Below are 115,343 nucleotides of genomic sequence, written 5' to 3' on the forward strand. Positions count from 1 at the left end.
TGGCTCAACGCGATCGCGCGTGATCAGGCAGCGTATGCCCCTCCTGTCATCGCGGCTGCATGACAGTTGACTCCTACACGTGAGCCTCCGTGTTTGCGGGAGACTACCTTTAGAGGACAGACACGCGCCGCGTCACTCGGAGCCGCGCTGCGCCTGCAACTGCGCCACGATCTCGCGCAACTCCGCCACCTCGGCCTCCAGCGCCTGCACCCGGCTTTCCAGTTCGTCATTCCCCGACGCCGCCGGCCGCGCCTTGAACGTGGCTGCCAACGCCTCCGCATCCACCGGACCGGTGAGCAGATGCATGTAGCGGTCCTCGCGCTGCCCGCTGGCGCGCGGCAACTGCACCGCCAACTGGCGCTGTGCCAGCCGTTCCAACTGATGACGGACATCGTCCGCATCGGCAAAGCGCGCCATGCGCTCGGCGCGTGTCAGCAACTCATTGACCGTCTGCGGGCCGCGCAACAGCAGCAGGCCGAGCAAGGCCACCTGTTGCTGGGTCAGATCCAGCGCCGCCGCCAACCGATGCTCGTAGCGCTCGGCGCGCGATGAAAACTGCTGCCGCACCAATCCGCGCCCCTCCAGTTGCCGCAGCGCGTGCTGCACATCGCCCGGGCTCAACGCCATCACCGGCTCTCGCGACGTCTTCTGATTGGCCGCCACCACCGTCGCATTGACCGTGAGCGGATACGCATCCGGCGTGGTCGCCTCCTTCTCGATCAGACAGCCGAGGGCGCGGGCTTCGATGGTAGAGAGAACGGGAGTGATTGTGGTGTCGGTCATGGCAGTGGCTTCTTGCTGGTCTGGGCGAAGCATGATGCTTGAGAGTTTGGCTCTGCGGGCTGCTGCTGTACCGATCGTGGTGTCTTGCTTGACAGGTTGTTGCCGACGGTCAGGCTGGTGCCATCGCCACCACGCATCAGGCCGGACTCGTCGCATAGTGCGGTTGACTGTAGCGAGAGGTTGTTGCCCGCCAGCAGCGCGGCGCTGTTGCCGGCCTGCACGGTGGTGCGGTGAGGCTAATCGCGGCCGGCCTATAGCAGCAGGTTGCTGCAGGCAGTCATGGCCGAACTCAGGTCGCCGCCGGCGAGGGCGTCGCGGGTGGGGCTGGTGAGGTCGCTACCGGCGCTCAGCAGCACGTCGCGGCCGGCGATTTGGCCGCCGAAGTTGAGATTGGCCTGCAACGCCACGGTGCCACTGGACACAATGCAACCCTGGTTGAGTAGGTTGCCGACGTTGGCGCCGCTGATGGCGCCGGTGTTGCTCAGGCCGGCCGTGGCGTTGAGCGAGACATCGCCGCTGTCGCTGGCCAGCAGCGCGCCATCGCTGCGCAGGGTCAGCGCGGTCTTCGACGACAGGTACACCACCGGCACCAGCACCTTCTGGCCCTGAACCTCCTGTTCCACCATCCACACGATGTCGTGGGTCAGCGCGGCGACCTGGTCGGCGGTCAGCGCCACGCCCACGCTCAAGTGCAAGGCGTCGGCCTCGACAACGCCGCCGTCCAGCAGCGCACGGTACTGCGCCACGCCGTCGGCATAGTTGCCAAGGTAGCGGCGGCCGGTGATCTGGATGATCTGGTCCAGCACCAGGCGCTGTTCGTAGAAGCCATCGCCCAGCCGGGTCTGGGTCCATTGCGGATCCACGCCGAGCTTCAGCAGCCTATCTGCAGGGGACTCTCGCTAGGCCCCCATCCAGTTGTCATCCTGCATCTAGACATCAGTAAGCATAGAGTTTATGCAAAACGAAAGTTGAAACTAAGTTTAAATTTAGCATCTAAAATTTCAAAAGATGAGTACTTCCATCCCTCAGCAAAGAAACTTCTTTTACTTCATAGACAGATGCAAAATTTGAACGAGATGTAGGTTTACAGAGCTTCCCAACGACTATAACTTCATCGCAGTACGATGCTCCTCCTATCCATCCACCAACCAAGGAATCCAACTTTTCCTCTAGACCCGGACAAAAAACCTCAATTTTAGGATTATTTTGATAGTTTTCGGGCACTGTCGTTGGCTGTCGTTACCGCTGGACTCGGTGGTATGCGCCACACCCAGATCGATGTTCTGGCTCGCCAGCAGCAGCGCATTGCCCTCGGCCGACAGTTGCGTACCCTGGCTGGTGATCGAACCATCGCTGGCGAGCAGGGTCAGGTTGCCGCCGGCACTGACCTGGCTCACCCGTGCGGTGCTGGTGCTGTCGTTCTGACAGGCAGTGGAGCGGTGCGATCCTGGTCGCGACCGGTCACTCCTGACTTACGTCATCATTTACCGATGGACCTTGATTGGATCCGCCTTATCTTTTAACTGAATACTCTTATGATGCGACGCCCATTAAGGACAAATGAAGCCGCAATTAATTTTTGAGTTAATAATATACATATAAAAGTGACGCCAACACAAGGTCTCCCGCTTTTAAACAAATTATTTTTATTAAAATATTATTTGAACTCAACCAATAGGTCTAACATGTCACCTGCGACATCATCCCCTTTTGGCAAGAACCAATTTTCCGCTCCATCCGCATCTTCGTAGAAATATGTCGACTCGAGGTGGTCATCTCCATATTTCATCTCCGCCTTCATTTTCACAATCTTTGACTCAGCGGGAGCAGACCCAACAAGCAAAGAAGCCATTTCGTTGTAAATATCAATATCGCTTTTCAATCCACATTCCTTTCGCGGCATAACGGAATGTTTCGATAACAGCAGACATTGAACTAATTTGGCGGGCTTATAAAACTAATCGTTGTAGGAGAAATTGATTCCGATCTTTGAACTTTTGGTATCAAGCTTTATTTCACACTCCCTCCAAATTCGTGCCTCATTAACAAGCTCGTCATTTATGAATTCTTTTTGCAAGCAAACCAAGAGCTCCGTTAATTCACCAATTTTTCGAGCGGGAGGATCAAACCAGCGCGTTACTTCATTGCCATCTACATAATCAAACTCATAAGTCGCACCGTCCCCTTCAGGGAAAATTTTTGCGCGAACAATAACCTTTTCGGCAGCTGCGGGACAGGCATTAATTAACAACTGACCGATTTTCTCATAAATTCTTTGATCTTCCATCAAACTCCTCCGGGTGAATTTCTAAAATCCACATGCACAGGACGTGATCCGTCAATAGAATACCTTACCACTATTCTATCCGGGCGAGAAGAAGATCCAGAATAAACCGGCTCAATTGTGACTTTCACATCCTTACCCTCCCTTAGCGCGTTAGCCCATTCGTTCTCCATCGACTTCCAAGCACCTCTATTGAGGTTGGAATTCATAGGAACCAAGTTTAGCTTTTCACCAGGCCCGTCGAAGATACTAGCCACGAGGTGGCCGCCTTCGTCATCAGCGAAGCCGCATTTTCCTGCTTTACACTGCTGATAGGTATTCCTATCTTTAGTACTCAGCGACAAACTCGCCTCGACATATTCAACGTCACCATTAGCGTTTGTTCTATAAACCTTGTTCCCGTCAACATTATAAACAGTATTTGGCTCCGGCTTATTCAGATCCTTACTCCATCCACCTTTTTGACCAGCGGAGACATCTACCTCCTTGTAGATAACGCCATTTGAGCTCTGGATTACAACGTCGCCCTCATTGTTCAATACGCGCCTAAACCCGTCTGGAAGCCCACCCGTCTCATTCGCAGCCGCCCCTGCCGACTTCAGCGTGCTATAGCCCGGAGGCACGTCAGGGAAACCCGCCGAGGCGGAAGTATCGATTGCATTGCTCCTCGGTGCCTCAAGTGCACTGCTCGAGGTTGGAACCTCAGGCTTCAGCAATGGCACTTCGGTGACCACGTTGCCCGCATTGCCAGCTGTGGTGGTCTCTTTCACAACCAACGGCAACACCGAGTCTGACGCGCCTTTCGTCGAGTTCAGAGCGTCCTTGATGATGGTGACAGCCTTGCCGGCAACGATCCCGCCCAACTCACCGACTTTGGACAGCACCACAGCTCCAGCAACCGCGCTGAGAGCGCCCTGGGCGTCGCCAGTAGCCAGCTTCTGCGTTACGTCCGCTACAAATCCGACGTCGCCGGTGAACGTGGTGCCGATGGCCCATGCGTCGCGGTTCAGGACGCCACTGACGTAGTCGTCAGTCCAGCCAGCATCGGTGCGGTTGAGCGCCTGCAACAGATGACGCTGATCATCTTGATTGGTTGCCGTCCGCAGGACCGCCCCATACACCTGGTCCAGCGCTGGGGTGCCACGCAACGCGCTGGCGAACATCGAGTGATCGTTGTACTGGGCCCAATCGGCAGAGAAATCCGTGTAGTTGCCCTTGGTCTGTGTGATGGATGCCAGGAAACTCTGTGCATTTCCGTCCTGAGCGACCAACCCACCCATGCCAAGGATGTCGTTCCATCGGCTGTCCGTTTGACGCATGGCCTGCACGATCAGGCGCTGCCGCGCGGCTTCCACCTGTTCCGGTGTGCATGCCTGGCCGCATTCCATTGCTGCGAACGTGGCCGCACTGGCATTGATCTTCTTCAACTCGTCCGGATGCAACTGCCGGTTGAAGTTCTCTCCGTCTACGGCAACGCCGGCGCCCGTCTCGCCGCCCGCAGCGCCGCCGATCAGCGCGCTGACCAGATTCTGTACGAGCTTCGATTCGCTTTCGGTCAGCGGACGCGCAAGCTCGGCGGCGCCAGCGCCCAGCGCGCCTTGCATCGCGTTTCCGCCACCAAGGTTCGCCGCAACCGCACCTGCGACCGCATGCAGCAGCGTCTTGCCGGTTCCGCCATCCTTCCAGAGATCGTTTTGCTCCTGGTACGCCGCCATAGTGGCTTTGGCAGTGTCCAGGCTCTGCTGGATCGCGGCGCGCTGATCCGGAGTGAGATCGTCACGTTTCAGTTGCTTTTCCGCGCCATCAGCAACGAGTGCTGCGTCCTTGTACTTGCTGGTCAGCGCATCTCCAATCGCCCCAACCGTGCGGAAGCCGACCTCCCCCGCGACCTTAGCCATCTCCATCTGGTCTTGGACTTTACGTTCGTCGAAGATCTGCTTCAGCCCGGATTGCTGCAGTTCCGTCGCACCGCGATCCAGGTTGGCTACTGCCGAGGTGTCTCCGTTACGAACGTCGATCGTCCCAGCAGAGACGCCGCTCTTGGTCACGCTGCTAGCGTTGCCGTTCTGTCCCCCCGACAGGCTTAGGGCGGCGCCGAGCGCGGCTGTCGTGGCGCTGGACGCCATGTCCGTGCTGACCCCGACGCTGCTGGCCTTGTACTCCGCCTTGTTCTTCAGATCCTCCACGGTGAGGCTGCCGGTGGACAGGCGGTTCTTCTCAACCTCAGCCGTGCTGGCGATGGCACCGCCGATCAGATGCGTATTGCCTCCGACATCGACATCGAACCCACCATTGCCTGCCTGGACGCCGCTCTGCTCCTTGACGCTGGTGTAGTTGCTGTCGACCTTCTGCTGGCTGTACGAGCCACTGACGTTGCCGCCGGTGCTGTAGCCATAGACCAGGGTGACGCCCGCCTGCTGTTGTTTGCTCTTGTAGTCGCTGGTGTCCTGCTCGCTTTGGATCAGCAGGTCGCCACCGACCTTGGCCAGGACCGTGTCGCCAAACGCCTGCGCCCCCTTGATCGTGGTGTCGTTGCCGCTGGCCAGGGTCAGCGTGTCCTTGGCCGTCACCACACTCTCGGTGTGCAGTTCGCTGTTGCCCTTGGCACTGCCCTTGCCCGCATAGGCGCTCAGGTAGATGCCGGTGGTCGTGCCGACGCTCACGCCGATCTCGCCGCCGGCGTTCTTGTTGCTCGACTTCTCGGTATTGGTCTCCTGCTGGCTCAGCAGGTTGAGGTTGTTGGCCGCCGCCAAAGCAACGTTCTGACCGTCGATCTTGCTGCCGATCACGTTCAAGTCGCCGCCGGTGGCGGCGATGGTGATGTTGCCGTCGCTCAGGATGCGGCTGCCGCCGGTGGTTTCCTCATGGGTGACGGTCTTGCTGGAAGCGCTGCTGGCGCCGATACCAATGCGCAGGCTGGCCCCGCCCATCTGTGCGCCTTGCGCGGTGGCAGCCTGGTAGGCATCGACGCTGTCCTTGACCGCTTAGCCGGCCTTGGCCGCGTACAGCGCCTGCAGCCGGCTGTCCTCGACCTCGCTGCCGCGCTTGGTGGCGCCATATGCCGCTTCGGCCGCCTGCACCGCTGCGCCGGTCAGGCCCAGCGTGATCCCGGCACTCTGCTGTTTGGAGGTCTGGACCGTATCCACGCGGTTCTCGACCGCGGCAATGGTCACGTCCTTGCCGACGATGGCGGTGCCGGTCTTGCCGACCACGTCACTGCCGGTGATCGCCAGCGCGTTGCCTGCCATCAGCGTCACCGAGCCATCGGTGCTGCCGACCAGGCTGCCGCTCTGACTCACCTCCGTCGCATCCAGCGTATTGGTCTGCTTGCTGGCCCCCAGAGTGACGCTGAAGCCGCCGCCGCTGTATAGGCCGGTCTTCTTGACCTTCTTCTCGTGCTCTTCGCTATGCGTGTTCTGCGCCGTCTCCAGCGTCAGATCGTTGCCAGCGGCCACCACCACGTTGCCGGTGCCGGCGACCTGCGCGCCCTGCGAGAGCAGGTCGTGGCCGGCAGCGATCTGCACGGTGTCGCCGCTGAGCGTGGTCGCCACCGCGGTGCTGTCGTGCCACTCGTCGTGGGTCGTCGTCGTCTTGCTGGACAGGAAGCCGGACTTCTTCTTCTGCATGTCCTGCACGGCATCGTGCTGCTCCTGTGCGGCCAGCAGATTGACGTCGTTGCCAGCGGACACCGCCAGCGCGCCCTTGTCCGTGAACGCCTTGGCCGCGGTCAGGTTCACGTCGTGGCCGGACTGCAGGGCGATGTCGCCACCGGCGGTGAACTCGGTGCCGTGGACGATCTCGTCGCGGGTGGTGGTGGTCTGCTTGAAGCGCTTGCGCGTCTCAAGGGTGTTGCTGGTGTCGACCGTGGTCAGGGTGGTGCTGTTGAGGTCGTTGCCTGCGACCACTGCCAGGCCCTTGCCGGCGTCGAGCTTGGCCGCGGTCAGGTTGACGTCGTGGCCAGCGCTGAGCACCAGGTTGCCGCCGGCGCTGAGCACCTGCTGGTCCAGGTCCTGGGTGGTGGTCGCGGTGACGACCTTGGTCTTGCCCTGGAGAATCTGATCGGTGACGGTGCGGCTACCACCCAGTGCCGAGGTCACGTCGAGGTCATGGCCGGCCGCAGCGATCAGGTCGCCACCGGCCTGCACCTGCACCTGGCGGATGGCCAGATCGTTGCCTGCCTGCAGGGAGAGGTTGTTGCCAACGATCAGGCTGGTCCGGTCGCCACCGCGCAGCAGACCGGACTCGTCACGCAGCGCGGTCGGTTGCAACATCAGATTGTTGCCGGCCTGCAGCGCCGCGCTATTGCCCACCTGCACGGTGGTGCCGGTCAGGCTGAGGTCGCGGCCGGCCTGCAGCCGCAGGTTGTTATCGGCGGTGATGCCCGAACGCAGGTCGCCGCCGGCGATGGCGTCGCGGGTGGAGCTGGTCAGATCGCGACCGGCACTCAGCAGCACGTCGCGGCCGGCGATCTGGCCGCCGAGGTTCAGCAGATCCTGCTTGGCCTGCAACGTCACCGTGCCGGTACCGGCGATACGGCCCTGGTTGAGCAGGTTGCCGGCGGTGGCGCTGACGTTGGCGCCGCTGATGGTGCCGGTGTTCGTCAAGCCGGCCGTGGCATTGAGCACGGTGTCGCCCGCACCACCGGCCAGCAGTGCGCCGTCGCTGCGCAGGGTCAGCGCGGTCTTGGACGCCAGGTACACCACCGGCACCAGCACCTTCTGGCCCTGGTACTCCTGTTCCACCATCCACACGATGTCGTGGGTCAGCGCGGCGACCTGGTCGGCAGTGAGCGCCACGCCCACGCTCAGGTGCAGGGTGCCCGCCTCGGCCACGCCGCCGTCGAGCAGCGCGCGGTACTGGGCCACGCCGTCGGCGTAGTTGCCCAAGTAGCGGCGGCCGGTGAGCTGGGTGATCTGGTCCAGCACCAGGCGCTGTTCGTAGAAGCCGTCGCCCAGGCGGGTCTGGGTCCACTGCGGATCCACGCCGAGCTTGTCCAGCAGATAATCGCTGCTGATGAAGTTGTCGTAGTCGACGAAGCGCGGATCGGTCTCGATCAGGTAGCGGCGGCCGGGGGCGCTGGTGTTGGCCTTGACCCCGCCCAGGCCGTTGGCGGCGCGGCCCAGCGTGTTGACGCTGGCGCCGTTGCTGCCGACCAGGCGGTACAGCCCGCCCATCGGCAGCACGATGTTGCCCAGCGGCGCGCCGACGCCGCCGACCACCTGCGGCACCTGGCCGGTACCCGGATCGATCTGCTGGTACTGGCCTGGCACGCTGCCGGCGGTCAGCACCGCCTGCGCGGTGCCGGCCTGGACCTGGCTGCGGCTGCCGCTGCTGGCGCCGCCGAGCTGGGCCTGCACGCCGCTGGCCTGGACCTGGGACGCAGTGGCGCTGTTGCCATCGGCCAGGGTGGCCTGGCCGTCGTCGATGCGGATGGCACCCAGGCTGGCGGTGGCGATGTGGTTGCCGACGTTGGCCTTGGTCGGCGTCGCAGCGGTCTGCGCCTGCACGGCGATACCGCCAGGGCCGTCGGCGCTCATCGTGCCGTACCGGTTCAGGGCTCCGCCCTGGGTGGCGTTGAAGGACGCGCCGCCGATGCTGCGACCATCGCTGCCGACCGCGCCGTTGCGGATGGTGGCGCCACTGATCGAAACGCCCTGTCCGCCGGTCATGTTGGCGGCGAGGGCGATGTAGCTGTTGTCCAGAATGCCGGAGCCGGTTTCGTTTTCCTGCACCTCATAGGTACAGCCATCCGCCCGATAGCCGCGTGCGCAATCGCCATCCTGCAGAACCGCCACCTGTTCGACGTCGGTGTACTTGGTGCGCTGGCTCAGTGCCAACGCGTTGTTGCTTACGACCTCTTGTCCGCTGATGAGTCCATCACTCAAACCGCTCGTGCCACGACGATTGACAGAGAGCAGACCGGCGGCAGCGATCGTTGACGCATAGTTATTGACGCCGCCGGACATGGAAATATTCCCGCCAGCAACGATACGTCCTTCGACACTGGTGGAAATGAGCTTGTCGCGACTGATGACGTCGTAGGTCCGCGTGGCGCCCAGGCCGACTCTATCGCCAACGTTCGGGCCATTCTGCTCAGGCATCGGCTGACCGACGTACAACACTTCGGGAGGTGTCGTGGCGTTGATCGCGTCGCGCTCTGCGTCTGACAGCGGTGTGGTTTGGGCATTGACCACCCGCCGCCGATTGTTGATCTGATTGGCCGCGATCAGGATGCTGCCATCGGCTTCGATGCTGCCCGAGACGTTGTCCAACGTGCCGGTGCGCGCGGTGAGCGTGCCATTGCCATCGCGCGCGGCGCCGATGGCGATGTTGCCGAGACTGAAGATCTTCGCGTCGCGGTTGACCAACTGGTCGCGCACCAGCAAGGTCATGCCGCTGGTGGCGCCGATCAGCGCGCTGCCGTAGGCGGCGTTGTCGGTGGCGCCGCCGAGATCGGCGCCATTGACCAGGGTGCCGGTATCCACCAGCACGTTGCCGCCGACCAGGCTGCCGGTGTTGGACACCGACCCGGCAGTGACCTGCAGGTTGCCGCTGGCGGAGAGGTCGCCGGCGTTGGTGACGCTGCCGCCGGTGTTCAACTGCACGTTGCCCGAGCGCATGCTGGCGCCGGCAAGATTGTTGATGCTGCTGGCGTTGACGCCGAGGCTGCGCCCGGCCTGCAGCGCCGAGGCGTTGACGAAGTTGCCGCCCACCGCCAGGCGGAAATCGCCATTGCTGGTGATGTCGGCACCGGCGCGGTGCGTGTAGTCGTTGCGGATGGTCAAGTCGAGCAGGTTCTGGCCGAGGATGCTGCCGCCGCCGTCGAAGCCGACGGTGTCGATGACCACGTCGCCCGCGCCGCCAGCGCTGCTGCCGGCGCCGATCTGGCCGCCGCTGTTGCTCAGGCTCTGCAGGGTCAGGCGCACCGCCTGTTCGGCCTTGATCTTGCCGTTGCGGTTGTCGAGCGTGGCACCGCTCCGCTGCAACAGCATGCTGCCGCCGGCGTAGGCGTTGCCGCCCTGGTTGTCGAGCGCATTGGTGTTGGCGATCAGGTCGCCGCCGGCCACCAGTTGTCCGCTGCCGTTGGCGATGCTGGCGGCGTCGAGCACGACGCTGCCGCGCCCGCCCAGGCTGCCGCCGACGTTGCGCAGGTCGCCGCCGGTGGTGAGCCGGGTGAGGCCGCCGCCGTTGTTGACGATGCTGCCCTGGCTGTTATCGATGCGGCCGCCGGACAGGGTCATGGCATTGCCGCTGTCGAGCTGGCCGCCGCTGTTGAGCAGCGCGCCGGTGACGGCGGCGCTGAGATCGCGGGCGGCGCCGATGCGGCCGCTCTGGTGGTTGTCGAGCTGGCCGCGCGCGGTCAACGCCAGATCGCGCCCGGCCTGCATGGTGCCGGCGCTGTTGCTGACGTTCTCCGCGCCGAGGGTCAGGTCGGTGCTGGCGCCGACCAGGCCGCCATCGTTGGTCAGCGCATGCGCCAGATCGGCGCGCAGATCGCCGCCGGCACCGTTGGCGCTCACCGCCTGCAGCGTGCCGCCGCGGTTGTCGAGGCTGTCGGCGCGCAGCACGAGGCTGCCGCCAGCGGCCTGCAGCACGCCGCTGCGGTTGTCGAGCGCGCCGTTGCCCAGTTGCAGGTTCAGGCCGCGCGCGGACACGTTGCCGCCGACGTTGCCCAGTCCGGCCACGGTGACGCTGGCATCGCCGGCCGCGGCAATGGCGCCGCCCTGGTTGTCGAGCGTGCTGCCGGCGCTGAGTTGCAGCTGGCCTTGGGTGAGGATGCGACCGCCGGCATTGCCCAGCGCGCCGGCGCTGCTCACCGTGAGGGTGCCGTTGCCGGCGTGTTCGATGCGCCCTTGCGCATTGTTGATCGATGCCGCGCCCAGTTGCAGGGCGCTGCCGTTGCTGACCAGGCGGCCGGTGCCGTTGTCGAACGCGCCGGTGACGGCGATGCGCGTGGTGCCGCTGCCGCTCTGCACGAGGGCGCCATTGCCGTTGCGCAGCGTCGCCGCGCCCAGGTCCAGGCCCGCCGCCTGTAGTGTGCCGCCGACGCCGTTGAGCGCGCTGTTGTCCAGCGCGCCACCGGCGCGCACGGTGAGCAGGCCGCCGGCCAGCAGGTCGGCGCCGCGGTGATCTACGTCGCCGCTCGCGGTCAGCGCGACATCGCCGCCGACGCGGGCGGTGCTGCCGGCCAGCGCGAGTTGCGTGGCATCGGCGGCGAGGTTGCCGGCGGCGATCAGACGGCCGCTGGCGCTGAGCGTGCCATCGGCATGCAGGGTCAGCGCGCCGCTGTTGCCGAGGCCGCCATCGGCGCGCACGCCCGCCGCCGCCACACCGCCGATGGCGACGGTGCCGCCGCTCAGGCGCAGGTTGCCGCTGGACAGGGTCTGCCCGGCGTTGTCGATGCGCTGGCCCTGCAGCGCGACATCCGCACCGCTGACGGTGCCCTGCTGCAACACGCTGGCGTCGCTGCCGAGCACCACCTGGTTGGCGTTGAGGGTACCGGCCACGGTCAGGTCGCCATGCGCCTGCAGTTGCAGCGTGGTCGCCGCGCTCAAGGCGCCGCTCTGGTTGAGCGCGCCGCCGGCCTGTGCGCTGAAGGCGCCGGCCGAGGCCAGGGTGCCGCCCAGAGTCAGATCGCCCTGGCTGACCAGGGCCACGTCGCCGGTTTCGCTGCCGAGCTGGCCGCTGCTGGCGACGCTGGCCGCCTGCACGCGCAAGGCGCTGCCGGCGATCAGGTCGCCGCGGTTGTCGATGGCGCCATTGGCGGTCAGCGCCAGGCGCTGCACGCCGTAGCTGCGGCCGGTCTGCTGCAGCGAGCCGACGTCCAGTTGCAGGCGCTGGCGCGCACGCAGGGCGCCGGCGTTGCTGAGCAGGCCGCTCACGGTGAAGGTGCCATTGCCCAGGGCGGCGAGCATGCCGCTGGCGTTGTTGGTGGCGTTGGCGGCGGTGATGCTCAGGTCGGTGCCGGCGACCACCTGGGCGGCATTGTTAAGGGCACCGGTGGCGCGCAGGTCGAGCGTCGAAGCGGACTGCACCAGCCCGCCGAGGGCAAGATCGCCCGTGCTGGTCATCGCCAGGGTGGTGCCGGCGTCGACGGTGCCCTGGCTGTCGATGGCCGCGCCGCTCAACTGCAGCGCACCGGCGCTGTGCAGCACGCTCTGGCTGTCGCTGCGCAGGGTACCGCCGGCTTGCAGGGCGGCGTCCTGGCCGGCGCTGACGCTGCCGTTCACTTGCAGGTCGCGCTGCGCCTGCGCCTGCAGTCCTTGCGTGGTGGCGAGTTGGCCGCCCACGGTCAGGTCGCGGCCGGCGCGCAGGTCCAGTGCCTGCGCGCTGAGCGTGCCGGCCTGCAGCAGATCGCCCTGAGCATGCGCGCTGAGTCCGGTGGCGGCGGCGACGGTGCCGCCCAGCGTCAGGTCGCCCTGGCTGGTCAGCGTCACCTGGCCGCTCTGGCTGCCGAGCTGGCCGGTGCTGGCGATGCGCGCGGCGTCGAGCTGCAGGTCGCGCTTGGCGATCAGTTCGCCCTGGCTGTCGATGGCACCGCTGGCATGCAGGCGCAGCGCGTCGCCGGCGTAAGCCTGGCCGCTATGCTGCAGGTCGCCGACCTGCAGGGTCATCGCCTGGCCGGACTGCAGGGTGCCGGCATTGGCGAGGGTGCCGGCGGTGGTCAGGCCCAGCGCGCCGCGCGCGGCGAGGCTGGCGCCGGTGACGTTGGTGATGCCGGCGGCGGTGACGGTGAGATCGCGCCCGGCCAGCACCTGTCCGGCATTGGTCAGCTGCGCTCCCGCGGTGAGGACGACATCGCGCCCGGCCTGGGCGACGCCGGCCACGGCCAGGGCGCCATCGCTGTGCAGGTCCAGATCGGTGCCGGCGTCGAGCGTGCCGCGGCTGTCGATGCTGCCGCCCTGCAAGGTGATCGCACCGGCCGTGCTCTGCAGCACTGCGGCGTTGCCGGTGGCGACGCTGGCGCCCTGCAGCTGCAGGTCGCCGCTGGTCAGCGCCTGGCCATCGATGCGCAGCGCACGCTGCGCCTGCAGCGTCGCGCCGGTCGCGCTCTGCAATCCACCGGCGACGCCGACATCGCGCCCGCTCAGGGCGATCGCGCGCGCCTTGGCCACGCCGTCCAGGCGCAGGTCGCCCAGCGCGGTGGCGTTCAATGCCTGCGCGGCGATCACACTGCCGCCCAGCAGCAGGTCGCCCTGGCTGGCGAGCGTGGCCTGGCCGTTCTGGCTGCCGAGCTGGCCGCTGTTGCTGAGGCTGCCCACGTCCACCAGCAGATCGCCGCCAGCGATCACGTTGCCGCGGTTGTCCATCGCGCCGCTGCTGCGCAGGGTCAGCGCCTGGCCGGTGGAGAGCGTGCCGCTGTGCTGCAGGCTGCCGGCCTGCAGCGTCAGTGCCTGCTCGCCGCGCAGCAGGCCGGCGTTGTCGAGCAACCCATCGACGTGCAGATCCAGCACGCGACCGGCCGCGAGCGTGCCGGCAGCGCGGTTGACCGCGCTGCCCGCCTGCACCTGCAGATCGCGCCCGGCCACCACGCGGGCGCTGTTGTCGAACGCACCCGCGGCGGTCAGCAGCACGTCGTTGCCGCCCTGGGCGATGCCGGCCAGGCGCAGCGCATCCTGACTGTGCAGGGTCAGGTCGGTGGCGGCGTCGAGCGCACCCTGGCTGTCGATGCTGCCGCCCTGCAAAGTGATCGCGCCGGCCGTGCTCTGCAGCACGGCATTGCTGCCGGTGGCGATGCTGGCGCCCTGCAACTGCAGGTCGCCGGCGGCCAGGGCCTGGCCATCGACGCCGAGCGCACGCTGCGCCTGCAGCGTCGCACCGGTGGCGCTCTGCAAGGCACCGGCGACGCCCACATCGCGCCCGCTCAGGGCGATCGCGCGCGCCTTGGCCACGCCGTCCAGACGCAGGTCGCCCACTGCGGTGGCGCTCAGCGCCTGCGCCGCGATGACGCTGCCACCCAGCGTCACATCGCCAGCGCTGGTCACGCGCAGTTGGCCGTCCTGGCTGCCCAGCTGGCCGCTGCTGGTCACGCTGCCGGCGCTGATCGCCACATCGTGCTTGCCGATCAGGTCGCCGGTATTGCCCAACGCGGTCGTTGCCTGGACGGTCAACGTGTCGCCGGCATAGGTGCGGCCACTCTGTTGCAGGCTGCCCACGGTCAAGGTCGCGGCCTGACCGGCCTGTACCAGACCGGCGTTGTCGAAGGTGCCCTGTACGCTGGCGTCGAGCGTCGTCTGCGCGAGCCACTGGCCTTGCGCCTGGTTGCTGGCGCTGGCGGCGGCGAGCTGCAGCGCGCGCCCGGCGAATACCTTGGCCTGGTTGTCGAGGGTGCCGTCGGTCAGCACCGCGACATCGCGCCCGCCCTGGGCGAGGCCGGCCAGGTGCATGTCGCCCGTGCTGTGCAGGCGCAGATCGGTGCCTGCGTCCAACGTGCCCTGGCTGTCCAGGGCCGCTGTGCCCACCTGCAGGGCGGTCGCGCTCTGCAGGATGGCGCCGCTGCCCAGTGCGACGCTGGCGGCGTTGACGCCGACCGCGCCGCTCGCGCTGGCCTGGCCGTCCACGCGCAGCGCACGTTGCGCCTGCAGTTGCAGGGTGTCGCTGCTCTGCACGGTGCCGGCCACATCGAGGTTACCCGCGGCGTTGAGCTGCACGCCCGCCGCACGCAGGCTGCCGCGCTGCTGCAGATCGCCCAGCGCCTGCGCCTGCAAGACGCCAGCGGCAGCGACCACGCCGTCGAGCTGCACATCGCCGCGGCTGTTCAGCGCGACCTGGCCCTGCTGGCTGCCCAGTTGGCCGCTGCTGACCAGACTGCCGGCCTCGACCTGCACGTCGCCACCGCCGACCAGGTCGCCCTGGTTGGCAACGGCGCCATCCACGGTCAGGGTCAGCGTGGTACCGGCATTGGCCGAGCCGGTCTGTGCCAGGCTGCCGGCGCGCAGGCGGAGCGCACCGCCCGCGTACAGCTGGCCGTCGTTGGACAGCGCGCTGGCGCTGGTCAGGCTGGCGTCGCCTAGGGCCGACAAGCTGCCGCCCGCGGCATTGCTCAGCGTGCCGGCGTTGGCGCTGAGCGCGCCGCCGGCCACGACCTGCGCCTGGTTCTGCAGCGCCCCGGCGCTGGTGAGCGCCAGATCGCCACGCGATTGCACGGTGCCGGCCAGTTGCAGATCGTTGGCGCTGCGCAGCGCCAGGGTCGTGCCGGCATCCAGCACGCCGGCCTGGGCGATGCTGGCGCCGTCCAGCGCCAACGCGCCACCGGTCTGCACCTGCCCGCGCTGCGCCAACGCCCCCTGCGCGTGCAAGGTGGCGTTGCCGCCGACGGCCAGCGTGGCGCTGCTGCGCAACTGACCATCGGCGCTCAACTGCAGGTCCCCATCGGTGCGGACCACGCCGTCCAGCGTGGCGTCGCCGGCGGCTTGCAGCTGCGCGCTGCCCGCACTCAGGGTACCCGCTTGCAGCAAGGCGCCGCCGGCCTGCGCGGTCAGCGCGCCCTTGGCCGCGACCTGTCCGGCCAGGGCCAGGTCGCCGCGGCTGCGCAGGGCGACGTCGCCGCCCTGGCTGCCGAGTTCGCCGCTGCTACGCAGTTGCGCCGCGTCCACGCTCAGCGCGGCGCCGGCGACCAGGCTGCCGCTGTTGTTCAGCGCCGCGGTGGTGGCGAGCGTGGCGTTGCGCCCGGCGTAGCTGCCGCCGGTGTTGCCGACGCTGGCCGCGTCGATGCGCAGGTCGCGGCCGGCGTACAACGTACCGGCGTTGTCGAGCGCGCCCGGCGTCGCTAGCGCGACGTCGCCGCCGGCCGAGACCACCGCACCGGCCGCATTGCCGATCGCCGCCGCGCCCAGATCCAGGCGCCCGCCGGCGCTGAGCTGGCCGAGCGTGTCCACGCGTCCGCCGGCCTGCACGCTGGCGTCCTGCCAGGATTGGGCCAGGCCGGACAGGCGCATGTCGGCGTCGCTGCGCAGGCTGAGGCCGGCGCCGGCGTCGAGCACGCCGGCGGCATCGATCCGCGCCGCCTGCACTGCAAGGCTGCCGGCGCTCTGCACGGTGCCGCCTTGCTGCAGCCAGGCCGCTCCGGCCTGCAGCTGCGCTGCGCCAACGGCGTAGACGCTGCCGCTGCTGCGCAATTCGCCGCTGGCGCTCAGCGCCAGATCGCCGCCGCTGTAGAGGCTGCCGCCGGCCTCCAGTTCCGAGCCGAACAGGGTGATGGCGCCGGCGCTGCTGCGCCCGCTGTGCACCAGCGCGCCGCTGGCGGCAGCATCGAGCAGGCCATGGGCGATGGTGTCGCCGCCCAGCGCCAGTTGCGCGGCACGCAGGCGCACGCCGGCCTGCTGCGAGCCGAGCACGCCCTGCTGGCTCAGCGCGCCGGTCGCGCGCAGGTCGACGTCGTCGCGGGCCACCGCGGTGCCGGCCAGGCTGAGCTGGCCGGCGCTGTCGATCTGCAGGCTGCCGCTCTGCGCGGACAGGGTGCCGCGGCTGACCACGCCCACGCCGGCCTCGGTGGCGATCAGGCGGATGCGGTCGGCGTACATGCCGCCCAGGTACGCCACGTCGATGCCGATCGCCGGCGCTGCGCCATCGCTGCCCGGCAGCACCTCCAGCAGCATGCCGTCGTAGCCGATGCGCTGCGCACCGGCGCTGGCCAGCAGGTCCTTGGCCCACACCGAACCGCCCACGCTCAACTGCCGCGACAGCAGGTCCAGGCGGTCGACGTTGTACGCGTCCAGGCCGTTGCTGCCGACGCTCAGCGCGCCGCCGGTGATGGAAAACCCGTTCAAGGCGCCATCGGCGCCGAGCAGCGGGGTGCCGGTGGCCAGGGTGACGCGCGAGGTGTTGAGGAAGCCGCAGCCGTCGCAGACGATGCCGTTGGGATTGGCGATCACCAGTTGCGCCTTGGCCCCAGCGATTTCGGTATAACCCTGCAGGCGGCTGGTGGTGGAGGTGACTTCGTTGAGGATCAGCGTGGCCGCGCCGCTGTTCTTCAGGTTGTCGTTGCCGGCGATGTAGCCGCCGAGCTCGGTCTTGGAGATCTGCGCGCTGTTGTTGAGGATCAGGCCGTTGCTGCCGACGTCGAAGCGCGAATAGCGGTTGTGCGAGACGCCGCGCGCGTTGGGGGCGACGATGTCGACCACCGGCACGCCGTTGGCCGCGGCCTGCTGGCCGGGCTGGCGCCCGTCCGGATTGGCGACCGGCGCGACCTGCGCGTACAGCGGCAGCGAGGTCCAGGTGACGGTGCAGCACAGCAGGGCGGCGAGGCCACGCTTGAGCGGCTCGAGCAGGCGGTGGCGGCGGTCGGTACGGTCCATGTGCATCGTCGTCTCTCTCGTGCCGCGCACCGCGGCAAAACCCATCGCGTTGCCTGCCGCCGGCCGGCGGCAGGCCGTGTCAGAACTGGTAGATCAGGCGCACGCCGTAGGCCGGCTGCGCGCTGTGGAAGTCGCGCGGTGCGTGCAGGTCCCAGCCGGCAAAGCCATCCCAACTGAGCCCGCCATGCGCGCCGCGCACGCCGACGAAGCCGCCGACCAGGCTGCGCCCGGCCAGGCCGGCGGCGCTCGGCCCGGCGATGCGGCCGGCATCCACGCCCAGGTACGGGGTGATGCCCAGGCGCTGCACCGGCAGGTTGAGGCTGTTGCGCCAGTACGCGCCGCGCTCGGCGCCGAGGGTGCGTTCGCCGTCGAAGCCGCGCACGCTGTAGCGCCCGCCCAGGGTGATGAATTCCGAACCCAGCAGCAGTTGCGAAGACGTCTGCGCATGCAGGCTGCTGTCCCAGCTCATCGCCACCGGGCCCAGCGCGAACGGCAGGCCGGCGCTGACGTCGAGCGTGGTGACGCCGTAGCGGTAGCCGGGGAAGCCCACTGCCGGGTCGTAGCCGGTCCACTGCCCATCGAACCACGGGGTACCGCGGCGGTGGCCCAGGCGCGTGTCCAGCTGCAGCTTGCCTAGGTAGTGGCGATGGCTGAGGTAGAGCTCGGCGCTGGTGGTGTGGCGGCGCTGGATGCCGATCTCCACGCCATCCAGATAGCTGCGCGCCGCGCGCTTGGCCACCACCATGCCCAGCGTGGTCTTGCTGGTGCCAGTGCGGTGGATCACCCGCTGCAGATCCAGTTGCGCGCTGTCCGAGCTGCCGCTGGACTGGAAACTCTGGCGGAAACCCTCCACCTGCTGGTGGTAGCGGTACGACGACAGCGACAGGGAGAACGTCCACCAGCCCCACGGCACGCTGTAGGACAGGCTGTTGCCATGGGTGCCGCGCTGGGCGCCGTCGTCGACCAGATCGTGGTTGTAGCCGATCGAGAGCAGGTCGTTGATGCCCAGCGGCGCATCCAGGGCGAAGTCGACCCCGCCCTGATAGCGCCCGGTCGCCTGCACACCCGAATCGTCGGCGTTGAGCACCGCGCGCCAGCGCCGGCTGCGCTGCACGGTGATCAGCAGGTCCGATTCACCGGGCTGCTCGCCCGGGGCGATGTCGATCTTGGCGTCCTGCGACGGCACCCGCTTGAACTGCTCCACACCCTGTTCGATCGCGCGCAGGTCCAGCACATCGCCCGGCCGCAGCGGCAGCGCACCGCGCCAGAACACGCGGCCGTCCGCCGACTGCACGCGCACCTGGCGCAGGCGCCCGGGCAGCAATTCGAAGCGCAGCTCGCCGCGGGACAGGTCCTGCGCCGGCACGCCGAGGCGGGTGGTGACGAAGCCGCGCGCGACCAGTTGGTCCAGCGCACGGCGGCGGATCAGATCGATGCCGGCCGTGCCGATGCAGCGGCCCTCGTAGCGGCGCAGCGACTGCCAGAGCCAGGAAAACCTCGCCGCATCGGGGCCGGCGCCGCTGAGGCGGATGCGCTTGATCGGGAAGCACAAGGCTTCGGTCGGCAAGGCGGTGCTGCGCATGTCGGCTGGCGCCTCGGCCTGGCGCGGGCCCACGAACGGCGCCTGCCGGTCCTGCTCCTGCTGCCGCTGCACCTGCTCGGCCTGGCGCAGCTGTTCCTGGCGGTCGAGCGTGCTCGGCGGTTCCTGCGCCTGCGCCATGGGCACACCGGCGAGCAGGCACGCAGCCAGCACAATGCGAGAAGCTCCTTTTCTCCAGCGATCCACTGCAACGTCCCCTGTGACGCTTCCGGCGTTTGCCTGCAGGTGCAGGCGCGATCACGCTGCAGCGCACAAGGCGCCGCGTTGCGCGGTTTTCCGTACGCATAAGTGTGGTGCAAACCACAGCGCGGCGCGATCCGGAAACTCCCGACACGACGTCAGGAAATTCCCGTCAAAACAAGCATTTACGTGCGTCACGTTGCTTCTTGCGGTGACGCTCGTCACGCATTTCATGACCACGGCAGCGCCCGCGCGGTGCCGTCGGCTCCCCGTGCCAAGCCGCAGAGGTTGCGTCCTGAACCGACCACTGCGCTCGGCGCGACATGGCCGGTGCAGTCGTTGCGGCAGCGGGCCCGGCGTCGACGCAGCAACGGTGGCGGTCCTTCGCAGTGTCGGCTCGCCCTGCATCCAGGCAGCCGAGACGGTCGCCTCATCGTGGCGGCCACGCGCTGCGCAGCAGTGCCAGGCAGCCCGGCACGTCTGTCATCGCAACCGGCTAAAATCCGCGGTTCATTTGCCTAGGTTCCCGCGCCCGATGACTCCGATCGCCCGCACCGCACTGGCCTGCGCCGTGCTCGCCCTGTCCGCCTGCAAGCCGCAGGCACAGGTCGCCGACCCTGCCGCCAAGCCGGCCGCCACGGCGTCTGCCGCCGCGTCCGCTGCGGCCACGCCCGGCGCGGCCGACGACAATCTCAACGCGGTGCTGTGGATGCAGCGCTCGGCCGAGTACCAGGCCCTGGCCGAGCAGACCTATCGCGCCGCCGCCGACCGCCTGGATGCGGCGCTGAAGGAACCGAACTGGGACGCGCTGGTGCCGGAGGAGCGCGGCAACGCCGCCACCGGGTTGAAACCGGCAGTGGTGATGGACGTGGACGAAACGGTGCTGGACAACTCGCCCTACCAGGCGCGCCTGATCCGCAACGGCAAGGAGTACGACGAGGTCACCTGGGACCAGTGGGTGGCCGAGAAGAAGGCCAAGCCGATCCCCGGCGTGGTCGATTTCACCAAGGCCGCCACCGCCAAGGGCATCACCGTGCTGTACGTGACCAACCGCGCCGTGCACCTGACCGACGCGACCCTGGCCAACCTGCGCAGCGCCGGCCTGCCGGTGGCCGACAACAGCGTGCTGCTGGGCCTGGGCACGGTGGTCAAGGATTGCGAGCAGAACGGCTCGGAGAAGAACTGCCGGCGCAAGCTGGTCGGCCAGCAGTACCGCGTGCTGATGCAGTTCGGCGACCAGCTCGGCGATTTCGCGCAGGTGGTGGCCAACACCCCGGAAGGCCGCGCGCAATTGCTGCAGCAGTACCACGACTGGTTCGGCGAGCGCTGGTGGATGCTGCCCAACCCCAGCTACGGCTCTTGGGAACCGGCGCTGTTCAACAACGACTTCACCCAGTCGCGGGCTGCGCGCCACCAGGCCAAGGTGCAAGCGCTGGAGCTGGCGCAGTGAGCCGCACGCCGCTGCCACTGACGCCGCGCGAGCGCCTGATCTTCGCCCTCGACGTGCCCGGGCGCAGCGAGGCGCTGGAGTGGATCGAGCGGCTCGGCGATGCGGTGGCGTTCTACAAGATCGGCATGGAACTGCTGGCCTCCGGCGAGTACTTCGACGTGCTGGACACGCTGGCCGGGCGCGGCAAGCGGGTGTTCGTGGACCTGAAGTTCTTCGACATCCCGGCCACGGTGGGCGGGGTGATCCGGCGGCTGTCGCAGTGGCCGGTGGACTACTGCACCATCCACGGCTGGCACCCGCCGATGATGCAGGCCGCGGCCGAGGCCAACGGCAGCGACATGCGCCTGCTGGCGGTGACCGTACTGACCTCGATGGGCCGCGCCGACCTGGCCTCGATGGGCATCGACCGCGCGCCCGAAGACGTGGTGGTCGAGCGCGCGCTGGCCGCGCAGGCAGCCGGCATCGACGGCGTGATCGCCTCCGGCCAGGAAGCCGCACCGATCCGCCGCGCCACCGGCGCCGGCTTCTCCATCGTCTGCCCGGGCATCCGCCCGGGCGGTCCGGTCGGCGATGACCAGCAGCGCACGGTGGGCGTGGCCCAGGCCTTCGCCGACGGCGCCGATGCGATCGTGGTGGGCCGGCCGATCCGCCAGGCCGCCGATCCGCGTGCCGCGGCCGAGGCGATCCAGCAGGAAATCGCCGCGACGCTGGCTGGTCGCACCGGCCATTGAATTTAAAATCAACGACTTAGACGTAGATTATTAAACCATTGCATTAGCTTCGGCGTGCCGGTAGCATGCCCAGCGTCCGGCCTTGCCGGAGATGTGCCAATACCGTTCTCCGGCCTCGGTCGGATTTGGAGAGGCCCGCGCCTGGTGCGCGTGGCCTCTTTTTTTGTCCGCGCAGCGCGGGCAGTGCTTACGCAGGCTTGGCCGCGCAGTAGCGGTCGATGAAGGCCTGGTGCGGCGGCATCGCGTCGGCGCAATGGCCGATGGTCTGCTCGACGCTGGCCATGAAGCGCTCCAGGTCGGCCTGCGGCACCTGGTCCACCAGCGGGTGGTAGGCACGCGGCAGGATGCCCTGCCCGACCATCACCTGCACCCAGCTGATCTCGGCGAACATCTCGTCGCCGTTGCGGTAGAAGCGGCCGCTGTCGCGGAACAGTTCCAGCGTCTCCTGCAGTTCCGGGGTGATCGGCATGCTGCGGCAGTGCCGCCAGAACGCGCTGTCGTCGCGCTCGGTGGCGTGGTAGTGCAGCAGCAGGAAGTCGCGGATGCGGTCGAATTCGAACGCGATACGGTCGTTGTAGCGCCGCACCAGCACCGGGCTGATGCCCTCGCGCGGGAACAGTTCCAGCAGCTTGGAAATGCCGGACTGGATCAGGTGGATGCTGGTCGATTCCAGCGGTTCCATGAAGCCGCTGGCCAGGCCCAGCGCGACCACGTTGCGGTTCCACACCTGCTTGCGGCGGCCGGTGACGAAGCGCAGCGGGCGCGGATCGGCCAGGGCCGGGCCGTCGAGGTGGGCCAGCAGCGTGGCCGCGGCCTCGTCGTCGCTGATGTGCGCGCTGCAGTACACGTAGCCGTTGCCGGTGCGGTGCTGCAGCGGAATGCGCCACTGCCAGCCGGCCGCGCGCGCGGTGGCGCGGGTGTAGGGCGTCGGCGGGCCGACCTTGGCGCAGGGCACCGCCAGCGCGCGATCGCACGGCAACCAGTGGCTGAAATCGTGGTAGCCGGTGTGCAGCGCCTGCTCGATCAGCAGCCCGCGGAAGCCGGAGCAATCGATGAACAGGTCGCCGGCGATCGTGTCGCCGGACGCCAGCCGCACCGAAAGCACGTCGCCGGATTCGGGATGCAATTGCACCTCCTCGACGATGCCCTCGCGCCGGGTCACCCCGCGCTGTTCAGCGTAGCGGCGCAGGAAGCCCGCATACAGCGCCGCATCGAAGTGGTAGGCGTAGGCGATGTTGGCCAGCGGCGAATTCGGCGGCACATCCGTGGCCGAGGTCATGAACCGGTCGCGCTTGGCGGCGACGGTGTTGAGCGTATAGGCGCCCAGCGGCTTCGCCTTGCCGGCCAGCGCCTGCTTGAACCAGTACTGCTGGAACGGCAGCAGCCCGAGCGGATGCCCGATCTCGGTGCCGAAGCCGTGCACGTAGGACGTGCCGGGGCGTTGCCAGTCGGCGAACTCGATGCCGAGCTTGAAGCTGCCCTGGGTGTGGCGCACGAACTCGGCCTCGTTGATGCCGAGCAGATTGTTGAAGGCCTTGATGTGCGGCACGGTGGCCTCGCCGACGCCGACGATGCCGATCTGCTCGGACTCGATCAAGGTGATGCGGTAGTCGGGGCCCAGCACACGCGCCAGCGCGGCAGCGGCCATCCAGCCGGCGGTGCCGCCGCCGACGATGACCAGCTTGCGGAGAGGGGCGGCGATCATGCGTGCGTGGTCCTGTACCGAGGAAAGGGGCGACCGCAAACGCGGACGGGGCCACGCGGCCCCGTCCGTTGAAACCCCACGCGCGCCGGTCGGGCACGCGCGTGGGTCATGCCGTGGATCAGAACTTGGCGCCGATCTCGAAGGTCACGGTGCGCGGCACGTACATGATGTCGCCGGTCTTGTTGATGCTGATGTTGGGATCGAAACGCCCATCGGAACCGAAATCGTTGTACGAGTACGACGCGTAGTTCTTGAAGTTGAAGGCATTGAGCAGGTTCACGCGTGCGGTCAACTTGAAGTCGTTGTACACGGTGAAGTCCTTGGTCGCCTGGAAATCGACCGTACGGTAGCCCCAGATCTTGCCGCCGACCAGGAACTTGCCGCTGCCTGGCGGCACCGCCGCCACCTGCTGGCAGGTCGCGCCGTCCGCATCGGTGTGGCCGTAGCAGGCGATGGTGTTGATCGGTTCCGGCGTCGCCAGCACCACCTTGGCACCGAAGGTCAGGCCCCACGGGCCATCGATCGAGCCGGAAGCGACGAAGCGGTGCGCCGACACGGCATCGGACTTCACGAACGGATAGTCGTGGATGGTCGCCTTGTCGAACGCGTACGGCTCGTCGATGTTGCGGTTCTGACGCGCGCTGGTGTGGGTGTAGGACAGGGTCAGGCCCCAGCCCGATTCCTTGGTGTACGGCTTGTCGGCCGACAGCAGCACCTGGCTGCTGCGCTGCTCCAGGCCGTTCATACCGATGATCGTGTTCTGGTAGCCCGGCACCGGCTCGCCCCACGGCGCACTGCCGTTCTGGAAGTAGGCGCCGTTCGGATAGCGGTTGATCAGCGACATCGCGAAACCGTCGTAGCTGAGGATGCGCTGGAAGGTGACGTCGGTCTGCCAGTCACCGACCTGATTGGTGATGCCGATGCTGTACTGGTCGCTGTACGGCGTCTTCAGGTGGTTGTTGAACATGAACAGCTCGGCGCTGCCACTGACGCCGGGGATGGTGTTCAGCTGATCCACGCCATTGAGGTAGCGCGGATCCCACGCGGTGCAGACGCGGTCGCTGCGGTAGCACTGACCGGTGGCCGGGTTCTGGAAGTACACCGCGACCGGCGACAACGCGGCCTTGCTGGTTTCCAGCGCCAGCTGTTCGAACAGATTGCGATCGTAGGAGCGGCCAGCACCGCCGTGCAGCACCGCACTCTCGTCGCCGAAGAAGTCGTAGGAGAAGCCCAGGCGCGGCGCCCAGCCATCCTTGAAATTCTTGCGGTTACGGCCGGTGCTGATGTAGTCGGCGGCATTGATGCCGCTGGGCAGCAGGCGGTTGGCCCAGGGCTGGCCCGGGTTGGCCGGATCGTCGGAGTACAGCGCATTGACAAAGGCCTGCGAGGTGACGAAGTCGGTGTAGGCCGGGCTGTCTTCGTAGTCCCAACGCACGCCGACGTTGATCATCAGCTTGTCGGTGGCCGCCCAGTCGTCCTGGATGTAGATGCCGTACTGCTTGGACGGCGACTCCACCGTAGCCTTCTGGCCGGGCGTGTTGTAGGGCGCGACGTAGTCCACGCGGTACGGCGTGGCGGCCACGCCACTGCTGTTGACCGCATAGCTGAACTGCGGGTTGAGCGCGGCCGCATCCTGCGAGGTCAGCTTGATGTCCTTGTAGCTGACGCCCATCTTGATGGTGTGCTCGCCGTGCCACTGGAAGCTGGTGAAGGTCAGGTCGTTCTGCAGGAACCAGCCCTTCTGGCTCTTGCGCTGCACGTTCAAACCGCCGGCGGAGCCGGTCTCCAGGAAGGTGTACTCGTCCACGTCGGTGGAGCCGGCGCGGGGAGCCAGGTACTTGTAGACGATGCCGTTGCCGATGCTCTTCGGATTCGGGTTGTTCTCCGAATCTTCGGTGCCGACGATCAACTCGTTGAACCAATTGTCGGCACTGTGCTGCCAACGGATGTTGGCGCGCTTGTCCTTGTTGATCTTGTCGGTGCCGTGCTCCGGCGTGCTGGTGCCGCCGACGTTGCCGGTCTGGGTCTCGTCGCGGTACTGGCCGCTCAGTTCGATGCGGTCGCGGTCGGTCGGCTCGAAATCGATCTTGCCGAAGTACAGGTCCTCGGTGAACGGCATGTTGGCCGCGCCGAACTGGCTCGACAGATTGGACGGCAGCAAGCCGACGTACGGCTGCGCCGTGTTGTCCGCCTGCACGCTCTTGGGCACCACGTTCTCCTTGCCTTCGTAGGCGACGAAGAAGTGCATGCGGTCCTGGATGATCGGGCCGCCCAGCGCGAAGCCATATTCCTTGGTCTGCGAATCGATCTTGCCGTTCGCCTCGTCCGGACGCTTGTCGCGTAGATCCTGGTCGGTGTAGCGATAGAAGGCCTCGCCATGGAACTCGTTGGTGCCGGACTTGGTGGCCGCGGTGATCGCCGCGCCGCTGATCTGGCCGTACTCCGCCTTGTAGTTGGAGGTAATGACCTTGTACTCGCCGATCGCCAGCTGCGGGAACGGGTTGCCCTGGGTGTCGCTCTGGCCGGCGATGCCGCCGCCCTTGACGTAGCTCTTCTGGCCGACGCCGTCGATGTACAGGTTGCCGGCGCTGGCGTTGGATGCACCGCCGCGCAGCTTGGTGTTTCCGTTGCCGTCGATCTGGAACACCATGCCCGGCACGGTGTCGGCGAACTCCAGGAAGTTGCGGGTGGCCTGCGGCAGCTGCTGGATCTGGTGCAGCGACACCACGTTGCCCACTTCCGAGGTCTTGACGTCCTTCAGCAACGGCGCGCTGACGGTGACGGTGTCCAGCGTGGTCGCGTTGCCGCCGGCGGCCGTGGTCCCGGCATCGAGATCGACGGTGGACGAGGACGCCACCTGCAGGGTCACGGTCTTGGTGACGCCGTTGGCCTCGACCTTGTAGGTGCCCGGCGGCAGGCCGACCACGGTGTAGTTGCCGTTGGCGGCGACCGGCGCGCGGCGCACCGAGCCGGTGGCGATGTTGGTGACGGTGACCTCGGTGCCGGCTTGGGCGGCGGCAACCTGACCACGCAGGGTGGCGTTGCTGGACTGCGCCATCGCCGGCATCGTGGCGAACAGGCAGGTGGCCAGCGCGCAGCACAGCAGGCTGCGTGCGGGCAGGTTGGAGGCGGAACGCGATTTCTTCATGACAAAAGCCCTCCCAGGGCAGTAAACGGGATCGTTGTTGTGTTCTTCTAGGTGGTGCAAAAACGACATCGGTGCTGCATGCGTCGGTGTCAGTCCATGGCGGTCCCTCGCTGGGCACTGGAAGCACGAACGATGAGTTGCGGGGCGATCGCGCCGGCCGACGTTGCCGCCGCCGCCGAAGCGGCGTGCGGCTCCAGCGCGGCGAGCAGCAACTGCATGGCGCGGGCACCGAAGCCGGCGATGTCCACGCGCATGGTCGTCAGGGCCGGATGCACGTAACGTGCCATCGGCACGTCGTCGAAGCCGGCCAGGGCGATGTCCTCGGGCACGCGCAGCCCGGCATGGGTGAAGGCGAACAGGCAGCCCAGCGCCATCATGTCGTTGGCGGCGAACACCACGTCCGGGCGCTGGCCCTGCAGCAGGGCTTCGCCGGCGCGGTAGCCGGAGGCCTCGTCGAAGGCGCCGGGCAGCACCAGCGGCGCCACCTGCGGGCAGCGCTCGCGCAGTTCGTCGCGGTAGCCGCGCAGGCGCTCGCGCGCGTCGAAGTTGTCGTCCGGCCCGGCGATGAAGGCGATGCGGCGATGGCCCACGTCCAGCAGGTGGCGGGTCATCGCGCGTGCGCCGCCGTAGTTGTCGACATTGAGCACCTGCGCATCGCCGAGGCGCTCGGCGCAGTTCATCAGCACCGCCGGCAGCGTGCCGGGGAGCATGTCGGCCGGATCCTCGGCATCGCTGGCCAGGGACGGCGACATGATCAGCAGGCCGTCGACGCGGCCGGGCATGCGCCGCACCGCCAGCCGCTGCTGCTCCGGTTCGCCGTGGTAGCTGGACACCAGCAGGTGCAGGCCGCGCTCGCGCGCCACCGTGTCGATGCCGCGGATCAGTTCGGAGAAGAACTCGCCGTGCAGGTCCGGCAGCACCACGCCGATGGTGTGGGTGCGGCGGCTGCTCAGGCTGCGCGCGGCGTGGTGCGGCACGTAGTGCAAGGTGCGCGCGGCTTCCAGCACCCGCGCGCGCACCGTTTCGGCCACGTGCTGGTGACCGTTCATGGTGCGCGAGACGGTGGCCACCGAGACGTTGGCCAGCCGCGCCACGTCCTTGATGGTGATGTTGGCGCGCGGATCCGGCGCCGGGACGGGGGGCGGGCTCACCAGCGTGCCTCCAGGGTCCGGAACGGGGTGGATAGGGTCACGCCGCCGGCGTCGTACTGCGCGATCCGGCGGCCGTCCACGCGCACCTGGGCCGGCCGCGTGCGCGTCGGCCAGACCACGCGCACGGCGGTGCCGGAGCGCAGGCCGCTGTCGAGTTCGACGCGCAGCCGCCCGTCGCGCTGGCGCGCGCGCAGGCCGAGGGTGCCGTAGGCGGTGGGCAGGCGCTGTACGGCCAGGCCGTCGTCGGCCAGCCAGGCCGGCGGCACGCCGGGCAGCAGCACCAGCGCGTCGTCGCCCTCGTGCATGAGCATGCCGAACAGGGTGCGCGCGTACTCGGCACCGATCCAGGTATGCGGCATGTCGCCCAGGTAGCGCGGGAAGCGCAGTCGCGACTGCACCACCTCGGCCAGCACCTGCCATTCGAACGGGCGGCGGTCGCGCAGCAGGTCCTGCAGCAGTTCGTCGGCCACCTGCGGCTGGTCCAGATGCACGTAGGTCAGCACGTTGCGCATCTCGTACGGGGTGTAGGCCCACAGCGCGTTGGGCTGCTTGCGCTTGCGCACGTCTTCCAGGTAACGGGCGAAGGTGGTGCGCAGCGCGGCCTCCGGCAGCAGGTCCTGCTGGCCGGTGGGATCCAGCGCGATGGAGACGCTGGTCGGATCGCCGTCGCCCAGGTCGGCCGCGGCCGGAATGTAGTCCGCGCCCTTCCACGCCATGGTGGCGCGGATCGAGGCGGCCAGCGAGGTGCGCAGCGCGGCGTACTGTTCGCGCGCCCAGGCGGCGGTGGCGGCATCGCCCAGCGACTCGGCCAACCAGGCGCCGTCGTGCCAGCCCTTCAGCGCCCAGTAGTCGTCCCAGTAGCTGTGGGTGGGGCTGGAATAGCCTTCGTGGCTGATCGACGGCGCGAGGATGCCGCGGAAGCGCTCCGGCGCCGGCTGCTCGGCCATGTAGCCGGGCACCAGGGTGCGCTCGCGCAACGTCTGCAGGAACTGCATCGCCAGCTTCACCTTGGGCAGGTAGGCGCGCACGCTCTCCGGGCCGCCGTCCAGCCGCGCCACATCGGCGACCAGGGCGATGTACTCGCCCTGGCTGTCGTACTCCAGGTCCGAGCCGAAACCGTCGTTGACGCTGCCGTCGTCGTTGAGGATCGGCGAGACCAACCCGTTCGGGTGCACCGCGTGGTCGCTGTACCACTGCAGGTAGTCGCGCGCGACCTGCGCCTGGCCCATGCGCAGCAGGATCGCCGAGGTGGCCATGCCGTCGCGGATGAAGGAGCGGTTGTAGTTGCGCGGCCCTGGCTGCATCGCCGGGCCAGTCTGGTTGATCAGCATGTACGCGGCCTGCGCGCGCAGCATGTCCACCAGGCTGGCGTCGGGCAGACGCAGGCCGACATTGCCCAGGCGCTGCTGCCAATCCGCGGAGACCTGCTCGGCCAGCGCATCGAAGCTGCGGCCCGCATCGCCGCGGCCGGCGGCGAGCAAGGCATCGCGGTCCAGCGGCGGCGCCGGCGGCAGGCGACCCTGGGCGTCGGCGCTGGCGGTCCCCAGCGGGAACGCCAGCACCACGTCCTGCTGCGCACCCGGCGCCAGGCGCACGGTGTAGGTCAGCATCGCCGCGGCCAGGCCGTCGGCGTCGTGCGCCTGGCGCTGCGTCGGCAGCGTGCCGGCGGCGACATGGCGGGTGATCTCGGTGGCGCCGTTCGCGCCGAACGCCTCGGCCCCGCCGGCGCTGGGCGCGCTCAGCGAGGTCAACAGCACGCGGCCGTTGACCTGCACGGTGCCGCCGTCGACGGCAATCGCGTGGATCGGCGACAGGCCGCCGTTCTGCCACGGCGGATTCATCTGCATCGGCCGCACCAGCAGCGACAGGGTGCCGCTGACCGGGGCGGTACCGGTGTTGCGCAGGCGATGGCGCAGCAGCGTCACCGGCTGGCCGTCGCGTTCGATCGCGAAGGTCTCGCTGCGCAGTTCCAGCCCCGGCTGCGGCGACCAGCGCACCGACGGCATCGGCTTCCAGCCGTCGCGCAGGGCGTGGGCCAGCGCATGGCCGTCGGCGCCGGCGGCGGTGCCGGAGGCGTCTCGCCACAGCGGCTGCACCAGCGGCGCGCCCTTCCACGCTTCCAGGTTGCCGTATTCGTCGAAGATCGATTTCTGCCGGCCGGCGTGGATGCCGACCGCGGTCCAGTAGGTCTGCTGCATGTGCAGCGAGGCCGGGAACAGCGCGCGCGTGGCGCCGCGCTGCGCGGCGACCTGGTAGCGTTTCATCGGCGTCATCACCGCCTTCGGCCCGAGCAGGCGCAGGCGCGCCAGGGTCGGCGCGACGCCGCCGGGCGCGGCGTCCACGCGCAGGCGCAGCGCGCGCACCGGCAGCGGCGCCGTGCCGGCCAGGTAGGCGCTGTCGCTGTCGCCGGCCTGCGGGTCGTCGGCCAGCGTCCGCCAGCGGCCTGCGGCATCCTGCGCCTGCAGTTGCGCCGCGCCATGCACGCCGGCGAACTCGACGATCATGCCGGCGCTGTCGAACGCGCGCGGGAAGGCGATGTCCAGTTGCCGCGCCTGCATGCCCTTGCCCGGCATCGCCACCGCGGTACCACCCTGCCACAGCGCCGCGGCGTCGGCCGCGGACACGCCACGCAACTGCGCCGCGTCGGCGCCCAGCGGCTGCATCTCGTAGATCGACACGCCCCAGTCGGCGCTGCGTTCGGGCGCGGCCAGGCGCAGGTAGCGGGCCAGGTGCGGGGCGAAGAACACGGTCTCGATGCCGCCCAGCGAATCGGTCATGGTGTAGACCGTGTCCCAGCGCTGGCCATCGCGCGAGGTCTGCAGCAGAAAGCCCTCCGGATTGGCGGTGTCCCACTGCAGGCGCACGCCGCCGACCTGCGCGGCGCGGCCCAGATCGATCTGGAACCAGTGGCCGGGACTGAAGGCGCCGGCAGTGCGGGTGCTGGCGTCACCGTCGATCAGATAGCCGATCGCCTGCGCCTTGACCTGCTTGGAGGAACTGGACGCCTGCCATTGCGCACGCGGCGGCAGGCGGCCGTCCTGCGCCTGCACCGGGGCCGTCATCGCAAGTCCGCACAGGACTGCAGACAACACCCAGGCGCAGCGGCGCGCGCCACCGTGACCGAGCACTCGGATGATCTCTGACGAATATCGCACTGGGTCCCCCGGCCAGCACCGCCTCAATCGAGGTGGGCGGACGTTAGCAGCAACTGCAAGCGGTTACATGATGCGTTGCAACATGTGCAATCCCCCGGCACGTCTGGCGATACGCCGACATGCCTGTCCCGACGGCCCCAGGCCGGGTCATGAAATGTCCTGCCGCGACAGCCGCCGCCCCCAGGTCGCTGCCGGGTCGCCCCACGCCGCCGCCCCGCCCGGCTTGCCGGAATCGCCCGCGCCCAGCAAGATGCGGAACGTTTTGGGGAACGAGCCCGTACCGTATGTCGTCCTGCCCGACCCGGGTCATCTCCTCGCGCGCGCTGTGCGTCCTGCTGTTGGCGATGCTCGCCCTGACCATGGGCGGATGCAAGCGCACGCCCGCCGAACTGCCCGGCGCCAGCGCCGAGCCGGCCGCGGCGGTGCGCACGCTGGCACACGCGCTGCAGCGCAACGACCTGCTCGGTTACGCCCAGGCCGCGGTGCCGCCGGCCCAGTACCAGCGCCTGCAGCAGGCCTGGAACGAGGACCGCAGCCGCTGGCCGCTGACCGAACTGCCGCTGGCCGAACGCCTGCCCGAGGTGCTCGACACCCTCGCCGCGCCGGATGCCGAGCGCCAGCTGCAACGCGCCTTCGACGCGCAGTTCGGCGGCCAGGCGGCGAGCCTGAAGCAGGCGGCGCACTCGCTGGGCCTGTTCGGTGTGCAGTTTCTGCGCAACCAGGGCCATTACACGCCCGAGCAGCGCGGCCACTACGTGCAGCTGGTGCAGGCGCTGAGCGCCTGGGCCGCGCGCGCGCCGTTGTCCGAGCGCAAGCGCGCCCAGGCGGCGATCGCGCGGCTGTGCGCGGGCGCGCGCCGGACCGGTGTGCGCAGCGATGCCGACCTGCGCAAACTGGGCATGGACGAGAGCCTGCGCCGGCTGGGCCCGTTCCTGGCCGACCTCAAGGCGGTGCTGGCCGACTATGGCCTGGACCTGGACGCCAGCGCCGGCGCGCTGCGCACCGGCCTGGTCAACCAGCAGGGCGACCAGGCCGTGGTGCGCATCCAGTACCCGCTGGACGGCGAACAGATCGACACCACCGCGGTGCTGGTGCGCCGCGACGGGCACTGGTATCTGCGCGACACCCTCCGCGAGGTGGATGCACTGCTGGCGGCCAGCGCCAGCCCCCCCGCCCCGGCCGCGGCACCCGCCGCCGACCCCGCCCCGCCGGCTAAGCGATAATGGCCCCGATGCCAGAACAAAATCCCCTCCCGTTCCCCGACGACGCCGCGGCCGCACGCGCGGCCGACGCGGCACCTGCGCCCGCCGACGCCTCCCCGGCCGACCCCGGCGCTGCCTCTTCCTCCACCGCCCCCTCCGCCCTGCCGGTGGCGGCGACCACCGCGCGCCAGGCCAAGGGGCCGCTGTGGGCGCGCCTGCTCGGCCGCCTGGCCGATCCCTGGCTGGGCCTGAAGATCGAACCGGCCGAGCCCGGCCAGTACAACGACGGCCGCCCGGTGGTGTACGTGCTGGAGGACTATGGCCTGTCCAACGCGCTGATCCTGGACAAGGCTTGCCGCGAGTCCGGCCTGCCCTCGCCGCTGGTGCCGCTGCCCGGCGACCCGCTGGGCCGCAAGCGTGCCTACCTGGCGCTGTCCCGGCGCAGCAGCAACCATGCGCTGCTGCCGGAGCAGCGCGGCGCCAAGACCCACTCCGACTCGCTGGCCAAGCTGCTGCAGGCGCACCGCCTGCGCCCGGACCTGGACATCCACCTGGTGCCGGTATCCATCTTCGTCGGCCGCGCCCCGGACAAGCAGAGTGGCTGGTTCGCCGTGCTGTTCTCGGAAAACTGGGCGCTGGTGGGCAGCTTCCGGCGCCTGCTCGGCGTGCTGCTCAACGGCCGCAGCACCATCGTGCGCTTCGCCCCGCCGGTGTCGATGCGGCAGACGGTGGAGGAAGGGCTGCCGCCCGAGCGCACCGTGCGCAAGCTGCAGCGCGTGCTGCGCACCCACTTCCGGCGCATCCGCGAGGCGGTGATCGGCCCCGACCTGTCGACCCGGCGCCTGCTGGTGGACCAGGTGCTGGCCGCCGAGCCGGTGCGCGAGGCGATCGCCGCGCAGGCCAAGCGCGACAACAGCAAGCCGGTGGACGCCTGGCGCAAGGCGCATGCCTACGCCTGGGAGATCGCCGCCGACTATTCCAGCCCGGTGGTGCGCTCGGCCAGCTTCCTGCTCACCCACGTCTGGAACCGCATCTACGCCGGTGTGCTGGTCCACCACCTGGACAAGCTCAAGGACGCCGCGCCCGGGCACGAGGTGATCTACGTGCCCAGCCACCGCAGCCACATGGACTACCTGCTGCTGTCCTACCTGCTGTACGAACGCGGCATCGTGCCGCCGCACATCGTGGCCGGCATCAACCTCAACCTGCCGGTGGTCGGCACCCTGCTGCGCAAGGGCGGCGCGTTCTTCATCCGTCGCTCGATCAAGGGCAACGCACTGTACTCGGCGGTGCTCAGCGAGTACGTGGCGCAACTGGTGGCCGGCGGCTACTCGATCGAGTACTTCGTCGAAGGCGGACGCTCGCGCACCGGCCGGCTGCTGCAGCCCAAGGGCGGCATGATCGCGATGACCCTGCGCGCGTTCCTGCGCCAGCCGCGCAAGCCGGTGCTGTTCCAGCCGATCTACGTCGGCTACGAGAAGCTGATGGAAGGCAACAGCTACCTCGACGAGCTCAGCGGCCGGCCCAAGGAAAAGGAATCGATCTGGGCGCTGCTGTGGGGCATCCCCAAGGTGCTCAAGCAGAACTACGGCCAGGTGGTGGTGAACTTCGGCGAGCCGATCGCGCTGAGCCAGATGCTGGCGCAGCGCGCGCCGGAGTGGGACGGCCGCCCGTTGGGCGAGGACGAGAAGCCGGCCTGGCTGAGCGGCACCGTCGATGCGTTGGCGCAGCAGATCCAGGTCCACATCAACGCCGCCGCCGACGTCAATCCGGTCAACCTGCTGGCGCTGGCGCTACTGTCCACGCCCAAGCACGCCATGGGCGAGGCCGACCTGATCGCGCAGATCGAACTGTGCAAGAAGCTGCTGGCGGAACTGCCGTACTCGGACCGGGTCACGGTGACCCCGCACTCGCCCGAGCGCATCATCGCCCACGCCGAAGAGATCAACGTGCTCACCCGCACGCCGCATCCGCTCGGCGACGTGCTCAGCGTCAACGGCGACAACGCGGTGTTGCTGAGCTACTTCCGCAACAACGTGCTGCACCTGTTCACCGCCTCCTCGTGGGTGGCGTGCTGCTTCCAGAACAACCGTCGCATGAGCCGCACCGGCCTGCTGCGGCTGGGCCGTACCGTGTACCCGTTCCTGCAGGCGGAACTGTTCCTGCCGTGGAGCGAGGACCAGTTCGCCGAGCGCATCGAACGCACCATCGAGGTGTTCGTGCGCGAAGGCCTGCTGCTGCAGCTCAACGAGGACGACGGCAGCGTGCTGGCGCGCAACACCGGGCAGACCGACGAGGTGTTCCGCCTGCGCGCCATCGGCCACTCGCTGCAACAGGCATTCGAGCGCTACTACATCGCCATCTCGGTGCTGGTGAAGAACGGCCCGGGCAAGCTCGGCGCCGGCGAACTGGAGAGCCTGTGCCAGCAGGCCGCGCAACGCCTGAGCCTGCTGTACGCGCCGGCCGCGCCGGAGTTCTTCGACAAGACCCTGTTCCGTGGCTTCATCCAGAAACTGCGCGAGCTGAAGCTGGTGTGGCCGGACGAGAACAGCAAGCTGGTGTTCGACGAGCGGCTGGATGCGTGGGCGAAGGATGCCAAGTTCATCCTTGGCCGCGAGTTGCGCCACACCATCGAACGGGTCAGCCCGGAAGCGGCCAAGGTCGAGGAGCCGCCGGTTCCGCAGGATTGAGGAAACGCCCACCTCCGACCGCCGCGCGGTGGCATTCTGGCGCGTGGCGACGCGCCATGCATAAAGGCGCCCTGTTATCACTGCGACGCGCCGGACATCAGGTCGCCCCTGCGGCGCGGCGGGTGACACCACGGCATAGTGACTTCCGACACGCGACCGTGGGCCGGTGCGGCCCGAGCATGCTTGAAACTCCCTGCTGCGGGTTCCAGCGATGCGCACAGCTCCTCTTTTCGCTCTGTTGCTGTTTGCCGCCTCCAGCGGGCCCGCATGGGCCGACCAGGACGATGACGGCGGCAAGCACGACCATCGGCCGCAGGTGTCCTCGCGCCAGTGCGGCCTGAGTACGCCGTTCAACGTGCTGGCCGACAGCTGCGGCATCTGGCTCACCCGCAGCGGTGGCGATGGGCCGCGCGAGATCTTCTTCCATGCCGGCCAATTGAGCGTGGATCACCGGGTGCAGCAGGTCGGGGACGCCGATGCGCAACGGCTGCTGGAGATGGAACGCGAAACGCGCGCGCTGATGCCGCAGGTGGCCGACCTCTCGCACGAGGTGGTCGATCTCAGCTACGACGTGCTCGGCTCGGTCGTGGAGATGCTGACCGGCAGCGCCGGCAACGCGCGCAAGATCGAACGCCTGCGCACGCACGCCAACGCCTACGTCGACGGCACGCTCGGCAAGGGGCGCTGGGACCAGGACGCGTTCGACGACCGGTTCGAAGACTATGTGGAGACGCAGGCGGAGCGCTTCGTGGGCAGCATCACCCGTCACGTGCTCTGGCAGGTCGTCACGGGCCGCGCGGATGCCATCGGCGACCGCGCCGAGCGCATGGATGCCGCCCTCGAGGCGCGGCTGGATGCGCGCAGCAAGGGCATCGAGCGCAAGGCCGAGGCGCTGTGCGCGCGGGTGACGCGGCTGGATGCGCTGCAACAGGCGCTGGAGTATCGCTATCGCGGCCAGCCCCTGCGCCTGCTCGCCGCCTCCGAGGACGGTGCGACTGTACAAAGCACCGCCGCCCTCGTCGGCACCGACGATACGCCGCGGAGCAATGCGGTCACGGTGCCGTCGGTCCCAACGCATTGAGCCTGACGCCGCCGCTGGCGCGTAGCGACGCACCCGCCGCGCTGGCGGCCTGCGGCGACGGCAGCACCGCTCAGGCGTCGAACAGGTCCCCAGTGCGCGGTCCGGCATCCGCCGCATCCGGCGGATAGACCAGTTGCCCATGAGCGTCGCTGCGCGCGGCCGGATTCAACGCGGCCGGTTCCTGGCGGGCGACGTCGATCAGGTGCACCACCGGGTGGCCCTGGTGCAGCAGATGGTCGCAGATGATCTGGCGGTGGCACTGGCGCCAGTAGGCCTCGGCGCACATCACCGCGCATGCGCCGTCGTCGCCGAAGGCCTGCAACGCGGTCAGCGCCTCGGTGAATTCGCTGCCCAGCGCATAGTCGGCGTAGTTGTGGAAACTGATGCTGCGCCAGTGGCCGTTACGCTGCGGATCGACGCCCGGCTGCTTGCCGCGGCGCCCACCCAGGGCGCGGAAATGCCGGTAGGCGATGCCGGCGGCGGCCAGCGCCGGTGCCAGTGCGCTGCCGTCGAACTGCGGGAACCGCCGCGAATACGGAAACGCACGCACGTCCGCCAGGTGGGTGACGCCGGCGCCCTGCAGGATCTGCAGGAAGGTCTCCAGGCTGCGCGTGGAATGGCCGACGCTGAAGAAGGTCGCCGCGCTCACGCCGGTTCGTCGGGGATCAGCAGATGCTCCAGGCGCATGATGCAGTCCTTCAGTTGCAGCTTGCGCTTCTTCAGCCGCTTGGCTTCCAGCTCGTCGTCCAGGTTGGCCGGGATGCGCTGCAGCTGTTCGTCGAGCGCACGGTGCTCGCGACGCAGGGCGTCGATGCGCAGGGAGATCTCGGCGGGCGTCAGGGTATCCACGAGGTTCGAGCATACACAGGCCACTGGTCCGCCGTCACCGTGCACCGCGCCGCTATGCCGGGCGCAGGCCAGCCGGCACAATGCGCGCGGGAGCCGCGGCGGAGGCGGCACCCTCCCACCCTCGTGCCACCCGCGGCAGGATCGCCGCGTCGAAAGGAGTCAGCATGCGTTCGTTCCGTTCCCCGTTCGTTCTCGCCCTCGCCCTGGCGGCAGCCCTGCCGCAGCTGGCCGCGGCGGCCGATCCCACGTTCTCCGGCTTCCTGTGCTGCAACATGCGCAGCGACGGCAGCTGGATCAGCGACAGCAATTACGCCGAAGACGGCAAGCGGGTGATCCCGGCCGGCACGCCGGTGCAGGTGACCGGCTACGGCCGCTACCGGGTCAATGTGCTGATCGACGGCAAGAAGCAGTCGATCGGCAACGACTACAGCCGCGACCTCGGCAACGCCGCCTTCGCCCAGCGCTACGTGGTCGCGCAGGATCCCACACTGAAGCTGGCGGCCTACCCGCCGAAGATCCGCGAGGCGATCGCCGCCAACCGCGTGACCCAGGGCATGACCCGCGAGCAGGTGCTGATGGCGATCGGCTATCCGATCAGCAGCGAGAACCCGAGCCTGGACGCGCCGCTGTGGCGCTACTGGCTCGACAGCTTCAACGAGTTCCAGGTGTCCTTCGACGGTAGCGGCAAGGTCGACAAGCTCACCGCCGATCCGAAGACCCAGAACCTGGTCTGGCAGCCGTAATCCTGGCGCGCAGCCGCGCGCCCTGGCGCCGCGCTCCGGACCAGGAGGCGGCGCGCACCGCGTGCATGGCCGCAGCGTCAGGCGACCATGGCGCGCCGACGCGGGGGCCGGCGCCCCCGCTGCGCTCAACGGCTCAGCACCTGCGGCGGATCGTTCCGCGTCGGGCCCTGTTGCGACGCCTGCAGCGCCTGTTCCTGCGCCTGGCGTTGCGCCTGCCCCTGCTGCGCCCCCAGTTGCTGCAGCTGCTGGTAGGTCTCCTGCGCCGGCCGCGCGATCGCCTCGCTGGTCGGCATGTGCGCACGATTGGCGTAGGGATCGGGGGAGACATCGCCCCCGCTGCGGTACACGAACGCCAGTTCGCCGCCCTGATGGGAGGCGGTGGGCCGGTTGAAGCCGACCGACAGCTGGTCGCGCTCGCTGAAGCCGTTCTGCCTGGCCAACAGGGTCAGGCTGGCGGTCATGCGCTCGCTGTTGTCGTCCCAGCCCTTGCCGATCGCCTGTTCGGCCTGGGCCACGCCGGTGCGCACCCGGTCGTGCAGGGCGCGGTCGGCGCCACCCGGCGCGGCGGCGGGCTCGCCGGCACGCGGCGCGGGCGGCTGCGCCTGCGGCTCGGGCTTCGGTGTCGGCGCGGGACCGTCGCGGAATCCTGCCGGCAGCAGATCGCGCGGCACCTGCGCGGCATCGATGCCGACCGCCTTGAGGTCGGCATGCACCGCCGGCGGCGTGCGCTCGGGGTGCTGCGCCTGCGCCCGGTCCTCGGCATTGGCGATCTGCGCCAGCGCGCGCTCGCCATAGTGCTGCGGGTAGCCGCGCGCGTCGTAGAACAGCTTGCCCATCACCTCCACGTTGCGCGGGTTGTCGGCGTCGATCTTCAGATCCTTGCCGAAGCTCAGCCCGTCCCTGGCGGTGTAGGTGGCCTTGCTGCCCACGCCCTGCTTGTCGATGTAGCTCGCCATCTCGGTGCTGGCGTTGTACAGGTCCTTGAGCGTGGCCTTGGGAGTGTTGCGGGTGACGTAGTCGGCCAGCGTGTTGACCCCGGCGATCTCGTCCTTGGCCTCGCGCGTGCGCTGTTCCTGCCCATAGGCCTTGAGCGCGGCGGTGTAGTCGTGCGGCGAGGGCGAGGCGGCGATGCCGTCGATCTTGGCGGCGAACGCCGCATTGCTGCGGTCGATGGCCGTCTTGTTGATGGCATGGCCGATCTCGTGGCCCAGCACGATGCGCGCGGTGTTGGCCGAATCGTCGCGCGGGGAATGCATCTTCGCCGTTGCCAACACATCCATGGGCAGCTCGATCTGCCCCGTGCGCGGGCTGTACGACCCGGTGCCCGCCTCGGGGCTGGGCGCGAAGCCGGACAGCTGCTGTTGCCCGATCGCCTGCTCCACGCGCGAGCGAAGCTCCGGCGTGTTGTCCAGCATCTGCCGCAGCGCCTGGCCTTCCTTCGGATGCGCCTGCGCGAAGGTGTCGACCATGCCCTTCAGGCGTTCGTCGTCGTGTGCCATCTCCGCGCTCCTTATGCGTCGACCAGGATCTGCAGCATCTCCACGCACGCCTGCGCATCGTGTTCGCCGGCGTCCTTGCCGACGAAGGCGTACACGGCGACCGCGCCGCGTTCGAAGTGCCAGCGGCCGGCGCTGCCGGGGCGCGGCGGCGCGATCCAGCGCGGCACGAAACCGGCGGCGACCAGCGCCTGGCGATACCCGGCCAGCGATTGCGTGCACTGCGCCGGCGCCGCGCCCGGCGCGGGCGTGAAGCGCAGGTCCAGCCGCGACGGCGGCGCATCGTCGGCATCGGCGACCGATTCCAGCGTGTAGCCGCCACCGCCGGCCAGCGTGCCGGACGCGCTGAACGCATGCCCGCCCTCGTCCTCGACCTGCACGCCGGTTTGCGCGGCAACCCGGGAGGCGACCAGATCCTGCTTGCCGCCGATCGCCAGGATCAACCGTACTACGCCTTGTGCCAGGTGCTCTGGCGTCATCTCCGACATGGTCCGCTCCGTGTGTGCAGGGGTGATCGAGGGGGAAGAAGACGGTGCGCCGGCACAGGCGGCCAGCAGCGCGGTGGCCAGCACCAGGGCCGTGCGCAGCGCCGGGCGCGTGCCGGCTGCGCGCCGCGACCGGCGGCCATTGCGATGAAACATCCGCTCCATGAAACGCTTCTCCATCAAACGCCTTCCGCGCATGTGATCGCAGCCAGGCATGAGCCTGCGATTGTAGCCAGCGCATGGGCATCTGGCAGCCGGCCGCGGCGCATGCGATGGCGCCGCTTCAGTCCCAATCGGCGCGGCGCTGCCAGACGAAGCCGGGCAGGTCGATGCGCTTGCGCGGCGTGCCATCCCAGTCCACGGTGAAGCCCGCCGCACGCAACGCCGCGGCCACCTGTTGGCCGACCGCCAGGTCCGCGTCCTCGCGCCCGTCCAGATCGCCGAATGCCAGCATCAGCCCGCCGCCGTCGATCGCGCGCTCCATGTCCTGGCCGTGGTAGAAGCAGTAGCCGTGATAGCGCCTGTCCGGCGCGTCGGCCACCGCCTGGTTCACGTCGACGTGGCCGTCGGACATGGTGTAGCCGGCATTGGCCAGCGCACAAATGCCGTCCTCGTGCAGCCGCTCGAACAGCGCCTCGAGCCGGTCGCAATCGGTCTGCGCCGGCCAGGCCTGCTCCGCCTGCTGCTTGGCCTGCCATTGGCTGGCGACCGAGGCGCGCAGCATCGCCTCGTCGCAGTCGTCTTCGAGGATGTCCTCGATCATCTCCTGGATCTCGTCCTGGGGGTAGAACCCGGACCAGACCCATTTGCGGATCGCGTCGGACACGTAGGCGTCGGATTCGTTCATGGCAGATCCTGCGGGCGTTCGGACCGTCCATGATTCCACACGTCATCCGTCGCTGCAGGTGGCCAGGACCCGACGGACACCGGCGGTTGCCATGGAACACCATCCGCGACTGTCGGCCGCGCTGCGCGAACGCGCGCCACGCCTTACCAGGGAGGAGGCGTGGCGTGCGCGCTGCGGTCCGCAGCGCGCCGTCTCGGCATCCCTAGCCGGCGCATTCGACCAGCAACGGCGCCGCCACCCGCTGCAGACCACGCCTGGCGCTCGAGGGAGCGGCCGCGCCCAAGGGCTTGGCCTGGCTCCGCGCCGGCATGTCGCCGGTGCTGCCGGCCACGCGGAACAGCGTCACCGCCTCGCCGAGCTGGATGGCCTGCTCTTCCATCGCCTGGGCCGCCGCCGCGGCTTCTTCCACCAGGGCAGCGTTCTGCTGGGTGGCCTGGTCCATGTGGGTGATGGTCTGGGTGACCTGTTCGATGCCGCTCGACTGCTCCTGCGACGCGGCCGAGATCTCGGTCATGAAGTCGGTCACGCGCTGCACGCTGGCGACGATCTCGTGCATGGTGCTGCCGGCGCTGTTGACCAGCAGCGAGCCTGCGTCCACCTCGCTCACAGAGTCGTCGATCAGCTGCTTGATCTCCTTAGCGGCTTCGGCCGAGCGCTGCGCCAGCACCCGCACTTCGCTGGCGACCACCGCAAACCCGCGGCCCTGCTCGCCGGCGCGCGCGGCTTCCACCGCGGCGTTGAGCGCGAGGATGTTGGTCTGGAAGGCGATGCCGTCGATCACGCTGATGATGTCGGCGATCCGCCTGGACGAGGTCTGGATGCCGTTCATCGTGTCGATGACCTGGGCCACCACCGCGCCGCCTTGCGACGCCACCGCGGTCGCGCCGATGGCCAACTGATTGGCCTGGCTGGCGCGTTCGGCATTCTGGCGCACGGTGGAGGTCAGCTCCTCCATCGAGGCGGCGGTTTCCTCCAGGCTGGCGGCCTGCTGCTCGGTACGACGCGACAGATCGGCGTTGCCGGCGGCGATCTCGCCGGCGGCGCCGGTGATCTGCCCGGCCGCATGCTGGATGCGGCCAACGATCCCGGTCAGCTGGGCCACGGTGGCATCGGCATCCTCGCGCATCTGCGCGAACACGCCCTGGAACTGCCCCTCCATGCGCGTGGTCAGGTCGCCGCTGGCGATGTCCTGCAGCAGACTGGACAGCGCCTGCAGATTGCCGTCGGTGGTCGCCATCAACTGGTTCAACCCCTCGACCATCTCGCGGAAGTCGTACTGGAAGCGCGCGGTGTCGCCGCGCACGGCGAAGTCGCCGGCGGCCGCGGCGTCGACCAGCCGCCCGATCTCGGCGTTCATCGCCGACAGATTGCGCTTGACCTGGTCCATGGTCTCGGTGAGCGCGGCCTGCTCGCCGGGCAGGCGATCCATGTCCTGCGACAGGTCGCCGATTGCGTAGCGTCCCATGATCTCGAGCAGGCGCTGCTGGAGGCTCACGTGCATGTCGAGCAACGCATTGCTCTCCCGCACCATGCGCCCGTACTCGCCGGGAAACGCGTGCTCGTCCATGCGCTGGCTGACGTCGCCGTGCTCGTGGTGCCTGGCCACCTGCGACTGCGCCGCCATCACCGCCTGCAACTGCGCCTGCATGCGGTCCATGCTGGTCAGCAAGCGGCCGGTCTCGTCCTTGGGCTGCGGCGGGATCCGATGGTCCAGCCGGCCCTGCGCGATGGATTCGGCGATCTCCGTCGCGCGCCCGAGCGGCCCGGCCAGGCTGCGGGTGATCAGCACGCTCAAGATCGCGCCGAGCACCGCCGCCAGCAGGCCGAACCCGATCAAGGCACGATTGCTGAAGAGCAGGGCCGCCTGGATCTCGTCGGAGCTGAGCGCGTTCTGCCGGATCTGCAGATCGACCGCGTTCTGGATCACCTGCACGCGCCGCGCCAGCAACGGCGCGGCATCGCCGTACAGCAGTTGCCTGGCAGCCTCGATCTCGCCGGAACTGGCCAGCGCCAGCACCCGGCTGTTGACCGACCGCGCGGCCGCCTGCGCGTCATGGATCTCCTTGCGCATGGCCAACCCTGCCGGCGTGCCGGGCAGGGCGTCCAGCGCCTTGCGACGGCGATCGTTGTCGACGCGGATCTCCTGGATCTTGGCGGCGAGCGCCGGGCGCTTGTCGGCCGGCGACAGCATCATGTCGCGCAGGTAGCGCTCCGCGCTCATATTGTTGCGCAGCATGGTGTACAGCAGTTCGGTCTTCAGATTGTTCTCGTGGACGATCTTGTCGACCGCCTGGCGCACGTTGTGGAACTGGTAGAGCGCCAAGGTGGAGGACGCGCCAAGCAGCACGATCAGCAGGCCGAACGACAGCGCAAGGCGCTGACTCACCTTGAAGGAGTGGAAGAAATGCATCGGGGGGGGGACTCGCGAGGGGGGGTACCTCTATCGGTATCTGCATCGCGAACTTGACCCCCAGCGAACGACCCAGGTCCCAAATCCGGACATTCGCAGGCGCAGACGTCGCCGGCGCCGCGCCATCGCGCGGCACCGCCGATGCCCAGGAAAGCAGATACGCCACCGTATCGTCCGCAGCGCGTGCGCAGGCTCGAACGGCGTTGTTGGCATGCACCGCAACGCGCGTCATGCCTGCAATGGCGAGGTCCGCGCGGCGTCGGCCGCCACCTGGCACACGTCGTCGGCCGCACCGGACAAGCTGCGGCGCAAGCCGAGCGCACGGTTGCGGCGCGATCGCTCGACGTGGCGGCCGCATGCGGCGCGGACTGGTCTGCGACCCGACACCAGCGCGGTGCGGCACGGCGGCACCGTCGCGCCGCCCGGTGGCGCATTGCCGGATCAGCACATCAGTGCGGGAAGCGACGTTGCCGCACGCTCTTTTCATCCCGGCGACAGACGCGCAGTCGCACCGGCCAAGCCGGCGCGACCGCGCGGTGCCATGCACGTCATGACCGTGAATCGGCCTACTTGATCTCCACCGCGCCGAGATCGCACACGGCGGTATTGCGCGGATTGCCGCGCTGGTCGATGGCGGCGCAGCCGCTGCCGGCGTTCAGCGCGGGACTGTTGGCCGCAGGCAGCTGGGTGAGCGTCGGTCCGCCGTTGTTGGCCGGGGCCGACAGCAACGGATCGGCCGCTTTCACGGTGCCCGCGGCCAGGCAGGCATTCGGCCACACCGCGCCCTTGGCCGAGTACTCGATGAGGTTGTTGCCGGTGTTGCTCTGGTTGTTGCAGAACACCCGCTCGGTCTTGGAGTACAGGATGCTGTTGCGCAGGTCGAACCTGTCGCCGAACAGCGTCACCCACGGCGTGTTCTCGGCGAAGGTGACGTTGTTGAAGCGCACGCTGGGGCTGCCCTGGTCGCCATTGGCCGGCTGCCAGCCGACATGCTGGATGGCCGCGCCCACGCCCTTGGCGGAGTTGCCGTAGAAGGTGCTGTTGCTGACGTCGCAGGCGCCGTAGCAATCCAGGTACAGCGCGCCGGCGTTGCCCTGTTCGGCCTTGTTGGACAGGAAGCTGGTCTCGGCGACGCGGATGGTGCCCGGCGTGGTGATGGTGGTGCCGGCATGCGAGGTGTCGGTGAAGCCCATGCTGATGCGGGCGCCGCCGCCTGGGCCACCGGTGGCGACGTTGTTGGCGAAGGTCGAATACTTCACGTCGATGGTGTCCGGCGCGTACGCCCACAGCGTGGCGCCGCCGGACCCGTTGGCGGCGACGTTGTTGCGGACCACAGTACCGCACACCGCCAGCGTGCCGCCGCTGCCGACGCCGCCCTTGAGATAGCCGGCCAGCGACGCGCCGTCGGTGTCGATCGCGCCGCCGCCGCCGAAATTGCCGGCATCGGGGAATCCTTGCGGCGCATTGATCGCCTGGTTGTTGGCGAATTCCGAGCCGACGATGGTCAGCCGGCTGAGCTGGGTGTACAGCGCGCCGCCGAGCCATGAGGTGTTCTTGTAGAAGCCGCTGCGAACGATGGTCACCTCGGCGTCGCTGCCGGCGAAGATGGCGCCGCCGCCGATGCTGCTGCGGTTGGCCAGGAATTGGCTGTTGAGAACTTCCAGTTTGCCGCGGTAGCCGACCTTGATCGCGCCGCCGCCCCAGGTGCCCGGATCGTAGGCCTGGTTGGATGCCGGCTGCACCGAACTGCCGTTCTGCAGTTTCAGATTGCGCACCGACAGCGCGCTGCCGGCGTTGACCAGCAGGATCCGGGCGGACTGGCGACCATCCAGGGTGATCCTGCCCTGGCCATCGATCACGGTGGGCGTCGTCGCCGCGATGACGATCGAACGGTCGACTGCGATGCTGGTCGGCTTGGTGCCGCAGTTGAAGGTGATGTAGCCGCCTTGCGCAGCGGCGGCGGCCAGCGCGCTGGCGGTGCAACTGGCCTGCGTGCCGGTGCCGACCACCGCGGCCGCAGACGGCAGCGCCCAGGCCTGCGGCACACTGCATTGCGGCGCCGCGGGGACCGCGGCGATCGCCGTGGCGGTGGTCATGAGGGCGAGCACACCCAGCGCGCGGGCGCTGGTGGTGAGGGAGAGCGTCGTGGTCATGATCATGCTCGATAGGGTTGCGGGGGAAACAACACGACGCGCGACAGTCATCCGGCTGTCACCGCGTCGCTGACACCTCGAGTGCAACCGGCGGGCCTGCGCCGACCGGCGGCATAGGGTGCTTGAGCGCGTGGCGATCGACTGGAACGCAGGTAACAGATTGCGCGATGGCAGACGCATCGCATGCGACAGCGCGCGAATGCGCGGCGCGCTGCACGATTCGGTTGGGTCGCAGGACACGTTCCGGCAATGCGGGCATGTGCAGCGCTTGCGTTCGCTACGCGTGGCCCGCGCTACAGCGTGTCCAGGCGTTCGCGCAACTGCTGCGCGTGCGCGCGCAAGGCCTGCAGTTGCGTGGCCGGCAACTTGCCCAGCTGGCGGTAGACCATGTCCAGGCGACGATTGCGGCCCAAGGTGTCCTGGTGCCGTGCGAAGAAATCCCAGTACAGTGCGTTATACGGGCACGCACGCGCGCCGGTCTTCTGCTTGCGGTCGTAATGGCAGCCCTGGCAGTAATCGCTCATGCGGTCGATGTAGGCGGCGCTGCTGACGTAGGGCTTGGTCGCGAGCAAGCCGCCGTCGGCGAACTGGCTCATGCCGACGGTGTTGGGCAGTTCGACCCATTCGAACGCGTCGATGTAGACGCCCAGGTACCAGCGATGTACCGCCGCCGGGTCCAGGCCGGCCAGCAGGGCGAAGTTGCCGATCACCATCAGCCGCTGGATATGGTGCGCGTACGCATCCTTCAGGGACTGGCCGATGGCGTGGTGCAGGCAGCGCATGTGCGTGTCGCCGGTCCAGAACCAGGCCGGCAGCGGCGTGTCGTGGCCGAGCGCATTGCGCGCTTCATAGCCGGGCATGTGCGCCCAGTAGATGCCGCGCACGTACTCGCGCCAGCCCAGGATCTGCCGCACGAAGCCCTCCACCGCCGCCAGCGGCGCGGCGCCGGCGGCATAGGCGGCCAGCGCGCGCTGCACCAGTTCCTGCGGCCGCAGCATCTTGGTGTTCAGGGCGAAGGAGAGCTGTGAATGGAACAGGCGAGGACTGCACGTGCTCATCGCGTCTTCGTAGCGGCCGAAGTGCGGCAGGCCGTCGGCGATGAACCGGTCGAGGCAGGCCAGCGCCTCGGCGCGGTTCAACGGCCAGCGCAGCGCGTCTGCCTGCGGCTGGCCGAAACTGTCCACGCCGGCGGCCTGGATGCTGGCCCATAGCGCGCGGTGATCGTGGCTCGGGCGGGTATCCGGCGGCGCCGCCGGTTCGCCATGCCAGGGCTGGCGATTGTCGTGGTCGTAGTTCCACTGCCCACCCTCGGGCGTGCCGTCCGCCGCCAGCAGGATCCGGTGGCGCTTGCGCATGTACCGGTAGAAGTGCTCCATCAACCACTGCGGGCGTCCGCGGAAGAAGTCCGCCAGTTCACCGCGGCGGGTGTAGAAGTGCGCACTGTCCACCGCTTCGATGGCGAAGGCCTGCGTCGCACTCCACTGCCGCAGTTGCTGGTCCAGGCGCCATTCGTCCGGATCCTGGTACTGCAGGCACTGCGCACCGTAGTGCGCCATCAGCGCACCGAGATTGGCGGGGATGGACTGGCGGTTGCTGGCGTCGTCGATCGCCACGTAGCGCACGCGATGGCCGGTGCTGCGCAGATGCCGGGCAAAGTCGCGCATCGCGGCGAACACCGCCAGGATCTTCTGCGCATGGTGCAGGACGTAGTCGGTCTCCTGCCGCACTTCCATGAGCACATACACCACGCCGGGATCGCGCACGTCGAACCAGGCATGGTCGGGATCGAGCTGGTCGCCGAGCACAAGGCGCAAGGTGTGGGCGGTGGACGGCACCGGGTTCATGCAGCGCGGCACGCCTGCGTGCATGCGGTGCGCCAGCGCACGGCCCGGCTCATGGCGCCTCCGGCGCGCGCACGCGCTTGCGCTCGCCACGGCAGCGGTCGGAGCAGTACTTCACCTCGTCCCAGACCTTCTCCCACTTCTTGCGCCAGCGGAACGGCCGACCGCAGTGCAGGCAGGGCTTTTCCGGCAGATCCTGTTTCTTGCGCATCCGCGGCTCGCCAGGTGCGCGGTCGCTTACGGCTGCGCCGGCCACTCGCGGAACACCACGCAGACCGTGGTGGGGTCCAGCATCGCGAACTCGCGCGCGCCCCAGGGCTTGAGCGCGACGGTACGGCAATTCGGATGCAGCCACTGCGGCGCGCGTGCGGACAACTCGGCATAGATCGTGTCGATGCTGTCGGTTTCGATGCCCAGTTCCGGCCGGTCCTTGGCCGCCCATTCGGCGTTTTCCACCAGATAGGCCTTGGCGCCGTCGCGCGCGATCACCGCCATCGTCGCGTCCTGGTACAGCACCTGGAATCCCAGGCCGTCGACGAAGAAGGCCAGCCCGTCCTGCATGCGCGCGTAGAAGATCTTGGGAATGAGGTTCTTGAACATGGGGCGACCCTGCGTGCGTGGCTGGGGCGAGTGTACTGGCCTGCCCGAGACGCGGCATGAGCGCGGAAGACGGGCGATGCCGGAGCCGTAGATGCGGTGCAACGCGGACGGCCTGTCCTTTTGCGCGAACACCAGCGCGGGACTGCGCTGCCTCGGCACCGTCATCGCCCGCCTGACCAGCACGTTCGGGACGGTCGAGGTGGCGGAATTGGAGTGACCCGCAACGCCCCCGCGGCACGGCCCCAGCCGCGCCGACTACACTACCGCCGATGACCTCGCCCCTGCCCCTGCCGCCGCTGCAATCGCTCGCCGATCCCGCACCGCCTGCCGCCCGCAACGCCGCGGTGCTGGGCAGGCGCCTGTGCCGGCAGGTCGGCCAGGCCATCGCCGATTTCGGCATGATCGGCGCCGGCGACAAGGTCATGGTGTGCCTGTCCGGCGGCAAGGACAGCTACACCCTGCTGGACATCCTGCTGCAGCTGCAGCGCAAGGCGCCGGTGCCGTTCGAGCTGGTGGCGGTGAACCTGGACCAGAAGCAGCCGGGGTTTCCCGCCGACGTGCTGCCGACCTACCTGCGCCAGCGCGGCGTGCCCTGGCATGTGATCGAGCAGGACACCTATTCGGTGGTCACCCGGGTGGTGCCGGAGGGCAAGACCCTGTGTTCGCTGTGCTCGCGGCTGCGCCGTGGCGCGCTGTACCGCTACGCCGCCGAGCACGGCTTCACCAAGATCGCGCTGGGCCACCACCGCGACGACATAGTCGCCACGTTCTTCATGAACCTGTTCTTCCACGCCAAGCTGGCGGCGATGGCGCCGGTGCTGCGCAGCGACGATGGCCGCCACGTGGTGATCCGGCCGTTGGCCTATGTGCGCGAGGACGACATCGCCGCCTACGCGCAGGCGCAGGCCTTCCCGCTGATCCCCTGCACGCTGTGCGGCAGCCAGGAGACGCTGCAGCGCCGCCAGGTCGGGCAGCTGCTGCAGCAGTGGGACCGCGAGCATCCAGGGCGGGTGGAGCAGATCGCCCGCGCACTGGGCAACGTGCATCCGGCGCAACTGGCCGACCGCGCACTGTTCGACTTCGCCGCGCTCGGCGGCGCGGCGATCGCCCCGGCTGGCGCCTGAGCGGACGACGCACCGGGCTGAGTCTGCTCGCTGAACCGCCCGATGCGGTACCCGGGCGGACACGATGCGACAATGGCCGCCGCTCCCCGGCGCACGCCGCCGGACCGTTCCGTTTCCTTCCGCTGGATGCTCGATGTTCTTTCGCAATCTGACCCTGTTCCGCTTCCCCACCACGCTCGATTTTTCCGAGGTCGAAAAGCTCCTGCCGGAGGCGCTGCTCAAGTCGGTCGGCCCGCTGGAAATGAGTTCGCGCGGCTTCATCTCCCCGTTCGGCCGCGACGAGCAGGAGGCGCTGTCGCACCGCATCGCCGACTTCCTGTGGCTGACCGTCGGCGGCGAGGACAAGATCCTGCCCGGCTCGGTGGTCAACGACCTGCTGGCGCGCAAGGTCGCCGAGATCGAGGAGAAGGAAGGCCGGCGCCCCGGCGGCCGCGCACGCAAGCGGCTCAAGGACGACCTGATCCATGAATTGTTGCCGCGCGCCTTCGTCAAGTCCTCGCGCACCGACGCCATGCTCGACCTGCAGCACGGCTACGTCGCCGTGGACACCTCCAGCCGCAAGACCGGCGAGAACGTGATGTCGGAGATCCGCGGCCTGCTCGGCAGCTTCCCGGCGCTGCCGCTGAACGCCGAGGTGGCGCCGCGCTCGATCCTCACCGGCTGGATCGCCGGCGAGCCGCTGCCCGAGGGCCTGAGCCTGGGCGAAGAGTGCGAGATGAAGGACCCGATCGAAGGCGGCGCGGTGGTCAAGTGCCAGCACCAGGAACTGCGCTGCGACGAGATCGACAAGCACCTGGAAGCCGGCAAGCAGGTGACCAAGCTGGCACTGGTGCTCGACGACCACGTGTCCTTCGTGCTCGGCGACGACCTGGTGATCCGCAAGCTGAAGTTCCTCGACGGCGCGCTGGACCAGCTCGAGCATGCCGACCAGGACGGCGTGCGCGCCGAACTGGACGCGCGCTTCGCGCTGATGAGCGCCGAGGTGCGGCGCCTGTTCCTGCTGCTGGAAGACGCGCTGAAGCTGAGCAAGGCCGACTGATGCCACGGCGGAGGCGGCCGCACGCGGCTGTCACCGTGCGCGCCCGCGCCGGCGGTATGCTGTGCCCATGCCCGATCTGCTCCGTCGCCTGATCGCGCCGCCCCCGGCGGCCGTCGAACGCGACCTCGTCCGCTTCCGGTTGGACGAGCGCGAAGTCGAGGTGCTGCGCGTGCGCGACCCGCGCGCGCGGCGCATCAAGCTCAGCGTGGACGAACGCGGCGCGCGGCTGACCCTGCCGCTGCGCGCCAGCCTGGTCGCCGGCGAGCGCTTCCTGCTGGAGAACCGGCAGTGGCTGGCGCAGCAACTCTCGCGCTATGTTGCCGCCGAAACGCTGACGCCGCTGCGCCCCGGCGAAGCCGGCGAACTGCCGCTGCGCGGGCAGTCGCTGCCGGTGGCCTGGCACGACGCCCGCTACGCGCGCATCGAGGTCGCCGACGGCGTGGCCCAGCTGCACCTGCCGCCGCGCGGCGGCGATGCGGCGCTGCGCCGCGCGCTGCGCGATTTCTACGAGGCCCAGGCCCGCGCCGACGTCGGCCGCTGGCTGCCGCAGTATCTGCCGTCGCTGCCGCGTGCCCCGCGCGCGGTGCGCTACAAGGTCATGTCCTCGCAGTGGGGTTCGCTGGCGCCCGACGGCAGCATGGCGCTGGACCTGGCGCTGGTGCTGGGGCGGCCCTCGGCGTTCGAGTACGTGCTGGTGCACGAGCTCTGCCACCTGATCCAGGCCAACCACTCGCCGGCGTTCTGGCACGAGGTGGAAGCGCGCTTCCCCGACTGGCGCGCCGAGCGCACCTGGTTCCATCAGCACGGCCGCCAGCTCAAGGCGCACCTGCGCTGGCTGCTGCGGCCGGAGCGCAGCTGAAGGGCGCATCCACGCACGACGGGTTTCACCAGGAACGCCCGACGCGGCTGAAGCCGCTCCTACGACAGGACAGGCAAGCTGCATCCGGTCAGCGTGGGCGGAAGCACCTTCTTCGAAGGGTCCTGAAAGCGCTGCCGCGGTTGCGCGCATGGCACCGGCGCGGTGTGGCGCGGAGCGGAACGCGCGAGCAGGAAATGTTGCGCCGCCGCACGTCATCGCGCAGACGGTCGCTGTAGAGGCATGAAGGGAAGCTGGGTTCTGAGCGCGCGATGCGCTCGCATCGCGGTGTGTTGGCCCAGCGCTGCGGAAGCAGAACTCCATGCAGCGCCCGGTAGGCCCCCTCTCCTCCCGCCTACCGCAAACAGGCGCGTCCTCCGGCGCCAGCGAGGCGGTACGGTCCGTGCGGCGCTACGCCGGCATGTCAGGACGCCGGGATCGAGCCGCGAACACAGGACGTATCGCGTCTACGCCTGTTGACGGCAGGCGTGGGCGCAACTTAAGCGAAAATTTTTCTACACACAAGCTTCACGTTGGGTGTGTAGGGAGCACACCTACATGGCTGTCCGCATGCCCCTGACGCATGCGCATTTGGCCTGGCAACGGACGACACGCGAAGCGCCGCCGGCGCGGTGCATGGGGCATCCGATCGATCCTTCCGGCACGCTTCGCATCAGGCGTTGCGCGCGTAGTCGAAGCCGGCTGGCGCAGGCTGGATCGCCAGCACCGGCAATTCGTCCTCCGCAGGCAGAACCGACGGTGCCGCACCGGCCAGGCGGAACACCGCCACTGCCTCGCTCAGGCTGCCGGCCTGCTGCTCCAATGCGCGCGAGGCCGCCGTGGCCTGCTCCACCAGCGCCAGGTTCTGCTGGGTGCTGCGGTCCATCTGCGCCATCGCCTGGCCGACTTCGTCGATGCCGGCGGCCTGCTCCTGCGACGCGGCCGCGATCCCGGTCATGAGCGCATTGACCTCGCTCACCGATGCCAGCACGCGGCCCATGGTGCGGCCGGCATCGTGCACCTGTGCCGAGGCCACCGCGACCTGGTCCACCGACGCCTCGATCAGGCGCTTGATCTCCTTGGCCGCATCGGCCGAGCGTTGCGCCAGCGCGCGCACCTCGCTGGCGACCACGGCGAAGCCGCGGCCCTGTTCGCCGGCGCGTGCGGCCTCCACCGCGGCATTGAGCGCCAGGATGTTGGTCTGGAAGGCGATGCCGTCGATCACCCCGATGATCTCGCCGATCTTGCGCGAGGCCGCTTCCACGCCCTGCATCGCGCCGACCGCCGCGTCGATCGAAGCCCCTCCCTGGCCCGCCACGGTCGTCGCCGCGTCGGCCAGTTCGTTGGCGTGGTGCGCATGCGTGGCGTTCTGGCGGACGGTGGCGGTCAGGCGCGCTGCCGCCCGGGCGGTACGCTCCAGCGTGCCGGCCTGTTCGGCGCTGCGCTGCGACAGGTCCTGGTGACCGCCGGCGATGGCGCCGGCCTCGGCGTCGATCGCCGCGGCGGCGTGCTGGATGCCGGCCACGATCGCGGCCAGTTGGTCGGCGCTGGCATTGGCGTCGTCGCGCATGTCGGCGAACACGCCGCGGAAGTCGCCGTGCATGCGCACGCCGAGATCGCCGCTGGCGATGGCGCGCAGCAACCCGGACAACTGGCCCAGGTTGCCGTCCACCGTCGCCATCAACTGATTGAGGCTCTCGAGCATGATGCGGAAATCGTGCTGGTGCGCGCCGAGGTCGGCGCGTGCGCTGAAGTCGCCGGCCGCGGCGGCCTCGGCCAGGTGCCAGATGTCGCGGCTCAGCGTCCCCAGGTTGGCCTTGATCGCATCCATCGCCTCGGAGATCGCGGCCTGCTCGCCGGGCAGGCGCGGCATGTCCTCGCTGAGGTCGCCGATGGCGTAGCGCCGCATCAGCGCCACCGTCGACTGCGCGGTGCCCACGTGCAGGTCGACCAGCGCATTGGCGTCGCGCAGCAGCTGCCCGTAGTCGCCAGGGAACGCCGCCGCCTCGCCGCGCCAGGCGATGGCGCCGTCCGCATGCTGTTGCGCCATCCGCCGCTGCTCGGCCAGCACCGCACGCAGCTGCGTCTGCATGGTCTGCATGCTGCGCAGCAGGTCGGCGGCTTCGTCGTTGCCCTGCGCCGGCACCACCGCATCGAGCTGACCGGCGGCGATGGCCGCGGCCACACGGGTACCGTCGCGCAAGGGCCGCACCAGGCTCTGGGTGATGCACCAGCCCAGCCAGGCGCTGACCGCCAGCAACAGGCCGCCGCCGAGCAGCAGCATCCAGCGCGCGCGGGTCATGGTGGCCACCGCCTGCGCGTAGGAACCGTCGCTGAGCGTGCGCAGGTGCGCGGCATTGCGCTGGATCGCCTGCTGCCACTGCGCCAGCAGCGGCTGCAGGGTATACAGGTGCAGGGTCTGCGCATCCAGGTTCTGGTTGTCGGCGGCCAGGGCCAGCACCTGCGACTGGAACGGCTGCACCTGCGCGTAGGCCTTGTCGATCGCCGCGCGCAGCTGTGCGCCGGTGCGGTCGGCCGGGTCCAGGCGCAGCGCGAACAGCGTGCGCCGCGCCTGCGCATAGTCGTGCTGGGCCGCGCCGATGGCGCGCACCACCGCCTGCTTCTCGTCCGGGTTGGTCAGGATGACGTCATTGAGCAGGCCGATCTCCAGCCGCGCCTGCGCGGCGACCATGGCGTTGGACAGGCGGATCTTCTCCATCTTGTCCAGGGCGATGTCGTCGAGCTGATGCCGCGCCAGCGCCATCGACGCCAGGCTGGCCACGATCAGGGCGCCGCAGATCAACAGCAGGGCAGCGAAAGCGAAGGTCAGGCGTGGGCTGACCCGGTAGCGGCGAAGGAAGCGGATCATCGGAGGCGCGGCGCAGAGCGAAAGGTGCGCGCTACGCTGTGCGCGGAAGTTTTCCGAAACGCGACGGCTCGGCGACAACATGCCGAACTGTGACGCCGGAAAGCGCACGACCGCGGCAGGCCGCACAGCGCCGGCGGTCAGTCCGTCGCAGTGTGCGTGCGCGATGCTCGGCGGCACGATGGCGTACCGAGCGGAGACTGCGGCGCGACGACCGCGTCGCCCGCCGCCGCGGCCGCCTCAGAGGAAGTCGCGCAGCACCGCGGCCACCGCCGCCGGTTGTTCCATGTGCAGGTGGTGGGTGCCGGGCAAGGTGTGCACGCGGCCGTCGCGCAGGCACGCGGCGCGCTGCAGGCGCAGCGGCTCGGGCAGCATGTCCTGCGCCGGGTCGGCGAACACCACCGCGGTCGGGCATTCGATGCCGGCCAGCAGCGCCTGCATCTGCGGCTCGGTCGCGCGGATCGCCGTCGGCAGGGTCAGGCGGCGGTCGCTGCGCCACACGTAGCCGCCGTCCACCGCCCGCACGCCGCGTTCCACCAGCAGCCGTGCCGCCGGTTCGCTGAGCTGGTTGGCGAGCATCCGCGCCCGTACCGGCGCGGCCAGGTCGGGGAACACGCGCAACGGCGTGGCGGTGGCGCGGCGGGTGCTGGCCACGCTATGGCGCAGCCGTGCCACTGCCCCCGCCTCGCTCTCGGCCAGGCCGCCCAGCATTTCGATCGCCACCAGCTTCTCGATGCGCTCCGGCGCCGCGGCGGCCAGCAGGCTGGCGATGGCCGCGCCCATCGAATGGCCGATCAGCACGAAGCGCTCCCAGCCCAGCGCGTCTGCCGCATCCAGCACCGGATGCAGGGCACTGGCCAGCAGGTACTCGGCGCCATCGGGCAAGGCGCTGCTGTGGCCATGGCCGGGCAGGTCCAGCATCACCAGGTCCAGCTGCGGCAGGTGCCGGCTGAGCGGCACGAAGCTGGCGGCGTTGTCGAGCCAGCCGTGCAAGGCCAGCGCCTTCGGCCCCTCCGGGTCGCCGCTGCGCAGTCCGGCCAGCGCGCCCACCCGCGAGGGGCAGGCGAAGGGGCGCACACTCATGCGGCGCGGGCCGCCAGCTGCGCCAGCGCGCGCGCGTGCGCCGGGGCGTCGTTGAGGCAGGGGATGTAGCGCACCTGCATGCCGCGTTCGGCGCAGGTCTCGACGAAGCCCATCGCCACTTCTTCCAGGGTTTCCAGGCAATCGGTGGCAAATCCGGGACAGATCACGTCCACCTGCTTGACCCCCTGCCCGGCCAGCTCCCACAGCCGCGGTTCGGCATACGGGCGCAGCCAGCGCTCGGCACCGAAGCGCGACTGGTAGCCCAGCTCCCATTGCCCGGCCTCCAGGCCCAGCGCGGCGGCGATCGCCTGCGCGCTGGCTTCGCAGCGCTGCGGGTAGGGATCGCCGTTGTTGGCCACGCGCTGCGGCAGGCCGTGGAAGGAGAAGAACAGGCGCTCGCCGCGGCCGTGCTGCGCCCAGTGCGCCCGCACGCTGTCCGCCACCGCGGCGACCCAGGCCGGATCGGTCGGGTAGTCCTCGATCAGGTGCACCGGCAGCTGCGGATGGCGCGCCTGCCAGGCGCGCACCACGTCCTCGATCGAGGCGGTGGTGGTGGTCGAATACTGCGGGTACAGCGGCAGCACCACGATCCGGCGCACGCCCGCCTCGCGCAGCGCATCCAGGGCCGGCGCCAGCGCCGGCGCGCCGTAGCGCATCGCCCAGGCCACGCGGTGGCCGGGCAGTTCGCGCTGCATACCCTCGGCCAGGCGCCGGGTATACACCGCCAGCGGCGAACCGTCCGCCAGCCACACCTGCGCGTACTTCTCCGCCGACTTCGGCGAGCGCCGCGGCAGGATCACCCAGTGCAGCAGCGGCCACCAGAACAGCCGCGGGATCGCGACCACGCGCTTGTCGCCGAGGAACTCGGCCAGATAACGGGCGACCGCAGGCGCGGTCGGCGCCTCGGGCGTGCCTAGATTCACCACCAGGATGGCGGTCTCGGGTGCGTCGGACATGCGCGCATTGTGGCAGAGCGCGCACGCCACGGCGTGTCGATTCGCTCGATCGCGGCGATCGATGGCGCCTGCGCGCAGCCCGGCACCACTCATTGCCGATTCATTGCCCTGTGACTAAGTTCAAGCGCTTGCAGTATCTTGCTGCGGACCTACTTCGGAGCCCGCCATGCCCCTCCTGCCGCGCCTCGCCCTGTTGTTGAGCACCCTGCTGTTCGTCGGCCACGCCGTGGCCGGCCCGGAAGAGGACGAGCGCGCCCGCAACGCGCTGCGCGTGCTGACCGACATCCAGAAGATTCCCGAGCAGGCCATCCCCGACAAGCTGCTCGACGAGGGCCGCGCCATCGTGGTGATCCCGGATACGCTCAAGGCCGGGCTGGTGATCGGCGGGCGTCGCGGCCACGGCCTGATGTCGGTCAAGCGCCCCGATGGCACCTGGTCCAACCCGGTGTTCGTCAAGCTCACCGGCGGCAGCATCGGCTTCCAGGTCGGCGTGCAGTCCTCCGACGTGGTGCTGGTGTTCCGCAACGACCGCAGCCTGGACAACATCGTCAACGGCAAGTTCACCCTCGGCGCCGATGCCGGCGTCGCCGCCGGCCCGGTGGGGCGCAACGCCGCCGCCGCCACCGACGGCCAGCTCAAGGCCGAGATCTGGTCGTGGTCGCGCGCCCGCGGCCTGTTCGCCGGCGTCGCCCTGGACGGTGCGGCGCTGCAGATCGACGATGCCGCCGACCTCAATGCCTACGGCAGCAACACCACGCCGCGGATGATCTTCGAGGGCCGCACCACGAACCGGCCGTCCAACGACATCGTCGCCTTCCGCGACAAGCTCGAGGAAGCCACCTACGCCGCGCGGCAGAGCCGCGGCACCGACAGCAACGGCAACCCGGGCGCCGCCCCGGCACCGGCCATGCCGGCGCCGCAGCCCTCGCCCGAACCGACCGCCGCGCCCGACGCCGCCGCCAGCACCGTGCCCCTGCAGGGCCAGACGCCACCGGCGCAGCAGGGCTTCCAGCCGGTGTCCGACGGCGAGATCCGCACCGAGAAGCTCGACGGCGATCGCTGAGCGTTGTTCCCAACGTCACCTGTCCGTCCCGGCCTGCAGGCGCGCCTGCATGGCCGCGAGAGGTAACGCGGCGCGGCGCGGTGCGTTATCCTGCGGGTTCCTTACGACTTTTCTGCGAGCGGATCATGGGCAGTCTTAGCATCTGGCACTGGCTGGTGGTGCTGGTGATCGTGCTGCTGGTGTTCGGCACCAAGCGGCTGACGAGCGGCGCCAAGGATCTGGGCAACGCGGTCAAAGAGTTCAAGAAAGGCATGCGCGACGAGGACAAGCCGGCCGGCCAGCTCGGCGACGAGACGCGCAGCAGCAGCGAGCCGTCCCGCCAGACCCAGGCCGAGCGCGACCGCGACTCTCACTGACGGGACCCCGCCGGCGTGTTCGATATCGGATTCAGCGAACTGCTGGTGATCGCGGTGGTGGCCCTGGTGGTGCTCGGCCCCGAGCGCCTGCCCAAGGCGGCGCGCTTTGCCGGGTTGTGGGTGCGTCGCGCCCGCGCGCAGTGGGACTCGGTGAAGCAGGAACTGGAACGCGAACTGGAAGCCGAGGAACTCAAGCGCAGCCTGCACGACGTGCAGAGTTCGCTGCGCCAGGCCGAGACCCAGTTTCGCGACGGCAGCGAGGAACTGCACCGGCAGACCGAGGCACTGCGCCGCGAGATCGATCCGAACCCGCCGGTAGCGCCTGCGGACAACGCGCCGACCGTCGCGCCGACCGCGGCGGCCACCTCGACCGACGCCTCGACGCCGTACGTTGCCGACACGGCCACGCCCCCGCCGACGGCCTCGACGACTCCCGCAGCGTCCGTGCTGCCGGCCGCCGCGCGCGGCGCAGCCGCGCCGCATCCGGCACCCGGCGCGGCGACCGCGCATACCGGCCAGCCGCCCTCCCGTGATCCGGAGGCGCCGCGATGAACGTCGAAGCCGAGAGCAGCCTGATCGAACACCTGATCGAGCTGCGCGCGCGGCTGATGCGCGCGCTGATCGGCCTGGGCGTGGTGGTGGTGGCGCTGCTGCCCTTCTCCAAGCGCCTGTACTCCTGGCTGGCCGAGCCGATGCTGGCGCAGTTGCCGGTGGGCCAGAGCGTGATCGCCACGCACCCGGCCGGCGCGGTCATCGCCCCGCTCAAGCTGGCATTCTTCCTGGCCCTGTTCGTGTCCGCGCCGTGGCTGCTGTACCAGGCCTGGGCCTTCGTCGCCCCCGGCCTGTACCAGCGCGAGAAGCGCCTGGCGCTGCCGCTGCTGGCCTCGGCGGTGCTGCTGTTCTACCTCGGTTGCGGCTTCGCCTATTTCCTGGTGCTGCCGGCGGTGTTCCACTTCCTGACCACGTTCAAGCCGGACGTGATCCAGCTCACCCCCGATGCCGGCGCCTACCTGGATTTCGTCCTGGCGATCTTCTTCGCCTTCGGCGCCAGCTTCGAACTACCGGTGGCACTGGTGATCCTGGCCCTGCTCGGCTGGGTGACCCCGCAGCAACTGCGCGAGGGCCGCGGTTACGCGGTGGTCGGTATTTTTGTGCTGGCCGCCGTGCTGACCCCGCCGGACGTGGTGTCGCAGCTGATGCTGGCGATCCCGATGTGCCTGCTGTACGAACTGGGCATCGTGGCGTCGAGCTGGCTGGTGTCAAGCCAGGCGCGCACGCAGTAACCGCAGCTGCAGTCCGACCGCCCAACCCGGTGCGGTGATCTGGGATGCAAACTACGGCACGACCCGCAGTGGCTGACGTATAAAGTCCCCACGGGCAACTGCGCCGTCATTGCGAAACAGCAACGGATGCCCCCTGAGGGCCGCGAATAAACCCAAGGAAGGTACCGCGTGCGAATGACTGCCGGTGCACAGGACCAAGACCATTCCCTTGAGCGCATGCTGATCGCCCGTGCGCGGGTGCTGTCGCTTGCGCGACGACGCGATCTAGGAATCCAGCAGTGCGATGCGCTTCCACAGCGCGGCGTGGGCCGCGTTGCGGCGCGCCATTCCCTGCCATTTGGCCAACGCCGCGCCTGAGTAGAGAGATGTGTTGTCGGCTCGTGGCCGGCGCCGGATCGCGCGATCCGCGCACACGGCGCCGGAGCCGTATCCGATCACAGCAGCATCGGCACCGGGCCGCACCCGGCCCTGCCGACACGGCCATGGAAGACCGTCTTCATGGCGGTGGCACTCGCGCCGCCGCCCCCTCCTGTCCCTGACGGACAGGCAAGCCGGCAGAGCGCAGGACGTCGCTCACGACCGGCATCGCTCGCAATGAAGCAGTATCCCAATGACCAAGGAGTACGTCATGAAACGTCTGGCTGCACTGGGATTTACCTTGCTGGTATCGACAGCGGCGACCGCGGCGGTCGCAGGTACGCCATCGTTCCAGAAACAGGGCGGGAAAGCGAAGTTCATCAACGGCGACAATCTGGTGACCGGCGTGTACGCGGAGACGGCCACCCCGGCGGACACGCGCTTGCAGAGTCCGCAACAGAAAGCCGCCGGCCTGAGCGCGGTGATGGTCACCCGCAATGGCGACCAATACGTCTCGTCGGCAAGCGCGGAGGACGTGGCGCTCTTCGAGGAGGCGATCAAGGCGATGGAACTGCTCGGCCGCCTGCCGCACTCCGTACCCGGCACGCCACCGACGCGTCCCACCGGCGATGGTGCCGGCCGCGCCGTCCCCAACGTGGTGATCGGGACCGACGAACGGGTCCAGGTGACCACCACCACCAACGCGCCGTACTGGCACATCGGGCGCATAGGCATCGGCTGCACGGGAACGCTGATCGGACCCAAGCACGTCCTGACCGCCGGCCACTGCGTGTCCGACGGCGCTGGCAATTGGTATTCCAGCCTCGACTTCACCGTGGCCCAGAACGGCAGCTACCAGCCGTGGGGAACGGCGACGTGGGCGCGTGCCATCACCACGACGGCGTGGCTCAACAACGGCGACAGCAACTACGACTATGCGCTGATCGTCCTGAGCACTGCTCCCCATGGCGGGAATGCAGGCTGGGGCACCTACTCCGGAGGCACCCATACCATCACCGGATACCCGGGCGACAAGCCATTCGGAACGATGTGGAGTGCGTCCGGCGGTGTCTCGACCAGCGGCTCCTACAGGCTCTGCTACACCATCGACACCAGCGGCGGCAACAGCGGAAGCGGCATCTACGACAGCGGCTACGTGGTCCGCGGCGTCCACACCACCGGCTCGTCGAGCCAAAACTGCGGGACGCGGCTGACCAGCACCGTCTTCAACACGCTGCAGAACTGGATCGCCGACAACCCGTGACGAGCGCCCGATCCCGATCCTGAGTGCCATCGCCGTGGTGCTGCGGAGGACTGCGCACCACGGCTTACGCCGAACCGACGATGCGAGAGGAATTGCAGATGAGACGGATGCTTGCCGCGACGCTGGTCCTGCTGGCGGGCTGCAGCCTCGGCAGCGGGCCGGCCGCGAATCGCGAGCCGCTGGAGTCCGCGCTGATTGTCGGCAGCGCGCAATCCCCGGACCCTGTGCTGGCCAGGGTCATGGAGCTGAAGGAGCGGGGCGTGGTGGAGGGCGTCGTGGTGTACGAATCGTTCCCGGTGCGGATCCGCCTACGCGCGCCCAGGCGGGTGATCGACGAACTGGAGGCGATGCCACGGGCGGCCCAGAGCGCTCCCGGCGACGGCAGCGGCCGTCGCTGAGCTGCCGCGATCAGGCTTCGATGACGTTCGGTGGCGGCGCCACGGCCGCCGCATCGCCGGCGTGCACGAACATCTGCTTCCAGGCCGCATACACGATCCCGGCCAGCACCGGCATCAACAGCGCCATCAGCAGCAACTGCGCGACCAGCGCCGCCACCGCGGTGCCGACGAGGAACTGCAGCACCAGCATCACCACGGTCAGCGCGAAGTAGAACGCGAACATGGCCAGGAAGGCGAGGACGAAGAACACCAGCATCGCCGGCAGGTTGTGCAGGCAGGCGCGCAGGCCGTGACCGATGGCGGCGATGCCGTTGCGGCCGTCGAACATCACCTGCGGCGCGAACAGGAACAGGGTCAGCGCCACGGCCACGAACCCGACCGCCACCAGCATCAGCCACAGCAGGATGCGCAGCGCCGGCAGGGTCGCGACCAGTTGCTCCACCTGCAGCGGATCCGGCTGCGCGCCGGACTGGCCCAGCTCGTTGAGCTTGTTCATCACCGTGGTCAACTGCATCCACCCGTCCGGGCCGATCACCACCACCGCCAGCAGGGCCAGCGCCAGTCCGACCACCACCTGCGGCAACAGCGCCACCAGCAGGTTCGGCGTGCGGCCGCCCTGCAGGCCCTGCAGCAGGTGCGCCGGCTCGGCACTGCGGCCCTGGTCGACCTCGCGCACGGCCCACACCAGCCCGCCGAACAGCAGCGGCCCGGCCAGGCCCATCAGCAGTTGCGCCAGCATGCCCAGGGTCGGGTTGAGCACGCCCAGGAACAGGGCGATCAGCGCCGTCAGCCCCCAGATCAGTCCCAGCCGGCCCAGCGCCCATGGCGCCCGTCGCAGCAGGGACATGCCGGCCAACAGCCATTCCGCGCCGGCCGAGGCCGGCAGCTTGCGAATCTCGATCATTGCCAATCCGAAGTGGGGGACGCCGTACAGCGCGGCGACTGCACAGATTATCGCGGTTTTGCCTGGCCGCTGCTGTGCTGCCCGCGTGCGTGCTGAACGAAGCGCCGCAACAGTTTGCGTGCCAGCGGTGCGGCGCTGACCTCGCGGGCGATGGTACGGGCGCAGCGTCCGGCGCTGCGTAGACAGTCGGCACGCGCCTGCACGTAGCCGCGCATGTGGTGGGTGGCGAACTCCGGATGGAACTGCAGGCCCCAGGTCGCCTCGCCCCAGCGGAAGGCGTGGCACTGGTCCTGCGCCGAGCGCGCCAGCACCGTGGCGCCGGCCGGCGCGCGCAGCACCGTCTGCAGATGCGTGGCATGCGCGGGGAAGCGCGCCGGCAGGCCGGCGAACAGCGGATCCTCGGCCGCGGGCGGATGCAGTTCGATGTGCACGGTGCCCGATTCGCGCCCGGCCGGGTTGTAGGCCACCTCCCCGCCCAGCGCGTGCGCCAGCAGCTGGTGGCCGTAGCAGATGCCCAGCAGCGGCGTGCCGTCCTCGGCGGCCTCGCGCAGCCAGCTTGCCGAGCGCTCGCTCCAGTCGGCCCGGTCGGTGACGAACGCCGCCGAGCCGGTGACGATGACCCCGGCGAAGTCGCCCCGCGCCGGCAAGGCTTCCCCGGCGGCGACATTGGCCACCACCGTGTCGCGCTCGGCCAGGCCGGCGGCGACCCGGATCCAGTGCGGGAAGCGTCCGTAGCGCCGCATCGTCGCCACCGGTTCACCGGTCTCGAGGATCAGGAAGGGCGCAGCACGGCGACGGGCGGAAGAAGCCAACGGCATGGTGGGATTCTAGACGGCGGCGCGCGGCTTTTTGCAAGCGCCGGTGATGCGGATGGCATAAGCATATAACTGCGAGCAAGGGGATGCGGCGACGTGCCCCAGGCCCGTGGAATGGCGCCGTCGCAGTGGCGCGCAGGCGCACTGGCATGACCCGCGCGCGCTGGCGGCTTCTCCTCCGCTTCAGCGCGGATCGCGCAGGCTGTCGCCGTTTTCCCCCTGGCAGGTGTGCAATGCGTCGTTCCCTGATCCCCTTGACCCTGGCCGTGCTGCTGCTCGCATCCGCGTCCGCATCGGCGGCGGCGCCGGAAGCGAGCCGCCCCGCCCCGCCCTCGACGCTGACCGTCCTCAGTTCCGGCGGCATCATGGGCGCGATCCGCGCCGTCGCGCCCGAGTACGAGCGGGCCACGGGCGTAAAACTGCACATCGAGGCGGCGCCGTCGATGGGCGACACCCCGCAGGCGATCCCCAACCGCCTCGCCCGCCACGAGCCGGCGGACGTGCTGCTGATGGTCGGTGCGGCGCTCGACAAGCTCCTTGCCAGCGGCCAGGCGCGCCCCGCCAGCCGCGTGGACCTGGGCGAGTCCTACATCGCCATGGCGGTCAAGCAGGGCGCGCCCAAGCCGGACATCTCCACCATGGACGCCTTCCGCAAGACCCTGCTGGACAGCCGCTCGGTGGCCTATTCCGACAGCGCCAGCGGCGTCTACCTGTCGCGCACGCTGTTCCCGCGGATGCGGCTCGGCGACGGTTTCGCCGCCAAGGCACGGATGATTCCCGCCGAGCCGGTCGGCGCGGTGGTCGCGCGTGGCGAGGCGCAACTCGGCTTCCAGCAATTGAGCGAACTCAAGCCGGTCCCCGGCATCGCCATCGTCGGCCTGATCCCCAAGCAGGCACAGCAGATGACGCTGTATTCCGGCGCCGTCGCCACCGCCAGCACGCAGCCGCAGGCGGCGCAGGCGCTGCTGGAGTACCTGGCGTCCCCGGCGGCCGCGAAGGCGATCGCGGAAAGCGGCCTCACGCCGCTCGCCAGGAAGCCATAGCCACGGCACGGATCGCGGCGCTGCGTCCGGCCCCCTCGTCCGACGCGAGGGCGGCGCGCATCATTGCCTGTTGTGTGGCTTGGCGGGACACACCGTGATCCCGTAGGAGCGGCTTCAGCCGCGATGGGCATTCCCGGGAACGCTTGGTCGCGACTGAAGCCGCTGCTACAGGTGCGCCAGCCATCGCGATGATGGAACTGGGATGGGAGCGTCGGGATGGGGGATCGGCAGAAGCGCGTCCGGCGCGCAGTGAGACGCCTCCGCAAGCGACATCGGGCGCGCAGCCGCCGCACGAAGAGACCAACGCCAACCGCGCCTCCCGCCCGCTCACTCCCGCGGCGGCAGCACCGACAGCACTTCTTCGATGGTGGTCAGTCCGGCGGCCACCTTTTCCAGGCCGGCGCGGCGCAGCGTGCGCACGCCCTCGTCCTGGGCGGCGCGGCTGAAGCCGGCCAGGTCCATGTCGGCGCGGATCAGGGTACGCAGGCGCGGGGTCACCGGCAGCAGTTCGTACAGGCCGACCCGGCCCAGGTAACCGGTGCGGCGGCACTCCAGGCAGCCGACCGGGGCGTAGGGCTGCAGCGGCTCGGGCAAGGCCTCGCCCGGTTCGCGCAACGCGTCCCACTCATGCGGCTCCAGCGCGTGCGGGCGCTTGCAGTGGCCGCACAGGGTGCGCACCAGGCGCTGCGCCAGCACGCCGTTGAGGGTGGAGGCGACCAGGTAGTGCGGCACGCCCAGGTCGAGCAGGCGGGTGATCGCCGACGGCGCGTCGTTGGTATGCAGGGTCGACAGCACCAGGTGTCCGGTCAGCGAGGCCTGCACCGCCATCTGCGCGGTTTCCAGGTCGCGGATTTCGCCGATCATGATGATGTCCGGGTCCTGCCGCAGCAGGGTGCGCACGCCGCTGGCGAAGTCCAGGTCGATGTTCGGCTGCACCTGCATCTGGTTGAATTCGGTGGCGATCATCTCGATCGGGTCCTCCACGCTGCACACGTTCACGTCCGGCGTGGCCAGGCGCTTGAGCGTGGAGTACAGCGTGGTGGTCTTGCCCGAGCCGGTGGGGCCGGTGACCAGCACGATGCCGTGCGGGCGTTCCACCAGCGCGTTCCAGCCGGCCGCTTCCTGCGCGCTGAAGCCGAGCTGGTCCACGCTCTTGAACGCGGCGTCCGGGTCGAAGATGCGCATCACGCACTTCTCGCCGAAGGCGGTGGGCATGGTCGACAGGCGCATCTCGGTCTCGCGCCCGCCCGGCGAGCGGGTCTTGATGCGCCCGTCCTGCGGCCGCCGCCGCTCGGCCAGGTCCATGCGCCCGAGCACCTTGATGCGGCTGACGATGGCGGTCATCACCGCCGGCGGCACTTCCAGCACCTTGTGCAGCACGCCGTCGATGCGGAAGCGCATGCGCCCGGCCTCGCGCCGCGGCTCCAGGTGGATGTCGCTGGCGCGCTGTTCGTAGGCGTACTGCAGCAGCCAGTCGACGATGTGCACGATGTGGTGGTCGTCGGCGTTGACGTCGCCGCCGCGGCCCAGTTCCACCAGTTGCTCGAAGCTGGGCAGGCCGCTGCTCTGCTCGGTGCGCCCGTCCTTGGCGCCGCGCACCGAGCGGGTCACGCCGAAGAACTCCATCGTGTAGCGATGCAGGTCCAGCGGGTTGACCACCACCACTTCGATGCGGCGCCGCGCCAGGTGCTGCACGTCGCCGAGCCAGTCCAGCGCCAGCGGTTCGCTGGTCGCCACCAGCAGGCGCTCGGGCTGCAGCGCGAGCGGCAGGATGCGATGGCGGCGCGCGTAGGCGTGCGAGACCACGCCGGTGACCGCGGCCACGTCGACCCGGGTCGGATCGATGCGCAGGTAGCGCAAGCCACAACGCTGCGCCAGCCATTCGGTCAGCCGCTCCAGGCTCAGCTCGCTGCCCGGCGGGCGGGTCGCGGCCAGTTTCAGGTTGGACAGCAGCACCAGCGGATGCACGTCGCTGACGGTGCGCGCGGTCTGCGCCGAGAACTGCACGCGGCCGCGTTCGGCCGGTGCGACCAGGCCGTCGGCGAGCAGCGCGGCGGCCACGCGCTCGAAGCTCAGCCGGCCCGGCGGCAAGGCGACGGCGGGCTCGGCGGGCAACGACGCGGGCGGCGCGGCAGGGCGCGAATCCATGGTCCAGGTCCGGTGCGCGGAAGTCCCCGCGAGTCGGTCGCTATACTAGCGCACCCCTCAACCGGCCCCCTGCGAGATGTCCGTTTCCCGGTCCGTTCCGATCACGTTCCAGGGTCTGATCCAGACCCTCAACCAGTTCTGGGCGCAGCACGGCTGCGTGCTGATCCAACCGCTGGACCTGGAAGTGGGCGCCGGCACCTTCCATCCGGCCACGTTCCTGCGCGCGCTCGGGCCGGAGCCGTGGAACGCGGCCTACGTGCAACCGAGCCGCCGTCCCACCGACGGCCGCTACGGCGAGAACCCGAACCGCCTGCAGCGCTACTACCAGTACCAGGTGGCGATGAAGCCGAACCCGGACAACATCCAGCAGCTGTACCTGGATTCGCTCAAGGCGCTGGGCATCGATCCGCTGGTGCACGACCTGCGCTTCGTCGAGGACAACTGGGAATCGCCGACGCTCGGCGCCTGGGGCCTGGGCTGGGAAGTGTGGCTCAACGGCATGGAAGTCACCCAGTTCACCTACTTTCAGCAGGCCGGCGGCCTGGAGTGCAAGCCGGTGCTGGGCGAGATCACCTACGGGCTCGAGCGCCTGTGCATGTACCTGCAGAACTGCGACAACGTCTACGACCTGGTGTGGACCTACGGCCCCGACGGCAGCCCGGTCACCTACGGCGACGTCTACCACCAGAACGAGGTGGAGCAGAGCGCGTACAACTTCGAACACGCCAACGTGGCCGAGCTGTTCCACCGCTTCGACGCCTGCGAGCAGGAAGCGCAGGCGCTGGTCGAAGTCGGCCTGCCGCTGCCGGCGTACGAGCAGGTGACCAAGGCCAGCCACGCCTTCAATCTGCTCGACGCACGCCGCGCGATCTCGGTGACCGAGCGCCAGCGCTACATCCTGCGCGTGCGCGCGCTGGCGCAGGCGGTGGCCAAGGCCTACTACGCGCAGCGCGAGAAGCTGGGCTTCCCCGGCGTCAAGAAGTGATGCAAGCCCCTCTCCCGCCGGCGACCGAAGGAAGTCCCCGCGGGAGAGAGGGGTTGGGGTGAGGGTACGCCGGCACGCACGGCCGGCTGCTCCGACTCCCCAGGCGCCCGCACCCTCATCCGCCCCTTCGGGGCACCTTCTCCCGCAGGGAGAAGGAACCGCTAAGCAAGGTCTGACACATGAGCCAACACCTTCCCCTGCTGATCGAACTGGGCACCGAGGAACTGCCGGTCAAGGCATTGCCGGGCCTGGCCCAGGCGCTGTTCGACGGCGTCATCGCCGGGCTGGAGAAGCGCGGCATCGCGGTCGAGCGTGGCGACGCCAAACCGCTGTCCACGCCGCGCCGGCTGGCGGTGCTGCTGCCGGGCGTGGCCGTCGAGCAACCGGAGCAGCGCGCGGAAGTGCTCGGCCCCTACCTCAACATCGCGCTGGACGCCGACGGCCAGCCGACCAAGGCGCTGCAGGGGTTCGCCGCCAAGGCCGGGATCGACTGGACCGCGCTGGAGCGCACCAGCGATGCCAAGGGCGAACGCTTCGTGCACCGCGCGGTGAACCCGGGCGCGCGCACCGCGACGCTGCTGCCGGAGATCCTGCGCGAGGCGATCGCGGCGATGCCGATCCCCAAGCCGATGCGCTGGGGCGATCACGACTACGGCTTCGCGCGGCCGGTGCAGTGGCTGGTGCTGCTGTTCGGCAGCGAGGTGGTGCCGATGCCGCTGTTCGGCGTGCAGGCCGGCCGCGACAGCCGCGGCCATCGCTTCCTGCACGACGCGCCAGTACCGCTGGCGCAGCCGGGCGACTACGTGGCCGCGCTGCAGGCCGCGCAGGTGCTGGTGGACCCGGACGTGCGCCGCGCGCGCATCGTCGCCGAGGTCGAACAGGCAGCGCGTGAGGCCGGTGGCAGCGCGCGCATCGCCGAGGACAACCTGGAGCAGGTGGTGAACCTGGTCGAATGGCCGTCGGCAGTGCTGTGCAAGTTCGAACCGGCGTTCCTGGCGGTGCCGCAGGAAGCGTTGATCGAGACCATGGAGAGCAACCAGAAGTTCTTCCCGGTGCTGGATGCCGGCGGCAAGCTCACCGAGCATTTCATCGGCATCGCCAACATCGTCTCGCGCGACGTCGCCGAAGTGGCCAAGGGCTACGAGCGGGTGATCCGCCCGCGCTTCGCCGACGCCAAGTTCTTCTTCGACGAAGACCTCAAGCAGGGCCTGGAGGCGATGGGCGCCGGCCTGGCCAGCGTCACCTACCAGGCCAAGCTCGGCAGCATCGCCGACAAGGTGCAGCGCGTGGCCGCGCTGGCCGAGGCGATCGCCGCGCAGGTCGGCGTGGACCCGGCGCAGGCGCGCCGCGCCGCCGAACTCAGCAAGAACGACCTGCAGTCGCGCATGGTCAACGAATTCCCGGAACTGCAGGGCATCGCCGGCCGCCACTACGCGCTCGCCGCCGGCGAACCGAGCGAAATCGCCCTGGCGATCGACGAGGCCTACCAGCCGCGTTTCGCCGGCGACGACATCGCGCTGTCGCCGCTGGGCAAGGTGCTGGCGATCGCCGAACGCCTGGACACGCTGGCCGGTGGCTTCGCCGCGGGGTTGAAGCCGACCGGCAACAAGGATCCGTTCGCGCTGCGGCGCAATGCGCTGGGGTTGGCGCGGACGGTGATTGAGAGTGGGTTTGATGTGAATCTGCGCAATTTGCTTGCCGCCGCTACGCTGCAGGCGCTCCTCGCTGTCGCCGCCACCACTCCGAAGAAGGAAGCAGCGGGGAGGCAGCCCGCCACAAACCCGGCTGCCACCGCCTCCGCGAGCGGCGGTTTCGTCGCCGACGTTCTGAAGTCTCACTTTGCCGAGCACGGCCAGACAGCCGCAACACTGGATGCGGCGCCGATGGTGGCCGAACTGTTCGACTTCATCCTCGACCGCCTGCGCGGCTACTACGCCGACAAGGGCGTGCCGGCAACGCAGTTCAACGCAGTAGCCGCGCTGTTCTCGGTCGCGGCTGAAGCCGCTCCTACGAAGGACACGGCGGCGCCCGTAGGAGCGGTTTCAACCGCGACCGCGGCGCTCGGCTCGCTCTACGACTTCGACCGCCGCATCGACGCGATCGGCACCTTCGCCGCGTTGCCGGAGGCCGAGGCGCTGGCCGCGGCCAACAAGCGCATCCGCAACATCCTGCGCAAGGCCGAGGGCGAGATTCCGGCGCAGGTCGACGCGGGCCTGCTGCGCGAGCCGGCCGAGCGCGCGCTGGCCGAAGCGGTGGAAGCGGCGATCGCCGAGACCGACGGCGCGCTGCGCCAGCACGACTACGTCACCGTGCTGAATTTCCTGGCGCGGCTGCGCCCGCAGGTGGACGCGTTCTTCGACGGCGTGATGGTCAACGCCGACGACCTGGCGCTGCGTCGCAATCGCCTGGCCCTGCTCAAGCGCCTGGGCGATCGCCTCGGCAGCGTCGCGGCGATCGAGCACTTGTCGGCGTAAGCGCCAGCGCCGTCGAGCGGGAACGGGCCGCTTAGCGGCCCGTTCTCGTTTATGGAGATGGCTGCTGCCGCGATGCGCGGCGCCACTGGCTTCGGCACACCGCAATGCGTCGGGACTGAAGTCCCTCCCACAGTGCATTGGCTATATGCTCCGCACGCCTCGGCAGGAGCCGCGCGTGTTTCTGCCGCAATGAAAGGAACCAGCAATCACAGCGCAGAGGAGAACGCGCCTGGCCGGAGGCCTCCAACCCTGCACACAACGGACAGTATGCGAGCGCCCGCGATCAAGCCCCTCTCCCCCCGGGAGAGGGGTTAGGGTGAGGGTACGGCGCGAAGCGACCCGCAGAGTGTGGGTCCACGAGGCTTCGCCCGCACCCTCATCCGCCCCTTCGGGGCACCTTCTCCCACAGGGAGAAGGAACAGCCGACTAGCCCTCTGCCTCCGGGAGAGGGTCTGGGGTGAGGGTACGGCGCGAAGCGACCCGCAGAGTGTGGGTCAACGAGGCTGCGCCCGGACCCTCATCCGCCCCTACGGGGCACCTTCTCCCGCCGGGAGAAGGAACAGCCCACTAGCCCCTCTGCCTCCGGGAGAGGGGTTGGGGAGAGGGTACGGCGCGAAGCGACTCGCGCAGTGTGAGTGCACGAGGCTGCGCCCGACCCTCATCCGCCCCTGCGGGGCACCTTCTCCCGCAGAGAGAAGGAACAGCGACAAGTCCACGCACTACACGCACTAAACCCAAGCCTCACCACCCGCAGCGCAATGCACCCCGCGTTACGAATCCCCAATCCCGATTCCCCAATCCCGGCTCTCAATCGAACAACGCCTGGATCGCCGCCAGCCCCGCATTGGCGCGCTCCTTCTTGCGCGCGGCGTCGGCCACCGGGTCGGCGCCATCGCGCTGCATTTCCTCGGCCGGGATCTCGTCGAAGAAGCGGCTGGGCTTGAGCCGGATGTGCTCGCCGAACTTGCGGGTGAGCTTGCTGTAGCTCATCCACAGCTGCTCCTTGGCGCGGGTGATGCCCACGTACAGCAGGCGCCGCTCTTCCTGCAGGTTGCCTTCTTCCAGGCTGACCTCGTGCGGCAGCACGCCGTCCTCGCAGCCGACGATGAACACGTAGCGGAACTCCAGGCCCTTGGACGCGTGCATGGTCATCATCCGCACCTGGTTGCCGCCGTCGTCCTTATCGTTGCGCGACAGCAGCGCCAACTGCGCGGCCAGGTCGCCGACGGTGGCGCCGCGCGGGCCGCCTTCGAACCACTTGGCCAGTTCCTCCAGGTTGCCGCGGCGGCGCTGGAAACTCGCTTCGTCCTTGCACTGGCTGCGCAGTTCGCGGATCAGCCCCGACTGCTCGGCCAGTTGGCGCACCACGTCGGCCGAGGACAGCGTGGTCGAGGCCGCGCGCAGTTCGTGCAGGATGTCGACGAAGTCGCTCAGGCCGTTGGCCGCGCGTGGCGGCAACTGCTGCAACGCACCCACCGACTCGGCCGCGCGCGACATCGGCAGATGCTTGGCCGAGGCCAGTTCGGCCAGCTTGGCCAGCGAGGTCGCGCCGACCTCGCGCTTGGGCGCCTGCACCGCGCGCAGGAACGCCGCGTCGTCGTCGGGATTGACCAGCAGGCGCAGCCAGGACAGCACGTCCTTGACCTCCTGCCGCTCCAGGAACGCGGTGCCGCCGGTGATGTGGTACGGCACGCTGGCCATCTGCAGCGCTTTTTCCAGCGGCCGCGACTGGAAGTTGCCGCGGAACAGGATGCAGAAGTCGCTCCACGGCACCTGCTTGGCGGTGCCCAGGTAGGCGATCTCGGCGGCGACTTTTTCCGCCTCGTGCTCGCTGTCGCGGCACTCCCACACGCGAATGCGCTCGCCGTCGGCCTGGTCGCTCCACAGCGTCTTCAGGTGCTCGTGCGGGTTGTGCGCGATCAGGGCATTGGCCGCGCGCAGCACGCGGTTGGAGCAGCGGTAGTTCTGCTCCAGCTTGATGATCTGCAGGGCCGGGTAGTCGCGGCCCATCTGCATCAGGTTTTCCGGGTTGGCGCCGCGCCAGGCGTAGATGCTCTGGTCGTCGTCGCCCACGCAGGTGAAGTTGCCGCGCGGGCCGGCCAGCATCTTCAGCAGCCGGTACTGCGCGTCGTTGGTGTCCTGGCTCTCGTCCACCAGCAGGTAGCCGATGCGTTCGCGCCAGGCCATCACGATGTCCTCATTCTCCTCCAGCACCTGCACCGGCAGGCGGATCAGGTCGTCGAAGTCCACTGCGTTGAAGGTACTCAGCCGCGCCTGGTAGCGCTCGTACAGGCTGGCCGCTTCCTGCTCGCGGTTACTGCGCGCGGCCGCCATCGCCTGCTCCGGCGACAGCCCGGCGTTCTTGGCGCGCGAGATCAGGTTCTTGGCGTCCTCGATCGCATCGGGCTTGGCGCCGGGCATCAGGTCCTTGATCTGCGCGGCGGCATCGTCGGCGTCGAAGATCGAGAAGCCGCGCTTCAGGCCCACCGCGGCGTGTTCGATCTGCAGGAACTTCAGCCCCAGGGCGTGGAAGGTGCAGATGGTCAGACCGTCGGCGGCCTCGCTGCGGATGCGCTTGGCCACGCGCTCGCGCATTTCCTTGGCCGACTTGTTGGTGAAGGTGATCGCGGCGATGCGCTTGGCCGGGTAGCGGCCACTGGCGATCAGGTGCGCGATCTTTTCCACGATCACGCGGGTCTTGCCGCTGCCGGCGCCGGCCAGCACCAGCAACGGACCCTCGCAATGCAGGACCGCGGCGCGTTGGGGAGGATTGAGACCGTGCATGAAGACTTCCCTTGGCCGCGCATTGTACCGGGCGCCGGCCGGCACCGACGCCCGGCCGTCGCGCCGGCGCTGAACCCGTTCGCGATCCGGCCGACGAAGGCCGGGGCGCGCGGCCGCCGCGCTAGAATCTGCGGCATGGCGAAACTGTATTTCTACTATTCGGCGATGAACGCCGGCAAGACCACCACGCTGCTGCAGTCGGCGCACAACTATCGCGAGCGCGGCATGCGCACGGCGATCCTGACGCCGCGGCTGGACCACCGCGCCGGCAGCGGCGTGGTCGCCTCGCGCATCGGCCTGCGCGCCGACGGCATGCCCTTCGTCGCCGAGACCGATCTGCTGGCCACCATCGAGGCCGATATCGCCAACCACGGGCCGCTGCATTGCGTGCTGGTGGACGAGGCCCAGTTCCTCAGCCGCGCCCAGGTCTGGCAGCTCAGCGAAGTGGTCGACCGGCTGCGCATCCCGGTACTGTGCTACGGCCTGCGCACCGATTTCCGCGGCGAACTGTTCGAGGGCAGCCAGTACCTGCTGGCCTGGGCCGACGAACTGCAGGAGATCAAGACCATCTGCCACACCGGCAGCAAGGCGACGATGACCGTGCGCGTGGACGAGAACGGCCACGCGGTGCAGGACGGCCCGCAGGTGGAGATCGGCGGCAACGAGCGCTACGTGTCGGTCAGCCGCCCCGAGTTCAAGAAGATCATGCGCGGCGAAGGCCGCATCGATCCGCTGCAGATCGCGCTGCCGCTGTAACCGGAATGCAACCGCCGACGCACCGTGCTGGTGCGTCAGGTCTGGAGGCGATGAACCGTGGCTGACACGGGCCGCACGCGCGGCGGTGCCTATGCCATCAGTCTATGGAGCGCGCCCGGGCGGCATGCCTAGAATCGCGCCGATGACGCACTCATGGGACGAGGAACATGCTTTCGTTGAAAGGATTTTTCGCCGGCAGCGCGACCGCATTGGCCTGTGCCCTGCTGCTTGCCCTCCCCGGCCCCGCCGCTGCGGCCCCGGGCGACCACACCTTCCAGGACATCCCTGCGCAGGTCCTGACCGACGGCTTCCTCGACGCGCACCTGGACCTGTTCTATCGCCGTGCCGGCATCCGCGCCGACAAGAAGGGCGAGTACGCCGAGGCCAGGAAGCAGTACCAGTTGGCCGCCCGCTATGCCGACAAGCCGTCGCAGGCGCGGCTGGGCGAGATGTACTGGGAGGGCCAGGGCGGCGCCGCCGACCATACGATGGGCTTCCTGTGGATGGCGCTGGCCGCCGAGCGCGGCTACGACCAGTTCGGCGCGCGCAAGATGGAGTACTGGAACCAGCTGACCCCGGACGAGCGCAAGCGCGCGGCCAAGCTCGACAAGTCCATGCTCGCCGAGTACGGCGACCAGGTCGCCAAGCCGCGCCAGGAAGCGGTATTGCGGCGCGAGGCGATGCGCAGCACCGGCGGCCTGCTCGGCCACTCCGGCGCGGCCGGCCCGCTGTCGATCAACGGCCCGCGCGGCGGCAGCATCGATCCGGAAGTGTTCTACGCCAAGCAGTTCTGGGAACCGAGCGCGTACTGGAAGCTGCAGGACCAGGTGTGGGACGGCCGCACCCCGGGCCGGGTCGACATCGGCGATGTCGAGGACATCAGCACGGAAGGCGCGCCGCAGAAGCCGCCGCAGGAGCCCGACAAGCACTGAAGGCGGAGCCATTTCCGCGTCGGGACTGAAGTCCCTCCCACAGCAGCACATTGCCGGGACCGCGCATCCTTGTCGGAGCGGCTTCAGCCGCGACGCGCGATGCACACCACGCTCGCACACCCGGCTGCGCCAGGACTGAAATGCGAGCGAGCGCAATGCCCGATCCAAGCACGCGCGCTGCCGGCAGGCAGCGCGCGCGGTTGCGCTCAATACAGCTTGCGCTCGGCCGCCGGCGGCGGCGTCCACTGGTACAGCCAGGTCTCGGTCAGCGGCCGCTCGCCGCTGCGCAGGTACAGGCGGATGTCGATCTGCTCGCTGCCGTCGTCCGGCGGCACCACGTCGAACATCGCGCGGTAGCCGGAAATCTCGTGCAGCGGCCGCGCCGAGACGATCTCGGTGCGGCCGCGGTTGAGCTGCAGCACCGCCTCGACCTTGGCGTCCTTCTCCTTGCCCAGCTTGGCCAGCTCGCCGCCGGCGAAATCTACCGCAAAGCGCCACGAGAAATAGTGCCGCTTCTGCCCGACCACGCCACCCAGGCCGGTGCGGGTGGCCACGCAATGCGCCAGCGGCGAGGACGCGGGCGGCTGCGCGCCCCAGTACAGGCGATAGCCGAACAGCAGTTCCTGGCCCGGCTGCGGCTTGTCCTGCGGATTCCAGAACGCGACGATGTTGTCGAAGGTCTCGTCGACGGTGGGGATCTCCACCAGTTGCACCGAGCCCTTGCCCCAGCCCTGCTTCGGCTCCACCCACAGGCACGGGCGCTTCTCGTAGAACACGCCGTCGTCCTGGTAATGATCGAAGTTGCGGTCGCGCTGCAGCAGGCCGAAGCCGCGCGGGTTCTCGTCGACGAACATGTTGAAGCGCAGGTGCGGCGGATTGCACAGCGGCCGCCAGATCCACTCGCCGCCGCCGGTCCACATCGCCAGGCCGTCGGTGTCGTGGATCTCCGGGCGCCAGTCCCAATCCATGCGGCGATCGTTCTCGCCGACCTGGTACATGCTGGTGCACGGACCCAGGCCCAGGCGCTCGATGGTCTTGCGCGGATACAGCGCGCTGTCGATGTCCATCAGCAGCATGTCGCCGTTGGTGATCGCGAAGCGGTAGGCGCCGGCCACGCTGGGCGAATCCAGCAGCGCATAGACCACCACCGTGTCCGAGCCGGCCTTGGGCTGTTCCAGCCAGTAGGCGATGAAGTCCGGGAATTCCTCCGGGCCACCGGTGCCGGTGTCGATCGCCAACCCGCGCGCCGACTGGCCGTACTGGCCTTCCTTGCCCACCGCACGGAAGTAGCTGGCGCCGAGGAAGGCGGCGAAGTCGCGGTCGGTGTCCTGCTTGGTGTTGAGACGGAAGCCGGCGAAGCCCAGTTCCTTCGGCAGCGGCTTGCCCTTCAGCCCGCTGCTGCCGTAGTCGAATGCCGCGCTGTCGTAGGCCAGTTCCTGCGCCTGCCCGTCCACCAGGTCGAACATGTGCACCGGCGTCTTGAAATACAGGCCCAGGTGGAAGAACTTGGCCTGGAACTTCGGCCCCGGCTCGGCCGCCCACAGCGCGTGATCCTGGCGGTAGCGGATCGACTGGTACTGGTCCCAGGTCAATCCCTCCACCGGCGCCGGCAGCACCCGCTTGTGGCTCTGGTACGGCGCCTCGGCCATGGCCCGCGCGTGGCCCTTGAGCCAGGCGTAGTCGAACGGCTGCGGCTTGCCCAGGCGGCGCAGGCCCACCGCGGGGGCGGCCTGGCCGAGCATCGGCATCGCCGGCAAGCCCATGGCGGCGAAGGCGGCGGCGGCGTTCTTGAGGAAATCGCGTCGTTGCATGGCCGGGATCGAAACGGAAAAGGACGCTCATCATAGACAAGCGGCGCCGAAGACGGCGGTGATGGCGCCCATGCGGTGGAATCCGCGGGCACGGGCACGCCGGGCAGCCGAGACCTGGCGCGTGGGACGCGTCTTCCCGCCCCTGCCTTCCGGATTTGGCAATGCGGACCGGGCAACGGGTCTACCCGCGCGAGCCGACTGCGCCATCTGCGCTCCACGCGAGCGCCGCCATCGCTCAGCGCTGGCAGTGGCCGCACCAGACGCTGGTGCGCTGGCCGATGCTGGCATGACGCAGCGTGCGCCCGCAGCGCTTGCAGGCCTCGCCCTCGCGGCCGTAGACCGACAGTTCCTGCTCGAAGTAGCCCGGTGCCCCGTCCGGGCTGATGAAATCGCGCAGCGTCGTGCCGCCGCGCTGGATCGCATAGCCCAGGATCGCCTTGGCCGCCTCGGCCAGGCGCGCGTAGCGGGCGCGCGAGACCTCGCCGGCCTCGCGCAGCGGACTGATGCCGGCCTGGAACAGACTCTCGGCGGCGTAGATGTTGCCCACCCCGACCACGATGCGCTGGTCCATCAGGAAGGTCTTGACCGGCGCGGTGCGGCCGCGGCTGAGCCGGAACAGATGATCGCCGTCGAACGCCTCCGACAGCGGCTCCGGCCCCAGTTCGGCCAGCAACGGATGGGTCTCGCCCGGCGCCTGCCACAACAGGCAGCCGAACCGGCGCGGATCGTTGAAGCGCAGCACGCGGCTGTCTTCCAGGCTGATGTCGACATGATCGTGCGCCCGCGGCGGCGTGTCGCCGGGCAACACGCGCAGACTGCCGGACATGCCCAGATGCAACAGCGCGCTGCCGACCGCGGTGTCCAGCAGCAGATACTTGGCACGCCGGCGAATCCCGTCGATGCGCTGCCCCGGCAGGTGCTCCGCCACCTCCGGCGGGATCGGCCAGCGCAGATCCGGCCTCCGCAGGATCACCCCATGGATGCGCCGCCCCGACAGATGTGGCTCCAGGCCGCGCCGGGTGGTTTCGACTTCGGGGAGTTCGGGCATGGCTTGAACAGCGTAATCAGGCAGCAGATGACATTGAAACTCTAACATCCTGGTCACACCCGGGAGCCCCGCAGTCGCACCTCCCAGCGATGTGTAGAGCGACTGCATACCGTTTAGAGGTAAGAGCCACGCCTTCGCGTTTGAGTCACCATGCTGACATGAAATGGCCACGACTTAGTCAGTAGTTGACACATTTATCTGTGATAGGTTTCCATTTCGCGAGCGTTGGACGCGAGCCGCCGCAGCGCGGCGTTGAACGGGAAGGGAGCAATCCGCTCAGCAGGTGATCTGCCACTCCAGTAGTGACATTGGCCGCGCACGGAAGCCTGCGCAAAAAAGAAGTTGCACGTTGCCGCGCGCAAGTGCCACCTCACTTAGGGATAAGAAATGCGCAAGAAAGGAAACTGTCATATTCAAACCACCGTCAAAGGGCCGCGGAAGTGGCTAGCACACCTTTGCCTCCTCCTGCCATTGGCAGCAGGGCTGATCAATGTGGCGCAGGCAGAAGAAAGCAAGCGGACATGGACGCTGGTGGATTCCGATGGAGCAAGTCATGGCCAGTACACGACGCAAGAGCAGGCCGCGGCCGCCATCAAGGACTTGCCGCCCCCCAATGCATATGTCCCCGAATTCTACAAATACGCCGATCAGATAAAGAGCCAGGAAGTCCTGGAGAACGGCGACGTCAAAATCACATACTGGAACGGCAAGGAGCTACCGACGGATCCGGAGTGGATGTATGTCGGTGATCAAGATTACTCCACTGAAGAGGAAGCGATAAGGTCGCTTGAACAAATAGCAAACGAAAGTAACAGCCCTTGTCCAGCGACGGCGAAAATTACGCTTTTGGGAGGCTGGCAGGACACACGCACCGATGGCAACGATGGTGGCGAGTGGGGAGAGAAAGCCTACAGGCTCGACTATAACTATTTTGGTGCGGACGAGTGCGTACCTAAAAGCGAGCAGATGGAGCTTGCCCGCCATCGCAGGACCGAGTGCCCGGTTGAAAAGCTGATGTTCTGGCGCGACAAGTACCAGGCGTGCGTCAACGAATACGCCATCGCCTTCGTCGTCACCAAGACTCTTGAACGCGGTTGCGGCTACGAGGGCAATCCGTGCGATACCAAGACCGGTGACAAGTATGAAGTTGCCCCGGATTTCGATCTTGGTTGGATTGCGCTCGAACGGCACTACCACTCGGGCATCTCGAATGACACTGGTGGCTTCGGCTATGGCTGGACGCACTCGCATGCGATCAGGCTTGCCATTGGCGCCGACGGCATAGGATTGATCGATGGTGGGGGCTTCCATACCCGATATCACCAAGTCGGGGATGGATATTTCGCTTCGGACAATAGCGGCGACCGACTTATCGCTGACGGCGCACTGTGGAAGCTCTACCGCAGAGATACCTTGCTGATCTTCGATGCCAATGGAAGGCTTTTGGAACGAGAAAATCGTGACGGTACATTTCTGCACTACAACTATGACGATCTGGCGCGCTTGACCACGATCCTACATAGCAGTGGTCGTACACTCGATTTCCACTACCTATCAGCGACAAGTGGGGCGTTGATCGGAGCGATCACTACATCCGGCATTCCACTGGTTACCTATACGTATACTCAACGTGGCCAAGTGGAAACCGCCACATACCCAGACGGGACCCAAAAGCTCTACCACTATGAGGACCCTCGCTTTCCTGGAAATCTGACCGGATTTACCGGCGAAGACGGTCAGCGCTTCAGCACCTTCGCCTACGACGAGGCTGGCCGTGCGATCTCCAGCCAGCACGCAGGCGGCATCGATGGGATCACTCTGGCGTACTCGGCTGCCGGCACTCGCGTCACCGACGCACTGGGCGACGTCATCGATTACACGATGACTAACGCCGGTGGCGCGTCGCCGAAGGTTGGTGCCGTTGCCAGAACCGACGGCACGCTGCAGTACAGTTACAACGACCAGTCCAGCGACTTCCGCCGCCGGCTCAGCAGCTTCACCGATCGCCGTGGTATCCAGACCCAGCACAGCTACGCCGAAGCGACAGAGAACGGGGTGGCGGTGAACATTCACACCGTGCGCGAGGCGGTCGGGCAACCACAGGAGCGCACCACAACGACGCGTACCGCGGCTGGCAGCAATCGCCTGCTGTCGGTGCAGACCGGTGGGCGTGCCGTGTCCTACAGCTACAACGATCGCCTGCAGCCGGTGCAGATGACGAGCAGCGACACGGCTTCAGGCAAGCAGCGGACGGTCACCTACAGCTACTGCGAAGCGGCGGACGTGGCGGCGACCGACAGCACCTGCCCGATCCTGGGCCTGCCCAAGTCGGTCGATGGCGCGCGCACCGACGTCAACGACACCACCACGTTCACCTACTACGCAACCGACGACAGCACCTGCGCCACCTCCCCGACCACCTGCTCGCACCGCAAGGGCGACCTGTGGAAGGTGACCAATGCGCTGGGCCAGGTCACCGAATACCTGGCCTACGACGGCGCCGGCCGCGTGCTGTCGGCGAAGAACGCCAATGGCGTGGTCACCGACTACACCTATCACCCGCGCGGCTGGCTGACCGCCAGCAAGGTGCGCGGAGCCGACGACAGCAGCGAGAGCGATGACCGCATCACCGCGATCGACTACTGGCCGACCGGGCTGGTCAAGCAGGTGACGCAGCCCGATGGCGGGTTCACCCGCTTTACCTACGATGCCGCGCACCGGCTGACCGATATCGCCGACAACGCCGGCAATACCATCCACTACACCCTGGACAATGCCGGCAACCGGCTCAAGGAAGACACCAAGGACGCGTCTGGCACGCTTAAGCGCACGCTTTCGCGCGTGTACAACCAGCTCGGCCAACTGGCGACGCAGGCCACCGCCCAAGGCGATCCGACCGACTTCGGCTACGACGCCAACGGCAACACCAAGACCGTCACCGACGCGCTCGGGCATGCCACCCAGAACGACTACGACCCGCTCAACCGCCTGGCGCGCACGCTGCAGGACGTGGGCGGCATCGCCGCCGAAACCAAGTTCGGCTACGACGCCCTGGACAACCTGATCAAGGTCACCGACCCCAAGGGCCTGGACACCACCTACGCCTACAACGGCCTGGGCGACCTGACCAAGCTCACCAGCCCGGACACCGGCAGCACGACCTATACCTACGACAGCGGCGGCAACCGCGCCACGCAGACGGATGCGCGCAACAGCAAGACCAGCTACGGCTACGACGCGCTGAACCGCCTGACCCAGGTCACCTATCCGACCACCAGCCTCAACGTCAGCTACACCTACGACGTCAGCCAGACCACCTGTGCCAGCGGTGAGACCTATGGCGTCGGTCGCCTGACCCGGATGCAGGATGGCAGCGGCAGCACCGACTACTGCTATGACCGCTTCGGCGAGTTGGTGCGCAAGGTGCAGACCACCAACGGCAAGGTGTTCGTGGTGCACTACGCCTACACCAAGGCTGGGCAGCTGAGCCGCCTGACCTACCCGGATGGGGCGGTGGTGGACTACGTGCGCAATGCCCAAGGCCAGATCACCGAGGTCGGCGTGACTCCGCCCGGCGGCACGCGACAGGTGCTGCTGAACCAGGCCACCTACTATCCGTTCGGCGCGGTCGCCGGCTGGACCTATGGCAACGGCCGTCCGATACAGCGCGTGCTGGATCAGGACTATCGCCCGCTGGCGGTCAATGACACCCGCAGCGACGGCCTGGCGGTAGGCTTCGCCTTCGACCCGGTCGGCAATCTCAGCGCACTGACCGCGCCGGGCAACACCGCGCCGGTGATCAAACTGGACTACGACCCGCTGGGCCGGCTGACCGCGTTCAAGGACGGCCCGACCGATACGGTGATCGATGGCTATACCTACGACGCCACCGGCAACCGCCTGAGTGCCAAGGTCAACACTGCCACTCAGACCTACAGCTATCCGACCACCAGCCATCGCCTGAGCAGCGTGGCCGGCACCGCACGCAGCTATGACGCGGCCGGCAACACCACCGCGATCGGCGGCACGGCCGTGCAGTACGTGTACGGCGCCAATTGCCGGCTGACACAGGTCAAGCGCAGCAGCACCACCGTGGCGAACTATGCCTACAACGGCCGTGGCGAGCAGGTGCGGCGGGTGGGCAAGACAAACGTCTACACGCTGTACGACGAGAGCGGTCACTGGCTGGGCGACTACGACAACAACGGCGCCGTCGTGCAGCAGGCGATCTGGCTGGACGATCTGCCGGTCGGCGTGCTGGCCAAGACCACGCTGCGCTACGTGCAGCCGGACCACCTGGGCACCCCACGCGCGGTGATCGACCCGGTCCGCGACGTGGCGATCTGGCGCTGGGACCTGAAGGGCGAAGCCTTCGGCACCACCGCGCCGGACCAGGATCCGGATAAGGACGGCACCGCCTTCGTGTTCGACCTGCGCTTCCCGGGCCAGCGCTACGACGCGCTGAGCGGGATCAATCAGAATTACTTCCGAGACTACGAGCCGGGCACTGGGCGGTATGTGCAGAGTGATCCGATTGGGTTGGATGGGGGGATCGGCACTTTTATCTACGCTCAATCGCGGCCCGTGTCAGCTATAGATTTTTATGGTCTCGAATCGGTCGGTTCGTTTAATAACGGCGGCCATCGAATGTCTTGGGAGGATGGCCCGAAGCGTACCCCCGATTATTTTAAGCTTCAATCAGACCTCTATGTTTTCAGTTTTTCAATTACGCTGTCACGTAGTGGGAAAATTTTTGTGGGGGGAGGATTTGCTCGTAATTATTTGACGTACAATACTAAAACCCCAGGAATCTCACTGTCGGCAGGATTCTTGAATCAATGTGACGACCCAAGCGGTAGCGAGGTTGACAATTTTATCGGTGGTTTTGGCATGGGGGCTGCAGGTGGCTATCGTGGAATTGGAGGCGCCTTTGCATGGTCACCTGGCCAAGGTACGGCTACTGAAGTGGGTTTAGGCATTGGCGCTGGCGCTTCACCCGGAGAAGTCACTACAGAGAAGTGGAGGATCGGAAGTGGCTGGTAAAAAAACTAATATTTTCTTCAAAGTAGCCTTTTTTGTTGCTTTTGGAGCCATAGCTTTATCTATTATTCTGGGCCATGACGGCTCTGATAAAGTTGCCATGGCTGATCTTAAGAAGACAGCAAGATCATCTCTGCCATCAAATTGGCCGACGACCTCAGAAGCAACCATTAATAAAGGAACATTCATCGGATATGCCATATCCAAGAATAGCCCTGTCGACATAATAGAAAGCGCAAAAGCTATCGAAAAATTGGCTGGCGCTGAAGGATTTCATGAAAAATCCAATGTCGGCTCTAACGCTCATTATCGAAAAGTGTTTTGTCGCCAATCCACAGCTCTTGATGTGGAAATATACAAAAAAACCGATAAAGAATTTGTTGTTGAATCAGGTGCTTATTGGGCGTCACAAAAGAGTGACTCTAGATATTGCCGATAGCACTAAATAAAACTACATGCCTGCGAAACCACGAGTTAGAATCTAAACAATCTCTCTAGAACCAAACTCCTATTTGGCGTAGGTGTAAAATTATATTAAGAGCAACAGACTCGGATTCTTAGTGGAACAACTCGAAATATTTGAGTAAATCATACAGACCATGCTTGCGAAACTGATATCGTATAATTTGCCAAAGCGATGCAACGGTAGACGGTAGGTATGAAAATTTTCAAGTGGGCGTTAGTGCTTTTATCTTTTTTGGCATTTTCTCTTATTGCATTGAACACCCTTTTTGCTAATAAGCACTTACTTAATAGCTATTCGGCGGGAGAATATGTCAGATATTTAATTTTCTTCCCTGGAATAACGCTCTGCTTGTATCTAGCCTTTTCACTCCATAAGGCAAGTACGTGGTCCCAATTTTTATTGCTGTCTTCCTTTGCCTGCCTGCGCTGATTGCGGTGCATTTCGTCGTATCTGTGATGAATGCACATACTGGCGCTGCATATTGGTGGTGGCAGGTGGTGGAGATCGTGGTGACTTATGTAGCATGGTCGCGAACAGGAAAGCGCTGGCCCAAATCGCTGCTATCTGATAAAGCGGAGCACTCTGTAAACGGAATCCCGTAGGAGAATTTCGCCTAGTAACCCGGGCGCGTTGAGCCAATTACTGGAGCCAGACGGGCTGCACCAGATTGCATGTCGCCTCGGCGAGGTGAGCTTGGGGAAATAGGGCTGTTGTCGGTTTCATTTTACTGTGGCTGCTCTAGTCATACGCACCAGAGCATCAACCCGCCGCACTCTAGATTTTTAAACCCCAACAGTAGAGCGAAAGATCGCAGCTACCCATCGGATCCTTGCTCACTGCGGCGGCGCCGCGAGTTCCCGCGCGCTGAGGTAGCCGTCGCCGTTGGTGTCCTGCTTGCGGAAGCGGGCGGTCAGGGTGGCGAGGTGTTGCGCGCGGGTGATCGGCGGGCCGCGGCCGCCGGGCAGTTCGGCCGGGCTGAGCACGCCGTCGTGGTCGCGGTCGCGCGCGTCGAAGGCGTAGCTCATCCAGGCCAGGTATTCGTCCAGGCTGACACGGCCGTCGCCGTCGCGGTCCATGCGCTGCAGGTAACTGGTGGTGCTGTCGATCGCCTGCGCCTGGGCGTCGACGATGCCAACAGCGATCAGGGCGCAGGCGATGCGCAGCATCCGCCACGCCATCAACGACGAACGCCGCGCGAGGCGGCGTTCGTGCGGCGGGGCAGGCGGTGCGCCGCGGCTCATGCCAGGGCGTAGCCCTTCAGCCGCGCCGCGTAGGCCTGCAGCGCGGCGATGCCGCTGGCTTCGGCGTCGTGGCACCAGGCCTGCAGGTGCTTGAGACGTTCGCTGGCGTCGTGGGTACGCGCCTCCAGCAGGGCGGCCAGGCGCGCGCGGTGCTCGACCAGGGTGCGCATGCGCGGACGCTGCGCCACCCAGTGCTGCAGCTGTGCGCGGGCGTCGGGCTTGAGCCAGCGGCCATCGTCGACCAGGCCCTTGCGCAGGCGCCGCGGCAGCAGCTTGCGCAGCTTGGCGCCGGCCTGGGCGGCTTCTTCCTTCAGCGCCGGCGCGAACACGTTGCGCTGGTAATCGGTCATCGCCTGGAAGCGATGCGAGAGCAGCGCGCGCAACGTGTCGGCGTCGGGCACGGCGATGTTCGGGCGCACGTCCAGGGTCGGCGCCACGCGCAGGATCTTGGCCAGGCGCAGGGCCGCCAGCGCACGGATCGCGATCCAGCCGATGTCCAGTTCCCAGCGGCGCATCGAGAAGCGCGCCGAGCTCGGGAAGGCATGGTGGTTGTTGTGCAGTTCTTCGCCACCGATCCACAGCGCCCACGGGGTCAGATTGGTCGAGGTGTCGGCAGACTCGAAGTTGCGGTAGCCCCACCAGTGGCCCAGGCCGTTGATCACGCCGGCGGCCCAGAACGGGATCCAGGCCATCTGCAGCGCCCACAGCGCGATGCCGGGCAGGCCGAACAATGCGAAGTTGACCACGAACAGCGCCACCGGCCCCAGGTTCGCGTACGGGGTATACAGGTGCCGCTCGATCCAGTCGTCCGGCGCGCCCTTGCCGTACTGCTCGATGTCGCCGCGCTGGGTGCGCGCTTCGCGATACAGCTCCACGCCACGCCAGAAGACGCGGGCGATGCCCTTGGTCTGCGGGCTGTGCGGATCTTCCTCGGTCTCCACCTTGGCGTGGTGCTTGCGATGGATCGCCACCCACTCTTTGGTGATCATCGAGGTGGTGAACCAGGTCCAGAAGCGGAAGAAGTGCGACAGCAGCGGATGGAAATCCACGCCGCGGTGCGCCTGGCTGCGGTGCAGATACAAGGTCACCGCGAAGATGGTGAGCTGGGTGAACAGCAGCAGCACGGCCAGCATGCCCCACCAGCCGACGCCGAGCAGGCCATTGCCGAGGAAGTCGAGGATCGCGTCGAACATTGCCAGAAGCTCCAGAGCGTAGGACGGCGTGGGGTCAGAACATGATGGGGGTTGCGACTGCAAACTTCACCCGGCGCTCGCGTATGGTATTCAGCCGCCAAGCGCTTCCGATCACAGAACGGTGTCGGTTCCATGTCAGTCGCCTCTCCCCAAGCAACCCCCGTGCCAGCGGCCGCGCCGCTGATCGAATTGGACCGCGCCAGCGTGGTGCGCGGCCAGGTCCGCGTACTGCACGCGCTGAGCCTGCGCATCGCACTCGGCCAGCACACCGCCATCCTCGGCCCGAACGGCTGCGGCAAATCCTCGTTCATCAAGCTCATCACCCGCGAGCTGTATCCGCTGGCGCGCGCCGGCGAGGAGCCGGCGGTGCGGGTGCTCGGCCAGAGCCGCTGGCAGGTGGACCGGCTGCGCAGCCAGTTGGGCATCGTCACCGGCGATCTCAGCGTCAATCTCGCCGACATGCCCGGGCTGGATGTGGAAAGCGCGGTGCTGTCCGGGTTCTTCGCCAGCTATGTGGTGCCGCCGCACCGCGAGGTGACCGAGGCGATGCGGGCGCGGGCGCGCGAGGCGCTGCAGGCCGCGCACGCGCTGCCGCTGCTGCGGCGCCCCTACGCCGAATTGTCGGCGGGCGAAACCCGACGCGTGCTGATCGCGCGCGCGCTGGTCAACCGGCCGCAGGCGTTGCTGCTGGACGAACCCAGCACCGGGCTGGACCTGGTCGCACGCGAGCACCTGCTGGCGACGATGCGCGACCTCGCCCGCCAGGGCATCACCCTGGTGCTGGTCACGCACCACATCGAGGAGATCGTGCCTGAGATCGCGCGGGTGATCCTGCTGCGCGAGGGCCAGGTGTACGCCGACGGCACGCGCGAGGAACTGCTGGCCGATGCGCCGTTGTCGGCGGTATTCGGCGGACCGGTGCGGGTGCAGCGCGACGGCGACAGCTACAGCGCGCGGGTGGTTGCGGAGCGCTGATCGGCGGTTGCCGGGTTCGGGCGGCGTTCGGGGCCGTCGCGTTTGCGGGGCTGCGAGATGTCGCAGGTGATGCGGGTGATTTGGGGATGTCCGTAGGAGCGGCTTCAGCCGCGACCGGGCGTTCCCAATAGAGCCGTCGCGGCTGAAGCCGCTCCTACGTATCTACGTCTGGGGCGGCCTCGGTGATCAGCAGCTCCGCCATTGGTGCTCGCACTGCGTTCAGCCAGCGGCAGCGCGTGCGCTCGGCGCCGGTGCATCGCTCTCGAACGCGGCGCGCGCGCTGCGGATCTGCGCGTGGTGATCGGCGGCCCAGCGCACCAGCGGCGCCAGCACCACGCTCAGCGATTGGCCGAGCGGAGTGAGCCGGTACTCCACCCCAGGCGGCACGGTCGGCAGCACCTCACGCGCGACCAGGCCTTCGCGCTGCAGGTCGCGCAGGGTCTGGGTCAGCATGCGCTGAGAGATGTCCGGCAGCGCGCGGCGCAGTTCGCCGAAGCGGTGCGGGCGTTCGGCCAGCAGCATCACGAACAGGGTGCTCCACTTGTCGCCGATCTGCGCCAACACGTCGCGCACCGGGCACTGGTCGATGGCCATGCCGGCGCGCTGGTAGTCCTGCAATTGCTGGCTCAGCAGCACGTCGCCGGCAGTGGTCGGGGGTACGACGATGGCCATGGTGGTTACCTCGGGGTAAGCAGGGGCGGAAAAAGTGCCGTCTTTACAGCCCGGCCCAGGTCTCTAGGATAGACCAGGTTCCTTTTCCAGACCATGGCGTCCTGCGACGCCTCCCTTCCTCAGGAGACCTGTCATGTCCGCATCTTCCGATTCCCTGCTCGTGACCGGCGCCGGCGGCCACTTCGGCCAGCGGGTGCTCGCGCACCTGCTCGACACCCTACAGGTGGCGCCGTCGCGCGTGGTGGCGATGACCCGCCAGCCCGAACGCCTGGCCGCCTGGGCCGCGCGCGGCGTGGACGTGCGCCACGGCGATTTCGACGACGCCACCTCGCTCGACACCGCGTTCCGGGGTGCCGGCCGCGTGCTGCTGATCAGCACCGACGCGCTGGACCGCCCCGGCCACCGCCTGCAGCAGCACCGGGCCGCAATCGCCGCGGCCGAGCGTGCCGGGGCCAGCCATCTGGTCTACACCTCCTGCCCGGAACCGCACGGCTCGCCGCTGCTGTTGGCCACCGACCATGCCGGTACCGAAGACGCCCTTGCCGCCAGCGCCGTGCCCGCCTGGACCGTGCTGCGTAATCACTGGTACTTCGAGAATCTGTTCATGAGCCTGCCGTCGGTGCTGGCCTCTGGCCAGTGGTACAGCGCGGCCGGCGACGGCGGCATCGCCCACATCGCGCGCGATGACCTGGCCCGCGCGGCCGCGGTCGCCCTGGCCGGCGGCGACGGCAAGCGCACGCTCACCCTCAGCGGCGCGCGCGCCTACACCACCGCCGAGATCGCCGCACTGGTCGCGCAGGTCCTGGACGTACAGATCCAGGTGGTGCCGGTACCGGTCGAGGGCCTGGTGCAGGGCATGGTCGGCGCCGGCCTGCCCGAGCCGGTCGCGCGCGTCTATGCCTCGTTCGACACCAACACCGCGGCCGGCCGCGTCGCCACGGTCACTGGCGACTACCAAGCGCTGACCGGGCAGGCGCCGCTACCGTTCGAACAGTGGCTGCAGGACCAGCGCACGCAGCTGGCGACGTTGAAGCCGTAAGCAAACGCGGCGACGCGCGCATGCGCGCTACTTGCCGATGCAGAAGCTGGAGAAGATCCGCCCGAGCAGGTCGTCGGCGCTGAGCGTGCCGACGATCTCGCCGAGCGCGGCATGCGCCAGGCGCAGTTCCTCGGCGGCCAGTTCCAGGCGTTCGTGCCGCAGTTCGGCGGCGGCCGCGTCGGCGTGGATGGCGGCGCGCTGCAGCGCATCGACGTGGCGCGCGCGTGCGGAGAACTCGCCATCGCTGCCCTCGCCGGCCGCCGCGCCGGCGATCGCGCGCAGCTGCGCATGCAACTGCTCCAGGCCGCTGCCGGTGGCGGCGGAGACGTAGACGCGCTCGGCGCTGGCGGCGGGCACCGCAGCCAGCAGGTCGCTCTTGTTGTGGATCCACAGGCGCTGCGGCACCTCGGCGATGGCATCGGCGATCGCCGCGTGGCCGGCCTCGGCCTGGCGCGCATCGAGCACGATCAGCGCCAGGTCGGCGCGCTGCAGTTCCTGGCGCGCGCGGCGCATGCCTTCGCGCTCGATCGCATCGCCGCCCTCGCGCAGGCCGGCGGTGTCGACCAGGGTCAGTTCCACGCCATCCAGGCGCACGGTCTCGTGCAAGGTGTCGCGGGTGGTGCCGGCGATGTCGGTGACGATGGCGCGGTCGCTGCCGGCCAATGCGTTGAGCAGGGAACTCTTGCCGGCGTTGGGCGGGCCGACCAGCACCGCATGCAGGCCATCGCGCAGGCGCCGGCCGCGTTCGGCGTCGACGCGCAGCTGCGCCAGATCCGCGCGCGCCTGCGCCAGGCCGGCACGGACCTGTTCGCCGCCGAGGGTGTCCAGCGCCTCGTCGGCGAAATCGATCGCCGCTTCGATGTGGATGCGCAGGCGGATCAGCTGTTCGGCCAGGTCGTCGACGCGGCGCGAGAACACCCCATCCAGCGAACGCCGCGCCGCACGTGCCGCGCGCAGGTCGCCCGCGGCGATCAGGTCGGCGATCGCCTCGGCCTGGGCCAGGTCGAGCTTGCGATTGAGGAAGGCGCGTTCGCTGAACTCGCCCGGGCGCGCCGGCCGTGCGCCGAGTTCGCAGCAGCGCGCCACCAGGTGCCGCAGCAGCACCGGGCTGCCATGCGCCTGCAGCTCCAGCACGTCCTCGCCGGTGAAGCTACGCGGCGCCGGGAACCACAGCGCGATGCCATCGTCCACGACCTCGCCGTGCGCGTCGCGGAAACGCGCGTAGCGGGCGGTGCGCGGCACCAACGGGCCCAAGCCCAATCCATCGGCGATGGCCACGGCCGCCGGACCGGAGACGCGCACCACGCCGACTCCCCCCGCACCAGGGGCGGTGGCGATGGCGGCAATGGTGTCGGTGGCGGAAGACGGCATGGCGAGGCAGCAGGTCCGGTGGGGTGGTGAACTACAGCGTCTGCAACTGGCCGCGGACGTAGGCGGCCGACGCACCGTTGGGTTGCAGTTCCAGGTAGGTCTGGAAGGCGTGCTTGGCCTTGGCGGCATCGCCCAGCTGGCGGTAGGCGTCGCCCAGGTTGACGTAGGCCACCGCGCGCGAGGGGTCGATCTTCAGCGTGTTCTCCAGCCAGCGCACGGCCTGCGCGTACTTGCCCTGGCGATAGTAGATGAAGCCCAGGTTGTTGGCCGCCAGCGCAAAGTCCGGGCGCAGCTTCAGCGCCTCGGTGAACTGCGCCTCGGCCTCGTCGTAGCGCTTCTCCTTGTACAGCTGCAGGCCGCGGTCGTTGGCGCGCTGCGCCCGCTGCCGGTCGGACACCGGGCCGGCTGCGGCCGGCACCGCCAGCGGCCGCTCGCCGCCCTGCAGGTCCTTGACCACCACCGCCGGCTTGGCCGGGGTGGCCGGCGCGTCGACGCTGCTGGCGCCCGCGTGCGGCGTCGCGGTCGATGCCGGCGCGGCCGCATCGACGCGATCGTTCATCGCGATCGCCGCCGAGGACAGCTGCTGCGTACTGGCGGTGAGGAACTCCTCGCCCTCCGGCACCTGCAGCACGAATTCGCCGCCCTGCGAACCGGGCAGGCTGCCGAACGCGGGCGTCTGCTGCGAGATGCTCGACACCGCCGGCGCCACGTAGGCGGCCAGCTCGGTGCCGGTGATCAGGCCGTCGCCGTTGAGGTCGGCCTTGCCCGACAGCGCCTGCAACAGCACCCAGGTGAACACCGAATGGCCGTTGGGGCCGCTGTCGGCCACCTGCTGGTCGGCGCCGCCGGCGGTGAGCATCTGCCGGGCGATGCGCCGCGCGTTCTCGCGCAGGTAGGCGCTGGTGCCGCCGCCGCGGGTCAGGCCCAGGCCGCTGTAGCACGCGTCCATCACGAACAGCACGTGCTTGGCTTCCAGGCTTTCGGCGATGTCCTGGATCTCGGTCATCGGAATCGCGTCGGTGGCGAACTGCGCCGGATCCGAATCGGCCGGCACGATGTAGCCGAGGTCGCGCCCGGAGGCCAGCTTGCGGGTGGCGCCGTGGCCGGCAAAGAACACGAACACGCGATCGTTCTTGCCGACGCCGCCGTGCGCGAGCCGATCATGGAAGGCGGCCAGGATGTTGTTGCGGGTCGCTTCCTGGTTCTTCAGCACGATCACCTGCGACGAGGGGAAACCGAAGCTGCCGGTGAGCGTCTGTGCGATCGCCTGCGCATCGTTGGCCGCGTACTGCAGCTTGGGCCAGTGCGCGTAGTCGTCGATGCCGATCACGATCGCCCACGACTTGTCGTAACCGCTGGTCACCGCCGGTGCGGCGGCGTTGCTGGCCGCGCGCGCCACGCTGAAGTCGCGCCCGTTCCAGGCAGCGAACTGGTAGCCGTCGGCGCTGAGCCGGTCCAGGATCTGCGGCAGCGCCTTGACCGTACGTTCGTGGATATCGTGGAACAGCAGGATGCCGCGCTGCTCGCGGCCGACCTGCTCGAGCACGCGCTGCACGATCGACTCCGGCACCGGGTCGGCCCAGTCCAGCGAATCCACGTTCCACATCACCGACTTCAGCCCGGCCTCGCCGAGGATCTGCATGCCCTCGGCATTGCGCGCGCCATAGGGGAAGCGGAACAGCGGCGCGCGCTTGGCGTCGACCGCGCGCAGCATGCGGTCAGTGTCGAGGATCTGGCTGCGCAACGCGGCGCCGGTTTCCTTGGATAGTTGCGCGTGGGTCAGGCTGTGGTTGCCGACGGTGTAGCCCTGCTCCATCAGGCTACGGCTGACGCTGGCCAACGGCGACAAGTCGACCTTGCCATCGGGCTCCAGCTTGCCCAGGTTGCGGCCGACTTCGAAGAACGTGGCCGGCACGTCGTAGCGCTTGAGGATGGCGACGATCTCGTCGGTGTACGCGCGGTGCGGGCCGTCGTCGAAACTCAGCACCACGGTCTTCGGCGGGAGGTCGCGGCCGAACACTTCGCGGTCGCTGTCCTGCATCGACATCGGGTACGGCGTGATCACGCCGTAGTCGCGCAGGATCGCCTCGCGCGTGTACAACGTGCCCAGGTGGGCGATGTAGTCCTCCCACTTCTCGCGCTTCTGCGCGATCGCGCGGGTGCGATCGAAGCGGCTGAAGATCGCGGTGATCTCGCGGTTGTAGGTGCGCTCGATTTCGTCGAGCGCCTCCAGGTCCTCGCCGATGCGCTGGTGCAGCTTGATCGCCGGCAACGAGGAATCCTTGCCGATGCGCTGCTGCCAATCGGCGAGAATCTCGCGGAATGCCAGGCGGTCGGCGTCGTACAGGTCCGGTGCCGATTCGACGTAGTCCAGCAGGCTGCCGATCGCGGCGAAGCGCTGCGGATCCGGCAGCGCCAGCAGCGCGTCGAACTGCGTGGCCAGCGCCTCGCGGCGCTCCAGGCCCTCGTGGAACAGTTGCTGGCCGACGCTGCTGGAGGTCTGGCGGTCGGCCGGCGATTGTCTGGCCTCGTCGGCCAGCAGCACGATGATCTTGCGCTGCGCCGCCAGCTGCGCCTGCAGGCCTTGCAGCAGCGCCGTGGCCTGGGTCTGCAACGCCGGCGAGCCGGGGATGGCGATCGCCGTCTCGGGCGATGCGGGCTTGGCGGCCGTTGTCTCGCTGCCGGCGGGCGAACGCTGGCAGGCGGCCAGGACCAACGCGAGCAGGCCGATCACGGCCACGGACGGCGACAACGGACGACGGCGCTTGCGCATGACCACGGACTCGCGAGCAAGGCGGTGCGGGACCGCACGCGCCGGCGCCTTCCCCGGCCACATGCGCAACGCCCGCCGGAGGGCGGGCGTTGTCGGGTTTACTTCTTGGCCTTGGCCGGCGGCTTGCCGCTGCCGCCACCGCCACCGCCGGCGGTGGCCGGTTCGCCGTGGCGCTTGGTCATCCACCACTGCTGCAACAGGCCCAGCGAACCGTTGGTGACCCAGTACAGCACCAGGCCGGACGGCACGAAGGCCATCATCACGCCGAACACCAGCGGCATGAACTGCATCATCTTGGCCTGCACCGGATCCATGCCGGGCGACGGCGTCAGCTTCTGCGTCAGCCACATCACCGCCACGTTGATCACCGGCAGGATGAAATACGGATCGCGCGCGGTCAGGTCCTGGATCCAGGCGAACCACGGCGCCTGGCGCAGTTCCACCGACTCCACCAGCACCCAGTACAGCGCGAAGAAGATCGGCATCTGGATCAGCACCGGCAGGCAGCCGCCCATCGGGTTGATCTTTTCCTTCTTGTACAGCTCCATCATCGCCGTCTGGAACTTCTGCTTGTCGTCGCCGTAGCGCTCCTTGAGCTGCTGGATGCGCGGCTGGAACTTGCGCATCTTGGCCATGCTCTTGTACTGCGCAGCCGACAGCGGATACAGGATCAGCTTGAGCAGCACCACCAGGCCGACGATCGACCAGCCCCAGTTGCCGAGCAGGCTGTGCAGATGGCTGAGGATCCAGAACAGGCCCTGGCCCAGCAGCGCCATCAGCGAGAACCGGCTGTAGTCGACCACGCGATCCAGGCCGCGCACGTTTTCCTTGGCGATCTGGCTGACCAGCTTCGGGCCGACCCACAGCCGCGCCTCGGTGCTGGCGCTGGCGCCCGGCGCCACGGTGAAGCCCGGGCCGCGCGCTTCGATCACATGCCGCGGACCGTCGTTGGACAGGACGTACAGCGCCTGCTGGTCGGCCTGCGGGATCCAGCTGGTGAAGAAGTGGTGCTGCAGCAGCGCGATCCAGCCGCCGGAGATGGTCTGGTTGAGCGGGCCATCCTCCAGGTAGTCCTTGAACGCGCGGCGCTGGTAGCCATCGGCCGGGCTGAACCAGGTGGCGCCGTTGAAGCTGAAGGAATCCGGGTTGGTCATGCCGCGGCTGACGATGGTCGGCACCCGGCTCAGCTTGCGGAACACATAGCCCTGCCACGGCTTGCTGCCGTGGTTGATGACCTCGTCGTGCACCTGCACGGCGTAGTGGCCACGCTGCAGGGTGTAGACGCGGCGGATGCTGACGCCATCCGGGCCGTTCCACACGAACGGCACCTGCAGGCTGTCCTGGCCCTTGGCCAGCACGTAGTCCTTGCCCGGCTGCTCGGGGCGGAAGCCGCCCGGACCCGGCGACGGCGAGTTGTGCTCGCCCACCCAGCCGCTGGTGGCGGTGTACGGATGCGCCGGGTCCTCGGTCAGCAGTTGCACCGGCGGGCTGCCGGGCTGCTTGGTCTGCGGGAACAGCAGCAGGTCGGCGTCGAACACGCTGCGGCCATCCAGGGTCAGGCGCAGCACGTCGGTGGTGACGGTGACCCGCGGCGCGGCGCTGGCCGCGGCGGTCTCGGGCGTGGTGCTGGCCGGCGCGGTGCCGGGCACCGTGGCCTGCGGCACGGCCGGCGCATGGGTGGCGCCGGCATCGGCGTCCTGCGCCGGCGGCACCGTGGTCGCCGCCGCCACCGTCGCCGCGGTGGCGTTCGGCGCGTGTTCCTTGTTCCATTCCATCCACAACAGCGCCGCGACCATCAGCCAGGCGAAAATCAGGAAAAGGCGGGTCTGGTTCATCGGACAGGCAAGCTCGGCTCAGCCAGAAGCGGTTTCTGACGTGGAAGTGGGGGAAGAAGGACGAAGAGGCGGCGGCATTGTGCCGTCCGCGGCCGGGGCCGGCAATGCGCCAGCGCGACGCAGCAAGCGCTCATAGGCCTGGCGCAGTTGCACGCCGCTGGCCTGGGCGGCGGCGCTGCGCGCCACCACCACGTAATCGCCGGGCGCCAGCCACGGCAGCAGCTGCCGCGTGGCCTCACGCAGCACCCGCTTGATGCGGTTGCGCACGACCGCGCGCTTGTCGACCTTGCGCGACACCGCCAACCCCAGCCGCGCCGGGTGCGGCGCACTGCGCCAGTGCAGGCTCATCAGCGGCTCGGAGCAGCGGCGCGCGGCATCGAACACGACGCGGTATTCCGCAGACGTGCGAACCCGCGCAGAGCGAGGAAATCGCCTACGCGGGTCGGGAGGATTCACGGTCCGGATTGCAGGCGCCGCCTGGGGCGGCGAAGCAATCAAGCGCTCAGGCGCTTGCGGCCCTTGGCGCGGCGGCGGGCCAGGATCTTGCGGCCGTCGGCGGTGGCCATACGGGCACGGAAGCCGTGGTCGCGCTTGCGCTTGAGGTTGCTGGGCTGGAAGGTGCGCTTGGTGGCCATCGGGGCGCTCTGATCTGAATGGGGCGGAAAGAACCGGAAATTCTATAGGACCACTCACGTCGCGGTCAACTCCCTGTCTGGACGGGAGTGGAGCACAAGAGCGCAGGGCCTGTGGATGGATCTGTGAATAGCCGTGGGAAAACCATTCCCGACCCTGCGCGCCGGTGGTAGTCTGATCCATCCGCTTTCCTCTCCCACCGGCCGAATGCGCCGCGCCCGAGCGCGCCCTTCATGCCCGGTCTATCGACGAATTTAGATCTGATGGATGCTTGGCCCCGTTGCCTGGAACGTCTGGAAGCCGAATTTCCAGCCGAGGACGTTCACACTTGGTTGAAACCGCTGCAAGCCGAACAGCGCCATGACAACAGCATCGTGCTGTACGCCCCGAACGCCTTCATCGTCGAGCAGGTGCGCGAGCGCTACCTGCCGCGCATCCGCGAACTGCTGACCTACTTCGCCGGCAGCGGCGAGGTGCTGCTGCAGGTCGGCTCGCGCCCGCGCGCGCCGGAACCGGTCGCCGCCCCGCCCAGCGAGACCGCCGCCGCGCGCACGCCGGCGCCGCCGTTGCTGGAGCCGTTCGCCGGCAATCTCGATTCGCACTACACCTTCGCCAACTTCGTCGAAGGCCGCAGCAACCAGCTCGGCCTGGCCGCGGCGGTGCAGGCCGCGCAGAAGCCGGGCGACCGTGCGCACAACCCGCTGCTGCTGTACGGTGGCACCGGCCTGGGCAAGACCCACCTGATGTTCGCCGCCGGCAACGCCATGCGCGAGCAGAACCCGAACGCGCGGGTGATGTACCTGCGCTCGGAACAGTTCTTCAGCGCGATGATCCGCGCGCTGCAGGACAAGACCATGGACCAGTTCAAGCGCCAGTTCCAGCAGGTGGACGCGCTGCTGATCGACGACATCCAGTTCTTCGCCGGCAAGGACCGCACCCAGGAAGAGTTCTTCCACACCTTCAACGCGCTGTTCGACGGCCGCCAGCAGATCATCCTGACCTGCGACCGCTATCCGCGCGAGGTCGAGGGCCTGGAGCCGCGGCTGAAGTCGCGCCTGGCCTGGGGCCTGTCGGTGGCGATCGATCCGCCCGATTTCGAGACCCGCGCGGCGATCGTGCTGGCCAAGGCGCGCGAGCGCGGCGCGGAGATCCCCGACGACGTGGCGTTCCTGATCGCCAAGAAGATGCGCTCGAACGTGCGCGACCTGGAAGGCGCGCTCAATACGCTGGCCGCCCGCGCCAACTTCACCGGCCGCGCGATCACCACCGAATTCGCCCAGGAAACCCTGCGCGACCTGCTGCGCGCACAGCAGCAGGCGATCGGCATCCCCAACATCCAGAAGACCGTGGCCGACTACTACGGCCTGCAGATCAAGGACCTGCTGTCCAAGCGCCGCACGCGTTCGCTGGCGCGGCCGCGGCAGGTGGCGATGGCGCTGACCAAGGAACTGACCGAACACAGCCTGCCGGAAATCGGCGATGCGTTCGCCGGGCGCGACCACACCACCGTGCTGCACGCCTGCCGCCAGATCAAGCACTTGATGGAGACCGACGGCAAGCTCCGGGAAGACTGGGACAAGCTGATCCGCAAGCTCAGCGAGTAGTGCGGCGGCCGGTGCGGAGGACGCCGGATAAATCGGTGCATGACTTCGCGACAAATCCGGGAGAAACTGTGGATAAAGCGCGACGCGGCGGCGACGGCAAAACTATCCACAGGTTTCCCCACCAGTTCCGGGACAGTAGTACACGGGATTGGGGACGCCAAAAATTCTTTGTTTTCAGTGGTTTGAGCTACATTCGCACCGAATTTCGCTCTACCATCACCACCAAGCTTTTGATTTATTCCACATCTTTTAAAGCATAGGGGCACGGAACCACATGCGTTTCACACTGCAGCGCGAAGCCTTCCTCAAGCCATTGGCGCAAGTCGTCAATGTGGTCGAACGCCGCCAGACCTTGCCGGTTCTGGCCAACTTCCTGGTGCAGGTGCAGGGTGGCCAGCTGTCGCTGACCGGTACTGATCTGGAAGTGGAAATGGTCTCGCGCATTGCGGTCGACGATGCCCAGGACGGCGAAACCACGATCCCGGCGCGCAAGCTGTTCGAGATCGTGCGTGCCCTGCCCGACGGCAGCAAGGTCACCGTGTCCCAGTCCGGCGACAAGATCACCGTGCAGGCCGGGCGCAGCCGCTTCACCCTGGCCACCCTGCCCGCCAACGACTTCCCGTCGGTCGACGAAGTCGAAGCCACCGAGCGCGTGGTGGTGCCGGAAGCCGCGTTGAAGGAATTGATCGAGCGCACCGCGTTCGCGATGGCGCAGCAGGACGTGCGCTACTACCTCAACGGCCTGCTGTTCGACCTGCGCGACCAGACCCTACGCTGCGTGGCCACCGACGGCCACCGCCTGGCGTTGTGCGAGACCGAACTGGAGAACGCCGGCGGCGCCAAGCGCCAGATCATCGTGCCGCGCAAGGGCGTGACCGAGCTGCAGCGCCTGCTGGAAGGCGGCGAGCGTGAAGTTGAGCTGGAAGTCGGCCGCGCGCACGTGCGGGTCAAGCGCGACGATGTCACCTTCACCTCCAAGCTGATCGACGGCCGCTTCCCCGATTACGAAGCGGTGATCCCGATCGGTGCGGACCGGGAGGTCAAGCTGGATCGCGAGATCCTGCGCGCGGCGTTGCAGCGTGCGGCGATCCTGTCCAACGAGAAGTACCGCGGCGTGCGCGTGGAAGTCTCGCCGGGCCAGCTGAAGATCAGCGCGCACAACCCGGAACAGGAAGAAGCGCAGGAAGAAGTGGAAGCGGACACCAAGGTCAGCGACCTGGCGATCGGCTTCAACGTGAACTACCTGCTCGACGCCCTGTCCGCGTTGCGCGAGGAGTTCGTGGTGATCCAGCTGCGCGATGCCAACTCGTCCGCGCTGGTGCGCGAGGCCAGCAGCGCCCGCTCGCGTCACGTGGTGATGCCGCTGCGTCTCTGACGTTCTCGCTTCGTGTTCCACGTGGAACACGTGCGAAAAGCGACCCGGCCCTGTGCCGGGTTTTCTTTTGGGGTTGGGACGGAGCGCTACACCGCCGCATTCGGCAGGTGCCGCGCAGGCCCATCACGGATGACGCGGATCCCTTTGGTGCGGGCAGGTCGTCTGCGGAATCACTGTTCGGCTCGACGCCACATCGCCGAGGGACCGACTCCAGCAAGGACGCCAAGCACGCGCTTTGTCGATGAACTGGACGCAGCGCCCCCCTCCGCTTTTTGCCCGGCTTGCGTTCGACGCAGCCCACCGCCTTTGCACTAAACCAGCGCGCCGTCCCATCACAACGCGAGGCACCCCGCAGGCGGGGATGCGGCTTGCTCCCCACGTGATTGCCCCACCAACGCCTGCCAGCCGTTTTGGGTATGCTGCCGCCCTGCCCCCCGATTCCGCTCTGCGTGCGCCCGATACGAGCGCCTTCGCCTCTATCCCCGCATGCACGTCTCCCGCCTCGACTTCCACCACCTGCGTCGCTTCGCGACGCTCGAGCTGGCCCCCGCGCCCGGGTTGAACCTGATCACCGGCGACAACGGCGCCGGCAAGACCACCGTCCTCGAAGCCATGCACCTGATGGCCTACGGCCGCAGCTTCCGCGGCCGCGTGCGCGATGGACTGGTCAGCCAGGGCCAGGAAGCGCTGGATGTCTTCGTCGAATGGCAGGAGCAGGCGGGTGAAGCCGGGGCGACACGCCGTCGCCGCGCCGGACTGCGCCACAGCGGCCAGGAATGGCGTGGACGCCTCGACGGCCAGGACGTCGCCCACCTCGGCACGCTGTGCGCGGCGCTGGCCGTGGTCACCTTCGAGCCGGGCAGCCATCTGCTGGTCAGCGGTGGTGGCGAGCCGCGACGCCGCTTCGTCGATTGGGGCTTGTTCCACGTGGAACCTGACTTCCTGTCGCTATGGCGGCGCTATGCGCGGGCACTGAAACAGCGCAACGCCCTGCTCAAGAGCGGCGGCAGCGGCGCGGCACTCGACGCCTGGGATCACGAACTGGCCGAGGCAGGCGAGCCGTTGACCTCCCGCCGCCAGGACTACCTGGACCGCCTGCTGCAGCGCCTGCTCGCCCTCGCCCCCGATCTTGCGCCGGCGTTGGGGATCGCGCATCTGCAGTTCGCGCCCGGCTGGCGCCGCCAGGAGGTCTCGCTGGCCGATGCGCTGCTGCTCAACCGCGAACGCGATCGGCAACTGGGCTATACCTCGGCAGGTCCCCACCGCGCCGACTGGAGCCTCAGCTTCGCCGAGATCCCCGGCCGCGACGCGCTTTCCCGCGGCCAGGCCAAGCTCACCGCCCTGGCCTGCCTGCTGGCGCAGGCGGAGGACTACGCCGAACAACGCGGCGAATGGCCGGTGATCGCCCTGGACGACCTGGCCTCGGAACTGGACCGCCACCACCAGGGCCGGGTCCTGGAGCGGCTGCGTGCCGGCCCGGCGCAGGTCTTCGTCACCGCCACCGAAACGCCGCAGGCGCTGGCCGACGCCGGCCTGCCGATTGCGCGGTTCCACGTGGAACATGGCCAGATCCTGGCCGTTTCCTAGGCCGCCACGGGTCCGGCGGCCCGGGCTGCTATAATTTCTGCCAATCCCCTATCCAGCGGCGCGAACCGGCCCCGGCCTGTCTTCGCCGCCTCGTGGAGCCTACGGCACGCGCAATGACCGACGAACAGAACACCCCGGCAAGCAACGGCAACTACGACGCCAACAGCATCACCGCTCTGGAAGGCCTGGAGGCGGTCCGCAAGCGGCCCGGCATGTACATCGGCGACGTCCATGACGGCACCGGCCTGCATCACATGGTGTTCGAGGTCGTCGACAACTCCATCGACGAAGCCCTGGCCGGGCATGCCGATCACGTCGCGGTGACAATCCACGCCGATGGTTCGGTGTCGGTGTCCGACAACGGCCGCGGCATCCCGGTCGGCAAGCACGCGCAGATGAGCGCCAAGCTCGGCCGGGAGGTCTCCGCCGCCGAGGTGGTGATGACCGTGCTGCACGCCGGCGGCAAGTTCGACGACAACAGCTACAAGGTCTCCGGCGGCCTGCACGGCGTGGGCGTCAGCGTGGTCAACGCGCTGTCGGAGAAGCTGCTGCTGGACGTGTTCCAGGGCGGCTTCCACTACCAGCAGGAATTCAGCAATGGCGCGGCCGTGGCGCCGCTGGCCAAGCTCGGCGAGACCACCCAGCGCGGTACCACCGTGCGCTTCTGGCCGTCGGTGGTGGCCTTCCACAACAACGTGGAATTTCACTACGACATCTTGGCCCGGCGCCTACGCGAGCTGTCCTTCCTCAATTCCGGGGTCAAGATCGTGCTCGCCGACGAGCGCGGCGAGGGCCGCCGCGACGACTTCCACTACGAGGGCGGCATCCGCAGCTTCGTCGAGCACCTGGCGCAGCTGAAGACCCCGCTGCACCCGAACGTGATCTCGGTCACCGGCGAGCACAACGGCATCACCGTCGAAGTGGCGCTGCAGTGGACCGACTCCTACCAGGAGACGATGTACTGCTTCACCAACAACATCCCGCAGAAGGATGGCGGCACCCACCTGGCCGGCTTCCGCGGCGCGCTGACCCGCGTGCTCAACACCTACATCGAGCAGAACGGCATCGCCAAGCAGGCCAAGATCAACCTGACCGGCGACGACATGCGCGAAGGCATGATCGCGGTGCTGTCGGTGAAGGTGCCGGACCCGAGCTTCTCCAGCCAGACCAAGGAAAAGCTGGTCAGCTCGGACGTGCGCCCGGCGGTGGAGAACGCCTTCGGTGCACGCCTGGAGGAGTTCCTGCAGGAGAACCCCAACGAGGCCAAGGCCATCGCCGGCAAGATCGTCGATGCCGCCCGCGCCCGCGAGGCCGCGCGCAAGGCAAGAGACCTCACCCGCCGCAAGGGCGCGCTGGACATCGCCGGCCTGCCCGGCAAGCTGGCCGACTGCCAGGAAAAGGATCCGGCGCTGTCGGAGCTGTTCATCGTCGAGGGTGACTCGGCGGGCGGCTCGGCCAAGCAGGGCCGCAACCGCAAGAACCAGGCGGTGCTGCCGCTGCGCGGCAAGATCCTCAACGTCGAGCGCGCGCGCTTCGACCGCATGCTGTCCTCCGACCAGGTCGGCACGCTGATCACCGCGCTGGGTACCGGCATCGGCCGCGACGAGTACAACCCGGACAAGCTGCGCTACCACCGCATCATCATCATGACCGACGCCGACGTCGACGGCGCGCACATCCGCACCTTGCTGCTGACCTTCTTCTACCGGCAGATGCCGGAGCTGATCGAGCGCGGCTACGTCTACATCGGCCTGCCGCCGCTGTACCGGCTCAAGCAGGGCAAGCAGGAGCTGTACCTGAAGGACGACAACGCGCTCAACGCCTACCTGGCCAGCAGCGCGGTCGAAGGCGCGGCGCTGATCCCGGCCAGCAACGAGCCGCCGATCACCGGCGCGGCGCTGGAGAAGCTGCTGCTGCTGTTCGCCAGCGCCAACGAGGCGGTGGCGCGCAATGCGCACCGCTACGACCCGGCGCTGCTGAGCGCGCTGATCGACCTGCCGCCGCTGGACGTGGCCCAGCTCGAGGCCGAGGGCGAGGCGCATCCGAGCCTGGAGGCGCTGCAGGCGGTGCTCAACCGCGGCAGCCTGGGCTCGGCGCGCTACAGCCTGCGTTTCCAGGCGTCCAACGCGCAGCGTCCGGCCACCCTGCTGGTGGAGCGCCGGCACATGGGCGAGGAGACCACCTACGTGGTGCCGATGGCGGTGTTCGAGAGCGGCGAACTGCGTCCGCTGCGCGAGATCGCGCGGGAACTGCACGGGCTGGTGCGCGAGGGCGCGCAGATCGTGCGCGGCAACAAGACCCAGGCCATCACCAGCTTCGCCCAGGCCTACGCCTGGCTGTTCGAGGAGGCCAAGAAGGGCCGCCAGATCCAGCGCTTCAAGGGCCTGGGCGAAATGAACGCCGAGCAGCTGTGGGAGACCACGGTGAACCCGGACACGCGCCGCCTGCTGCAGGTGCGCATCGAGGACGCGGTCGCCGCCGACCAGATCTTCAGCACCTTGATGGGCGACGTGGTCGAACCGCGCCGCGACTTCATCGAGGAAAACGCGCTGAAGGTCGCCAACCTCGACATCTGACCGCGGCGGCGGTCGCCCCGGCGCGTGCCGGGGCCGGCTGCCCTCCGTGCCTTCCGCCCGCTTCCGCGCAGGACCGCGATGACCGCACCGCCGCCGTTGCCCGCCGCTCCGCTGTCTTTGTCCTCCCCGCCGACGCCGACCCGTCCGCGCCGGCCGATCCTCGGTTTCTTCCTCGACGTGCTGCTGGCGGCGGTGGTGCTGCTTGGGGTGAGCGTGCTGTGCGGCCTGGTCTGGGGCGTGCTGCGCGGCTTCCAGCTGGCCATGCAGCTGAAGGCGCAGGGCATTCCCGCCGATCGCCTGGCCACGCTGGTCGCGCAGCAGGTCGGCCAGCCGGGCGCGCTGGCGCAGCTGCTGATCGCGCTGGTCAGCACCCTGTCCGCAGCGCTGTTGCTGTACTTCCTGCGGCGCCCGGCCAGTGCCGCCGAGCGCCGCGCCTCGTGGCAGGCGGCGCGCGTGCCGTCGACCTGGGGCTGGGTGCTGCTGGTCGCGGCCGGGGTGTTCTTCGGCAGCGCGGCGATCTCCGCGGTGTCGGCGCAGTTCGGCATCAAGCCGGAACCCACCAACCTGCCGCTGATGCGCGAGGCGATGGCGCAGATGCCGTTGTTCCTGATCGTGTTCGCCGTGGTGATCGCCCCGGCCTACGAGGAACTGCTGTTCCGCCGCGTGCTGTTCGGGCGGCTGTGGGATGCCGGCCGGCCGCGGCTGGGCATGCTGCTCAGCGGCGCTGCCTTTGCCCTGGTGCACGAGGTGCCGGGAACCACCGGCAACAGCCTGGCGGCGACCGCCCAGCTGTGGCTGGTCTACGGCGGCATGGGCGCGGCGTTCGCCTGGCTGTACAAGCGCACCGGCACCTTGTGGGCGCCGATCGCCGCGCATGGGCTCAACAACGCCCTCGCGGTGGCCGGGCTCTATTGGTTTGGCGCAACCTGAAGGTTTGTTTGACGAAATGTTAAGACGTGGCCCCCCACACTGCCACGCGTGTTAGGAGGGGGGACCGTATGAAGCAAGTGGTACTTGGCGCGTCGTTCGCGATGCTGCTGGCAGCGTGTGCGACGACGACATCGCCAACCGGGCGTACCCAGGTCGTGGGGGGCATCTCGCAGCAACAACTCGACCAGATGGGCGCGCAGGCGTTCGCCGAAGCCAAGGCCAAGGAACCGCTGGACACCGATCCCAAGCGCAACGCCTACGTGCGCTGCGTGGTCAACGCGCTGGTCGCGCAACTGCCCAACCAATGGCGCGGCACCGGTTGGGAAACGGCGCTGTTCAACGACAAGGAACCCAACGCGTTCGCCCTGCCCGGCGGCAAGGTCGGGGTCAACAGCGGCATCTTCAGCGTGGCCAAGAACCAGGACCAGCTCGCCGCCGTGCTCGGCCACGAGATCGGCCACGTCATCTCGCGTCACCACGAAGAACGCATCACCCGTCAGCTCGGCGCGCAGGCGGGCCTGAGCGTGATCGGCGCGCTGGCCGGCGCGCGCTACGGCCAGGGTGCGGCCGACACCGTCGGCCAGGTCGGCGGCATGACCGCGCAGACGCTGTTCCTGCTGCCCGGCTCGCGCCAGCAGGAAAGCGAGGCGGACATCGTCGGCCAGCGCCTGATGGCGCAGGCCGGATTCGACCCGGCGCAGGCGGTGGATCTGTGGAAGAACATGATGGCCGCCGGCGGCGATCGTCCGCCGCAATGGCTCTCCACCCACCCCGATCCCAGTGCCCGCATCGGCGAGCTGCAGCGCGACGTCGCTGCGCTGGAACCGGTGTATGCGCAGGCGCGCAGCGCCGGCAGGACGCCCAAGTGCGGTTGAGTCGGCCGTCGTCTCCGCGCCCGTCGCCGGCGCTGTCACAGAAAACGCATCTAAAAACGTTTTCACGGCGTACAGGTTTCTGATAGGTTTGCTGGCTCGGCCGAGGAATGGCCGCTCCGTCTTCCGTGCCGCTCCGGGCGGTTTCCACCGAGGTGACCCATGAAATTCCGCATCCGCAAGCAAGCGTTGTTGTCCCTGGTGATCACCGCCGCCCTCGGTGGCGCGGTGGTGACCGATGCCGCTGCGCAGAGCGATCGCACCGACCACCGCTCCTCGCGTAATGCGAAGAACGAGAAGGCGGCGGTGCTGTTCCCCAATGCCGAGCGCAAGGAGCCGAACGGCAAGCCGTCGTCCAAGCTCGGCAGCAAGCTGCAGAAGCTGAGCGACACCTACAACAAGGGCGAGGACTACGCCTCGGTGCGCGCCCAGGCCGACGAGATCCTGGCCAACAGCGGCGCCAACGAGTACGACAAGTCGGTCGCCGCGCAGCTGGCCGCGCAGGCCGCCTACAACCTCGACGACAGCAAGGCCGCGCAGGCCTACCTCAAGCAGGCGATCCAGTTCAACGGCCTGGACAACAACGGCCACTACCAGTCGATGCTGATGCTGGCGCAGCTGCAGCTGCAGGACGACCAGACCGCCGAAGGCCTGGCCACGCTGGACAAGTTCCTCGCCGAAACCAAGTCGACCCGCCCGGAAGACCTGATCCTCAAGGGCCAGGCGCTGTACCAGGCGCAGCGCTACCAGGAAGCGATCCCGGCGCTGAAGCAGGCGATCGCCGCGTCGCCGGAGCCGAAGGACAGCTGGAACCAGCTGCTGATGGCGTCCTACGCCGAAGCCGGCCAGACCGGCGAGGCGGTCAAGGCCGCCGAGGCGCTGGCCGCCAAGTCGCCCAACGACAAGAAGGCCCAGCTCAACCTGGCCAGCATGTACATGCAGGCCGACCAGATGGACAAGGCCGCAGCGGTCATGGACAAGCTGCGTGCCGCCGGTCAGCTGACCGACGAAAAGGAATACAAGCAGCTGTACTCGATCTACGCCAACACCGAGGGCCACGAGAAGGACGTCATCGCGGTCATCAACGAGGGCATGCAGAAGGGCATCCTGAAGCCGGACTACCAGACCTACCTCGCCCTGGCGCAGTCGTACTACTACACCGACCAGCTGCCGCAGGCGATCGAGAACTGGCAGAAGGCCGCGCCGCTGTCCAAGGATGGCGAAACCTATCTCAACCTGGCCAAGGTGCTGCATTCGGAAGGCCGTGTGGCCGAAGCCAAGCAGGCCGCGCAGCAGGCACTGGCCAAGGGCGTCAAAAAGCCGGAAGACGCCAAGAAGATCATCAACCTGAAGTAGCACGCAAAAAAAGCCCCCGAAGACCAGTGCTGAAAGTAGTGCAGGTAACAGGGATTGGTATAAGCTTGGAGGTTCCTGCGGTGTCATCGCCGCGTGAACTTGGGTTCAGCTCCACAGCGGAATCCGCCCCCCTTTAATCGAGTCATTGGCGCATGACGGAACAACTGGTCATCCATCGGCAGTACGACAAAGATGACGCCTCCGGCCTCAGCTGGCCGCGCATCATCGGTATTGCCTTCGTAATCGCGCTGCATCTTGCGGCGCTGATGTTGCTGCTGATTCCGGCCGTTGCGCCCAAGGCGGTGGCGGAGAAGGAACGCAACATCATGGTCACCCTGGTGGATGCACCGCCGCCGCCTCCCCCGCCGCCGCCGCCGCCGCCGAAGCCGCCGGAAACCCCGCCGCCGCCGGTGAAGAACCTGGCGCCGCCGAAGCCGACCCCGCTGCCGCCGCCGCCGGAAGCCCCGGTGATCGACGTGCCGGAGCCGCGCCCGAACGACGTGGCCACCCCGCCGTCGCCGCCTGCGCCGCCGGCCGCACCCTCGGACATCAGCGCTAGCGTCGATATTTCGTCGAAGAACATGAACCCGCCGAAGTACCCGCCGGCTGCATTCCGGTCGGGCGCACAGGGCGAGGTGATCCTGATCATCGACGTCGATGCCAGTGGTAACGTCACGAACGTTGCCGTCGAGAAATCCAGCCGCAACCGCGACCTGGACCGCGCCGCCATGGAAGCAGCGCGCAAGTGGCGGTTCAATGCCGCTGTCGTCAATGGACAGAAGACTGCCGGCCGCGTCCGCGTCCCGGTCAACTTCGCGCTGAACTGATACAAGGGTTCGCGGGCCGGCGCACCGCCGGTCCGCACGGCCTGTCTACTCTTTGCACCACCCTCATCACCACCACACACAACAAAGGTAAGCGTCATGCTGCAGGAAATTTTCATCGCCGCTGCTGCGGGGGGCAACAACGCATCGAACGCCCTGTCGCAGATGGGCTTCGAGCACCTGATCACCGAAATGACCTCCAAGCCGGGTGACTTCGCCGTCTCCTGGGTGGTGCTCATCACCCTGATCATCATGTCCGCCTCGTCCTGGTACTGGACGATCATCAACATCTTCCGCGCCACCCGCCTGAAGAGCCAGGCCGACCGCGTCACCAGCCTGTTCTGGGATACCCCGAATGCGCAGGACGCCATCCGTGCGATGGAAGAGCAGCCGGCTTCCGAGCCGTTCTCGAAGATTGCCCTGGACGCCGCGCAGGCCGCTGCGCACCACCAGCGCGCCGAAGCCGGCACCGGCACCGGCCTGGGCGAGACCCTGAGCCGTTCGGAGTTCGTCGACCGCGCCCTGCGTCAGGCCGTGACCCGCGAAAGCACCAAGCTGCAGTCGGGCATGACCCTGCTGGCGACCGTCGGTGCGACCGCGCCGTTCGTCGGTCTGCTGGGTACCGTGTGGGGCATCTACGGCGCGCTGATCAAGATCGGTGCCACCGGCTCCGCCTCGATCGACGCCGTGGCCGGCCCGGTCGGTGAAGCGCTGATCATGACCGCGATCGGTCTGTTCGTCGCGATCCCGGCCGTGTTCGCCTTCAACTTCTTCAGCAAGGTCAACAGCTCGGTGATCGCCAAGTTCGACACCTTCGCTCACGACCTGCACGACTTCTTCGCCACCGGTTCGCGCGTTCGCTGATCCCGGCTAAGTCGTCCACGCAACGTTAACGGAGCCCGTTATGGCTTTCAGTAGTGGTAACAGCGGCGGCCCCATGGCCGACATCAACGTCACGCCCCTCGTGGACGTGATGCTGGTGCTGCTGATCATCTTCATCATCACGGCACCGCTGATGTCCCACAAGGTCAAGGTGGAACTGCCCCAAGCCAACTTGAAGCAGGATCCGGACAAGGACGACAAGCGTTCGAATCCGATCACGCTGGCGGTCAAGGAAGATGGGTCGCTGTACTGGAACGATGAGCCGATCTCCAAGGAAGCTTTGGAGTCGCGCTTCTCGACCGCCGCACAGCAGACCCCGCAGCCGCCGCTCAACCTGCGTGGCGACCGCACCACCAAGATGCGCACGATCAACGAGATCACCAAGATCGCGCAGAGTCAGGGCATGCTGGACGTCGGCTTCGTTGCGACCAAAGAGAAGGGGAACTGAGCCATGGCGTTCAGCTCAGGAGGCGGCCGTGGTCCCATGGCCGACATCAACGTCACGCCGCTGGTCGACGTGATGCTGGTGCTGTTGATCATCTTCATCGTGACCGCGCCGATCATGACGTACCCGATCGACGTGGATCTGCCGCAGCGGGTCATCAACCCGCCGCCGCAGTTGCGCGATCCGCCGCCGCCGATCGATCTGCGGATCGATGCGTCGAACCAGGTGTTCTGGAACAACAGCCCGGTGGCGGTGAGTGCGCTCCCGCAGATGATGGAAAACGAAGTCCAGCGCGATCCGACCAACCAGCCGGAACTGCGCATCGATGCCAATCCGGATTCCGAGTACGAAGTGATGGCCAAGGTGCTGGCCGCCGCCAAGAACTCGGACATGAAGAAGATCGGCTTCGTGCAGCAATAAGTTTCACCGCAATTCGCTTCACCGCTACACCTCAGTCATGACGCGACTGCAAACGCCACCGGCAACGGTGGCGTTTTTTTATGCGCGGACGGAAGCCCCTCCCTGCCCGTTCGCCAGGCATGCCCGGTCCGCGGCCGGATGCGCTGAAGCGTCATGTAGCCGAGTGGTCCGGACACGCGCCTCCCGTGCCCCCTGCAGCCTGCGTGTCCGCCGCCTGGGCCAAGCCCGCATGCCCGCGCCATCCTTGGCCGCCCACTCGCACATCGCCGCGGCCCAGGTGTAGGCTGGTGGCGCGACACCACACCCACAGGAGGCTGGCCATGGCGTTCAGTGCTGCAGGGAATCGGGGACCGCTGGCGGAGATCAATGTCACCCCGCTGGTCGATGTGATGCTGGTGCTGTTGATCATTTTCATCGTCACCGCGCCGATGCTGACGCGGACGATCACCATGGACCTGCCGCAGCGGACGCCGGCACTGTCCAGGCCCTTGCAGCCACCTGACCCGATCCAGTTGCGCCTGGATGCCAGCGGCCAGTTGTTCTGGAATGCCTCACCCCTGCCCTTGCGCGAGTTGCAGCCGCGCCTGCAGCAGGCGATGGCGCAAGCCGCCGGCAATCCGCCCGAGCTGCGCATCGATGCCAGCCCGGATGCCGACTACGACGCCATGGCCAAGGTGCTGGCGGCGGCGAAGAACGCCGACGTCCAGCGCATCGGCTTCGTGCAGTAAGCGGCGGCCCGCCGGACCGCGATGTGTTGCGACGCCACCGATAAGGTGGCGTCGTGCATGTCGTGCGCCGCTCGTCGTTCCGGCTTGAGGGCGGCAGTGCAAGACGCGCCGTGACCAGCTTGCGCTGAGCGCGACAGCCCTGCGGAACGTGATCGCTGCGGCTGCGCCAGCAAAGTGCGCCTGACTCCAGAGCGGCGCCTGCCTCGCAGAGATTGTCCGGCTCAGCGTGCGCCGGACAGCACCGCCAGATAGCCCTTCACCGTGGCGTCCAGCCCGGCGTAGAGCGCCTCACCGATCAACGCGTGGCCGATCGAGACCTCCAGCACCTGCGGCACGTGTGCCAGGAACGCGCCGAGGTTGGCCTGGGCCAGATCGTGGCCGGCGTTGACGTCCAGGCCGGCCGCCTGCGCGCGGCGTGCGGCGGCCGCGAACGGCGCCGCCGCGGCGCTGTCGCCCCGCTCCCATGCGGCCGCATAGGGGCCGGTATAGAGCTCGATGCGGTCGGCACCCAGTTCGGCCGCCACCGCCAGCTCGGGGTTGTCGGCATCGACGAACAGGCTGACCCGGCAGCCCAGCGCCTTCAGTTCGGCGATCAGCGGGCGCAGGCGCGCACTGTCGCGGCCGAAGTCGAAGCCGTGGTCGGAGGTGAGCTGGCCGTCGCCGTCGGGCACCAGGGTCGCCTGCGCCGGGCGGGCCTGCGCGCACAGGGCGATCAACCCGGGATAACCGGGCCGTGGGGGTGCGAACGGGTTGCCCTCGATGTTGAATTCGACGCCGCGGTCGCGGGTCAGCTCGGCCAGCGCCAGCACGTCTTCGGCATGGATGTGGCGGCGGTCCGGCCGCGGGTGCACGGTGATGCCGTGCGCCCCGGCATCCAGGCAGGCGCGCGCGGCCTCGAGCACGCTGGGCAGGTCGCCGCCGCGCGAATTGCGCAGCACCGCGATCTTGTTGACGTTGACGCTGAGCTTGGTCATCGCCGGCGTGCCGTTACGGCGCCGCGGCGTCGTCGCTGGCGGCGGCCGCGGCGCGGCGCGCCTCGGCCTGCTCGCGCAGCCGGCGCAGCTCGGCCGGGTCGATCATCGGCATCGCATCGCGCTGGCTGGCGTCGCCGATCTTGGCCACGTACCAGCCGCGCGCCCAGGCCAGCAGGAAGGCCAGCGCGGCCAGCAGGCTCACCACCAGCAACCACATGTGCGGCGTCGTGAACGCCAGAACGAAAGCACCCAGCGCAAGCGGCAGAAAGAGCCAGTACATGACGATCTCCCCAAGGATGGCGCAGTGTAGCGCCGCCGGGCGTGCCGGTTCCACGTGGCGCCACGGCCGGTGCGGGTGGCCCGGCCGCCGGGGCGCCGCGACTACAGCAGCGGCGAGGTGAGCCGCGCCACTGCCTCCGGCAGCCGATAGCGCCACAGCGAGCGCTTGCGGTCGTCGCGCACACGCACCGCATCGGCCATCTCGCCTTCCAGCAGCTCGGCCAGCTGCCGGGTCAGCCCGTGGTCGCGGAACAGCGTGGCGACCTCGAAATTGAGCCGGAAACTGCGGTTGTCGAAGTTGGCGCTGCCGACCAGGCACAGGTCCTCGTCGGTGATCAATGCCTTGGTGTGCAGCATGCGCGGGCCGTATTCGTAGATCCGCACGCCGGCCTGCAGCAGTTCGTCGAAGTACGAGCGCGCGGCCAGCGTCACCAGCCGCGAGTCGCTGCGCTTGGGCACCAGCAGGCGCACGTCCAGCCCGCCCAGCGCGGCCGAGGTCAGCGCCATGCGCGCGGCCTCGCCCGGCACGAAGTACGGCGTGACCAGCCAGACCCGGCGCTGTGCCTCGTAGATCGCCGCGACCTGCAGGCGGTGGATGCTCTCCCACGACGAATCCGGTCCCGACACCAGTACCTGTGCCTGGATGCTGCCGGCATCGCGGCTGGGCATGTCGTTGGGCCAGATCCGCGCCATGTCGAAGGCGTCGCGGCCCTGGCGGGTGGCGTACAGCCAGTCTTCCACGAACACCAGCTGCAGGCTGCGCACCACGTGGCCCTCGCAGCGCAGGTGCAGGTCGCGGTAGGCATCGGCGCGCAGCGCCTCGTTCTCCTCGTCGGTGACGTTGATGCCGCCGGTGAAGGCGATGCGGCCGTCGATCACCACGATCTTGCGGTGGGTGCGCAGGTTGACCCAGGGCCGCTTGAACTTGAACGGCCGCAGCAGCTGGGTGGGATGGAACCAGGCCACCTCGGCGCCGGCCTCCAGCAGCGGCCGCAGGAAGCGCTTGCGTACCTGCGAGGAGCCGACCGCATCCAGCAGCAGGCGCACCCGCACGCCGGCACGGGCGCGCTCGACCAGCGCGTCGCGGATGCGCGTGCCGGTGCGGTCGGGATTGAAGATGTAGTACTCCAGGTGCACGTGGTGCTGGGCGGCACCGATGTCGCGCACGATCGCCTCGTAGGTGGCCGCGCCGTCGACCAGCCACTGCACCGCGGTGGCCGAGCTCGGCGCCAGGCCGGTGGTGGCCTGGGCGATCTTGGCCAGCTCGGTGCAGTCGGCGTCCGGCGGGCAGACGCTGCTGTAGTGCTCCATGCCCGAGCGCGAGCGGCCGCGGCGCAGGCGCTGCCGCTTCACCTTCTGCGGGCCCAGCAGGTAGTAGATGACGAAGCCGAGGTAAGGCAGGGCGGCCAGCGACAGCACCCAGCTCAGCGTCGCCGCCGGCTCGCGCTTCTGCAGCACGATCCAGCCGCTCAGCCACAGGATGTACAGCAGGTAGGCGGCGGTGAGGTAGGCGCCGATGTGCGGGATACCGGTCAGCCGGTCCCAGGTGTTCTGCAGAGTCGCGATCACGAGCATCGGCGGATTCTAGAGGGTGGCGCGGAGGTTGCGGCGAAGGCGATACCGGCGCGGGATGGCGCGGTCGGCCTGCGCGACGCGGAGGCCGCCTGTCTTGCTGCTGGCCACCGGCGCCGCGAACCGACATGGCCTGCATCGTGTATGACACCCGCTCGCGGCTGCCGCGTGACACCCGTGGGGACCTGTTCGCGAGCGAGTGGGGATCGGCCCCGGCAAAGCGCGGCATCATCTCGGCCGGGTCACCGTGAGCGTCGACCTGCTGCGCTGACAGCGCGTCCAATGCCTGCGCGAAGGAGGAAGATGACCATGCCGCGGTCGTCGGGCTGAAAGATTCAGCGCGGCGGCAGGCACCGTCGCATCCGCCGAGACGCTCGGCGCGTAGCCTATGCCGATGAGCACTGCCATCAAGGGCCGCGGCGCCGGCAGCCACCTGCCCGGCCGCTTCGAACGGACCGTCAGCCAGGCCGAGGACGACGGCTGGCACCCCGACGACAGCGAGGAGTTCGCCGCCCCGCGCCTGCGCACCCAGGTGAGCGAGGAGACCGCGCGCAGCATCATCAGCCGCAACCAGTCGCCGGACGTGGGGTTCGCGCAATCGGTGAACCCGTACCGCGGCTGCGAGCACGGCTGCAGCTACTGCTTCGCCCGTCCCAGCCATGCCTATCTGAACCTGTCGCCGGGGCTGGACTTCGAGACGCGGCTGTTCGCCAAGACCAATGCCCCGGAGTTGCTGCGCCGCGAACTGGCCAAGCCCGGCTACGTGCCCAGCCCGATCGCGCTGGGCATCAACACCGACGCCTACCAGCCGATCGAGCGCAAGCTGCAGCTGACCCGGCGCCTGATCGAGGTGTTCGCCGAGACCCGCCACCCGTTCTCGCTGATCACCAAGAACGCGCTGGTCGAGCGCGACCTGGACCTGCTGGCGCCGCTGGCCCGTGACAACCTGGTCAGCGTGCACTTCTCGGTGACCTCGCTGGACGCGCGGCTGTCGGCCAGGCTGGAGCCGCGCGCCTCGGCGCCACACGCGCGGCTGCGGGCGATGCGTACCCTGCACGCCGCCGGGGTGCCGGTCGGGGTGATGGTGGCGCCGGTGATCCCGTGGATCAACGACCATGCGCTGGAAGCGGTGCTGGAAGCGGCCCGCGAGGCGGGCGCCGAGTCCGCCGGCTACGTGCTGCTGCGCCTGCCGCACGAAGTGGCGCCGCTGTTCCGCGACTGGTTGCAGGCGCACCACCCCGATCGCGCCGCGCACGTGATGAGCACGGTGCAGCAACTGCGCGGCGGCAAGGACTACGACAGCACCTTCGGCAAGCGCATGCGCGGCGAAGGCGTCTACGCCGACCTGCTGGCGCGGCGCTTCGCCCTGGCGCACAAGCGGCTGGGCTACGCCGCGTTCTCACGCCGGCAACTGGACTGCAGCCGCTTCGTCAAACCGCTGCCGCCGCGCCCGCCGTCGCCGCAGGGCGAGTTGTTTTGAGCGGGGAGTGGGGACTCGGGAGTGGGGATTCGTCGAAAGCAGGGAGTAGGGATTTGAGATGCGGGATTCGCAAAAGCGGCGCGACGCCGCGGTCCGCCGCCATTGCAATTCAACCGCCAAGAAAGCCGCTCTTGCGAATACCCAATCCCCAATCCCCACTCCCTGCTTTCGACGAATCCCTACTCCAGGCCGTACAACGCCTGGGCTGATTGGAACAGGATCCAGCTGGTGGCGATGAACTTGTCGCCGCGCTGGGGGCGGTTACCGCGGTGGGTGTGGGTGAAGGCGGTGGGGGCAATCAGCAGGCTGCCGGCGCGCGGGACGATCTTGCGACGCTGGAACAGGAACTCGGTCTCGCCCTCGTCGAAATCGTCGTTGAGGTACAGGGTCCACAGCAGATGCCGGTGCAAGGTCTCGGCGCCGGGATCGCGCGGATACAGTTCGCAGTGCCAGTACGGATAGCCACCCTCGCCGGCCTCGTACCACTGCAGGTTGATCGCCCCCGGGCGCAGGCAGGTGCGCGCCAGGTTGGACAGCGCGGCATCGTCGAGCAGGGCGAAGTCGTCGGCACTGAGCCGGTGCGGCTGGCCGTCGGCGCCCGGTACCTGCAGCATCAGCGGCGAGATCAGGGTCTGCGGGTACTTGCGCAGGTAGCCCAGCAGCCCGCCGAACACGGCCTGCTGCAGTCGTTGTTCCACGTCGCGCCACGGTTCCAGGCCGCTGATGCGCAGGTCGCGGCTGCGCTTGAGCTCGGGAAACACGCCGCTGCCGACTTCGCCGGGCCGCAACTGGGTGCTGCCGCGCAGGCGGCGCAGGATGGCGGCGCAGTCCTCGCGGGACATGGCGCCCTCGAACACTTCGATGAAATCGGGATGCGGGTCGGACATCGCGCGACCTTACCAGCGATTTCGCAGGGTTGCAGCCGCAGCGACGCGGCCGCCAGCGATTGGCGCGGCGACGCAGCCGCCGCCTCAGGCCAGCGGCGGCGGGTACGGACTGGCCTTGAGCAGGCGCGCCAGGTGGGCGGCATTGCTGGCGGCGGTGGTGATGGTGTCGGCCAGCACCTTCGGCGTCTGCTTCACGTCCCGGTAGGCGGTGCTGCCCATGGCGTCGCCGGCCCAGTATGGCGGGCTGCCGCCGGCGATGCTGGAGCCGACGTCGGTGAGCCAGTGGTACAGGTCGGCGCTGACCTTGTGCGCGCCGTCCTCGTGCCTACCACTGCGACATGGCCGCTGGCCGCCGCGCTTCAGCGGAACAGGTGCCGCGTTGCCCGACGCTAGCGCTTGTCGGTGGCCGCCGGGTTGCCGCGGATCGCGATGCCCAGCAGCGCCAGCCACACCGCCAGCGCCAGCAGGGTCGGCAACTCGAAGCGGCTGGAGTTGTACAGGGTGAAGCTCCTGGCGGCGAAGAACAGCAGCGTCCACAGCGCCAGGTTGATCAACACGATGCGCTTTCGCCAGCGGTGGCGGGTGAACAGCGCGATGACGGTGGGCATCAGCGCGACCGGTGCGGTGGCGAAGAAGAACAGCACGACGAGGGTCTGGTTCATGGGGTTCCTCCCGCCCGGTACGGACCAGGTGCACGTGACGACCGCCTGCGGTCATCGCGCTCGCGCAGGCCGCCACACTGCCGCTACCCTACCGCAGCCACCACGCCAGGCAACCGCGGACACAGCGGCGGCGGTGCACATCAGGGTGACGTCGCGGCGGACGGATCTGTCATCCAACAGGATGCAAGCGAAGGCGCGCAGCGGCCTCAGTGCGCCGCACTCGCGGGCCAGACCCGATCGACCAGGTCGCCGATCTCCATCGGCGCCCCTTGGCCCTCGGTGGCACGCTGCCAGGCCGCTGGTGCTGGCCCTTGGCGCTCGGTCGGCGGCGCGTCCCACAGGGTGACGTTGAGCGCGAACACCACCACGCCGCCCTTGGCCTGGAACGGCGGCACCCGCTCCAGTGCCGTGACCAGCGTCGTTGCCGTCGCATCGGGAAGTGCGGGTGCCAGATCCAGCCAGATCCTGGAACGGCCGCCGGGGCGGACGGCCACCGCCACGAAGCCGGCGGCAGGCCGGGGCGTGCCGACCCGCGCCAGTTCGCGCGACGCCGCGGCGTTCAGCGCCTTCACATACGCCGCCAGCGCTTCGATGTTCCCGGCACGCTCGTGCATCACCGCGTCGGGCTGCAGCAGCATCAGGTTCTGCATGCGAAAGGGTTCGGCCGCCGACAGCATGCCGCTCCACAACACCGCCGCCAGCATCACGCACCAGCGCATCGGAACCTCCTTGTTCGTCTTGATGGCTGCATCCTGCCGCATCGCTGCGCCCCCGGCCAGGGGCGCGGCGTGCGTGTGCGATCAGTACAGCAGGTCGACGTAGTGGATCTTCTTCGCACCGAAGCCGCCACAGCCCTCGCTGGTCGTGAACTGCAGCACGACCTGGGTCCTGGAAGAGGCAGCGGAGAGGATGGCCGAATACTTTTCCTTGGCGATGGTATCCGCGGAAAAATCGATTACCCAGCGCCCGTCGGACGCGCACTCGTTGTTGGTCGGCTGGTTCTCCAGCCAGACGGAGGCGTAGTTGGATTCGACCACCACACGGGTGATCTTCCCTTGTTGCGTGGTGTCGGCACAGGCCACACCCGAGACGAGCAGCAGCAACAGCCCGAAGACACGTTTCATCGCACTTTCCCCTGTTTGCGTTGTTTTACCGCCACCGGCGCTACGACCGCGATAGCGCACATCATCGCGCCGAGGCACCGCCCAGGAGCGACGGCTGCCGTTCCAGGACGATCTCGCCGAAGCGCAATACGCCGCCTGTGGCGGATTCCCCCTGCACCACCGCGGCCATGCGTCGGCGTTGCGGCAGCGACTATACGGCAGTGCGGGCGACAGCCGCCATCGTCCAGGGGACCTGGACGCGCGACTGTCGCGCCGTCCGCTCAGCCCTGGCGGCTGTCGTGCTCCAGGTGATACCGCACCGCCTCGGCCACTTCGTTCTTGGAGCCCAGGAACACCGGCACGCGCTGGTGCAGTTGCTCCGGCTGCAGGCCGAGGATGCGCGCGCGGCCGGTGCTGGCGGCGCCGCCGGCCTGTTCCACCAGCATGCCCATCGGGTTGGCTTCGTACATCAGCCGCAGCTTGCCGGCCTTGCCGGGATCCTTCTTGTCCCAGGGATAGATGAAGATGCCGCCGCGGGTGAGGATGCGGTGCACGTCGGCGACCATGCTGGCAATCCAGCGCATGTTGAAGTTCTTGCCGCGCACGCCTTCGCTGCCGGCGAGCAGGTCGGCCACGTACTGCTGCATCGGCGCTTCCCAATGGCGCTGGTTGGACATGTTGATCGCGAACTCGGCAGTGTCCTCGGGGATGCGCATGTCGGCCTGGGTCAGCAGGAAGCTGCCCTCCTCGCGCTCCAGGGTGAAGGCGTGGGTGCCGTGGCCCAGGGTCAGCACCAGCATCGTGCTGGGGCCGTAGATGCAGTAGCCGGCGGCGACCTGCGCGGTGCCCGGCTGCAGGAAGTGCTCGTCGCCGGGCTTGTCGGTGCCCGGCGGTGCGCGCAGCACCGAGAAGATGGTGCCGACCGAGACGTTGACGTCGATGTTGGAGCTGCCGTCCAGCGGGTCGAACAACAGCAGGAAATCGCCGCTGGGGTACTTGTCGGGCACCGGCTGGCAGTGGTCCATCTCTTCCGAGGCGCAGGCGGCGAGGTGGCCGCCCCAGGCGTTGGCTTCGAGCAGGATGTCGTTGCTGAGCACGTCCAGCTTCTTCTGCGCCTCGCCCTGCACGTTGCCGGTGCCGGCATCGCCGAGCACGCCGCCCAGCGCGCCCTTGCTGACCGCGATGGAGATGCGCTTGCAGGCGCGGGACACGATCGTGATGAGCTGGCGCAGTTCCGGGCCGATACGCCCGGCATGCTGTTCTTCGATCAGGAAGCGGGTCAGCGACGTTCGCGACATGGGCAGGGCGGCCTTGCGTGAGAAGGGGACCGCCATTGTCGCGGGTTGCGCCGCGGATTTCGATGCGCCGCGCTGCACGCGCGTCGAAACGCCGCGTAGCGGCCGACGCGCGCGTGCCGCTATGGCGTGCGCTCGCCGGCTTCGAGGGCAGCGGCGAACTTCGCCATCAGCCGCACCAGATCCGTCACGTCCTGCGGCGCCCAGGAGGCGAAGATCCGCCGGCCGATGCGCTCGCGTGCCGCATCCAGACGGTCGGTCATGTCCTTGCCCTTGGGCGTGACGGTGGCCTCGCGCAGGCGCCGGTCCTGCGCGTTGCCGCGGCGTTCGACCAGCTCCATCGCCGCCAGCTTGGCGACCTGGCGGCTGATGGTCGTGTAGTCGCGGCCCAGGCGCTCGGCCAGGTCCACCACCCCGATCGGCCCGAATCGCTCGATCACCACCAGCAGGCGGAACAGCGCCTGGTCCAGGGTCAGGCCGGCTTCTTCCAGCAGTCGCGCGTCGTTGCGCGGGCGGTTCATCACGCTGGCGATGCTGACCATGGACAGGTGCAGCGACTTCAGTTCGGGCGAGATATGTGTATCTTGCACTCTCTTATCGGCAGGCATATCGTCCTCTCCAGTTAAGTGCATTTTGCACATTTATGGAGCCTGCAGCGATGACGATGTCCCCCGAGGTGGTGATCTGCGGTGCCGGCGCGGCCGGTTTGACCCTGGCGATCGAACTGGCCCGCCGCGGGGTCGCGTTCCGGCTGCTGGAACAGCGCGACCAGCCCTTCCCCGGCTCCCGCGGCAAGGGGATCCAGCCACGCAGCCAGGAGATGTTCGAGGACATGGGCCTGATCCATCGACTGTTCGCCGCCGGTGGCCTCTACCCGGTGTCGCGCACCCATCGCGCCGACGGCAGCTGGGTCGATACGGTCGTGGTGGACGGCGGTCCCGCCACCCCGGCCGAACCCTATCGCAGCCCGTTGATGGTGCCGCAGTTCCTGACCGAAGCGGCGCTGCGCGCGCGCCTGTCGGAACTGG

The 115,343-nt window shown here is 68.3% G+C and carries 87 protein-coding genes and 2 pseudogenes (1 of these 89 running past the window's edge); 40 read left to right on the forward strand and 49 right to left on the reverse strand.

The genetic code is table 11. The features are described from left to right. Positions 1 to 132 precede the first annotated feature (132 nt). From M3U25_RS15385 to M3U25_RS15420, 8 genes and pseudogenes are all read right to left on the reverse strand, one after another. Positions 133 to 783 (reverse strand): DUF480 domain-containing protein, encoded by a 651-nt coding sequence (locus M3U25_RS15385; protein WP_355501839.1) that lies wholly within the window; start codon positions 781 to 783, stop codon positions 133 to 135. A 251-nt stretch (positions 784 to 1,034) separates the two neighbouring features. Further along, entirely contained in the window at positions 1,035 to 1,646 is a 612-nt protein-coding gene (locus M3U25_RS15390; RefSeq protein WP_355501821.1) for an S-layer family protein, read from the reverse strand. Between the two features lie 306 nt (positions 1,647 to 1,952). Further along, positions 1,953 to 2,213, reverse strand: a pseudogene (locus M3U25_RS15395) (hemagglutinin repeat-containing protein); the annotation flags it as partial. A gap of 227 nt (positions 2,214 to 2,440) precedes the next feature. After that, a complete protein-coding gene (locus tag M3U25_RS15400; RefSeq protein ID WP_355501819.1) occupies positions 2,441 to 2,665 on the reverse strand; it encodes a hypothetical protein in 225 nt (74 codons plus the stop codon). 75 nt (positions 2,666 to 2,740) lie between these two features. Then, complete coding sequence (locus M3U25_RS15405; protein ID WP_355501816.1) at positions 2,741 to 3,070, reverse strand: hypothetical protein; 330 nt, start codon at positions 3,068 to 3,070, stop codon at positions 2,741 to 2,743. Then, positions 3,070 to 4,671 (reverse strand): DNA/RNA non-specific endonuclease, encoded by a 1,602-nt coding sequence (locus M3U25_RS15410; protein ID WP_355588664.1) that lies wholly within the window; start codon positions 4,669 to 4,671, stop codon positions 3,070 to 3,072. Before M3U25_RS15410 ends, M3U25_RS15405 begins: the two co-directional genes overlap by 1 nt. Beyond that, positions 4,669 to 17,370: pseudogene (locus tag M3U25_RS15415) on the reverse strand (hemagglutinin repeat-containing protein); the annotation flags it as partial. The pseudogene M3U25_RS15415 and the gene M3U25_RS15410, both read right to left, overlap by 3 nt. Before the next feature lie 73 nt (positions 17,371 to 17,443). Continuing rightward, positions 17,444 to 19,084 (reverse strand): ShlB/FhaC/HecB family hemolysin secretion/activation protein, encoded by a 1,641-nt coding sequence (locus M3U25_RS15420; protein WP_355501834.1) that lies wholly within the window; start codon positions 19,082 to 19,084, stop codon positions 17,444 to 17,446. Positions 19,085 to 19,679: 595 nt separating this feature from the next. Between M3U25_RS15420 and M3U25_RS15425 the strand changes: the two genes are divergently transcribed. Together M3U25_RS15425 and pyrF are read left to right on the forward strand one after the other, a co-directional pair. Further along, positions 19,680 to 20,594, forward strand: a complete 915-nt coding sequence (locus M3U25_RS15425; protein WP_355501813.1) for a 5'-nucleotidase, lipoprotein e(P4) family — start codon at positions 19,680 to 19,682, stop codon at positions 20,592 to 20,594. Then, positions 20,591 to 21,325, forward strand: a complete 735-nt coding sequence (gene pyrF / locus M3U25_RS15430) for an orotidine-5'-phosphate decarboxylase (RefSeq protein WP_355501810.1) — start codon at positions 20,591 to 20,593, stop codon at positions 21,323 to 21,325. The genes M3U25_RS15425 and pyrF overlap by 4 nt, the downstream gene beginning before the upstream one ends. A gap of 187 nt (positions 21,326 to 21,512) precedes the next feature. Here the strand turns inward: pyrF and M3U25_RS15435 are convergent, their stop codons facing one another. The 4 genes from M3U25_RS15435 to M3U25_RS15450 form a co-directional block, all read right to left on the reverse strand. Next, positions 21,513 to 23,030 (reverse strand): tryptophan halogenase family protein, encoded by a 1,518-nt coding sequence (locus M3U25_RS15435; RefSeq protein ID WP_355501807.1) that lies wholly within the window; start codon positions 23,028 to 23,030, stop codon positions 21,513 to 21,515. Between the two features lie 118 nt (positions 23,031 to 23,148). After that, entirely contained in the window at positions 23,149 to 26,178 is a 3,030-nt protein-coding gene (locus M3U25_RS15440) for a TonB-dependent receptor (protein ID WP_355501804.1), read from the reverse strand. Between the two features lie 89 nt (positions 26,179 to 26,267). After that, positions 26,268 to 27,329 (reverse strand): LacI family DNA-binding transcriptional regulator, encoded by a 1,062-nt coding sequence (locus M3U25_RS15445; RefSeq protein WP_355501801.1) that lies wholly within the window; start codon positions 27,327 to 27,329, stop codon positions 26,268 to 26,270. Next, positions 27,326 to 30,391: a discoidin domain-containing protein gene (locus M3U25_RS15450; protein ID WP_355501798.1), complete on the reverse strand. Its 3,066-nt coding sequence runs from the start codon at positions 30,389 to 30,391 to the stop codon at positions 27,326 to 27,328. Before M3U25_RS15450 ends, M3U25_RS15445 begins: the two co-directional genes overlap by 4 nt. Positions 30,392 to 30,768: 377 nt before the next feature. Between M3U25_RS15450 and M3U25_RS15455 the strand changes: the two genes are divergently transcribed. From M3U25_RS15455 to M3U25_RS15465, 3 genes are all read left to right on the forward strand, one after another. Continuing rightward, positions 30,769 to 31,707: a hypothetical protein gene (locus M3U25_RS15455; RefSeq protein WP_355501795.1), complete on the forward strand. Its 939-nt coding sequence runs from the start codon at positions 30,769 to 30,771 to the stop codon at positions 31,705 to 31,707. Further along, positions 31,707 to 34,376 (forward strand): glycerol-3-phosphate 1-O-acyltransferase PlsB, encoded by a 2,670-nt coding sequence (gene plsB / locus M3U25_RS15460; protein WP_355501793.1) that lies wholly within the window; start codon positions 31,707 to 31,709, stop codon positions 34,374 to 34,376. The genes M3U25_RS15455 and plsB overlap by 1 nt, the downstream gene beginning before the upstream one ends. 238 nt (positions 34,377 to 34,614) lie before the next feature. Then, positions 34,615 to 35,457 (forward strand): DUF2884 family protein, encoded by an 843-nt coding sequence (locus M3U25_RS15465; protein WP_355501832.1) that lies wholly within the window; start codon positions 34,615 to 34,617, stop codon positions 35,455 to 35,457. A 70-nt stretch (positions 35,458 to 35,527) separates the two neighbouring features. On the opposite strand, the gene M3U25_RS15470 is transcribed toward M3U25_RS15465, so the two are convergent. Next, a complete protein-coding gene (locus M3U25_RS15470) occupies positions 35,528 to 36,106 on the reverse strand; it encodes a DUF488 domain-containing protein (RefSeq protein ID WP_355501790.1) in 579 nt (192 codons plus the stop codon). Beyond that, a complete protein-coding gene (locus tag M3U25_RS15475; RefSeq protein WP_010342388.1) occupies positions 36,103 to 36,306 on the reverse strand; it encodes a DUF465 domain-containing protein in 204 nt (67 codons plus the stop codon). Before M3U25_RS15475 ends, M3U25_RS15470 begins: the two co-directional genes overlap by 4 nt. 164 nt (positions 36,307 to 36,470) lie before the next feature. On the opposite strand from M3U25_RS15475, the gene M3U25_RS15480 reads away from it, so the two are divergent. Next, positions 36,471 to 37,049, forward strand: a complete 579-nt coding sequence (locus M3U25_RS15480) for a hypothetical protein (RefSeq protein ID WP_355501787.1) — start codon at positions 36,471 to 36,473, stop codon at positions 37,047 to 37,049. Positions 37,050 to 37,174: 125 nt separating this feature from the next. Here M3U25_RS15480 and M3U25_RS15485 read toward each other — a convergent pair whose 3' ends face one another. From M3U25_RS15485 to M3U25_RS15500, 4 genes are all read right to left on the reverse strand, one after another. Beyond that, positions 37,175 to 38,548 (reverse strand): XVIPCD domain-containing protein, encoded by a 1,374-nt coding sequence (locus tag M3U25_RS15485; protein WP_355501784.1) that lies wholly within the window; start codon positions 38,546 to 38,548, stop codon positions 37,175 to 37,177. Between the two features lie 11 nt (positions 38,549 to 38,559). Then, positions 38,560 to 39,210, reverse strand: coding sequence for a hypothetical protein (locus M3U25_RS15490; protein WP_355501781.1), 651 nt, complete (start codon positions 39,208 to 39,210; stop codon positions 38,560 to 38,562). Between the two features lie 103 nt (positions 39,211 to 39,313). Then, positions 39,314 to 39,877, reverse strand: a complete 564-nt coding sequence (locus M3U25_RS15495) for a hypothetical protein (RefSeq protein ID WP_355501778.1) — start codon at positions 39,875 to 39,877, stop codon at positions 39,314 to 39,316. Between the two features lie 202 nt (positions 39,878 to 40,079). Continuing rightward, a complete protein-coding gene (locus M3U25_RS15500) occupies positions 40,080 to 42,287 on the reverse strand; it encodes a methyl-accepting chemotaxis protein (protein WP_355501775.1) in 2,208 nt (735 codons plus the stop codon). A 211-nt stretch (positions 42,288 to 42,498) separates the two neighbouring features. Here M3U25_RS15500 and M3U25_RS15505 point away from each other — a divergent pair, with 211 nt between their 5' ends. Further along, positions 42,499 to 42,861, forward strand: coding sequence for a hypothetical protein (locus M3U25_RS15505; RefSeq protein WP_355501772.1), 363 nt, complete (start codon positions 42,499 to 42,501; stop codon positions 42,859 to 42,861). Here the strand turns inward: M3U25_RS15505 and M3U25_RS15510 are convergent. From M3U25_RS15510 to M3U25_RS15525, 4 genes are all read right to left on the reverse strand, one after another. Then, positions 42,854 to 44,446: a choice-of-anchor Q domain-containing protein gene (locus M3U25_RS15510; RefSeq protein ID WP_355501769.1), complete on the reverse strand. Its 1,593-nt coding sequence runs from the start codon at positions 44,444 to 44,446 to the stop codon at positions 42,854 to 42,856. The genes M3U25_RS15505 and M3U25_RS15510 overlap by 8 nt on opposite strands. Positions 44,447 to 44,733: 287 nt before the next feature. Continuing rightward, positions 44,734 to 46,284 (reverse strand): cryptochrome/photolyase family protein, encoded by a 1,551-nt coding sequence (locus M3U25_RS15515; protein ID WP_355501829.1) that lies wholly within the window; start codon positions 46,282 to 46,284, stop codon positions 44,734 to 44,736. A gap of 49 nt (positions 46,285 to 46,333) precedes the next feature. Further along, on the reverse strand, positions 46,334 to 46,492 hold the full coding sequence (locus M3U25_RS15520; RefSeq protein WP_017912123.1) for a DUF2256 domain-containing protein: 159 nt from the start codon (positions 46,490 to 46,492) through the stop codon (positions 46,334 to 46,336). Between the two features lie 26 nt (positions 46,493 to 46,518). Next, entirely contained in the window at positions 46,519 to 46,881 is a 363-nt protein-coding gene (locus tag M3U25_RS15525; protein ID WP_355501764.1) for a hypothetical protein, read from the reverse strand. Between the two features lie 91 nt (positions 46,882 to 46,972). Here M3U25_RS15525 and M3U25_RS15530 point away from each other — a divergent pair, with 91 nt between their 5' ends. The 4 genes from M3U25_RS15530 to M3U25_RS15545 all read left to right on the forward strand — a co-directional run bounded on the left by M3U25_RS15530 (position 46,973) and on the right by M3U25_RS15545 (position 49,903). Continuing rightward, entirely contained in the window at positions 46,973 to 47,098 is a 126-nt protein-coding gene (locus M3U25_RS15530) for a hypothetical protein (RefSeq protein WP_355501761.1), read from the forward strand. Positions 47,099 to 47,150: 52 nt separating this feature from the next. Continuing rightward, entirely contained in the window at positions 47,151 to 48,005 is an 855-nt protein-coding gene (gene ttcA, locus M3U25_RS15535; RefSeq protein WP_355501758.1) for a tRNA 2-thiocytidine(32) synthetase TtcA, read from the forward strand. 133 nt (positions 48,006 to 48,138) lie between these two features. Continuing rightward, positions 48,139 to 49,044 (forward strand): recombination-associated protein RdgC, encoded by a 906-nt coding sequence (locus M3U25_RS15540; protein ID WP_242157565.1) that lies wholly within the window; start codon positions 48,139 to 48,141, stop codon positions 49,042 to 49,044. 67 nt (positions 49,045 to 49,111) lie between these two features. Continuing rightward, the gene (locus M3U25_RS15545) at positions 49,112 to 49,903 is read left to right on the forward strand and encodes a SprT family zinc-dependent metalloprotease (RefSeq protein ID WP_355501755.1); all 792 of its coding nucleotides are present in this window, start codon (positions 49,112 to 49,114) and stop codon (positions 49,901 to 49,903) included. Between the two features lie 670 nt (positions 49,904 to 50,573). Here M3U25_RS15545 and M3U25_RS15550 read toward each other — a convergent pair. The 3 genes from M3U25_RS15550 to hemH form a co-directional block, all read right to left on the reverse strand. Then, positions 50,574 to 52,769 (reverse strand): methyl-accepting chemotaxis protein, encoded by a 2,196-nt coding sequence (locus M3U25_RS15550; RefSeq protein WP_355501752.1) that lies wholly within the window; start codon positions 52,767 to 52,769, stop codon positions 50,574 to 50,576. 237 nt (positions 52,770 to 53,006) lie between these two features. Next, on the reverse strand, positions 53,007 to 53,849 hold the full coding sequence (locus tag M3U25_RS15555; RefSeq protein ID WP_355501749.1) for an alpha/beta hydrolase: 843 nt from the start codon (positions 53,847 to 53,849) through the stop codon (positions 53,007 to 53,009). Further along, on the reverse strand, positions 53,846 to 54,805 hold the full coding sequence (gene hemH / locus M3U25_RS15560; protein WP_242157580.1) for a ferrochelatase: 960 nt from the start codon (positions 54,803 to 54,805) through the stop codon (positions 53,846 to 53,848). Before hemH ends, M3U25_RS15555 begins: the two co-directional genes overlap by 4 nt. 166 nt (positions 54,806 to 54,971) lie before the next feature. On the opposite strand from hemH, the gene M3U25_RS15565 reads away from it, so the two are divergent. The 6 genes from M3U25_RS15565 to M3U25_RS15590 all read left to right on the forward strand — a co-directional run bounded on the left by M3U25_RS15565 (position 54,972) and on the right by M3U25_RS15590 (position 59,526). After that, positions 54,972 to 55,868: a YSC84-related protein gene (locus tag M3U25_RS15565; protein WP_355501745.1), complete on the forward strand. Its 897-nt coding sequence runs from the start codon at positions 54,972 to 54,974 to the stop codon at positions 55,866 to 55,868. 125 nt (positions 55,869 to 55,993) lie between these two features. Next, positions 55,994 to 56,224: a Sec-independent protein translocase subunit TatA gene (tatA, locus tag M3U25_RS15570; RefSeq protein ID WP_242157590.1), complete on the forward strand. Its 231-nt coding sequence runs from the start codon at positions 55,994 to 55,996 to the stop codon at positions 56,222 to 56,224. A gap of 15 nt (positions 56,225 to 56,239) precedes the next feature. Beyond that, positions 56,240 to 56,776, forward strand: coding sequence for a Sec-independent protein translocase protein TatB (gene tatB, locus M3U25_RS15575; RefSeq protein WP_355501742.1), 537 nt, complete (start codon positions 56,240 to 56,242; stop codon positions 56,774 to 56,776). Then, positions 56,773 to 57,507: a twin-arginine translocase subunit TatC gene (gene tatC, locus M3U25_RS15580; protein WP_160947470.1), complete on the forward strand. Its 735-nt coding sequence runs from the start codon at positions 56,773 to 56,775 to the stop codon at positions 57,505 to 57,507. The genes tatB and tatC overlap by 4 nt, the downstream gene beginning before the upstream one ends. Before the next feature lie 628 nt (positions 57,508 to 58,135). Further along, entirely contained in the window at positions 58,136 to 59,128 is a 993-nt protein-coding gene (locus tag M3U25_RS15585) for a trypsin-like peptidase domain-containing protein (RefSeq protein WP_242157615.1), read from the forward strand. A gap of 98 nt (positions 59,129 to 59,226) precedes the next feature. Further along, a complete protein-coding gene (locus M3U25_RS15590) occupies positions 59,227 to 59,526 on the forward strand; it encodes a hypothetical protein (RefSeq protein WP_355501739.1) in 300 nt (99 codons plus the stop codon). 10 nt (positions 59,527 to 59,536) lie between these two features. Here the strand turns inward: M3U25_RS15590 and M3U25_RS15595 are convergent, their stop codons facing one another. Together M3U25_RS15595 and M3U25_RS15600 are read right to left on the reverse strand one after the other, a co-directional pair. Beyond that, on the reverse strand, positions 59,537 to 60,430 hold the full coding sequence (locus tag M3U25_RS15595) for a BPSS1780 family membrane protein (protein ID WP_160947472.1): 894 nt from the start codon (positions 60,428 to 60,430) through the stop codon (positions 59,537 to 59,539). Positions 60,431 to 60,477: 47 nt separating this feature from the next. Further along, entirely contained in the window at positions 60,478 to 61,248 is a 771-nt protein-coding gene (locus M3U25_RS15600) for a glutamine amidotransferase (RefSeq protein WP_242157623.1), read from the reverse strand. A gap of 230 nt (positions 61,249 to 61,478) precedes the next feature. On the opposite strand from M3U25_RS15600, the gene M3U25_RS15605 reads away from it, so the two are divergent. Further along, positions 61,479 to 62,288, forward strand: coding sequence for a substrate-binding domain-containing protein (locus tag M3U25_RS15605; RefSeq protein WP_355501735.1), 810 nt, complete (start codon positions 61,479 to 61,481; stop codon positions 62,286 to 62,288). 327 nt (positions 62,289 to 62,615) lie between these two features. Here M3U25_RS15605 and M3U25_RS15610 read toward each other — a convergent pair whose 3' ends face one another. Next, a complete protein-coding gene (locus M3U25_RS15610; protein WP_242157627.1) occupies positions 62,616 to 64,436 on the reverse strand; it encodes a GspE/PulE family protein in 1,821 nt (606 codons plus the stop codon). Positions 64,437 to 64,512: 76 nt separating this feature from the next. Between M3U25_RS15610 and glyQ the strand changes: the two genes are divergently transcribed. Beyond that, positions 64,513 to 65,421 carry a glycine--tRNA ligase subunit alpha gene (gene glyQ / locus M3U25_RS15615; RefSeq protein WP_160947476.1) on the forward strand — a complete coding sequence of 303 codons (909 nt, stop codon included), beginning with the start codon at positions 64,513 to 64,515 and terminating at the stop codon, positions 65,419 to 65,421. 179 nt (positions 65,422 to 65,600) lie between these two features. Further along, on the forward strand, positions 65,601 to 67,895 hold the full coding sequence (gene glyS / locus M3U25_RS15620; protein ID WP_355501731.1) for a glycine--tRNA ligase subunit beta: 2,295 nt from the start codon (positions 65,601 to 65,603) through the stop codon (positions 67,893 to 67,895). 807 nt (positions 67,896 to 68,702) lie between these two features. Here glyS and rep read toward each other — a convergent pair. Next, positions 68,703 to 70,679, reverse strand: coding sequence for a DNA helicase Rep (gene rep / locus M3U25_RS15625; RefSeq protein ID WP_010340793.1), 1,977 nt, complete (start codon positions 70,677 to 70,679; stop codon positions 68,703 to 68,705). A 135-nt stretch (positions 70,680 to 70,814) separates the two neighbouring features. Here rep and M3U25_RS15630 point away from each other — a divergent pair, with 135 nt between their 5' ends. Next, positions 70,815 to 71,435: a thymidine kinase gene (locus M3U25_RS15630; RefSeq protein WP_242082658.1), complete on the forward strand. Its 621-nt coding sequence runs from the start codon at positions 70,815 to 70,817 to the stop codon at positions 71,433 to 71,435. Between the two features lie 167 nt (positions 71,436 to 71,602). Next, a complete protein-coding gene (locus M3U25_RS15635) occupies positions 71,603 to 72,367 on the forward strand; it encodes a sel1 repeat family protein (RefSeq protein ID WP_355501728.1) in 765 nt (254 codons plus the stop codon). 206 nt (positions 72,368 to 72,573) lie between these two features. Here M3U25_RS15635 and M3U25_RS15640 read toward each other — a convergent pair whose 3' ends face one another. Both M3U25_RS15640 and mutM read right to left on the reverse strand, forming a co-directional pair. Then, a complete protein-coding gene (locus M3U25_RS15640; RefSeq protein ID WP_355501725.1) occupies positions 72,574 to 74,178 on the reverse strand; it encodes a glucan biosynthesis protein D in 1,605 nt (534 codons plus the stop codon). 235 nt (positions 74,179 to 74,413) lie between these two features. Beyond that, on the reverse strand, positions 74,414 to 75,226 hold the full coding sequence (gene mutM / locus M3U25_RS15645; RefSeq protein ID WP_355501722.1) for a bifunctional DNA-formamidopyrimidine glycosylase/DNA-(apurinic or apyrimidinic site) lyase: 813 nt from the start codon (positions 75,224 to 75,226) through the stop codon (positions 74,414 to 74,416). Positions 75,227 to 75,613: 387 nt separating this feature from the next. Between mutM and M3U25_RS15650 the strand changes: the two genes are divergently transcribed. Both M3U25_RS15650 and M3U25_RS15655 read left to right on the forward strand, forming a co-directional pair. Beyond that, a complete protein-coding gene (locus tag M3U25_RS15650) occupies positions 75,614 to 80,269 on the forward strand; it encodes an RHS repeat-associated core domain-containing protein (protein WP_355501720.1) in 4,656 nt (1,551 codons plus the stop codon). Continuing rightward, positions 80,259 to 80,705: a hypothetical protein gene (locus M3U25_RS15655; protein WP_355501717.1), complete on the forward strand. Its 447-nt coding sequence runs from the start codon at positions 80,259 to 80,261 to the stop codon at positions 80,703 to 80,705. The genes M3U25_RS15650 and M3U25_RS15655 overlap by 11 nt, the downstream gene beginning before the upstream one ends. 860 nt (positions 80,706 to 81,565) lie before the next feature. On the opposite strand, the gene M3U25_RS15660 is transcribed toward M3U25_RS15655, so the two are convergent. Together M3U25_RS15660 and M3U25_RS15665 are read right to left on the reverse strand one after the other, a co-directional pair. Continuing rightward, positions 81,566 to 81,898: a calcium-dependent protein kinase 21 gene (locus tag M3U25_RS15660; protein ID WP_355501714.1), complete on the reverse strand. Its 333-nt coding sequence runs from the start codon at positions 81,896 to 81,898 to the stop codon at positions 81,566 to 81,568. A 71-nt stretch (positions 81,899 to 81,969) separates the two neighbouring features. Further along, complete coding sequence (locus M3U25_RS15665) at positions 81,970 to 83,166, reverse strand: fatty acid desaturase (RefSeq protein ID WP_355501711.1); 1,197 nt, start codon at positions 83,164 to 83,166, stop codon at positions 81,970 to 81,972. A gap of 132 nt (positions 83,167 to 83,298) precedes the next feature. Between M3U25_RS15665 and M3U25_RS15670 the strand changes: the two genes are divergently transcribed. Beyond that, on the forward strand, positions 83,299 to 84,141 hold the full coding sequence (locus M3U25_RS15670; protein WP_242157723.1) for an ATP-binding cassette domain-containing protein: 843 nt from the start codon (positions 83,299 to 83,301) through the stop codon (positions 84,139 to 84,141). A 219-nt stretch (positions 84,142 to 84,360) separates the two neighbouring features. Here M3U25_RS15670 and M3U25_RS15675 read toward each other — a convergent pair whose 3' ends face one another. After that, positions 84,361 to 84,735 (reverse strand): helix-turn-helix domain-containing protein, encoded by a 375-nt coding sequence (locus tag M3U25_RS15675; protein WP_311195489.1) that lies wholly within the window; start codon positions 84,733 to 84,735, stop codon positions 84,361 to 84,363. A 211-nt stretch (positions 84,736 to 84,946) separates the two neighbouring features. Here M3U25_RS15675 and M3U25_RS15680 point away from each other — a divergent pair, with 211 nt between their 5' ends. Further along, on the forward strand, positions 84,947 to 85,852 hold the full coding sequence (locus tag M3U25_RS15680) for an NAD(P)H-binding protein (protein WP_355501707.1): 906 nt from the start codon (positions 84,947 to 84,949) through the stop codon (positions 85,850 to 85,852). A 27-nt stretch (positions 85,853 to 85,879) separates the two neighbouring features. On the opposite strand, the gene mnmE is transcribed toward M3U25_RS15680, so the two are convergent. The 5 genes from mnmE to rpmH form a co-directional block, all read right to left on the reverse strand. Beyond that, positions 85,880 to 87,223 carry a tRNA uridine-5-carboxymethylaminomethyl(34) synthesis GTPase MnmE gene (mnmE, locus tag M3U25_RS15685; protein WP_355501704.1) on the reverse strand — a complete coding sequence of 448 codons (1,344 nt, stop codon included), beginning with the start codon at positions 87,221 to 87,223 and terminating at the stop codon, positions 85,880 to 85,882. Positions 87,224 to 87,254: 31 nt separating this feature from the next. Beyond that, the gene (locus tag M3U25_RS15690) at positions 87,255 to 89,996 is read right to left on the reverse strand and encodes a tetratricopeptide repeat protein (RefSeq protein WP_355501701.1); all 2,742 of its coding nucleotides are present in this window, start codon (positions 89,994 to 89,996) and stop codon (positions 87,255 to 87,257) included. Positions 89,997 to 90,094: 98 nt separating this feature from the next. Beyond that, positions 90,095 to 91,831, reverse strand: coding sequence for a membrane protein insertase YidC (gene yidC / locus M3U25_RS15695; RefSeq protein ID WP_355501698.1), 1,737 nt, complete (start codon positions 91,829 to 91,831; stop codon positions 90,095 to 90,097). A gap of 18 nt (positions 91,832 to 91,849) precedes the next feature. Beyond that, positions 91,850 to 92,287: a ribonuclease P protein component gene (gene rnpA / locus M3U25_RS15700; protein WP_160947493.1), complete on the reverse strand. Its 438-nt coding sequence runs from the start codon at positions 92,285 to 92,287 to the stop codon at positions 91,850 to 91,852. 38 nt (positions 92,288 to 92,325) lie between these two features. Beyond that, the gene (gene rpmH / locus M3U25_RS15705; protein ID WP_003469983.1) at positions 92,326 to 92,466 is read right to left on the reverse strand and encodes a 50S ribosomal protein L34; all 141 of its coding nucleotides are present in this window, start codon (positions 92,464 to 92,466) and stop codon (positions 92,326 to 92,328) included. A 261-nt stretch (positions 92,467 to 92,727) separates the two neighbouring features. On the opposite strand from rpmH, the gene dnaA reads away from it, so the two are divergent. The 12 genes from dnaA (at position 92,728) to M3U25_RS15765 (ending at position 106,063) form a co-directional block, all read left to right on the forward strand. Next, positions 92,728 to 94,068, forward strand: a complete 1,341-nt coding sequence (dnaA, locus tag M3U25_RS15710; protein ID WP_355501691.1) for a chromosomal replication initiator protein DnaA — start codon at positions 92,728 to 92,730, stop codon at positions 94,066 to 94,068. 274 nt (positions 94,069 to 94,342) lie between these two features. Then, positions 94,343 to 95,443 (forward strand): DNA polymerase III subunit beta, encoded by a 1,101-nt coding sequence (dnaN, locus tag M3U25_RS15715; protein ID WP_017911750.1) that lies wholly within the window; start codon positions 94,343 to 94,345, stop codon positions 95,441 to 95,443. Positions 95,444 to 95,929: 486 nt separating this feature from the next. Then, positions 95,930 to 97,030: a DNA replication/repair protein RecF gene (gene recF / locus M3U25_RS15720; protein WP_355501688.1), complete on the forward strand. Its 1,101-nt coding sequence runs from the start codon at positions 95,930 to 95,932 to the stop codon at positions 97,028 to 97,030. Positions 97,031 to 97,143: 113 nt separating this feature from the next. After that, a complete protein-coding gene (gene gyrB, locus M3U25_RS15725) occupies positions 97,144 to 99,606 on the forward strand; it encodes a DNA topoisomerase (ATP-hydrolyzing) subunit B (RefSeq protein ID WP_242157815.1) in 2,463 nt (820 codons plus the stop codon). 78 nt (positions 99,607 to 99,684) lie between these two features. Then, a complete protein-coding gene (locus M3U25_RS15730) occupies positions 99,685 to 100,536 on the forward strand; it encodes a CPBP family intramembrane glutamic endopeptidase (protein WP_355501684.1) in 852 nt (283 codons plus the stop codon). 68 nt (positions 100,537 to 100,604) lie between these two features. Next, positions 100,605 to 101,411, forward strand: a complete 807-nt coding sequence (locus tag M3U25_RS15735) for a M48 family metallopeptidase (RefSeq protein ID WP_355501681.1) — start codon at positions 100,605 to 100,607, stop codon at positions 101,409 to 101,411. Between the two features lie 159 nt (positions 101,412 to 101,570). Then, on the forward strand, positions 101,571 to 102,764 hold the full coding sequence (locus tag M3U25_RS15740; protein WP_355501678.1) for a tetratricopeptide repeat protein: 1,194 nt from the start codon (positions 101,571 to 101,573) through the stop codon (positions 102,762 to 102,764). A gap of 152 nt (positions 102,765 to 102,916) precedes the next feature. Next, positions 102,917 to 103,591 (forward strand): energy transducer TonB, encoded by a 675-nt coding sequence (locus M3U25_RS15745; RefSeq protein ID WP_242082628.1) that lies wholly within the window; start codon positions 102,917 to 102,919, stop codon positions 103,589 to 103,591. Between the two features lie 96 nt (positions 103,592 to 103,687). Then, positions 103,688 to 104,452 (forward strand): TonB-system energizer ExbB, encoded by a 765-nt coding sequence (gene exbB / locus M3U25_RS15750; RefSeq protein WP_010340667.1) that lies wholly within the window; start codon positions 103,688 to 103,690, stop codon positions 104,450 to 104,452. Between the two features lie 40 nt (positions 104,453 to 104,492). Continuing rightward, complete coding sequence (locus tag M3U25_RS15755; RefSeq protein ID WP_010340666.1) at positions 104,493 to 104,918, forward strand: biopolymer transporter ExbD; 426 nt, start codon at positions 104,493 to 104,495, stop codon at positions 104,916 to 104,918. A 3-nt stretch (positions 104,919 to 104,921) separates the two neighbouring features. Further along, on the forward strand, positions 104,922 to 105,335 hold the full coding sequence (locus M3U25_RS15760) for a biopolymer transporter ExbD (RefSeq protein ID WP_010340665.1): 414 nt from the start codon (positions 104,922 to 104,924) through the stop codon (positions 105,333 to 105,335). A 320-nt stretch (positions 105,336 to 105,655) separates the two neighbouring features. Further along, a complete protein-coding gene (locus tag M3U25_RS15765; protein ID WP_355501672.1) occupies positions 105,656 to 106,063 on the forward strand; it encodes a biopolymer transporter ExbD in 408 nt (135 codons plus the stop codon). A gap of 221 nt (positions 106,064 to 106,284) precedes the next feature. On the opposite strand, the gene M3U25_RS15770 is transcribed toward M3U25_RS15765, so the two are convergent. From M3U25_RS15770 to cls, 3 genes are all read right to left on the reverse strand, one after another. Further along, positions 106,285 to 107,037: a pyridoxine 5'-phosphate synthase gene (locus M3U25_RS15770; protein WP_355501669.1), complete on the reverse strand. Its 753-nt coding sequence runs from the start codon at positions 107,035 to 107,037 to the stop codon at positions 106,285 to 106,287. Between the two features lie 13 nt (positions 107,038 to 107,050). Beyond that, the gene (locus tag M3U25_RS15775; protein ID WP_010340662.1) at positions 107,051 to 107,317 is read right to left on the reverse strand and encodes a hypothetical protein; all 267 of its coding nucleotides are present in this window, start codon (positions 107,315 to 107,317) and stop codon (positions 107,051 to 107,053) included. A gap of 101 nt (positions 107,318 to 107,418) precedes the next feature. After that, entirely contained in the window at positions 107,419 to 108,891 is a 1,473-nt protein-coding gene (gene cls, locus M3U25_RS15780) for a cardiolipin synthase (protein ID WP_242157878.1), read from the reverse strand. A gap of 391 nt (positions 108,892 to 109,282) precedes the next feature. Between cls and M3U25_RS15785 the strand changes: the two genes are divergently transcribed. Continuing rightward, a complete protein-coding gene (locus M3U25_RS15785; protein ID WP_355501663.1) occupies positions 109,283 to 110,368 on the forward strand; it encodes a PA0069 family radical SAM protein in 1,086 nt (361 codons plus the stop codon). Positions 110,369 to 110,547: 179 nt separating this feature from the next. On the opposite strand, the gene M3U25_RS15790 is transcribed toward M3U25_RS15785, so the two are convergent. From M3U25_RS15790 to M3U25_RS15820, 7 genes are all read right to left on the reverse strand, one after another. Next, complete coding sequence (locus tag M3U25_RS15790) at positions 110,548 to 111,255, reverse strand: 2OG-Fe(II) oxygenase (RefSeq protein ID WP_355501661.1); 708 nt, start codon at positions 111,253 to 111,255, stop codon at positions 110,548 to 110,550. Positions 111,256 to 111,339: 84 nt separating this feature from the next. Continuing rightward, positions 111,340 to 111,705 carry a hypothetical protein gene (locus M3U25_RS15795; RefSeq protein ID WP_355588656.1) on the reverse strand — a complete coding sequence of 122 codons (366 nt, stop codon included), beginning with the start codon at positions 111,703 to 111,705 and terminating at the stop codon, positions 111,340 to 111,342. After that, positions 111,645 to 111,917 carry a hypothetical protein gene (locus tag M3U25_RS15800; protein ID WP_355501655.1) on the reverse strand — a complete coding sequence of 91 codons (273 nt, stop codon included), beginning with the start codon at positions 111,915 to 111,917 and terminating at the stop codon, positions 111,645 to 111,647. Before M3U25_RS15800 ends, M3U25_RS15795 begins: the two co-directional genes overlap by 61 nt. A gap of 206 nt (positions 111,918 to 112,123) precedes the next feature. Beyond that, positions 112,124 to 112,636 carry a hypothetical protein gene (locus tag M3U25_RS15805; protein WP_355501652.1) on the reverse strand — a complete coding sequence of 171 codons (513 nt, stop codon included), beginning with the start codon at positions 112,634 to 112,636 and terminating at the stop codon, positions 112,124 to 112,126. A gap of 81 nt (positions 112,637 to 112,717) precedes the next feature. Beyond that, positions 112,718 to 113,041, reverse strand: a complete 324-nt coding sequence (locus M3U25_RS15810; RefSeq protein WP_242157895.1) for a hypothetical protein — start codon at positions 113,039 to 113,041, stop codon at positions 112,718 to 112,720. Positions 113,042 to 113,301: 260 nt separating this feature from the next. Next, positions 113,302 to 114,318 (reverse strand): class 1 fructose-bisphosphatase, encoded by a 1,017-nt coding sequence (locus M3U25_RS15815; protein WP_184646907.1) that lies wholly within the window; start codon positions 114,316 to 114,318, stop codon positions 113,302 to 113,304. Between the two features lie 119 nt (positions 114,319 to 114,437). After that, positions 114,438 to 114,905, reverse strand: a complete 468-nt coding sequence (locus M3U25_RS15820; RefSeq protein WP_242082613.1) for a MarR family transcriptional regulator — start codon at positions 114,903 to 114,905, stop codon at positions 114,438 to 114,440. A gap of 68 nt (positions 114,906 to 114,973) precedes the next feature. Here M3U25_RS15820 and M3U25_RS15825 point away from each other — a divergent pair, with 68 nt between their 5' ends. After that, positions 114,974 to 115,343 carry the 5' end (the start) of an FAD-dependent oxidoreductase gene (locus M3U25_RS15825; protein ID WP_355501646.1) on the forward strand. Its footprint extends 1,118 nt past the window's final position, so only the first 370 of its 1,488 coding nucleotides appear in the window; the start codon lies at positions 114,974 to 114,976; its stop codon lies beyond the right edge, outside the window.

The sequence above is a fragment of the Xanthomonas sp. PPL134 genome, assembly GCF_040595915.1.
GTDB classification, from domain to species: Bacteria; Pseudomonadota; Gammaproteobacteria; order Xanthomonadales; family Xanthomonadaceae; genus Xanthomonas_A; species Xanthomonas_A indica.

What these genes read in the sequence shown, in the direction of transcription:
- M3U25_RS15810 (WP_242157895.1), bottom strand. Translation starts at nt 113,041, where the DNA reads ATGAAACGTGTCTTCGGGCTGTTGCTGCTGCTCGTCTCGGGTGTGGCC.
- M3U25_RS15630 (WP_242082658.1), top strand. Translation starts at nt 70,815, where the DNA reads ATGGCGAAACTGTATTTCTACTATTCGGCGATGAACGCCGGCAAGACC.
- M3U25_RS15800 (WP_355501655.1), bottom strand. Translation starts at nt 111,917, where the DNA reads ATGAACCAGACCCTCGTCGTGCTGTTCTTCTTCGCCACCGCACCGGTC.
- M3U25_RS15805 (WP_355501652.1), bottom strand. Translation starts at nt 112,636, where the DNA reads ATGCGCTGGTGCGTGATGCTGGCGGCGGTGTTGTGGAGCGGCATGCTG.
- M3U25_RS15545 (WP_355501755.1), top strand. Translation starts at nt 49,112, where the DNA reads ATGCCCGATCTGCTCCGTCGCCTGATCGCGCCGCCCCCGGCGGCCGTC.
- M3U25_RS15745 (WP_242082628.1), top strand. Translation starts at nt 102,917, where the DNA reads ATGACGGAACAACTGGTCATCCATCGGCAGTACGACAAAGATGACGCC.
- tatA (WP_242157590.1), top strand. Translation starts at nt 55,994, where the DNA reads ATGGGCAGTCTTAGCATCTGGCACTGGCTGGTGGTGCTGGTGATCGTG.
- M3U25_RS15450 (WP_355501798.1), bottom strand. Translation starts at nt 30,391, where the DNA reads ATGACGGCCCCGGTGCAGGCGCAGGACGGCCGCCTGCCGCCGCGTGCG.
- M3U25_RS15490 (WP_355501781.1), bottom strand. Translation starts at nt 39,210, where the DNA reads ATGGAGAAGCGTTTCATGGAGCGGATGTTTCATCGCAATGGCCGCCGG.
- M3U25_RS15660 (WP_355501714.1), bottom strand. Translation starts at nt 81,898, where the DNA reads ATGCTGCGCATCGCCTGCGCCCTGATCGCTGTTGGCATCGTCGACGCC.
- M3U25_RS15670 (WP_242157723.1), top strand. Translation starts at nt 83,299, where the DNA reads ATGTCAGTCGCCTCTCCCCAAGCAACCCCCGTGCCAGCGGCCGCGCCG.
- glyQ (WP_160947476.1), top strand. Translation starts at nt 64,513, where the DNA reads ATGTCCGTTTCCCGGTCCGTTCCGATCACGTTCCAGGGTCTGATCCAG.
- M3U25_RS15760 (WP_010340665.1), top strand. Translation starts at nt 104,922, where the DNA reads ATGGCGTTCAGCTCAGGAGGCGGCCGTGGTCCCATGGCCGACATCAAC.
- M3U25_RS15665 (WP_355501711.1), bottom strand. Translation starts at nt 83,166, where the DNA reads ATGTTCGACGCGATCCTCGACTTCCTCGGCAATGGCCTGCTCGGCGTC.
- mnmE (WP_355501704.1), bottom strand. Translation starts at nt 87,223, where the DNA reads ATGCCGTCTTCCGCCACCGACACCATTGCCGCCATCGCCACCGCCCCT.
- M3U25_RS15735 (WP_355501681.1), top strand. Translation starts at nt 100,605, where the DNA reads ATGAAGCAAGTGGTACTTGGCGCGTCGTTCGCGATGCTGCTGGCAGCG.
- yidC (WP_355501698.1), bottom strand. Translation starts at nt 91,831, where the DNA reads ATGAACCAGACCCGCCTTTTCCTGATTTTCGCCTGGCTGATGGTCGCG.
- M3U25_RS15505 (WP_355501772.1), top strand. Translation starts at nt 42,499, where the DNA reads ATGCACCGCAACGCGCGTCATGCCTGCAATGGCGAGGTCCGCGCGGCG.
- dnaN (WP_017911750.1), top strand. Translation starts at nt 94,343, where the DNA reads ATGCGTTTCACACTGCAGCGCGAAGCCTTCCTCAAGCCATTGGCGCAA.
- M3U25_RS15440 (WP_355501804.1), bottom strand. Translation starts at nt 26,178, where the DNA reads ATGAAGAAATCGCGTTCCGCCTCCAACCTGCCCGCACGCAGCCTGCTG.
- M3U25_RS15405 (WP_355501816.1), bottom strand. Translation starts at nt 3,070, where the DNA reads ATGGAAGATCAAAGAATTTATGAGAAAATCGGTCAGTTGTTAATTAAT.
- M3U25_RS15595 (WP_160947472.1), bottom strand. Translation starts at nt 60,430, where the DNA reads ATGATCGAGATTCGCAAGCTGCCGGCCTCGGCCGGCGCGGAATGGCTG.
- M3U25_RS15675 (WP_311195489.1), bottom strand. Translation starts at nt 84,735, where the DNA reads ATGGCCATCGACCAGTGCCCGGTGCGCGACGTGTTGGCGCAGATCGGC.
- M3U25_RS15520 (WP_017912123.1), bottom strand. Translation starts at nt 46,492, where the DNA reads ATGCGCAAGAAACAGGATCTGCCGGAAAAGCCCTGCCTGCACTGCGGT.
- M3U25_RS15515 (WP_355501829.1), bottom strand. Translation starts at nt 46,284, where the DNA reads ATGAACCCGGTGCCGTCCACCGCCCACACCTTGCGCCTTGTGCTCGGC.
- M3U25_RS15790 (WP_355501661.1), bottom strand. Translation starts at nt 111,255, where the DNA reads ATGTCCGACCCGCATCCCGATTTCATCGAAGTGTTCGAGGGCGCCATG.
- M3U25_RS15555 (WP_355501749.1), bottom strand. Translation starts at nt 53,849, where the DNA reads ATGAGTGTGCGCCCCTTCGCCTGCCCCTCGCGGGTGGGCGCGCTGGCC.
- tatC (WP_160947470.1), top strand. Translation starts at nt 56,773, where the DNA reads ATGAACGTCGAAGCCGAGAGCAGCCTGATCGAACACCTGATCGAGCTG.
- M3U25_RS15815 (WP_184646907.1), bottom strand. Translation starts at nt 114,318, where the DNA reads ATGTCGCGAACGTCGCTGACCCGCTTCCTGATCGAAGAACAGCATGCC.
- rep (WP_010340793.1), bottom strand. Translation starts at nt 70,679, where the DNA reads ATGCACGGTCTCAATCCTCCCCAACGCGCCGCGGTCCTGCATTGCGAG.
- M3U25_RS15510 (WP_355501769.1), bottom strand. Translation starts at nt 44,446, where the DNA reads ATGATCATGACCACGACGCTCTCCCTCACCACCAGCGCCCGCGCGCTG.
- M3U25_RS15740 (WP_355501678.1), top strand. Translation starts at nt 101,571, where the DNA reads ATGAAATTCCGCATCCGCAAGCAAGCGTTGTTGTCCCTGGTGATCACC.
- recF (WP_355501688.1), top strand. Translation starts at nt 95,930, where the DNA reads ATGCACGTCTCCCGCCTCGACTTCCACCACCTGCGTCGCTTCGCGACG.
- mutM (WP_355501722.1), bottom strand. Translation starts at nt 75,226, where the DNA reads ATGCCCGAACTCCCCGAAGTCGAAACCACCCGGCGCGGCCTGGAGCCA.
- M3U25_RS15550 (WP_355501752.1), bottom strand. Translation starts at nt 52,769, where the DNA reads ATGATCCGCTTCCTTCGCCGCTACCGGGTCAGCCCACGCCTGACCTTC.
- hemH (WP_242157580.1), bottom strand. Translation starts at nt 54,805, where the DNA reads ATGTCCGACGCACCCGAGACCGCCATCCTGGTGGTGAATCTAGGCACG.
- M3U25_RS15690 (WP_355501701.1), bottom strand. Translation starts at nt 89,996, where the DNA reads ATGCGCAAGCGCCGTCGTCCGTTGTCGCCGTCCGTGGCCGTGATCGGC.
- M3U25_RS15385 (WP_355501839.1), bottom strand. Translation starts at nt 783, where the DNA reads ATGACCGACACCACAATCACTCCCGTTCTCTCTACCATCGAAGCCCGC.
- M3U25_RS15785 (WP_355501663.1), top strand. Translation starts at nt 109,283, where the DNA reads ATGAGCACTGCCATCAAGGGCCGCGGCGCCGGCAGCCACCTGCCCGGC.
- M3U25_RS15600 (WP_242157623.1), bottom strand. Translation starts at nt 61,248, where the DNA reads ATGCCGTTGGCTTCTTCCGCCCGTCGCCGTGCTGCGCCCTTCCTGATC.
- M3U25_RS15540 (WP_242157565.1), top strand. Translation starts at nt 48,139, where the DNA reads ATGTTCTTTCGCAATCTGACCCTGTTCCGCTTCCCCACCACGCTCGAT.
- M3U25_RS15770 (WP_355501669.1), bottom strand. Translation starts at nt 107,037, where the DNA reads ATGACCAAGCTCAGCGTCAACGTCAACAAGATCGCGGTGCTGCGCAAT.
- M3U25_RS15680 (WP_355501707.1), top strand. Translation starts at nt 84,947, where the DNA reads ATGTCCGCATCTTCCGATTCCCTGCTCGTGACCGGCGCCGGCGGCCAC.
- exbB (WP_010340667.1), top strand. Translation starts at nt 103,688, where the DNA reads ATGCTGCAGGAAATTTTCATCGCCGCTGCTGCGGGGGGCAACAACGCA.
- cls (WP_242157878.1), bottom strand. Translation starts at nt 108,891, where the DNA reads ATGCTCGTGATCGCGACTCTGCAGAACACCTGGGACCGGCTGACCGGT.
- M3U25_RS15765 (WP_355501672.1), top strand. Translation starts at nt 105,656, where the DNA reads ATGGCGTTCAGTGCTGCAGGGAATCGGGGACCGCTGGCGGAGATCAAT.
- M3U25_RS15730 (WP_355501684.1), top strand. Translation starts at nt 99,685, where the DNA reads ATGACCGCACCGCCGCCGTTGCCCGCCGCTCCGCTGTCTTTGTCCTCC.
- M3U25_RS15455 (WP_355501795.1), top strand. Translation starts at nt 30,769, where the DNA reads ATGTCGTCCTGCCCGACCCGGGTCATCTCCTCGCGCGCGCTGTGCGTC.
- M3U25_RS15485 (WP_355501784.1), bottom strand. Translation starts at nt 38,548, where the DNA reads ATGGCACACGACGACGAACGCCTGAAGGGCATGGTCGACACCTTCGCG.
- M3U25_RS15565 (WP_355501745.1), top strand. Translation starts at nt 54,972, where the DNA reads ATGCCCCTCCTGCCGCGCCTCGCCCTGTTGTTGAGCACCCTGCTGTTC.
- M3U25_RS15425 (WP_355501813.1), top strand. Translation starts at nt 19,680, where the DNA reads ATGACTCCGATCGCCCGCACCGCACTGGCCTGCGCCGTGCTCGCCCTG.
- M3U25_RS15650 (WP_355501720.1), top strand. Translation starts at nt 75,614, where the DNA reads ATGCGCAAGAAAGGAAACTGTCATATTCAAACCACCGTCAAAGGGCCG.
- M3U25_RS15500 (WP_355501775.1), bottom strand. Translation starts at nt 42,287, where the DNA reads ATGCATTTCTTCCACTCCTTCAAGGTGAGTCAGCGCCTTGCGCTGTCG.
- M3U25_RS15775 (WP_010340662.1), bottom strand. Translation starts at nt 107,317, where the DNA reads ATGTACTGGCTCTTTCTGCCGCTTGCGCTGGGTGCTTTCGTTCTGGCG.
- M3U25_RS15755 (WP_010340666.1), top strand. Translation starts at nt 104,493, where the DNA reads ATGGCTTTCAGTAGTGGTAACAGCGGCGGCCCCATGGCCGACATCAAC.
- M3U25_RS15530 (WP_355501761.1), top strand. Translation starts at nt 46,973, where the DNA reads ATGCGGTGCAACGCGGACGGCCTGTCCTTTTGCGCGAACACCAGCGCG.
- dnaA (WP_355501691.1), top strand. Translation starts at nt 92,728, where the DNA reads ATGGATGCTTGGCCCCGTTGCCTGGAACGTCTGGAAGCCGAATTTCCA.
- M3U25_RS15590 (WP_355501739.1), top strand. Translation starts at nt 59,227, where the DNA reads ATGAGACGGATGCTTGCCGCGACGCTGGTCCTGCTGGCGGGCTGCAGC.
- M3U25_RS15495 (WP_355501778.1), bottom strand. Translation starts at nt 39,877, where the DNA reads ATGAACGAATCCGACGCCTACGTGTCCGACGCGATCCGCAAATGGGTC.
- M3U25_RS15410 (WP_355588664.1), bottom strand. Translation starts at nt 4,671, where the DNA reads ATGCAAGGCGCGCTGGGCGCTGGCGCCGCCGAGCTTGCGCGTCCGCTG.
- M3U25_RS15610 (WP_242157627.1), bottom strand. Translation starts at nt 64,436, where the DNA reads ATGGATTCGCGCCCTGCCGCGCCGCCCGCGTCGTTGCCCGCCGAGCCC.
- M3U25_RS15640 (WP_355501725.1), bottom strand. Translation starts at nt 74,178, where the DNA reads ATGCAACGACGCGATTTCCTCAAGAACGCCGCCGCCGCCTTCGCCGCC.
- M3U25_RS15585 (WP_242157615.1), top strand. Translation starts at nt 58,136, where the DNA reads ATGAAACGTCTGGCTGCACTGGGATTTACCTTGCTGGTATCGACAGCG.
- glyS (WP_355501731.1), top strand. Translation starts at nt 65,601, where the DNA reads ATGAGCCAACACCTTCCCCTGCTGATCGAACTGGGCACCGAGGAACTG.
- ttcA (WP_355501758.1), top strand. Translation starts at nt 47,151, where the DNA reads ATGACCTCGCCCCTGCCCCTGCCGCCGCTGCAATCGCTCGCCGATCCC.
- M3U25_RS15525 (WP_355501764.1), bottom strand. Translation starts at nt 46,881, where the DNA reads ATGTTCAAGAACCTCATTCCCAAGATCTTCTACGCGCGCATGCAGGAC.
- rpmH (WP_003469983.1), bottom strand. Translation starts at nt 92,466, where the DNA reads ATGGCCACCAAGCGCACCTTCCAGCCCAGCAACCTCAAGCGCAAGCGC.
- plsB (WP_355501793.1), top strand. Translation starts at nt 31,707, where the DNA reads ATGGCCCCGATGCCAGAACAAAATCCCCTCCCGTTCCCCGACGACGCC.
- M3U25_RS15480 (WP_355501787.1), top strand. Translation starts at nt 36,471, where the DNA reads ATGCGTTCGTTCCGTTCCCCGTTCGTTCTCGCCCTCGCCCTGGCGGCA.
- M3U25_RS15635 (WP_355501728.1), top strand. Translation starts at nt 71,603, where the DNA reads ATGCTTTCGTTGAAAGGATTTTTCGCCGGCAGCGCGACCGCATTGGCC.
- M3U25_RS15605 (WP_355501735.1), top strand. Translation starts at nt 61,479, where the DNA reads ATGCGTCGTTCCCTGATCCCCTTGACCCTGGCCGTGCTGCTGCTCGCA.
- gyrB (WP_242157815.1), top strand. Translation starts at nt 97,144, where the DNA reads ATGACCGACGAACAGAACACCCCGGCAAGCAACGGCAACTACGACGCC.
- M3U25_RS15420 (WP_355501834.1), bottom strand. Translation starts at nt 19,084, where the DNA reads ATGGCGCAGGCGCAGGAACCGCCGAGCACGCTCGACCGCCAGGAACAG.
- M3U25_RS15435 (WP_355501807.1), bottom strand. Translation starts at nt 23,030, where the DNA reads ATGATCGCCGCCCCTCTCCGCAAGCTGGTCATCGTCGGCGGCGGCACC.